This window comes from Aeromonas sp. FDAARGOS 1403 (assembly GCF_019047325.1).
Taxonomy (GTDB): Bacteria; Pseudomonadota; Gammaproteobacteria; order Enterobacterales; family Aeromonadaceae; genus Aeromonas; species Aeromonas dhakensis.
In genome coordinates, this window is record NZ_CP077249.1 from 3162140 (window position 1) to 3276618 (window position 114479).

A 114479-nucleotide genomic window follows, 5' to 3' on the forward strand; every position below is an offset into this window, starting at 1 on the left:
CGAGGCAGAGCAGACCGCCGGCCGGCCGGTGATCCTGGTGGTGCCTCACACCTGGGCGGTGGACATGATAGGCCGCTACTTCGCCATCCGGGGCATGTCCATGTGCACCATGATGAAGAGCGCCAAGGATCAGGTCTTCGACTGGTACATCAACCGCGAGCGGGCCAAGGGGGGCAAGGTGTATGAGCGCAGTGCCGGCATCAAGCCGGCCATCAAGGCGATCCGCGGCGGCGCCAGCTTCTTCTACCTGCCAGATCAGGATCACGGCCGTGAGGCCAGCATCTTCGTGCCCTTCTTCGGCCACCCCAAGGCGACCCTGCCGGCCCTGCCCAAGCTGGTCAAACTGACCGGCGCCAAGGCGGTGCCCATCCTCGCCTGCTATGACGAGGAGGAGGGCTGCTACCGGCTGGAGATCGAGGCCCCCTTCGATCCCTACCCAGGCACCGATCTGGAGGCCGACGTTCGCGCCATGAATGACATGGTGGAGCAGCAGTTGCGCCAGCACCCGGAGCAGTACATGTGGTTTCTCAAGATCTTCGAGACCATGGAGCATCCCCAGGGGCACGAGGGCTTCTACGAAGAGGGCATTAAGCGGATCCGCGGCGACCTGCCCCCCGAAAACTGACGCAACTGAAGGACCGGCGCCCGGGCGCCGGTGGCACGGCACAATCTGGAATAGGCAAGCGCACCGGAAGAGGCTATCTTCGGGGGCGCACACAGGGTGAAAGGGCGGGCATGAAAACTCCAAATCGAATCCAACCTCTGGTTGACGACGGCCTGGTTGACGAGGTGATCAGCCGGCTGATGAGCGGCAAAGAGGCCGATGTTTACGTGGTGCGCTGCGGCGACGAGATCCGCTGCGCCAAGGTGTACAAGGAGGCCGCCAAGCGCAGCTTCAAGCAGGCGGTGGTCTATCAGGAAGGGCGCCGGGTGCGCAGCAGCCGCGATGCCCGCGCCATGGAGAAGGGCTCCAAGTACGGCCGCAAGCAGCACGAAGAGGTGTGGCAGAACACCGAGGTGGATGCCCTGTTCAAGCTGGCCGCCGCCGGCGTGCGGGTGCCACGGCCCTATGTCTGCCTCGACGGCGTGCTCTTGATGGAGCTGGTGACCGATGCCGATGGCAACGTGGCGCCCCGCCTCAACGACGTGGCCCTCAGCCGCGAACAGGCGCTGGCCGACCACGCCAGGGTGATCCGCTACGTGGTGCGCATGCTCTGCGCCGGCCTCATTCACGGCGACCTGTCGGAGTTCAACGTGCTGGTGGATGAAGAGGGGCCCGTCATCATCGACCTGCCCCAGGTGGTGGATGCCGCCGCCAACAACCAGGCGAAGGCCATGCTGGAGCGGGACGTCGACAACATGCGCAACTACTACGGCATGTATGCCCCCGAGCTGCTCAAGACCCGTTACGCCAAGGAGATGTGGGCCCTCTATGAAGATGGCAAGCTCACCCCCGACAGCGAACTGACCGGGTTGTTCGAAGAGAGCAACGAGCGGGTGGATCTTGACGCCGTACTGCACGAAATCGAGAGCGCCGAGGAGGAGGCCCTGGCCCGCCAGGCGCGACTGAAGGCGGAGCAGGAGGAGGGCTACTGACGCCCAGGCTCCTGCAACCAAGAGACGACTGAGCGCCTGCGGGCGCTCTTTTTATGGCTGCGAGTCAACGGCGCCTTGCTGGCGGGCGGGGTGGGGCTGGATTTGGTAAAAGTGCACCCAGCAGCGATCGCCAGCATGGTAGCGGCGATCCAGCCATTGCCCACCGACGCTGGCGATCACCTTGAGCGAGGCGGAATTTGCCTCGTCACAGCTGATGAGCACGGGGCCGGTCAGCATATGGCGTTGCAGCCAGCCGAGCAGGGTGCGGGCCACCCCTTCACCGCGGCGGGAGGGGCGGGTCTCGTAACCTATGTGGCCGAGCCACTGGCGGGTCGCCGGGGTGTCGCCGTGGCGCAGGCGCAAGGTGGCGAGGATCTCTGCCCCCTCGAGGGCAAAGTAGGTGGTGGTGGGCGGGTAGTCCGGCGGCAGGCGCTCGCCAGCGGCATGGGCGAGCAGATCCTGCAGCCACTGATCCGGGTCGAATTGCGCCACCTGATAGAGGGGCAGGCCGGCGGCGCCACACTCGGCCACATAGCGGCGATAGGCGGGGCCATCGGTAGGTTGCGCGGCCCGACACTCGATGACGGCTGTCACGGGTGCAGCTCTGCCGCTTGCAGCAGGCGTGGCTCGCTGTGGTGGGCCTCGCGGATGCAGGCGCGCATGCGCCCGCTCTGCTTGGCGGCATAGAGCGCCTGATCCGCCCGCAGATAGGCCTGCTCGAAGCTCTCTCCCGTCTGCAGCGAGGTCAGCCCTATGCTAAGGCCAATGGGTCCGCCCGCCAGCGGCCGAGTGGCCTCGGTGACTCCCTGCTGCAGGGCGTGACAGTAGCCTGGCAGCGTCTGCGGCGTCTCCATCACCAGCAGCGCCAGCTCGTCGCCGCCGAGGCGCCCGGCCAGTGCCGCCGGCGGCAGGCTCTTCCGGATCACCCGGCCCACCGCCCGTAGCATGGCATCGCCGGCGGGATGGCCGTGGTTGTCGTTGATCTGCTTGAAGTTGTCCAGGTCGATCAGCAGCAGCTGCCAGGGGCGGGCGCTGCGGCAGGCCCGCGCCGCCAGCTGCTGTTCGAAATGGTGGCGGCTGTCCAGTCCGGTCAGGGCATCCTGGTTGGCGCGCCGCTCCAGCTCGCGCTGGGTGGCGAGCATGGCCTGCTGCTGGCGGGTGTGCACCAGGCTCAGCAGGATGAAGCTGCGGGCAATGGTAAAGAGCAGGCTGAGCAAGATCACCGGGCCGAGCAGGGGGTCGGTCAGGCTGGAGGCGGCCGACTCCGGCCACCACTGATGCTTGGCCATCCTGAGCAGCTGCAGAGCCAGTTGCAGGGCGAGCAGCAGGATGGCGAAGCGCAGCACCCGGTAGGCGGGGGCCAGCCGCTGGTAGCGCCAGAGCTGCCACAGCAGCAGGCCAATCTGCAGCGAGAGCACGCCGGAGAGGGTGATGATCCGGCTGTGCACATCGGCTAGCGGTTGCTGCGAGGCCACCAGGGCAAACAGCAGAAAGCCGGCGAGGGCGAGGAGCGGGCAGAGCCAGCCGAAGCGGTCGGCCTCGCGCCGGAAAAAGTGGCGCAGGCCCCGCTCATAGAGCAGCGGGGTGGCAATGATCAGCAGGTTGGTGAGCAGGATATTGGCAAGGGACGTCTCCCCCGTGAGGGGGCGCAGCAGCAGGCAACCAAAGGCGGCGGCGATGGCCAGCTCGCTGGCCGACCAGTAGAGCAGGGCGCGCAGCGGTCGCTGGGTATGCCACAGGTAGGCGAAAATGGCCGCGACCCCGACGTGGGACAGGCTGACAAACAGCACCAGGCTCAGCAACTGGGCCGAGGAAAACAGACTCTGCATCAAGGGTATGGGCTCTTCCTGCCGGTAACGGCGCTGTGGTCTCAGGGCCGGGTGACTGGGGCGGATCACAGCATGAATTGTGCCGCTGAGCAATGGCTTGGATGATCTGGGCAGGATAGTGCCAACACCACCAGTTGCCGGCGGCTGACACGATTAATCAGGGGCGGGGAGTGACGAAGGGCCATTCCCCGCTCACGTCGACCTCAGTCGACCACCACCGGCAGCCGCATGACGGTGGCTTCCCGGCCGAGGTGGGCCAGCAGACGGCGCACGTCGTCGAGGCGAATAAGCAGGGTGGCGGTATTGACCAGCGGGTGGCACTGCACCCGCTCGGCCTGCCAAATCGTCTCATCCACCACCAGCTCCACCGCGCTCTCTCTGTCGCGCACCATGGCGAGCAGGGTGACCGAGCCCGGAGTGAGGCCAAGCACCGCCTCCAGTCGCTCGGGCGAGCCGAAGCTCAGCCGCTTGACGCCAAGGGCGCTCGCCAGCGCCTTGAGATCGACCCGGCTCTGCTCAGGGGTCACCACCAGAAACAGCCGTTCGCTCCTGGGGTCGCGCAGGAAGAGGTTCTTGGTCTTGGCGGCGGGCAGATTGGGCAACAGCCGGCTGGCCTCCTCGCAGGTGAAGACGGGGGCGTGATCGATGCGCTGATAGGGAATGGCCAGCTGATCCAGCAGAGAATAAAGCGCCACCATGACCTCCTGATGTTGGCTGACGAGCGGGGTGAGTCGATGGGCGAACACCACTGCCACCGGCTGCGCGTGTCCGTCTGGCCGAGCATACCAGTTTGCGCCGCCCCTGGCAGCCTGCGTGGCAATGGCAGCCTGGCGTGCCAATTGCAGTAAAGCACTGTATGAACGTACAATAGTCCCACACCTATGTTGATCCCGATGACTGGCATGACCGACCACCCTCCCATCTCTCCCGTTACCCCGCCGCGCGACGGCTTTATCCTGACCCGTCACGGGCGGGATGTGCGCGGCCGTGGCGAGCAGCCGGAGCGCACCGAGATCGTGATGTGGCTCTGGAGCGAGCAGGGACCGGTGCGGGTAGTGGTGCCGGGGCAGGAGCCGGTCTTCTTCCTGCCGCAGAGCCATATGGCGGAGGCGGCGGAGCTGTTCAAGGGGGCCGGGGTGAGCGGGCGGTTTCGCCGCCTGCCGATGCACACTTTCGACGGCCGCGCCGTGGTGGGCTGCTATTTTGCCACCCTAAGCGCCTTTCACCGCGCTATCGAGCTGCTGCTCATCCGCGGGCTGGAGCACTTCGAGGCGGATATCCGGCTGCCGGAGCGCTTTCTGATGGAGCGCTTCATCACCGCCGGCGTGCGCTTCGAGGGGCGCGCGCGCAAGAAGGGGGGCAAGCAGGGCTACTGGGAGGTGAACGAGGCGCGCTGCGCGCCCCAGGCGGTGACGCCGACCCTCTCCTGGGTGTCGCTGGACGTGGAGTGCGCCATGGACGGGGCCCTCTTCTCGGTCGGCCTCTATAGCGAGCAGGATGCGCGGGTCATCATGATCGGCGTGCCTGAGGCCGATGCCGACAGTTGGGGTACCCAGGTCGAGTGGGTAGCGGACGAGAGCGCCCTGCTGAGTGCGCTGGAGCGCTGGTTTGTGCGGCACGACCCCGATCTGGTGATCGGCTGGAACGTGGTGAACTTCGACTTTCGCCTGCTGCTGCGCCGCGCCGAGCTCAACAAGCGGCGGCTGCGACTCGGCCGTGGTCACGAGCTCTGCTTCTGGCGCTCATCGCGCAATGACCCCCAGAGCGGCAGCGTCATCATCCCCGGGCGCATGGTGCTGGATGGCATCGACACCCTCAAAAGCGCCACCTGGCAGTTCCCCAGCTACAGCCTGGATGCGGTGGCGAGCGAGCTGCTCGGCCGCGGCAAGGACATCGAGGACGTGGCCAACCGGGGGGAGAAGATCACCGAGCTGTTCCACTCCGACAAGGAGGCGCTGGCCCGCTACAACCTTGAGGATTGCAAGCTGGTGTGGGAGATCTTCGACTACTGCCACCTCATCCCCTTTGCCATCGAGCGTGCCTCCCTCACCGGCCTCGAGCTCGACCGGGTAGGGGGCTCGGTGGCGGCATTTACCAATCTCTATCTGCCGCGGCTGCACCGCGGCGGCTATGTGGCCCCCAACCTGCCGGCCGATGGGGGGCTCGCGAGCCCCGGCGGCTATGTGATGGACTCCAAACCTGGGCTCTATCGCCACGTACTGGTGCTCGATTTCAAGAGCCTCTATCCCAGCATCATCCGCACCTTCTGCATCGACCCCATGGGGCTCATCGAGGGGCTGCAGCATCCCGACCATGCCATCCCGGGTTTTCGCGGCGCCTTGTTCTCCCGCGAGCGCCACTTCCTGCCGGATCTCATCGCCACCCTGTGGGCGGCGCGGGATAGAGCCAAGGCGGCCAGCAACAAGGCGCTCTCCCAGGCCATCAAGATCATCATGAACTCCTTCTACGGGGTGCTGGGCTCGGGGGGCTGCCGCTTCTACGACCCGCGGCTTGCCTCCTCCATCACCTTGCGCGGTCACGGCATCATGCAGCAGACCCGGGAGTGGATCGAAGGGGAGGGTTTCGAGGTGATCTATGGCGACACCGACTCCACCTTCGTCCACCTGGGGCGCGAGACCAGCCCCGCCCAGGCGGACGAGATCGGCCGGCGATTGGCCAGTATGATCAACGACAACTGGACTGCGCTGATCAAGCGGGAGTTCGATTTGCCGAGCTATCTGGAGATCCAGTACGAGACCCACTATCGTCGCTTCTTGATGCCCACCATTCGCGGGCTGGAGAAGGGGAGCAAGAAGCGTTATGCGGGCTTGGTGGCAGGCCATCAGGCAGGTGAAGAGGAGCAGCTGGTGTTCAAGGGGCTCGAGTCGGTGCGCACCGACTGGACGCCCCTTGCCAAGGCGTTCCAGACCCGCCTCTACGAGATGGTGTTTCACGACCAGGATCCCAGCGGCTATGTGCGCACCATGGTGGACGAGACCCGCGCCGGCCTTCACGACGAGCTGCTGGTCTATCGCAAACGGCTGCGCCAGAAACTCGAGGAGTACCAGAAGAACGTGCCGCCCCACGTGCGGGCGGCGCGCCTGGCGGACGAGGAGAACCTGCGCCGCGGTCTGCCCCAGCGCTACCAGCACAGGGGCTCCATCGCCTACCTGGTGACCCTGAATGGCCCCGAGCCGCTCGAATACCGGCGCAGCGCCATCGACTACGAGCACTACATCGACAAGCAGCTCAAACCCATCGCCGATGCCATCCTCCCCTTTATCGGCGAGTCGTTCGAGCGGATCTGCGGCCAGCAGCTCGATCTCTTCTGATTGGGCAAGGGAACGCTGCGGCCATGGCTCGACAATGGCCGCAGCGGGTCAAGAGGGGCTGATGAGAGGGGAAAGCATGGATCGTCAGAGAAGAGAAATGCAAAAAGCCCGCTCGAGGAGCGGGCTTTTCAAATCTGGTGCGTCCTAGTGGATTCGAACCACCGACCCCCACCATGTCAAGGTGATGCTCTAACCAGCTGAGCTAAGGACGCAGGGTGCGCAAGGCGACTTTGTGTGATTGCAGGGGAGTGGTGGGTTTAATTGGATTCGAACCAACGACCCCTACCATGTCAAGGTAGTGCTCTAACCAACTGAGCTATAAACCCACATCAAATTCATATCTGCAATTTATTCAAACTGTTATGGTGCGTCCTAGTGGATTCGAACCACCGACCCCCACCATGTCAAGGTGATGCTCTAACCAGCTGAGCTAAGGACGCATAACAGTGTTCCGGATGGTGCGTCCTAGTGGATTCGAACCACCGACCCCCACCATGTCAAGGTGGTGCTCTAACCAGCTGAGCTAAGGACGCATCGCGGAAAAGTGGTGGGTTTAATTGGATTCGAACCAACGACCCCTACCATGTCAAGGTAGTGCTCTAACCAACTGAGCTATAAACCCACTTCATAAACCGGATTGAAAACCCGTTTTATCCCGCCAGCACTGCTGGCGTGGTCGGCATACTACCCATGCCCCCCAAGGCTGTCAACAGGCCGCACGCACAAAGGAGACTGTTTGCCCAGTTCTTGCGCAGCCTGTTGATTTTGCAGGCGAGTTTCCCCTTATTGCGCCTTGGAGAGGGCGCTGCAGGCCTCCGGGCTGGCAAAGCGACCATAGATGTAGCGCAGCCGGGTACCCAGCATCAGGGCGGCGGAGGTGAGGCCGACGATGAAGCCGATCCAGAACCCCTGGGGTCCCATCTGCGGCACCACCCAGTCGGTCAGTCCCAGGATCATGCCGGTGGGCAGCCCCAGTCCCCAGTAGGCGACGATGGTGACGTAGAAGATCGCCTTGGTGTCCTTGTAACCGCGCAGGGCCGCGGCAGCCACCACCTGTACCGAGTCGGAGATCTGGTAGATGGCGGCGAAGAAGAGCAGGGTGGCAGCGAGGGTGATCACCTGGAGGTCTTCGGTGTAGATGGTGGCGATCTGCTCGCGCAGCAGCACGGTGAGGGCGGCGGTGGCGGCGGCCACCGTCATGCCCAGCATCAGGCCGGTGCGGGCGGCGACCCGGGCGTGATCAGGCAGTCCTTCGCCGATGCTGTGACCGACCCGGATGGTGACGCCCACCCCGATGGAGAGCGGCAGCATGAACACCAGGCTGGAGAAGTTGAGCGCTATCTGGTGGCTCGCCACCGTCTCCGCGCCAAAGGGGGCCAGCATCAGGGCCACCACGGTAAACAGGGTCACCTCGCAGAAGATGGCCATGGCGATGGGGAAACCCAACCGGAACAGGCGCCAGATCCGGCTGCCATTGGGGCGCGCGAGCTGGGCGAACAGGTTGATCTCCTTGAAGTGGCGGGAGAGCTTCACATAGACGATCATCGCCAGCAGCATGGCCCACAGCACGATGGCGGTGGCCACGCCGCAGCCGACCCCGCCCAGTTTCGGCATGCCGAACAGGCCGTGGATGAAGATGGTGTTGGCCGGGATGTTGACCGCCAGCCCCACGAAGCCGATCACCATGGTCGGCATGGTGTGGGAGAGCCCCTCGCTGAAGTTGCGCAGCACCTGGAACAGCACGAAGGCGGGCAGCCCCCACAGGATGGCGTGCAGGTAGCCGGTGGTCTTGGCGGCCATCACGGGATCCACGTCCATGAACTGCAGCGCCAGCGGGCTGAAATAGAGCGCCACCATGGCGATGGGGGTAACCATCAGCGCCAGCCAGAAGCCCTGATGCACCGCTGGACGCACCTCGTCCCGTTTGCGGGCGCCATTGAGCTGGGAGACGATGGGGGTGAGCGCCATGATGATGCCCTGCACCAGCAGGATCACCGGCAGCCAGAAGCTGGAGGCCACCGACACGGCAGCCAGATCGACGGCGCTGACCTGTCCCGCCATCACGGTATCGACAAAGTTCATGGCGATCTGGGCCACCTGGGCGACCAGAATGGGGCTGGCTAGACGAACGAGTTGCCTCGCCTCGGACCAATAACGTTGCACTGACACCTCCGAGTGGATCAGATAAAGCGTAAAAAGAGCGGGTATCGGGAAGAGCCTTTGCACTCCAGAAGGGGAGTGCAAAGTGCGGGGGGGTCATTCTAGCCTGAAATTCATTCGGGACGAAACGATTGGTGCAAGCCCGGGATCAGGCGTCTTCGTGATCGCTGATCAGCAGGTTGGCGGCGGCGTAGGCGGCCTGCTCGCGCAGATCCGCCGGCACCCGCTCGTCCGATGCCACGGCGTTGAGCGCCCTGATGGTGGCGGCGATGGCCTGCGGCACATAGCCCTGCTCGCCGGAGCCAATCTGGTTGTAGGCGATGCGAATGGCCTCACAGCATTGATATACCTGCATTTTTGTTTCCTTGTCAGCACTTGGTTTGAATGCCGTCACTATAGCGATCGGCCGCCTGCTTGTCAGCGGTTGCGCTTGTCTGGGGTGCGCGGCGAGGTTACCCTGCCTTTTTTCGTAGCAGGAGACGAGACATGTTCACCGGCATAGTGCAGGGGACCGCCGAACTGGTGGCTATCGAAGAGCTGCCCAACTTTCGTACCCACGTGATCCGCATGCCGAGCCCGGCCTGGGGCGAGGGGCTGGCGCTGGGTGCCTCCGTGGCCCACAACGGCTGCTGCCTGACCGTCACCCGGGTCGAAGGAGATCTGGTCAGCTTCGATCTGATGCAGGAGACCCTGCGCCTCACCAACCTCGGCCAGCTGCAGCCGGGGGACAAGGTCAACGTGGAGCGGGCCGCCCGCTTTGGCGACGAGATTGGCGGCCACGCCATGTCCGGCCACATCATGGGCACCGCGCAGGTGATCTCGGTCATCGACACCCCCAACAACCGGCAGGTGTGGTATCGCCTGGCCCCAACGCTGATGAAATACGTGCTGACCAAGGGCTACATCGGCATCGATGGCATCAGCCTTACCGTGGGCGAGGTGCGCGGCTGCGAATTTTGCGTCAACCTGATCCCCGAGACCCTGGCCCGCACCAACCTCGGTTGGGTCAAGGCAGGCTGGCAGACCAACATCGAGATTGACCCCCAGACCCAGGCCATCGTCGACACGGTGGAGCGGGTGCTGGCGTCCCGCCAATAAGGCGCAGGGGCGGCCGCTTAGGCGAAAAGGAAAGCGGGGCCCAGTGGGCCCCGCTTTGTTTTGTGCCATTCCCTGTCAGGGCGACTCAGAACATCTGTTCGTCGTCAGCATCCACGAAGAGTTGCAGGCAGTCGCGCGCCTCATCCCGGTGCAGTCGCAGGTGGATGGGGTTGCAGCAGGCCATGCAATCCTCATAAAACTCCTGATCCCCTTGGCTGGCATCCAGCTCGACCCGGGTATGATGGCCACAGTGGGGGCAGACGATGCGCTTGCTGGTGTACTCGATCATGATGACCTCCTCGGGCCCGTGGGCCGCCTCTCTCCCCAGATTCTAGCTGGATCGCACCTGCCTGACCGCGAGCAAGCGCACGATTATGACCGGGATCAAGGGAGGCAGGAGGTCAGTCCGTCAGAGCGTGGTTTATTTGACCCAGCTGGCCAGCATCTGGGCATCCAGCTCGGTGAGCGAGCACAGCCGATGGTCGGCGATGGCCAGACGTGGGCCACCCACCAATGGCGGGTACATGGGAACGATCAGCGCCTGCTGGTCGTTTACTTGACCCAGCTGGTCAGCATCTCGCTATTAAGCTCGGTGAGCGAGCGCAGCTGATGGTTGGCAATGGCCAGACGGGGGTCACCCACCAGCGCCGGGTCCGGCACAATCAGCGCGGTCATGGAGGCCGCCTTGGCCGCCAGCAGACCGGTAAAGCTGTCCTCGATGGCGAGACAATGCACCGGCTCGACTCCCAGCTTCTCGGCGGCGTGGATATAGACATCCGGGTGCGGCTTGCCAAAGCGCTCCACCTCGGCGGAGTGCACCGCCAGGAAGCGATCGCGAATGCCGAGCTTGCCGAGCACCGCTTCCACCATGGCAAAGGGGGAGGAGGTGGCGAGACCCACCTTGAGGCCCTGGGCTTCGATGAGATCGAGCGCTTCCAGCACGCCGGCCTTAGCCTGACCTTCGGAGAGGATCAGGGCGTTGACCCGATCCAGGATGCGCTGCACCACCTCTTCCTGGCTGGGGCCACTCCAGGGGCGCAGGCGATACCAGTGGGCCACCAGCTGATCGATGCGCACACCTATGGTCGATTCGCAATCTTCCACCGTGTGGGGATGGCCCAGCTCGGAGAAGACAGCCATCTGGGCCCGTTGCCAAAAGGGTTCCGAGTCGATCAGAACACCATCCATATCGAAGATCACGGCAGTTAACATCTTGTACTCCTGACATAGGTGAAGGGGGGATTATAAACAAGGTGCCTCAATGCAAAAGGGGCATTGCCATGCCCCTTGCGCTGGATCATGCTGGCAAACGTTTGATTTCGTGTGCCAAAAAGTGGGCTTAGAACAGCACCTTGACCCCGGCCGCGACCGCTTTGGCTCTTTCTACCGCCTCGTCGCACTGCTCGGCTCGCGTCAGTGCCACGCCGAGCCGGCGGCGACCGGCGATCTCCGGCTTGCCAAACAGCCGCAGCTGGGCACCCGGCACCAGAGCCAGCGCCTCGCCAATCCCCTGATAGCGGATGTCCTGGCTGTGACCTTCGCGCAGCACCACGGCGGAGGCGCTCGGTCCGTACTGGGTGATGGTGCCGATGGGCAGTCCCAGAATGGCGCGCACGTGCAGGGCGAACTCGGAGAGATCCTGGGAGATGAGGGTCACCATGCCGGTGTCGTGGGGGCGCGGCGAGACCTCGCTGAACCACACCTCGTCACCCTTGATGAAGAGCTCGACCCCGAACAGGCCGTAGCCGCCCAGCGCCTCGACCACCTTGGCTGCTACCTCCTTGGAGCGGGCCAGAGCCAGTTCGCTCATGGCTTGCGGCTGCCAGGATTCGCGGTAGTCGCCATCTTCCTGGCGATGGCCGATGGGCTCGCAGAAGTGGATGCCGTCCACCGCGCGTACCGTGAGCAGGGTGATCTCGTACTCGAAGGGGACGAAGCCCTCGACGATCACCTTGCCGCGACCGGCGCGACCGCCCTCCTGGGCATAGGTCCAGCTCTCGTCGAGTTTGGCGAGATCGCGCAGCACGCTCTGCCCCTTGCCGGATGAGCTCATCACCGGCTTCACCACGCAGGGCAGGCCAATGGTCTCGACGGCGGCGACGAACTCCTCCTTGCTCTGGGCAAAGCGGTAGGGGGAGGTGGGCAAGCCCAGCGTCTCGGCGGCGAGGCGGCGGATCCCCTCCCGGTTCATGGTGAGCTGGGTGGCGCGGGCGTTCGGCACCACCTTGACCCCTTCCTGCTCCAGGGCGGCCAGGGTATCGGTGGCGATGGCTTCCAGCTCGGGGATGATGAGATCCGGTTTGACCTCGTTGACCAGGGCGCGCAGGGCGTCACCGTCCAGCATGTCCAGCACATGAGCTCTGTGCGCCACCTGCATGGCGGGGGCATCGGCATAGCGGTCGGTGGCGATCACCTCGATGCCGAAGCGTTGCAGCTCGATGGCGACCTCCTTGCCAAGTTCGCCGGAGCCCAGCAGCAGGGCGCGGGTGGCGCCGGGGCGGGTAGCGGTTCCAAACATGTGATCTCTCCTGATGTCGTGGGTGGTGATTGAGGGCCGCTATCGCACGAATAGCGGGCAAAAAAAGAGGCACGCATGGCGTACCTCAGGAAACGGATTTGTGGGCGCGCTGCTCCAGATGGGTGAGCAGGGTGATGGCGCCGATGATGATGGCGGCTCCCAGCCACAATCGGCCGGGCGGCGCCCAGCCAAACACCAGCCAGCCGGCCAGCACGTTCATGGGCAGCTTGGCAAAATCAAAGGGTTGCACGAACGAGGCCTCGGCCACGCTGTAGGCGCGGGCGATGGACATCTGGGCCAGCGCCGACAGCACGCCGGAGGCGGCTACCAGCAGCCACTGGGCTTCGCTCGGCCATTGCCACTCCGGCAGCGCCAGCATGGCGTTGAACGGGGTGCTGAAGATGAGCAGGTAGACGACGATGGTGTGGGACGACTCGCTGGCAGCCTGATAGCGCACCAGCAAGGAGTAGCCGGCCCAGAACAGGGCCGCCGCCACCGGCAGCAGGGAAGCCCAGCTGAAATCGTCGGTCCAGGGGGCCAGGATCAGCATGGCGCCGACAAAGCCGGCCAGGGTTGCCAGAATGCGGGCCCGGCTCACCTGTTCCTTGAGAAAGAGGGCAGAGCCCAGGGTGGCAAACAGCGGCGAGGTCATCAGCAGCGCGATCCCCTGCCAGATGGGGACGGGGACCGCCAGCGCCCACAGCCAGAACTGGATGCCGACCACCGCCAGGGCAACCCGCAGCAGGTGCAGCCGCAGCTGGTTGGTCATCAGCGACTGGCGCAGGCCGTGGCGAATGAGCCAGGGCAGCAGACAGACCAAGGCAATCAGATATTGATGGAAGGCGACCTGGGTCGAGGGGAGGCCGAGCTTGAAGCTGACATACTGGCTCAGGCTGTTGACGGCGGCGAAGCAGAGGCCCGCTACCATCATCCAGACTGCACCGGCAAAGGGGGAGTGCCTGCGCGAGGGTGTCATGGGATCCGGGTCGCTGAAAAAAGTGCGGCGGATCATAACGGCAATCGTTTGTTCTGCCAAGCCTTGGCGGGGCGTGAGAGAGGCGGCTGGCGAGAGAATGCACTACCATCAAAATTTTTGAATAAGTTGAGCATCTATTTTCGCTATCTGTATAGAAGCCCAATGTTTAGAGTGACCTCCATCGACAGCACCGCTGTTCAACCGACAACCTAATGGAGTTTCACCATGGCCAATATCCTCGTACTCAAGTCCAGCATCCTGGGCCAATATTCCCAATCCAACGCCCTGATCGACGGTTTCCTGGCCGACCATCAGTCCGACACCGTCACCGTGCGTGATCTGGCGGCCCTGAACCTGCCGGTACTGGATGGCGAGCTGGCGTCTGGTCTGCGCGGTGGTGAAAACCTCAACGAGCGTCAACTGGCCGTGCTGGCCCAGTCCGACGAGCTGATCGCAGAGCTCAAGGCGAGCGATCTGGTGGTGATTGCCGCCCCCATGTACAACTTCAACATCCCGACCCAGCTGAAGAACTGGATCGATCTGGTGGCCCGTGCCGGCGTGACCTTCCGTTACACCGAAACCGGTCCGGTCGGACTGGTGGAAAACACCCGCGCCCTGGTGATCAGCCCCCGTGGCGGCATGCACGTCGGCAGCGCCACCGATCTGGTGACCCCCTACATGCGCACCGTGCTGGGCTTCATCGGCATCAAGGAGGTGGACTTCATCTACGCCGAAGGCATGGGCATGGGTCCGGATGCCCAGGCCAAGGGCATCGAGCAGGCCAAGGGCCAGCTGGAGACTCTGGCGCTCTGATCAAGAGAGCAACCAGCCATACGCCAGAAAGCAACAACGCAGCCCTCGGGCTGCGTTGTTTTTTTGGTGCCTGACCTGATGAAGCGGCCCGTCAGGTCAATCCCGCAGAAAGCGGCGACAGCCGCTGCCGACCATCAGGCAGACCACCACCAGGGAGCCCAGCAGCAGGGTGGTGAGCCACTGCTCGGCGCTGTCGGGCAGGCGGGGCGAGAGGAGGCTGATCATCAGCAAGGCACAGAGGGTGATCAGGCTGGCGGGACGGGTCAGAAACATCATGGGTCATCCTTGGCTACGGCTGGTGAAGAGAAGGCTAACCGCGGTCTGTGACAGCAAGATGTATCCATACCTCTTGCCGATGGTCAGTTGACCGGGGTAGCCATCACCATAGCAGCTTTTGCCGCCGGAGCCAGCGGCATGGGCCGGGTTGTGATCCGGATCCCTATCTGAACTGCTTCTGATCTTCCTGATAGTGGAAATCGCCGCTGGCGAGCCGGGCGACCAGCGCCGCCTTGTCGAGATCCTGCGCCTTGCAGAGATCATCGAGATCATCGTAGCGATCACGTAGCTGCATGTTGACCAGGCTCAGCAGCATGTTGACGTCCATGGTGGCAAAGTTGTTGAGGTTCATGAGGGTCGCTCGTTATCCAGCAGGTGAAGTTGTTCGATGGCATCGCTGACGCTTTGCAGGTGCAGACGAATGGATTGGCGCGCCTCGGCCGGCAGGTAGTCGGTGAGGGTGTGCTGCCAGCTGCCCGCTTCGCTCTTGAGCTGCTGGAACAGGGTGAGCCCCGCCTGGGTGAAGGAGACCAGGCTGACCCGCTTGTCGTGCTCGCTGCTCTCGGTGAACAGGATCCCTTTTTCCACCAGCCGGTGAATTTCGCGGGAGATCCGTACCTTGTCCATCCCGCTTGCCTCCACCAGCTCTTTCTGGCTGATGGGGTAGTGGGGGCCGAGCACCATCATCAGGCGCCATTGAGGCACCGTCAGCTGATAGCGTTGCTGGTAAAACTGTTCGAAGGTATCGCGCACCATCTCGGCGGCGTGTACCAGCTGATAGGGGGGATAGTGGGCAAGCAGCTCTATGATCTTTGACATATGACATCCTGCTGTGACGGCTGCATCGGGTGCAGTTTCTCTTGATACTTTGACCTTGATGATACGTAACACAGGGCCGTTTGTCTGAACAAGTACCAGAGAAATGTGCGGTTGCGCACGTCATCCGCCGCAACCGGGTCTATTCGAAGCTGGTTTTACTGTCGCTGGCTCAGCCTTTGCGCAGCCAGAGCAGGGCGTTGTGCTTGAGCCAGGCCTCGCGGCTTTGCAGGGTGTAGAGCGCCGCTTCGTCACGGCTGCCCGCCTGCCAGCTGTGGGGCTCCTGTTTGGGCAGCTTGCGCTGGCCCAGCAGACAGGCCGGTACATGGGCGTTGGCCTTGATGGCGGCGGCCAGCAGCGGCTGCGCGGCCTCGGCGCCAGCGCAGACGAACGTCATCAGCGCCTTGTTGTAGAGCAGCCAGCTGGAGGCCTCATCAAAGCGCACCAGCAGAGCCTGCAGGGCCGACCAGTCCCCTTGCAGGGCATAGAGGCTGGAGAGGGGATAACGGCAACCCAGTTCATCGGCCACGCACAGCTCGAGCAGCGCCAGATACTCGCTGCGCGCCTGTTCCAGCTGGCCGAGGCGCAGCAGGCAGTCGGCCCGTCCGGCCCGGGCGGCCAGCAGCGGGCGCGCTTCGTGGGCACTCCAGCCATGGCCGGCAATCTGCTGCCAGAAGGCGGTGTCAAACAGCGGTTCGGCATCGGCGATCACCTTGTCAAACCAGCCGAGGCGGCTGTGCGGGTCGCGGCTGGCATCGGCCAGTTCGAACCACTGCTGCCACTGCTCGGCCTGCTGGCTGTCCAGCGCCTGCTCCGTGCTCGGCACGGCCTGATACTCATCTAATTGCAGCAGCTGGTTGAGAGCGGTCTTCATGTTCTGGCGCTGACGCTTGCAGAACTCCATGAAGGGGAGGTCACTGCCGGCGGCCGCGTGCAGCATCTGCGCCATGGGCTTGTCGCGAAACAGGCTCAGCTCGGCGGCCAGGCTGAAACGGTACTGGGTGGTCGGATCGTTCAGATCCCTGGGCTTGGGCCAGGTGGCAAAGCCCTGGCTGAAGCCGTAACACCACTGACCGAGGGGGTGGCTCTGCTCGAACACCTGCTCCGGGCTCTCGGTGGAGAGGCGGCACTGGCTAGGCAGGGCGAGCTGGGCCTCATCGGCTTGGGTTTCCAGCTCGGCGATCAGGTGGCGCAGCGCCTCGGCGCTTTTTTCATCCAGCTCGGCGTCATGGGGCAACAGACCGGCCAGCGGGGCCTGCCAGTCAGGGGCATCCGGCCCGACCAGGCGGGCACACAAAAAGCCGTGCAGCGCCGGGTAGGTCATGTCCTGCCCACTGTGGGTCTGGATCCATTGATTGAGATGACGGGTACGAGTGGATGGATTCATCGACAGTTCCTCTGGATTTTGACAGCGGCGAAGTCTACCCAAAAGTGGGGTTATTTGCAGCAAAAGGGCGGCTGACTGGCGATTATATGGACACGCCCCGGCCAAAAGGCCCTGAAAATCACCCGCGAACAGGGCAAGGGACTAGGCCCTGTTACCGCTCTTGGGGTAACATGCGCGCCCATACAGGCAATGAAAAATTGGCCATCCGGACAATGAAAGAAGAGAACACCATGCTACAGATTGGCAAGATGAACACCCTTACCGTAGTCGAGCTCGAAGATCGGGGCGCCTGGCTGGCGGCTGGCGAAGAGTACGGCGAGCTGCTGCTGCCCAAGCGTCAACTGCCGGAAGGGGTGGCGGAAGGGGACGGCGTCAAGGTCTTCCTCTATCTGGATGCCGACTGCGAGCCGGTGATCACCACCGACAAGCCGTTTGCCATGGTGGACGACATCGTCGGCCTCAAGGTGGTCAATGCCAACAAGATTGGTGCCTTCCTCGACTGGGGCATGAAGAAGGATCTGTTCGTACCAAGCCGCGAGCAGAACAAGCCGATGCAGGTGGGCCATGTCTATCTGGTGCGGCTGATGCTCGATCACGAGGGGCGCATGGTGGGCACCAGCCGCCTCGAGCGGTTCCTGCGCACCGACAAACCTCCCTTCAAGGCCGGTGACGAAGTGACTGCCCTGCCTGGCGAGCGCACGCCGCTCGGCATCAAGGCCATCGTCAATGGCGAGTACTCCGGCATGCTGTTCAAGAACGAGGTGTTCGGCCGGGTGACCACGGGTCGTCCGCTGACCGCCTGGGTCAAGCAGGTGCGTGATGACGGCAAGCTGGATCTGACCCTGCAAAAGCCGGGTGTGGCGCGGCTGGACGATGCCGGCGAGCAGATCCTGGTCCGCCTCAAGAAGCAGGGCGGCAGCCTGGCGGTGGGCGACAAGAGCGAACCCGAGCTCATCTACAAGCTGCTCGGCATGAGCAAGGGCACCTTCAAGAAGGCCATCGGCGGCCTCTACAAGCAGGGCAAGCTGGTCATCGATGACTACAGCATCACATTGACGGGCGACGATCAGCGCGAAGGCGGCGAATAAGTGCCGAGCCCCTGCGTCGGTGCGTGCCGGGCGAAAGACGGTCTTTGCCTTGGCTGTGGTCGCACTCTGACCGAGATTGGTCGCTGGTCCGCCATGGAGAGCGAGGCCCAGCTGGCGGTGATGGCGCAGCTGGATGGTTCCACCAGCACCCATCACTGCCCCGGCTGTGGCGAACCGGCCTTTTGCGCCGTGTCGGCCGGCTCGACCATCGCAGAGTGCTGGTGCAGCCAGCTGCCGGCCCTGCCCATGGGGGAGGCCGATGCCTGCTGGTGCCGGCGCTGTCTGGCGAAGGCCATCGCGGCCCGGCCTTGAGCCATGATCACCGCAAAAGAAAAAGGCGCCGAGGGCGCCTTTTTCATGCCTGTTGCTGACGGTGCCAGCGCACGTAGACATCGTGCTCGTTGCTATGACGGGGCAGCAGGAAGGTGGCGAAAATCACCTCAAACTCCTCCTGATGGTCCAGCAGACCCACCCATACTTCGACCCAGCGCTCCATGTCCACCGGCACACCGAGCTCGGTTGACCAGTCGGCATTGGGCAGGGTCGCCTCGACGGCGCCACGCTGTTCGAACTCCAGGGTGATGTCGACGATTTGTTCGGGGGCCAGCATGTCTGCGGCCTGCTCAAGAAACTGATCATAGGCCCATTCGACCAGCTGATCCGGGGTACGCTGTTCCATGAAATCACTCCAGATACATCGAGGTTCGCTACTGTAACAATTATTGGCGGTGGCGGCCAGACCAGTGGGAAGGGTGCGCCAGCTCCGGGCAAGGCAGGCCGGAGTTGGGTATGGTTGAAGAGGGGCAGGGCAAGGGAGAGCGGGCATGAAACGGCGGACGAGACGGCAGCAGATCAAGCGGCGGCGGGAGACCTGGTGGTGGCACTACCTGCCGCTGCATCGGGGCACGGTGGGCGGGCACCTGGGGCCCACCACCGACGAGATCGGGCTCGCACCGTGAACAAGCCCGACACCCATCAGGCATCAGTCTGCCTGATGCACCTTGTTGAGGGTCACCTGCCCCAGCTGGCCCATCTGGCGGCGGATCCAGGCCGAGCGCTGCTGGACGTAGGGTGAGGGGGGCTTGACCCGGTAGCGCCAGGGGTTGGGCAGGGCTGCCGCCAGCAGTGACGCCTCGTAGCGGGTGAGACGTATCGCCGGCTTGCCAAAGTAGTGTCTGGCAGCGGCCTCGGCGCCGTAGATGCCGGGCCCGAACTCCACGATATTCAGGTACACCTCGAGGATGCGGGACTTGTCCCAGCCCAGCTCCATCAGCAGGGTGAACCAGGCCTCGATCCCCTTGCGCAGGAAGCTGCGATCGCTCCACATGAAGAGGTTCTTGGCGGTCTGCTGGCTGAGGGTGCTGGCGCCGCGCACCCGCTCGCTGTGCTGATTGTGCTTGAGTGCCGAGCTGATGGCATCCATGTCGAAGCCGTTGTGCTCGGCAAAGCGCTGATCTTCGGCGGCGATCACCGCCAGCTGCAGCTCGCGGGAGATCTGCTCGAGCGGCACCCAGTCGTGCTTCACCTCGGCCACCTTGGCAGGGGGAAACAGCGCCCGCTCGATGCGCCAGGTCCACATGGGCGGATCGATGAAGCGCAGCAGCGCCACCGAGACGATGGTGCTGAGCAGGGCCGCCAGCAGCAGCTTGCCGAGCCAGTTCAGCAGGCGCCGTGCCGGATTGGGCCGCACGGGCTCTGGCTCCGACTCCCAGACGTAATGACTCGGATCATCGGGATCCGGAATTATTGGGGCAGCCATTCGATGTGGCAGAACTTCTCGTCAACACGGCGGGAGAGCAGCATGCGGGCGAACAGGTGCTCGTACTCTTCCTGCTCGTTGCCAAGGCCGATCCAGATCTCGGCGTACTCGGCGTCGCTGACTTCGAAGCCAACGTCCGCTTCCCAGTCATCGGCCGGATCGGTTTCCGCCAGCAGGCCGCGGTCGTTGAACTCCTGATTGAAGCGGGCGATCTCCTGCTCCGGCAGGTTGTCGGAGGCAAGCTCCATGAAGAGTTCGAGGGCGGTGTCGAGCAGTTCCTCGACGCTGTGCATTTCGTCATTCAAAGACATAAGCGGTCTGTTCCAGCTGATAAATAAAGAAAAACACCGACGGCTTGGCCGCACGGTGGCGCGCCGTATTCTAGCTGTCCCCTACGGGCTTGGCGAGTGCAGCAGCGCCCTTGACCCGGTTGCGGCAATAAAAAACCGGATCCTGGCAGCAGGATCCGGTCTTCATTGGGGGAAAGGGTCACGCATAGGGCGTCAGGCTCATCCCTTCTTGTCGTCGGCGAAGGTGATGTTGAGCTCGAGTACCGACAGCTCATCACTCTTCTTGTCGAGCTGGACCGTGATCTTGTCAGGGTCTATCTCCACATATTTGCGGATCACGTCGAGGATATCCTGCTTGAGCTGGGGCAGGTAATCCGGCCCCCCTCTGGATGAACGCTCGTGAGCCACGATGATCTGCAACCGCTCTTTGGCCAGTTGTGCGGTGCTCTGTTTCTTGTTGGAACGAAAATAATCCAATAATGACATGCTTAACTCCCGAACAGTCGGCTAAAGAAGCCCTTCTTCTCTTCTTCCAGAAAACGAAAATCCTTGGTGTCACCCAACAGGCGGGCAACGGCGTCCTCATAGGCCTGACCGGCATCGGACTCCTTGTCCAGGATGACAGGCTCGCCGGAGTTGGAGGCACGCAGCACCGCCTGGGACTCCGGGATCACCCCGAGCAGTTTGATGGCCAGGATCTCCTGTACGTCCTGTACGCTCAGCATGTCGCCGCGGTTGACGCGGGTCGGGCAGTAGCGGGTCAGCAGCAGGTGCTCCTTGATGGGGTCTTCGCCACGCTCGGCGCGACGGGACTTGGAGGCCAGGATGCCGAGGATGCGATCCGAGTCACGCACGGAGGAGACTTCCGGGTTGGTGGTGACAATAGCTTCATCGGCGAAGTAGAGCGCCATCAGGGCGCCGGCTTCGATCCCCGCCGGGGAGTCGCAGACGATGTAGTCGAACTGCATCTCGCTCAGCTGATCCAGGATCTTCTCGACCCCTTCGCGGGTGAGGGCATCCTTGTCCCGGGTCTGGGAGGCGGGCAGGATGAACAGGTTCTCGCAGCGCTTGTCCTTGATGAGGGCCTGGTTGAGGTTGGCCTCGCCATTGATGACGTTGACGAAGTCATACACCACGCGCCGCTCGCAGCCCATGATGAGGTCCAGGTTTCGCAGGCCAATGTCAAAATCGATGACCACTGTCTTGTGGCCACGCTGGGCTAAACCGGTACTCAGGGCCGCGCTGGTTGTGGTCTTGCCAACGCCACCTTTACCCGATGTAACGACTATGATTCGCGCCATTCTCGCTTCCTTGTAACTCTATTTGATACGGTCTATACGGAGTTGTTCGTTATCCAGCCGGACATGAACCGGCTGCTGGATGAGGCCGGCCGGCAATGCATCGCTGAGCTGGAAGGTGCCAGCGATGGAGAGCAGCTCGGCCTGCAGTTGCTGGCAATAAATCCGTGCCTGGGGGTTGCCCTTGGCGCCGGCAATGGCCCTGCCGCGCAGAGTGCCATAAATATGAATACTGTCGTCGGCGATGACTTCGGCGCCCGGGCTGACCGAGCCCAGCACCACCAGCGAGGTGCCGGCGGCATAGAGCTGCTGGCCGGAGCGAACCGGGCCCACATGCACCTTGCTCGCTATCACCGGTGCTGGCACGGGTTTCGCTTCTACGATGGGGGCCGGCGCCGGTTCTGGCTGGGGTTCGGCCTTGCGGCTCTTGCCGGAGGCCATCACCGCCAGCCCTGCCGCCTTGGCGGCCGTCTTCATCGCCTCGTTCTGGGCCCCCGTGATCCCGACCAGCACGAAGTCTTCCGATTCCACCAGCTCCTTGAGCTGTTCGAAGTCGGGGATCTCGGTGAGCCGTTCCACATTGATGACGAGGGGGGCACAATTAAAGAACTGGGGCGCCTGGGCCACTTTGGCCGCCAGCAACTGGCGGATCCGCTCAGGCTTGCCATCGCTGATATGCAACACAGAAATAGTGAAGGTGGTCCCTTTCAATTCGTTATCGCGCTCAACCATGAATCTTCCCCGAGACAGAGACGGTAATCCGTTATTGTTATTCAATTCCTGATGTTATAGTTTGCCATCCTCAGAGGCAATAAACCGGTTGGATTATATCAATTTCCATGTTGTGTGCAGTCTATAAAAGTCGCAAAAAAGCCGAGACCTATCTTTTTGTTGAAAGAAGAGAGGACTTTTCCCGCGTACCCGAGGTGCTGATGAGCACATTTGGCCGTCCCGAACTGGTATTGATGACCAAACTGGACCCAGCCAAGCCCTTGGGGATCGCCTCCACCAGCCGGGTGATGGAGGCGCTGCAGAGTCAGGGCTTCTATCTGCAGATGCCGCCTCCGCCGGAAAACCTGCTGGAGCAGCACAAGGCTCAAATGAAGGCCGAACGGAAATGAAGAGGCGGCTGGCACTGCTGTTGATGGGGGGATTGTCGAGCCATCCGCTGCAGGCCAGCCCCGATTTTGACCATTATGTGACGGGCCTCAAACAGGAGGCCCTGGCCGCCGGGATCCAGCCCGCGACCATTGCTGCCGCCTTCGCCGATATTCATCTGATCGAGGTCGCCATTCGGCACGATAAAAATCAGCCGGAATTTAAACAGACCCTCGCCACTTATATTTCCAACGCGGTGCCGCAGTGGAAAGTCAATCAAGCCAAACGCCTATATCGTCAGTATTTGCCGCTGCTCACAAAAATAGGGGCGGAATATGATGTACAACCCCGATTTATTGTCGCCCTGTGGGGCATTGAAACCAATTTCGGCAAATTGACCGGTAAATATCCGCTGGTCTCGTCGCTGGCCACCCTGGCCTGGGAGGGGCGCCGTGAGGCCTTCTTCAAGGGGCAGCTGTTCGATGTCCTGCGCATGCTGGAAGAGGAGCCGATCACCCCGGCCGAGCTCAAGGGCTCCTGGGCCGGCGCCATGGGACAGGTGCAGTTCATGCCCTCTTCCTACCGCAAATACGCGGTCGACCAGGACGGTGACGGCAAGAAGGATCTGTGGGGGACGCCGGCGGATGTGTTTGGTTCGGCAGCCAATTATCTGCGCCAGAACGGCTGGCACGGGGATGAAAGCTGGGGGCGCCGGGTGAGGGTGCCCGCAGGTCTGGATCCTGCGCTGGTCGGGCTTGAAGATACCCGAACGCTGTCGGCCTGGCAGGCCCTCGGGGTACGCAAAGCGGATGGCGGCGCCTTGCCCGCGGTGAAGATGCAGGCCTCGCTGGTGCAGCCCGACGGGGCAGGGGGCGCTGCCTATCTTGCCTATCCCAATTATCGGGTGTTGCGCGACTGGAATCGCTCCCACTATTTCGTGGTGGCGGTGGGGACCCTGGCCGATCGCCTGGTGGAATAAGGCCGAGGCGCTCTGGCCACGAATCTCGGCAGGGCTGCAGGATGGTCCCGGAAATTAGCGAGCCAGCCCCAGGGAAATGGCGCCATGAAGAAGGTGATGAGCGGGAAATAATGGGCAATAAAAAAGGCGGGAATTCCCGCCTTTTGCATTTGCCGTTATCTGCTTAGTCGCAGGCAACCTGCATCACCTTGATGGCCAGGCCACCGCGGGAGGTTTCACGGTACTTGGAGTCCATGTCCTTGCCGGTGATGTACATGGTCTCGATCACCTTGTCCAGCGAGACGCGCGGCTTGGAGGTACGACGCAGCGCCATGCGGGAGGCGTTGACCGCCTTCATGGCGGCGATGGCGTTACGCTCGATGCAGGGCACCTGCACCTGACCGGCAACCGGGTCACAGGTCAGACCCAGGTTGTGCTCCATGCCGATCTCGGCAGCTTCACAGACGTGCTCGGGGCTGCCGCCCATCAGCTCGGTCAGGCCGGCGGCGGCCATGGAGCAGGAGACGCCCACCTCACCCTGGCAGCCCACTTCGGCGCCGGAGATGGAGGCGTTCATCTTGTAGAGCATGCCGACGGCAGCCGCAGCCAGATAGAAGCGGGTGTAGTCGTCACGGCCAACCGGCTGGATGAACTTGTCGTAGTAGGCCAGCACGGCCGGGATGATGCCGGCGGCGCCGTTGGTCGGCGCGGTGACCACACGGCCACCGGCCGCGTTCTCTTCACTGACCGCCAGGGCAAACATGTTGACCCAGTCGACGATGTTCATCGGATCGTTGGAGAGGTTCTCGTTGGTGGTCAGCTGGCGATAGAGCGGCGCAGCACGGCGCGGTACGCGCAGCGGGCCGGAGAGAACGCCCTCGGTGCGGCAGCCGCGCTCGATCCCTTCACGCATGGTGGTCCAGATCTTGCCGAGTTTCTTGTAGATCTCTTCCGGGGTGTTGAAGCACTTCTCGTTCTCCATCATCAGGGCGGAGATGGAGAGGCCGGTCTGGCTGCAGTGGGCGATGAGCTCGGCCGCGCTCTTGAACGGGTAGCTGACGGACATGTCGCCGCTGTCGCCCTTGCCGAAGTTCTCTTCGTCAACGATGAAACCACCGCCGATGGAGTAGTAGGTCTTGCTATAGACGGCTTCATCTTCGATGAAGGCGGTCAGCTTCATGCCGTTTTCGTGCAGCGGCAGGGCTTCGTCATGGAACACCATGGCGTCGCGCGGGAAGCTGACGGTGTGGCAGTGCAGGCCGATGGGCAGACGACCGGTCTGTTCGACGCGGGAGATGAACTCAGGGATGCCGTCGATATCGACATTTTCCGGCAGGTTGCCCGCCAGACCCATGATGATAGCGGTATCGGTGTGGTGACCTTTACCGGTCCAGGAGAGTGAGCCGTAGACATCGACCTGGATCCGGGTGATGTCACGGATCTTGCCGCCTGCACGCAGTTCATCCACGAACTGTTTGGCTGCCTTCATCGGGCCGACAGTGTGGGAAGAGGAGGGGCCAACACCGATTTTGAAGATATCAAAAACGCTGATCATGTAACAATTACCTCAGGATAGAAGGGGGCGCCATGCCCACTCGCAGAAACGGGGTGATCCATGGGACGAGGGCGTCGTCGCCGAGGTCAATGAACCAGATAACCACAGTGTAACGGCTCAAGGCCCAAAAAAAGTTGAAATAGATCTATTTTTGTTGAATCAGAGCGGCGAGTATAAAATTTATTTTGATGCTTATCCATTTTGTTAAGCGTTTGCCCATAAAAATACCCGACAATGCCGGGTATTTAGGAACCAAATGGGGCAAGTTACCGATTTTTAACACTCGGTAATGTTAACCGCCAGGCCACCGCGGGCGGTTTCCTTGTATTTGGTCTTCATGTCGTTGCCGGTTTCCCACATGGTTTTGATCACCTTGTCCAGCGACACCTTGTGCTCGCCGGTGCCGCGCAGGGCGAGGCGGGCTGCGTTGATCGCCTTGACCGCCCCCATGGCATTGCGCTCGATGCAGGGCACCTGCACCTGGCCGCCCACCGGATCGCAGGTGAGCCCCAGGTTGTGCTCCATGCCTATTTCGGCGGCGTTTTCGACAATCGCCGGGCTGCCGCCCAGGATCTCGGTCAGTGCCCCCGCCGCCATGGAGCAGGCCACCCCCACTTCCCCCTGGCAGCCCACTTCCGCACCCGAGAGGGAGGCGTTCTTCTTGTAGAGGATGCCGATGGCGGCGGCGGTGAGGAAGTAGCTCAGCAGCAGCTCGTCATCCACCTTGCGTACGAAGCGATCGTAATAGTGCAGCACGGCGGGAATGATGCCGGCGGCACCGTTGGTGGGGGCGGTCACCACCCGGCCGCCGGCGGCATTCTCCTCGTTGACGGCCAGCGCGAACAGATCCACCCACTCCATCACCATCAGCGGATCCTTGTTGAAGTTGGTCTCGCAGCTGAGCTGGCGATAGAGGGCCGGCGCCCGCCGTTTCACCTTGAGCCCGCCGGGTAACACCCCCTCGCTGCGACAGCCACGCTCGACGCAACCCTGCATCGCCTGCCAGATCTTGCGCAGTCCCGCCTTGATCTCGGCTTCGGTGCGAAACACCTTCTCGTTGGCAAGCATCAGGCCGGAGATGGAGAGGCCGCTCTCCTGGCAGTGGGTCAGCAGCTGGGCGCCGCTCTCGAACGGGTAGGGAACGGGGTGGGCCGCATCGAAGCGGGCGGCCTCCTCCTTGGCGTTGGCGAAGTGGCTCTCCTCGATGATGAAGCCGCCACCGATGGAGTAGTAGGTCTGCTCGAACAGCAGCTGTTCACCGGCGAAGGCGCGCAGGGTCATGCCGTTGGAGTGGGCGGGCAGGGTCTTGCGCCGGTTGAAGATGATGGCGCCGCTGCGGGCGAACTGGCTGGGCTGCTCCCCCGCCAGCCGCAGCGACTGGCTGCGCTCCACCTCGGCCAGGAAGGCAGGAATGGCCTCGATGTCCACCGACTCGGGTTCAAAACCGGCCAGCCCCAGGATGATGGCCTTGCCGGTGCCATGGCCCTTGCCGGTCTGGCCGAGGGAGCCGTAGCACTCCACTTCTACCCGTTCGGTCCGGGGCAGCAGCCCCTGTTGCTTGAGTGCGATGACGAAGGCGTAAGAGGCGCGCATCGGCCCCACGGTATGAGAAGAAGAGGGACCGATCCCGATGGAAAACAGGTCGAAGACACTGATCATGACACCACTCCGATTATGGGTTTCGTCTAAATATTGTAAATTTTTTGTAGTCGATGGAAAGCGGGAAAACCGAGGGGTGTGATGGCGGCACGCAAATGAGGGGGTCACGGCGAAGGGTTGCCGAAACGGGAAGGGGATCAGATGAAAAAGAGCGGACTCGGGTCCGCTCTCTTATCCACTTGGGCTGCAGCTTGTCTGCGGCTTAGTCGAGGAACTCGCACAGATAAGCGGTGGGGGTCTTCACTTCCAGCTTGAAGGAGGAGTGGCCGGCCACGTCGAAGGATTGGCCCTGCTCATAGGTGTGCCACTCATCCTCATCGGCCAGCTGGATGGTAAGGGCACCCTTGACCACCGTCATCCGCTCGGGGGCGGCGGTATTGAACTGGTAGTGACCCGCTTCCATCACACCGACGGTCGCTTTGTCCCCTTTTTGCTCGAAACCGATGGATTTTACATTTCCGTCAAAATATTCGTTAACTTTCAGCATGTTTTCATCCCTGTATGCACGTTTGCCAAGTCAAAATAGCACAATGTTTTGTCAGTTGTCATGATGAAAGCGGGAAAAATCGCCGTGTTCCTTTTGAATCTTAACTTTGTTGCAAACTTATCAATAACTCCCGTTAACGATTTGGCGATTTCAAACAGCCAATAAATATGAGATAAAGCGCGCGCTCAGGAGAATGGACAGCTGTTCTTCCCCTGTTTGGTTGATTGCACTGGGAAAGTGTAAATAATTGCTACATAAAGGAACATTCTGTGTTAACAAAAGGACTCATTAAGAACGTTGGCTTCCAGGTCGTGGTTGCCATGGTGCTGGGGGCACTGGTGGGGGCGTTCATGGGTGAACAAGCCACCGTGTTCGCACCGCTCGGTACGCTCTTTATCCAGCTCATCAAGATGCTGGTGATCCCGCTGGTGGCGGTGGCCATCCTGTCGGGGGCTGCCAATCTGGGGGCCAGCCCGGCAGCAGGCAAGATTGGCGTCACCACGCTGGCCTTCTTCCTCGGCACCTCGGCGCTGGCGGTGCTGCTGGCACTGGTGATGGGGCAGATCTTCAAACCCGGGATCGGGGTCGAGTTCGGCTCCATGGCCTCCATGTTCTCCGGTGACTATTCCGACAAGGGCGCCCTGCCCGATGCGGTCGCCACCCTGCTCGGGATGATCCCGACCAACGTCTTCCAGTCGCTCAACGAAGCCAACATCCTGCAGATCCTGGTGTTCTGCATGTTCCTCGGCATCGCGCTGGCCAAGCAGCCCCGCGAGCGGGCCAAGCCGCTGGTCGATGGTTTGAACACCCTGGTGGATGCCTTCGTCTGGATGATCAACAAGGTGATGTTGATTGCGCCGCTCGGCGTGTTCGGCCTGATGGCCGACGCCATCGGCACCTACGGCTTCGACGTGCTGACCCTGGTGATCAAGCTGTTCGTGGTCTATCTGGCCGCCATCCTGATCTTCGGCTTCGTGGTCTATCCGCTGCTGGTCATGATCTTCTCCAACACCCCGGTGCGCAAGTACCTGTCTGCCATGAAGAAGCCGCAGATCGTCGCCTTCTCCACCGCCTCTTCCATGGCGACCCTGCCGGTCAACATGGAGACCTGCGAGAAAGAGCTGAAGGTGAGCAATGCCACGGCCTCCTTCGTGCTGCCTCTGGGTGCCACCATCAACATGAGCGGCAACGCCATCTATTACGGTCTGGTCGCCATCTTCTTCGCCCAGGTCTATCAGATCGATCTTTCCATGGGTGCCTGGGCCGCTATCATAGTGACCGCCACCCTGGGGGCCATCGGTCAGGCCGGCGTACCTGGCCCGAGCTTCCTGGTGGTCGCCGTGCTGCTGGCCGCCGGGATCCCCATCGAGGGACTGCCGCTGTTGTTTGCGCTGGATCGTCTGTTCGACATGATCCGTACCGCCCTCAACATCACCGGTGATGCGGCCTGCGCCGTCATCGTCGACCGCTACAGCCCGGATTACGATCCGGACTGCTGGAACAAATAATCCAGTTGCAATGAAAAGGGGCCCGCGGGCCCCTTTTTTATGCTTGTCTGTTTGCCTCAGCCGAGCTGCTCCAGCGCCTGCTGGCAGCGCTGCTCGGCGGCGTCCAGCTCCAGCAGCACCATCTTGATGTCTTCCAGCTGCTGCTGCAGGGTATCCCGCTTGTCGGCCACCAGTCCCAGCATGGTCTGCAGCTGGGTACGGCTGCTCTTGTCTGCATCGTAGAGATCGAACAGATCGCGGATGTCCGCCAGGCTGAACCCCAGTCGCTTGCCGCGCAGGGTGAGCTTGAGCCGCACTCTGTCCTGACGGCTGTAGATCCGGGTCTGCCCCTGACGAGCAGGATTCAAAAGTCCCTGATCTTCATAAAAACGAATACTTCGGGTCGTAACATCAAATTCACGGGCCAGTTCGCTGATGCTGTAGGTCCGTTTGTCATCCTTGGTTCGGTTCATGGCGCTATCTTGACTGTCAATCCTGGCTGGCACCTTACCCAAACGTCAACTGCCCCGCAAGTCTTGTTCCCGCGACGGCGGCGGCATATGTTAGCTCAATGTAACAAGGAGAGTACAATTGATGGATATCGTGATTGTTGCGGCCAAACGTACCCCCATGGGGGCCTTTCAAGGGGCCCTGGCCAACCTGAGCGCACCCGAACTGGGTGCCTGTGCCATCGCCGCAGCCATGGCGCAGGCCGGGCTCAAGGGGGAGAAGATCGATGAGGCTTATCTTGGCAACGTGCTGAGTGCCGGGGTCGGCCAGGCGCCCGCCCGTCAGGCGGTGTTGAAGGCGGGCCTGCCGGACAGCATCCCCTGCACCACGGTCAACAAGGTGTGTGGTTCCGGCATGAAGGCGGTGATGCTGGCGGCCGATGGGTTGCGACTCGGTGACACGAACGTGGTGATCGCCGGCGGGATGGAGAGCATGAGCCGTGCCCCTTATCTGCTCGACAAGGCGCGCAGCGGTTTTCGGATGGGGCACCAGAGCGTGCTCGATCACATGTTCCTGGACGGGCTGCAGGATGCCTACGAAGGTCAACTGATGGGCCATTATGCCCAGCTGAGCGCGGATCGTGCCGGGCTGACCCGCTCCGACATGGATGCCTTTGCCATCACCTCGCTGGAGCGGGCACTGGCGGCCCAGCGCAGCGGCGCCTTTGCAGCGGAGCTGGCGCCGGTGAAGGCCGGAGAGACCCTGCTGCTGGCCGAGGATGAGCAGCCTGGCAAGGCACGCCCCGAGAAGATCCCCCAGCTCAAGCCGGCTTTCAGCAAGACGGGCACCATCACGGCGGCCAATGCCAGCTCCATCTCGGATGGGGCGGCGGCGCTGATCCTGATGCGGACCGACACCGCCGCGCAGCTTGGCGTGCCCGTGCTGGCACGGCTGGTGGGTTATCAGAGCCACGCGGCCCTGCCTGCCGAGTTCACCAGCGCGCCCATCGGGGCCATCGAGGGCTTGTTGGCCAAGGTGGGCTGGCAGGTGGGCGAGGTGGACCTGTTCGAGGTCAACGAGGCATTCGCCATGGTGAGCATGCTGGCCATGGCGGGTTGCAAGCTGCCCCATGACAAGGTGAACGTGAACGGCGGCGCCTGTGCCCTCGGTCATCCACTGGGAGCAAGTGGCGCCCGGATCCTGGTGACCCTGATCCACGCCTTGCGCGAACGTTGCCTCAAGCGCGGGATCGCCAGTCTGTGCATCGGGGGCGGGGAGGCGACCGCAGTCGCCATCGAGCTGGGTTAATCTGTCTCCGCCATCGCCTGGAGTTGCTGGTTGACCCAGGCGGTGGCGGTCAGATATAGCTGGCTGACCTTCTCTTCATTGAGCCCTAATTGGGCCGTTCTGGCGGTGATCCGCTGCCAGTTCGCATTCTCGTAATCTTCGCAAAACGACAGGTAGAACCCCAGGTTGCCCTTGCGCTCGAGCAGGGCGACCCGGATCTCCTCGATCAGCGGAATGGTGCCGAGCAGCTTGTCCATCGGCTGCTCCATCAAGACGTCAAGCAGGGAGAAGAGGCCGGTGATGAAGGCCTGCTGAGCCTCCTGGGTGGGCGCATGGGTATGGGCCAGCAGCTCGCAGAAACGGGCCCGGATCATCGACATCTGATAGAGCTCGGCGCTCTTGCCCTGGCCGGCGCTGGTGGCGGCCACCAGGGTCACGAAGCGCTTGAGCTGGGTGTGGCCGAGATAGACCGCCGCCTGGCGAAAGGAGGAGATGGGGTTGGCGTGGCTCTTGAGGTGGTTGACGTAACGCAGCAGCTTGAGTGACAGGGAGATGTCCTGACTCAGCAACTGCTCGATGCGGTTGAGATCCGGCTCGGCCTGGTTGACCACGTTGAGCAACTGCATCACCACCACCTGGGCCGGCTCCATGGTGGCCTGCTTGACCATTTCGGGGCGGCTGAAGAAGAAGCCCTGGAACAGGTCGATACCGAGCCGCTTGGCCCGCTCGAACTCCGCCTTGTCTTCCACCTTCTCGGCCAGATAGGTGAGCTTGAGCTGTTGATGCTGCTGGATGAACACCTTGATCCGCAACAGGGAGGTGGTGCGCAGATCGAACTTGATGATGTGGATGTAGGGGAGGAAGCGCTCCCAGTCCGGCGACAGGGTGAAGTCATCGAGTGCCAGCTGATAGCCCAGCTCGTGCAACTGCTTCACCTTGGCTAGCAGGGCGTCGTCGGGGGCGGCGTCTTCCAGGATTTCGATCACCACCTTCTCCGGCGGCAGGCATTCGGCCAGTCCTTCCAGCAGCAGGGAGTGGGGGAAGTTGATGAAGCAGGGGCGGCCGCCGAGCAGCTGATCGATGTTCTGTTGCAGGAACTGTTCGGCTACCAGCCTGGCCGTGGCCTGCTGGGAGGAGATGGGAGGAAACACGTTATCCAGACTGTCGCGAAACAGCAGCTCATAGGCGTGGGTCTTCAACTCCCGATCCAGGATGGGCTGCCTTGCTACGTAGGAATACATGCATCTCTCCAGCGGGTGTACTGGATTGATTTTATTGTGAAGCAGAGCACTATGCCAGCGCGTGAAGGCCAGAAACGGTCAATAACTGGCATAGTGCTTGAATAGACGGGCCCAGGAGGCCCGCCGGATCAGAACAGGTAGTTGAGCTGCAGGCCGGCCAGCCAGGCGTCCCCTTCCGAGGTGCCCTGGAAAGTGGAGGTAGTCTGCGGGATGCCGGGTTTGAGCTGCATGGTTTCGCTCACGTCCACCTTCTTGCCGTCGATCAGGGTGACCCCCAGATCCAGCGAGAGGTTGCGATCGAACTGATAACCCACCCCGGCGCTGTACCAGACCCGATCCGAGTCGGGGATGGAGATGGTGCGGCGATCTGCCGGCACCGGGCTGCGGTCGTAGGCAAGGCCCGAGCGCAGTGTCCATTGCGGCGCCAGCTGGTAGGTCAGACCCAGCGCATAGCGCCAGCTGTCATTCCAGTGTTCGTCCTTGATGTGCATGACGCCGTGGTGGTCGAGCTCGGACTCCAGCTGTACGAACTTGCTCCAGTTGGTCCAGTTGATGCTCGAGTGCAGTGCCAGCGCCGGCGTCAGCTGATGGAACAGGGCCAGCTCGGCGGTGGCGGGCAGCGGCAGATCCAGGCTGCCGGTATCGGTGAAGGGCTGACCGTTCTGATCGATGCCGATGGCATCGCCCGAGAGCTTCAGGGTCACGTCGTGGCGATAGGAGAGGCCGATGCGGGTCGCGTCCGACAGCTCCAGCAGGGTGCCCAGGTTCCAGCCCATGGCCCAGCCATCACCTTTGAGGTGCTTGGCAATCTGGTTGTTGGAGGGGAAGGTGCCGCCCACTTCCCCTTCGCCCCGAATGGCGGAGAGGCCGGCCCCGACGGACCAGACGCGGTTGACGCGATAGGCCAGCGAGGCGCCCAGATCCACGGTCTTGATGTCGGAGACGTTGCCGAAGTGGCCGGCATTGTAGTTGTCCGGCATCTTGACGCCGAGCCCGTAATAGGAGGTGGCGGCCAGCCCCAGGCGCCACTGATCGTTGAGCGGCACTATCAGGTAGGCGTTGGGCACCCAGGCATCATCGGCGATGTCGTGGGCCGCCGCATCCAGGTCGACCGGCCCTCTGGCGGTCGGCACCCGGGTGGTGCCCTCGATGTTGACATCGGGGTGCACATAGATGAAGCCACCGGAGAAGGCCATGGTATCGAAACGGGTCATGGCGGCGGCATTGCGGGAGAGCACGCTGGCATTGTCGGCGATGGCGGCTTCGCCCGCGAAGGCGCGGCCCATGCCGGTGGCGGATTGCTCGGCCAGCTGGAAACCTGCCGCCTGGGCCTGGCTCGACAGCACCAGCAGGGCGATGAGAGACGGCTTCATGATGGAGTGCATTGCATTGTCCTTGAAAGTGAACCTTGGGTTCGAACGTTTTTCTGATTGGATGCAGGATTTTATATGGTACGACCAGTAAGGCAACGGGCGCGGAAGCTGGCGGACGAAAACGGGATTAAATGCTGGAGGATGTGCAGCTAATAGCTTGATAAAAAAAGAAAAGCGTACAGTTGTTTACTACAGATGTACGCTGAAACAGGCATTGAGCATAAAAAAAGAGCGCCCGCAGGCGCTCTGGTCAATTCGCTGATGATCAGAATTTCATGTTGAACTGAGCGGAAGCGAGGAAGGCGTTGCCGTGGGAGGTGCCTTTCCAGCGCAGGGCCTCGTTGCTTTCAACCAGCTTCTCGTTGACGTCCACTTTCTTGCCGTCCAGATAGGCCATGCCGAAATCGACGCTCATGTCCTTGTCGATGTGGTAGGTGGCACCGGCGCTATACCAAACGCGGTCGGAGTCCGGGATGCTCAGGCTGCGGTATTCCGGCTCGATCGGGGTGTTGTCGTAGGCAAAGCCGATACGCGCTTCCCAGGACGGGTTGACGTACCAGGTACCGCCCAGGGAGTAGCGGGTGGAGTCCTTGAACTTCTCAGGCTTGTAGAGGCAGACACCGGCACCGTCGGTGCTGTTGCACTGACCGCTGGTGGCCTTGAGCTCCTGGAAGGCGCTCCAGTCGGTCCAGTTGACGGAGTAGTGCACCGCAAACTGCTGGTTCAGACGGTGGTAACCGGCGAACTCGGCCTGGGCCGGCAGATCCAGCGGCAGTTCGCCACCGACGGTCTTGAAGCCGGAGGAGGTACCCTGGTAGTCACCCTTGAACTTCAGATCCACCTGGGAGCGGTAGGTCAGGGCGAAGCGGTTGTTTTCGTTGACTTCGAACATGGTGCCCACGTTCCAGCCGTAACCCCAGTCGTCACCCTTCAGGTGGCTGACGATGGTGTCTTTGCCGACACCCGGTACGCTGCTCAGCGGCGGCACGGCGGCCAGCACGCCGGCACGGCGGTTCAGTTCAGCCTTGGCATAGACCAGGTTCACACCGGCACCGAAAGTGAAGTGCTGGTTGACGCGGTAGGCGATGTTCGGGTTGATGTTGAAGGTCAGCAGTTCGGTGTTGCCGGCAATGGAGCCACCGTTGAAGTTCTCGGTGTACTCGGTCGACAGACCGTAGTTGGAGAACAGGCCGATACCCCAGGCCCACTGATCGTTCAGCGGCTGGATGAAGTAGGTGGCGGGCACGAAGGCGCTCGGTGCGATGCCGCTCTCGCTGGCGCCGGCCATCTTGGCGGAACCTGCATAGATGTCACCATTTACATCCACGTCCGGCTTGATGTAGGTGCCGGATACGGAGAACGCCATCTTGTCAAACTGGGTCATGGCTGCCGGGTTGCGGGACAACACGGAGGCGTTGTCTGCCACGGCGGCTTCCCCGGCGTACGCACGGCCCAGACCGGAGGCTGAGTGTTCGTTCAGCTGAAACGCGGCGGCGAAGGTTTGGGTACTGGCCAGAGTGACGGCGGCAGCGATCAGGCTCTTTTTGAAAAAGGCAGTTGTCATAGTGTTCTCTCTTGTAGGCAGATTTTCTGTCAGCATCGGGGCTTTTTTGCCTCCGTATGTGACAAGATCTGTTGTTATTTCAGCTTCTTCCCATTCAATTCTGGCGTGATTCTATGGATCTGGTAGGAGGTAAGAAATCAGACCAGTGACAGCAGAATACATAAAAGTTTCTGGAGTGTTAATCATTTGTTTGAATGTGCCGCATAAATAGTCTCTTTTACCATTTATTGGATAAAAAACACGCACATAGGGCGATCTGCATCACAAAAATATTTTTCGGCACTTGCCGTGAATGAGCCGGAAATGGCGGCAAATCGTGGGGGATAAGGGCGGAAACGGGCAGCCAAGTTGTCTGGTCTGCCCGTCGAATTGACCCGAGTTCGTTCGGGTCAGGATTGCGTTAACACCTGTTAAATCGACCAGTGCAGTCGGGATTCCAGCTGCTGCGCCACCGGTGCCAGCGGCTCCTCCATGTCACCGATCAATACCATGTTGGCCCCCTTGAGTTGCAGGATCTCCCCCTTGAGCTGGCCATCCTCGAAGGTGGGCTGCAGGGTGAGCGGCACATGCTTGGGCACCAGGAACAGGGTGACCGGGCCCATCTTGCCCTGCAGCACCATGTGCAGCGCCGGCCCCTGATAGAAGGAGCAGTGGTTGACATAGGTGATCTTCAGCCCCTGCATGCCCATCAGGGTGGCGCCATATTTCTCCATCTTGGCGTTGATGGTGCGCAGGCTCACCTGCTCGTCCACATCCTTGATGAAGGGCTCCTCGCCATAGACGTGGGCCATGGCGACCTGGGCCAGTGAGAGTTCGTCCGGGGTGGCCTGCGGCCAGCTCAGCCAGCGGGTGCTCATGCCGAGCAGGAAGGCAACCGAGGCGGCCATCGCCAGCGCACGCCAGTTGCTGCGCGGGCGCACCGGCAGGGGCACCACCTGCTCCTGATCTGCTTCCAGTGCCTGCCTGAGCAGGATGCGCTCGGCCAGGCCGGCCGGCACCTCGACCTCCATCGCCCGCTGCAGGCTGCGATCGAGCTGCTTCATCTCTTCCAGATGCTTGCGATTGGCGGGGGAGCGCTGGGCCTGCTCGAGAAACGCGGGATCCTGCTCATGTGGATGGGCTATGGCCCGACGGCGAAATTCCAGCTCATCCATTGGTGTGTCCTCTCTGTTGGATCGTTGACTCCATGGCCTCTTTGATCTGGTTGCGGGCCCGAAACAGGCGGGTCATGACGGTGTTCTTGTTCAGCCCCAGTTGCGCCGCGATCTCGTCGCCGCTGAAGCCTCCCAGCACCTGCAGCAGCAGGGGCTCCTGGTATTCTGCCGGCAGGCGGGCGATGTGGCGTCTGAGCCACTCGTTCTCCATCTCCTGCTCGCTGTGCAGCGCCTCCTGATCGCTCTGGGGGTGCTCGTCGAGATCGACGAGATCGAACTGCTTGCGCTCGAAGCGCCGGGCGTTCTCTCGCCGCAGTATGGTGATGAGCCAGGCCTTGGCGGCCTTGTCATCCACCAGGGTGTCTATCCCCTTCCAGGCGCGCAGGAAGGTCTCCTGCACCAGGTCTTCCGCCACTTGCGGATCCCGGCACAGCCAGTAGGCATAGCGGTAGATGTCCCCGTGCAGGGCATGCACCAGGGCTTCGTATTTGGTTTGTTTGTCGGCCATACCTCCATAGACCGGGGAGGTCGTGGGATCCTTTCCGACCGTGGCGCCTTTTTTTCTGAAAAATCCTAAAGCCATCGCTGGGCTTCCTTATTTGAATGAAGGCCCGGATCCACCGATCCGGGCCAGTTGCCTGAGGCCATAGGCTATCGCAAAAGTTTCCTGGCCGCATAGGGCCGCGGCAAAGCCACGCCAGTCGTGCCCATCATGGCCAGCGGGGGAGACGGCGGCAAAACAGGCTCGCTCCAGGGCGGCGAAGTGGGGCGCAAGGGCGGGATCGCGGCGACAGGGCAGGGTGTCGAGACGAAGATGGGGCTGTGGCCAGCGCAGGGCGGCCCAGCCAAGCAGGTGTTGGCGGATCGGCTCGGCCTCGGTGCGGGCCAGCGCCCGCTGCAGGCGATAAAAGGCGTGCCAGCGCGGCCCGTGGCGCCAGCAGGCGCGCAGCAGCAGAGCCCAGATGACCCAGCGCAGGCTCTCGTCGTTCGGCCCATCCTGTGCCAGTTGCCCCTGCGCGCCCGCGGTGATGTGCAGGGGGACGGCGGGTAAGTGCGCGTATTCGATGCGCTTGTGTTGGGTGTTGAACCAGGCCAGCTCGATGGCGGGCAGCAGGTAGTCGCCGGGCTCGTCGACGGTCAGGGCCTGACGCCACTCGCGCTCGAAGCGCAGCGTCCCCTCGGCGAGATAGCGCTCCTGCTGCTGCTCTCCATCCGGTCTGGCCTGCACGCCGGCGGGCAGGCCGGATGAGCCGAGACGTGCCAGATTGAGGCGACTGCCATCCCCCCCCTCCAGGGTGAGGGTCAGGGTGCGGATCACCGGTTCGCCCGCTCTGGCGCCGGTGGTGGGATCCAGCCGCTGGCTCAGGGTGAGCCGGCTCGCCACCGGTTGCAGCGGAGGCTCGTCGATCTGCACGAACAGGGTGGCGGCCCGGGCCGAGAGGGGGTCGCTGCCGCCGTCATCTTGCGGCAGGCGCCCCTGAAAGCGGGGGGACTCCAGCGGATGGCGCCCGGCCTCCCTGGCCTGCAACAGCCAGCTGCGGGTCAGCCGGCCCGGCAGGCTGGGGCTCGCCGGGGGCTGCCACTGATCGTTGCCGAGACGGCGGACGGTGAAGGCATCGCTGGCCGGTTCGGTGAGGTTGGGGGCCTCCATGTTGGCGGGCAGCCAGAGGCTGAGCTGATAGACAAAGGGCTGACCGGGGTAGAGCGGCCCCTGTTGCAGCACTCGGGCCTGCAACTCGATGGGGGAGATGGCTGGTGCAGGCACCAGGCTGCCGCTCTCGGAGCGCGGCGGAAAGGGGATGGACGGTGTCTGCTCCGTCCCCAGCGACAGAGCCGGCACCTGCTGCTCTGCGTCGTCCAGCAGGTGCAGGGGGATCTGCCAGCGGGTCAGGTTTTGCTGTGGAGCCGTGACCCGGCTCATGGTCACCTTGCCCACCGCAAAGCGGCGCAGCAGGGGGGTGATGGCGAGTTCATCGCTCTGGCGCTCGCCGTCCGCTTCGATGATCAGCAGCCAGTCGCGGCGATCGGCCCCCGGCAGCAGCTCGGCCCGGGGCGGGGCGGCAAAGAGCTGCGCCGGCAGCAGCCAGAGCAGCAGAAGGCAGAGCGCATGGCAAGGGGCAAAGAGGCGCGTCACCAGGGATCCTCCCCTCTTGTGGGGAGAAGGCCCTTGTCGGCCTCCTGCTCGCGCCTGCGCTGATCCTCCTTGCGCAGCCGCTGCTCCAGCAGCAGTACGGGGGGGGATGGAGGTAGCGGGACATCCGGGGTAGCGGCCTGTTCGGGGGGATCGACAGGCTTGGGATCCTGCGCCTCTGGTGCTGCCGCGGGCGGCTGGGCGCGCAGCAGCGCCAGGTTGTAAAGTGCGTCTTCATGGTTGGGGGCCAGTGCCAGCGCAGCCAGATAGGCCTGCTCGGCGGCGGCCAGCTGGCCCAGCTGTACCAGGGCGTTGCCCCGGTTGTAGTGGGCGGTGGCGCTGTTGGCCCGGCCGTAGGCGGCAACGGCCCGGCCGTAGTCGCCGGCCCGATACCAGGCATTGCCCTGCCAGACGGGATCGGCAAAGGCGCGGGCCGCCTCCTGATAGCGTCCCTGCAAGAAGGCCTGCCAGGCCAGGTTGTCCCCGCCGGGGGGCATGCTGGCAAGCGCCGGATTGGCCTGCAGGGAGGGGGGCGTCAGCAAGAGTGTCCCCATCATCACCAGCCAGAGGCTACCGATGCGGGCCAGCAGTGCCAGCGGCAGCAGGGGCAGCAGCAGCCAGGGGCCGAGATCCTGCGCCTGGTGGGCGCCTGTGGTCTGACTCATGGGCAGGGGGGAAAAATGCGGCAATCCTTGCTGCAGCCACTGCAGCTGACCGCCGAGTTCGCCGGCCAGCTGCTGCAGCGTTGCCACATCCGGGGCGGGCAGCTCGCGGCCAAGGCCGCCGCCCAGGGTGGCGGGCAGTTGACTGGCCTGGCCTGCGTTGACCAGCAGGATATCGAGACGGGCTTGCACTTCGGGGTGGCAAAAGAGGTTGCCCTGGCAGGGCCAGCTCGCCTTGATCCGCTCGGCCTGACGGGCGGTCAGGTCATCGGTGATCAGCAGCAGGCGGGCCTGCCGGCCGGCGGGGATCTGCTTGAGCGCCAGTGCCACGGCGCGCTCGGGCGCACTGCCCTGTCTTGGCATGATGGCCGGGCGCAGGTCGGGCAGCAGCAGGGCGATGGCCTGCTGATCCCGGGTGGGCGGCATGGCGAGGTAGGCATCCCCGGCAAACAGAATGAGGGCGATGGGATGGGCTGCTTCCTGCCGCTCGCTGTCGGCCAGCAGATCCTGCAGCAGCACCCGCACCCGGGTGGCCCGATCCGGCAACAGGTCGGTGGCCAGCATGGAGCGGGAGAGATCCAGCAGCCAGATGTCGAGGGCGGGGCTTGGCACGCTCAGGCTCTGCTGGCGCAGGGCCGGGCCGCTCAAGGCCAGGATCACCGGCAGGCAGGCCAGCCAGAGCCAGGGGCGCTGGCGCCGCTGTCCCGGCAGCAGATAGGCCTGCATGGCGGGGGCCAGCAGCGGGGCCTGGCGGCGACGGCGCCACCCCTGCCACAGCCAGGGCAGCAGGGCCAGCAACCAGAGTGGGCGCAGCAGGGTGAGCTCCATCATGGGGCGCCTCGGGACGGCTGATCAGGCAAGGCCTTGCGAGTCAGTCGCGCTGGCCAGCGCAAACGGGCTGGCCAGCTCAGCAGCAACCAGGCCAGCGCCAGGGGCCAGGGGTAGAGCTCCACGTTGGGGCGATAGCGGGTCTGCACGGTGGCGACGGGCTCCAGGGTATCCAGCGCCTGATTGATGGCCTCGAGATCCCCCTGGGTGCGCGCCCGGAAGTAACGGCCATGGCCCACCTCGGCCAGTTGCTGCAAGAGGGCTTCGTCCAGCTCGGCGCTGGGGTCGCTCTGGGCCGGGGTCAGCGCGGGTGCCATGGCCTCGGCAAAGGTATCCGGATCGGCGCCCACCCCCAGGGTATAGAGGCGAATGCCTGCGGCGGCGGCCTGCTTGGCCTCGCTCAGGGGATCGGCGCTGCCGGCAGTGTTGCGCCCGTCGGTGACCAGCAAGAGGGCGGTGGAGCGGTTGGGAGCCTTGTGCTGGCGAGAAAGCAGAATGGCCTCGCCCAGCGCGGTGGTGCGCCCCACCAGCTCGAAATCGAGCTCGCGGGTGAGGCCGAGCAGGGCGTTGGTCTCCTGGGTCAGGGGCGAGAGCAGGTAGGCGTGGTCGGCGAACACGATGAGGGCGATGCGATCGCCGGGGCGGGCGGCGATGAGCCTGTCTATCTGCTGGCGCACCGCGCTGAGCCGGTCTTTTTGCTCCCCGTCGTCCAGCATGTCCTGGGTGCGCATGCTGTCGGAGAGATCCACCGCCAGGATGAGATCCCGGCTGCTCTGATAGCTCACCTGAGGCGGCTCCTGCCACTGGGGGCGGCAGAGCGCCAGCACCAGGGCGCACCAGCACAGCGCCATCCGCCACAGGGGCTGGCCGGCATGGGGGCGCAGCAGAGGAAAGCCGGCATGGTTCAGCACGCCGGGGTCGTGTGCGCTGCTGGGGCGGGGTGGCAGACCGAAGCGCACCAGCAGCGGCAGCACCAGCGCCAGGGCAAACCAGGGCCAGGCGAGGATCATGGCTGCCTCCGGATGTGCACATCTCTTGTATGGCTTCGCCAGCGAGTGCGCAGCGCCAGCAACCAGGCTGGCGGGCAGATGCAGTGACGTCCCCAGGCGAGGTAGGCCCGGCGCAGTGTCTGGCGCTGCTGCGCATCCGGGCTTTGACCGCCGTAGAGCCAGGCAGACCAGTGCGGGGCCAGCTCGCGAAAGCGGCTGCCTCCCAGAGGATCGAGCCCCAAAGAATCGAGCCCCAAAGAATCGAGCCCCAAAGAATCAAGAAAGACAAGCCAGGGCTCGCCCTGCAGGGAGGCCGCTTCGGGCCAGCGCGGCAGCACGGCCTCGCGCATCACGGCCTGCAACCTGGGTACCAGATCGGGGGCCTGCCAGTCGAGCTGCCGCCGCCAGCGGCGATAACGCAACAGGCTCTGCACGCCGAGGATGATCAAGGTGCCGACCAGCAGAGCGATCAGCAGCCACCACCAGCCCAGCAGGCGGGGATCAGAGGCGAGCTGCAGCGGTGGGCCGGGATGAATGTCGCGCAGCTGGGCCGCCAGCGGGGAAGTGGGGACGCTGCTGCCCGGTACGGCGCTGGCAAGCCAGCTCAGAATTGGCGACATGCCCCCTCCTGCCACTGGCGTTGCAGCGGCTGGCCGTTGTCGAGCCGGTAGAGGCGCTGCACCAGCGGCAGCAGTTGCTGATGGCTCTGGCGGGCCAGCTGCTCGGCGGCCGCTTGATAGCGCCAGGCGAACCCCGCTTCGCCGGCCTCGAGCCAGCCGCTCTGCTGGCCGGCGCGCACCGCCAGGCGGCCCTGGGCGGGCAGGGCTGCCTCCAGCGGATCGCGGATCTGCCAGCAATGAATGTCATGGCGCCGACCGAGCAGCTGCAACTGGCGGCAGAGCGCCTCATCGAGGGGGCTGTGATCGGTGATCAGGGTCAATCTGGCGCCGTGGGGCAGGTTGAGCCGGGCCAGGGTATGGGCCAGGGCGTGGGGTGGCGGTGTGCGTGCCAGCCCCAGCCGGTAATGGTGGCAGAGGGCCTCCAGCAGCGGCACCAGCGGGCCGCGCTGATGTTGCAGGTGTGTCTCCACGCCGTGGCAGATCAGGGTGTTGGCCTGCTTTTCCCCTTGCCAGAGCAGGGCGGCGGCCAGCTCGCAGCCCAGGCGTGCCTTGAGCTGGTGATGTGAGCCGAAGTACATGGCCGGGGAGAGGTCGAGCAGCAGCCAGTGGGCCTGATCCTGCTCTTCGCTGTAGAGGCGGGTATAAGGGCGACCGAGACGGGCGGTCACCCGCCAGTCGATGTGGCGCACCTCGTCACCGGCCTGATAGGCGCGCAGCTCGCGAAAGATGAGCCCCGGCGTGCGGCCCAGCCGCCCCTGCGCCACCGGTTGAATGGGCGAGCGCGGCCCCTGCCGGGCCCACAACCTGATCGCCAGCAACCTGGCAAGCGGCAGGGCGATATCTGGATGGGCGAGGGGATCGGCGGCGTGCGTCATGGCAGCAGGGTCTGCGCAGAGGGAGCGAGCGGGCTCAGGGGCATGGGATCGCATCCAGCAGCAGGGTGATGAGCGCCTCGTTGTCGAGGTTGTCAGCCAGCGCCTGATAACTGGGAATGAGGCGATGGCGCAGCACGGCCGGCGCCAGCTGCTGAATGTCTTCGGGCAGCACGAAATCCCGCCCGGCCAGCCAGGCCCTGGCGCGAGCCGCCCTGGCCAGACCTATGCTGGCCCTGGGGCTGGCGCCCACCGCGACCAGGGGCTCGAGTTCCGGACACAAGCCGCTGCCGGGGCGGGTGGCGCAGACCAGCTGCACCAGATAGTGTTCGAGGCGCCCCTGCATCTGCACCGCCTGCACCGCGCTGCGGGCCACCAGCAGATCGGCCTGGCTCAGGGTGAGTGGCGGCGTTGGCAGGGTGTCGCCCTGGGCGTTGAGCTGGAGGATGGCCAGCTCCATGGCGGGGCTCGGGTAGTCCACCAGCAGCTTGAGCAGGAAGCGATCGAGCTGGGCCTCCGGCAGGGGATAGGTCCCCTCCTGTTCTATCGGGTTTTGCGTGGCGGCCACCATAAAGAGGGGCGGCAGGCGCCAGCTCTTCTTGCCCACGGTGATCTGATGCTCGGCCATCGCTTCCAAGAGGGCGGATTGCACCTTGGCCGGCGCCCGGTTGATCTCGTCCGCCAGCACCAGGTGGTTGAAGAGGGGGCCGGGCTGAAACACGAAGCTGGCATCCTGAGGGTGAAACACCTCACTGCCGGTGAGATCGGCGGGCAGCAGGTCGGGGGTGAACTGGATGCGGGCGAAGCGTCCCTCCACCGCGCCGGCCAGCGCCTTGACGGCCCGGGTCTTGGCAAGACCGGGGGCTCCCTCGATCAACACATGTCCTTCACATAACAGGGCGATCAGCAGCCCCTCGATGAGGGGGCCCTGTCCCAGAATCTGACTACCAAGATAGTCCCCAAGCTGTCTGAACTCGGCCGCTGCCATGCAATAAACCCGTTGTTTTCATAGAAGTTGATCTTTTTATACTCCAGTTGGCGCACAAGGGCGAGGGAGGGGGCCAAGATGGCGGCAATTTAGTTTCAATCAGCCGTATGAAATTTGTGAGTGGATTGTTAAGATGTGGCGCAATGAGGTCAGACCTCTCCCTTTAGTCTTCTCGTTTAATCAAGGAGCCAGGATGAAAGAGCCATTGAAACTGACGACTCGCCAGGGCGAACGGATTGCCGTCGTGGCGGGTTTGCGCACCCCCTTTGCCAAGCAGGCCACTGCCTTTCACGGCGTGCCAGCGGTGGATCTGGGCAAACTGGTGGTGAGCGAGATGCTCGCTCGCACCGATCTCGATCCCAAGCTCATCGACCAGCTGGTGTTCGGCCAGGTGGTACAGATGCCGGAAGCCCCCAACATCGCCCGCGAGATCGTGCTCGGCACTGGCATGAGCGTCAGCACCGATGCCTATAGCGTGTCGCGCGCCTGCGCCACCAGTTTCCAGGCCGTCGCCAACGTCACCGAATCCATCATGGCCGGCACGGTGGACATCGCCATCGCCGGCGGTGCCGACTCCTCCTCCGTGCTGCCCATCGGGGTGAGCAAGAAGCTGGCCCGCGCCCTGGTGGATCTCAACAAGGCGCGCAATCTGCAGCAGCGCTTCAATATCCTGCGCCAGTTGCGGGTCAAGGATCTGCTGCCGGTGCCGCCCGCCGTGGCCGAGTACTCCACCGGTCTCTCCATGGGCCAGACCGCCGAGCAGATGGCCAAGAGCCACCAGATCAGCCGCGAGGCGCAAGACGCGCTGGCGCACCGCTCCCATACCCTGGCCGCTCAGGCCTGGGCCGATGGCAAGCTCAATGGCGAGGTGTTCACCGCTCACGTGCCTCCTTACAAGGCGCCGCTGGAGCGAGACAACAACATCCGCGAAAGTTCGGATCTGGCGAGCTACGCCAAGCTCAAGCCGGTGTTTGACCGACTGCACGGCTCCGTCACCGCCGCCAACGCCACCCCGCTCACCGACGGCGCTGCCGCCGTGCTGCTGATGCGCGAAGGGCGGGCCCGCGAGCTCGGTCTCGAGCCGCTCGGCTATATCCGCAGCTTCGCGTTTTCTGCCATCGATGTGTGGCAGGACATGCTGATGGGCCCCTCCTACGCCACCCCGCTGGCGCTGGACCGCGCCGGCATCACGCTCAGCGATCTCACTCTGATCGACATGCACGAAGCCTTTGCCGCCCAGACCCTGGCCAACCTCAAGATGTTTGCCAGCCACGAGTTTGCCCAGAGCAAGCTGGGGCGCGATCAGGCCATCGGCGAAGTGGACATGGACAAATTCAACGTCCTCGGTGGCTCGCTGGCCTATGGTCACCCCTTTGCCGCCACCGGTGCGCGGATGATCACCCAGACCCTGCACGAGCTGCGGCGTCGGGGAGGAGGATTGGGGCTGAACACCGCCTGTGCGGCGGGCGGTCTCGGCGTGGCCATGGTGTTGGAGGTAGAGTGATGAGCGAGAAGACTTTTTCCCTGGCGGTGCGCCAGGATGGCATCGGCATTCTCACCATGGATGTGCCGGGCGAGAGCATGAATACCCTCAAAGCCGCCTTCGTGGACGAGATCCGCGCGGTGCTGGCCGAGGTGAAAGCCAATAAAGAGCTGATCGGCCTGGTGGTGGTCTCAGGCAAGAAGGACTCCTTCATCGCCGGCGCCGACATCAGCATGCTGGCGGCCTGCACCAGTGCTAAGGATGCCGAGACGCTGTCGCGGGAAGGGCAGGTGATCTTCGCCGAGATCGAGTCGCTGCCCATTCCGGTGATCGCCGCCATCCACGGCCCCTGCCTCGGCGGCGGGCTGGAGCTGGCGCTGGCCTGTCATGGCCGGGTGGTCACCGATCACGGCAAGACGGTGCTCGGCCTGCCCGAGGTGCAACTGGGCTTGCTGCCGGGCTCCGGCGGGACCCAGCGTCTGCCGCGCCTCATCGGGGTGGCCAAGGCGCTCGACCTGATGCTGACCGGCAAGCAGGTGCGGGCCAAGCAGGCCAGGAAACTGGGGCTGGTGGACGATGTGGTGCCGCCCTCCATCCTGCTGGAGGCCGCCATCAAGCTGGCCAAGAAGGGCAAGCCCCGGCACGAGCTCAAGCGAGATCTGCAGGGCAAACTGCTGGAGACCAACAAGCTCGGCCGCAAGGTATTGTTCGATCAGGCCCGCAAGGGGGTGAAGGCGAAGACCCGCGGCAACTACCCGGCTCCTGAGCTGATCCTGGAGGTGGTGCGCATCGGGGTGGAAGAGGGGATGCAGGCAGGCCTTGCCGCCGAATCCCGCCACTTTGGCGAGCTGGTGATGACCAGCGAATCCGCCGCCCTGCGCTCCATCTTCTTTGCCACCACCGAGATGAAGAAGGAGGTCACCTATCAGGGGGCCGAGCCGCGCAAGGTGGGCCATGCCGCCGTGCTGGGCGGCGGTCTGATGGGGGGCGGCATCGCCTTCGTCACCGCCACCAAGGCGGGGGTACCGGTACGGATCAAGGACGTGGCCAGTGCCGGCATCGGCAACGCCATGCGCTACAGCTACGACATCCTGACCAAGAAGCTCAAGCGTCGTCATATCCTGCGCAGCGAGCTTGAGAAGCAGATGAGCCTGCTCACCGGCACCCTCGACTACTCCGGTTTCCACCGGGTCGACATGGTGGTGGAAGCCGTGTTCGAAGATCTCGCCCTCAAACACCAGATGGTGCAGGACGTGGAGCGCGAATGTGGCGAGCACACAGTGTTTGCCTCCAACACCTCCTCCCTGCCTATCCACCAGATCGCCTCGGCGGCGGCACACCCGGAGCGGGTGGTGGGGCTGCACTACTTCAGCCCGGTGGACAAGATGCCGCTGGCGGAAATCATCCCCCACGCCGGCACCAGTGCCGAGACGGTTGCCACTACCCTGGCCTTCGCCCGTGCCCAGGGCAAGACCCCCATCGTGGTCAAGGATGAGGCGGGCTTCTACGTCAACCGCATCCTGGCTCCTTACATGAACGAGGCGGCGCGCCTGGTGCTGGAAGGGGAGCCAGTGGAGGTGCTGGACGGTGCCCTGCTCGATTTCGGCTTCCCGGTGGGCCCCATCACCCTGCTGGACGAGGTGGGGATCGACGTTGGCGCCAAGATCTCCCCGATCCTCGAGAAAGAGCTGGGGGGCGAGCGCTTCCAGGCGCCGGCGGCCTTTGACAAGCTGCTGCAAAACGATCGCAAGGGGCGCAAGAACGGCAAGGGCTTCTACCTCTATGGCAAGGCCGCCAAGGGCAAGAAGAAGGTGGACGACAGCGTCTACGGCGTCTTGGGCGTCAGCCCCCAGGCCAAACAGGCCAAGGCGGAGATCGCCGAGCGCTGCGTGCTGATGATGCTCAACGAAGCGGCCATGGCGCTCGACAGCGGCGTGGTGGCCTCGGCCCGCGATGGCGACATCGGCGCCATCTTCGGCATCGGCTTCCCGCCGTTCCTGGGGGGCCCGTTCCGCTACATGGACAGCCTTGGCATCGAGCACCTGGTGGCGCGTCTTGAGCACTACCAGAAGCGCCATGGCGATCGCTTCGCCCCCTGCGATCGCCTCAAGGCGATGGCGGCGGAGCAGCAGCGCTTCTATTGAGGGTGCGCCGCTCGCGGCAACAGGCCAACTGACAAGGAGGCGACCCCAGGGTCGCCTCCTTCTTTTTGGCGCAGCGATGGCGAAGGAGAGGGCTGCAGGCTGACAACGGGTTGAATTGCGTCCATATTTTTCCTCGGCAAGGGATAAATTGTTGATCCAACGCAAAGTAGCCCCCTATTTATTACTTTGGTGGCATAGGACTCAGGCGCTGGTTGGGGTCAAATAGCATCATCAGGAACGGGGGGATAACCCCGTCACGAAAGGGACACCCATTTCACTGGATGAAGGACACATAATGAGTCTGCTTGAACAAACCATCTGGACTGTATTGGGATACGGGGCCATGCCCTTTATCTTCCTGAGCGGGTTTGTAGCGGTGGCAGTGACCTGCTGCCTGCTGCTCAATGCCTTCGGGGTCAAGTCCGCCGAGAAGTGATCCGCTTCTTTCGTTCATACCGCCAAATGCCAGTCTTCTGACTGGCATTTGTTTTTGGAGCCTCTGCAGGCCGTTATCTGCGCGAGCCGGGCCAAATCTGTGCTGCTTGAGGTCGAACCTGCCGCCGATTTTGATTACACTGGCGCGCAGTTTTTCGTTTCGGCCCGCTTCCCAAGGTATTCAAGGTTTTCTATGGCTCTCAAGGCAACCGTATTCAAGGCTCAGCTCAGCCTGTCCGACATGGATCGCAATCTCTATCAGGACTTCTCTCTCACCCTGGCCCGTCACCCCTCCGAGACCGACGAGCGGATGATGATCCGGCTGGCCGCCTTCGCCTGGCACGCCGCCGAGCGGCTGGAGTTCACCAAGGGCCTCTCTGCCGATGATGAGCCCGAGCTCTGGCGCAAGAACTATTCCGACGAGATTGAACTCTGGATCGAGCTCGGCCAGCCCGACGAGCGCCGTCTCAAGAAGGCGTGCAACCGCTCCCGTCATGTGGTGCTCTACCTCTACGGCGGCCGTGGCACCAGCGTCTGGTGGAAGCAGAACCAGGGCAAGCTCAGCCTGCACGACAACCTGACCGTGATTGAGCTCTCCGACAGCCAGACCCTGCCGCTGACCGAGATGGTGGAGCGCACCATGCAGCTCACCTGCACCATCTCCGACGGCCAGCTCTGGGTGAGCAACGGCCGCCAGGAAGTGACCCTGGATCCCGTGCTGCTGATGGGAACCCCCGCCCGCGAATTGTAAAGGACTCGCCCATGTTCAGCGCCCTGCTCAATATCGTCATTCCGGTGTTTGCGGTGGTGGGGCTTGGCGCCCTCTACGGCCGGTTGCGTCCGGGCGGCGCGCTGGGTTACGTCAACCGGGCCAATATCGAGCTGTTCACCCCCGCACTGGTGTTCTCGGCGCTGGTCAAATACCCGCTGGATCTGATGGCCCACCTGTCGCTCATCGCAGCGGGGGCCCTGGTGATCCTGCTGCCGGGGCTGCTGCTCTCCCTGCTCAGGCTTCGCAGCATCAGCCGACCGGCCCTGATCCTGCCCGCCATGTTTCGCAACACCGGCAACCTCGGCATTCCGCTGATGGTGCTGGCCTTCGGCGAGCAGCAGCTGGGCGCCATCATCATACTCTTCGTGCTCTCCAACTTGCTCCACTTCTCGGTGGGCATGTTCATCCTCTCGGCCAACACCTCCCGCTGGCTCTGGCTGAAAAGCCCTGTGCTGTGGGCCGCCCTGGCGGGCCTGCTGGTGGCCAATCTGCACATTTCGCTGCCCGAATACCTGGTGACCAGCGCCTCTCTGCTCGGCCAGATCTCGGTGCCGCTGATGCTGTTTGCCCTCGGCATCCGGCTGATGGAAGGGGAGCTGGATCACCTGGGGCTCGCCCTCAAGTGCAACCTGCTCTATCTGCTGGCCGGTGGCATCTCCCTGGGGCTGGCGGTCTGGCTGCTGCCGTTGCAGCCGGCCTGGATCCCGCTTCTGATGCTGTCGGTGGCACTGCCGCCGGCGGTGCTCAACTACATGCTGTGCGAGCAGTACCAGTGCCAGCCCGAGAAGGTGGCCAGTATCGTGCTCGGCGGCAATGCGCTCTCGGTGCTGGTGATCCCGTTGGCAGTCTGGCTGGCCCTGCATCTGGGCAACTGATCCGGCCCTTCTCGTCGTTTTAGTGCACACCGGATGATGTGGGCTGCCTGCTCCTTGGCTTTTATCTTCCCCACTCTGCGCCAGCTCTCACTCCGGGGAGCGGGGCGGGTGCAAGTTCCCTTTTCGTGATCCTCGGCGAAGTCGCTGCTGTCGAATTGGCATAGTATCTGGCCAGCATGAATCCCACCCGGGGTGGGAGCCAGGGGATTTACAACATGATGTCCGTCAGTAACCAATGTTTGTTGATGCAGATCCAGCCCACCATTTTGCGCTTTGCCAAGATGCTGGCCAGCGTGCTGCAACTGGAAGTGGAAATCGTGGACGCCAACATGGTGCGGGTGGCGGGAACCGGCCCTTACGGCAAGTTTTTCGGTCGCCAGCTGGAGGGGGACTCCCGCCTGTTGCGCTACGTCATCGAGCATCAGCGCGAGAAGATCGTCACCCACACCAGCGAGGATCCGGTCTGCGAGGGGTGCAGCTGCAAGGAGAGCTGCCGGGAGCGGGCCTTCCTCGGGGTGCCCATCATGGTGGAGGAGAACTGCATCGGGGTGATCAGCCTGGTGGCCTTCAACCCGGAGCAGCAGGCCCGTCTCAACAACAACCTGCAGGAGGTGTGCGACTATGTGCAGCACATTTCCAGCATCTTCGTGGCCAAGCTGCTCGACTCGCGCGGCCTGTCGGACGGGGTCAACAAGGTCTTCCTCAGCCTGATGAACCACATGGATCAGGGCTGCCTGCTGCTCGACGAGAAGAGCCAGCTGCTCTACGCCAACGAGGTTGCGCTCAAACAGCTCAACTGCCAGCAGGAGGCGCTGCTGGGCTGCGAAATAGGGCTGCGGCCGCTCACCTTTGCCCAGCAGGGGCTGACCGGCCACCTGCAGCACATCGTCACCCTGGGGGATCGTCAGGAGCTGATCATCGGCCAGTTGCACCACGTACAAGGTCAGCAGCTGTTTCTGATGGCGTTTCACCAGTCCCACGGCACACCGAACCCGCCGCTGGAGCCCGACGAGGGAGTCAGCATGCTGATCGGGGAGAGCAAGCCGATGCGGGCCCTGAAAAAGCTGCTCCATCGCATCGCCCTGAGCCCCTCCAGCGTGCTGGTGTGCGGCGAGAGCGGCACCGGCAAGGAGGTGGTGGCCCGCGCTATCCACCGACTCAGCCCGCGCCGCGACAAGCCCTTCATCGCCATCAACTGTGCCGCCATCCCCGAGCAGCTGCTCGAGAGCGAGCTGTTCGGTTACGTGAAGGGGGCCTTCACCGGGGCTTCCAGCACCGGCAAGCAGGGGCTGATCCAGGCCGCCCAGCAGGGGACTTTGTTTCTCGACGAGATAGGGGACATGCCGCTCACCATGCAGGCCAAGCTGCTGCGGGTGCTGGAGCTGAGGGAAGTGACCCCCATCGGCGCCAGCCGGCCGGTGCCGGTGGACATTCGCATCATAGCCGCGACCCACCAGCATCTGGAGCAGTACATCGCCGAGGGCAAGTTTCGCGAGGATCTCTTCTATCGCCTCAACGTCATTCCCATCCACTTGCCGCCCCTGCGCGAGCGGGAGGGGGACGTGGCGCTGCTGACCCACTACTTCCTCAACCTGCACACCAGCCGCATCGGTCTGCTGTATCCGGGGCTGAGCCCGGAGGTGATGGCCCTGCTGGAGGGCTACCGCTGGCCCGGCAACGTGCGCGAGCTCAGCAACCTCATCGAGTACCTGGTGAACGTGGTGCAGGCGGGAGAGGTGATCGAGAGCATCCTGCTGCCCCCCAACATCCTGCGCAACCAGCGCAGTGGGGCGGATGAGCCGCCACGAAGCACGGCGAAAATCGCGCGTATGCCGCTCTCGCCCGACCCTTATTCCCATGGCGTGCTGGCCGATCCTGCGCTCACTCCTGCCGCTGGCAACCCGGCATCGGCTAGCGGGACGCCCTGGTCATCGCCAGAGGCAAGCCTGCCAGAGTCGGCTGCCGGCCAGGTCGAGCGCGGGTTGGCACTGCCACTTGGCGAAAACGGGCTGGAGAACATGGAAAAGCAGATGATAGAGGAGACCCTGCTGCGCCTTGGCAACAAGAAGCTGGCCGCCCAGGCACTCGGGATCGGCATCGCCACCCTCTATCGCAAGATAAAGAAGTACGAGATAGCCGTGCAGGCCTGATCCCGCAGCGGGTCGCCTGGCGGCCCCGCTTCACCGCGCCGCGACCGATAATCGCGGCGTTATCATTATGAGAATGTGGCCCCGCTCTCTATCAATTGACAGGCTCTGGTGATAGCCGGACTGATAATTATCAGGGCCGGCTTCGTTTCTTCTCGCACTATTCTCGCGCTATTTCAGTGGCACTCAGCCATCCGCTTGAAAATAAGTCGGCTCACCTGCCTTGGCGGGGCGCCATATAGCCTCAGGCTGTGCGCCGGCTCACATTCAAGACGCCTTTTCTGGTTATTTCCCGCTTATTTATGCGTTGGCACACTTATTGATTGCCCTTATTTGACGCTGACCGATGAACTCACCCAATGGCCCTTGTTTCGGTGACCTGTGAGTGGAAGGGGAGCAATGCATTTCTCATCAACAGATTGGGGCTAACGATGAAAGCAGTGAACCAGTTAATCAAAGAGATCAATGAACTCAAGTCCAACCTGCATGAAAAAGATTTCCTGCTGACCTGGGAGCAGACCCCTCAGGAGCTGGCGCTGGTGCTCAAACTGGCCGAGGCCCTCAAGGGACTGCGCGCCGAAAACATCGCCACCAAGCTGTTCAATACCGGTCTTGGCATCTCGGTGTTTCGTGACAACTCCACCCGTACCCGTTTCTCCTACGCCTCCGCCCTCAACCTGCTGGGCCTGACCCAGCAGGATCTGGACGAGGGCAAGTCCCAGATTGCCCACGGCGAGACCGTCCGTGAAACCGCCAACATGATCTCCTTCTGCGCCGATGCCATCGGCATTCGCGACGACATGTATCTGGGGGCCGGCAACGCCTACATGCGTGAAGTGGGCGCTGCGCTCGACGAGGGGTTCGAGAAGGGAGTACTGCCCCAGCGCCCGGCGCTGGTCAACCTGCAGTGCGACATTGATCACCCGACCCAGTCCATGGCTGATCTCGCCTGGTTGCAGGAGCACTTCGGCAGCCTGGAGAACCTCAAGGGCAAGAAGATTGCCATGACCTGGGCCTACTCGCCGAGCTACGGCAAGCCGCTCTCCGTGCCGCAGGGCATCATCGGCCTGATGACCCGCTTTGGCATGGACGTGACCCTGGCCCACCCGGAAGGCTATGACCTGATCCCGGACGTGATCGAAGTGGCCCATGAGAACGCCAAGGCCTCCGGTGGGAGCTTTCGCCAGGTGACCTCTATGGAAGAGGCGTTCAAGGATGCCGACATCGTCTATCCCAAGTCCTGGGCGCCCTATCAGGTGATGGAGCAGCGCACCGAGCTGCTGCGGGCCAACGATCACGCTGGCCTCAAGGAGCTGGAGAAGCAGTGCCTGGCGCAAAACGCCAAGCATCAGGATTGGCACTGCACCGAGGAGATGATGGCCCTCACCAAGGGGGGTGAGGCGCTCTATATGCACTGCCTGCCGGCGGATATTTCCGGCGTCTCCTGCAAGGAAGGGGAAGTAACCGAAGGGGTATTCGAGAAATATCGTATCGCCACTTATAAAGAGGCGAGCTGGAAGCCCTATATTATCGCCGCCATGATTGTTGCCCGTAAATTCTCGGCACCGGGCGCCGCCCTCGAAGGCTTGATAAAAGAGGCGCAAAAACGCGTCAAATAATGGCCTGGCCGGGCCGGGCGGGAAATAAGTCCCGCCCGGCCGTCGTCATCACGCAATTATTGTCACGGGTTCTCTCCCCGGGGCGCTTTTCACTCGATGATCCCCGGCGAGATGACTCTTTGCGAGGTATTCATGTCCCAATTTTCCCTGAAGATGGAGATTGCCGATAACCGTTTCTTTACCGGTGAGTCGCTGCCCCTGTTTTCCCGTGCCGAGGCGCAAAAGGCCCGCGCCTTTCATAAAAAACTGGCCGGTTATGAGCCCACCCCCCTGTGCGATCTGACAGCGCTCGCCGCCTATATCGGGGTGAAGAACATCCTGGTGAAGGATGAGTCCAAACGCTTTGGCCTCAACGCCTTCAAGATGCTGGGTGGCGTTTACGCCATCGCCAACCTGCTCTGTGAAAAATATGGGGTGGCGGTGGAGGATTTCACCTTCGATCTCATCAAGCGCACCATCAAGGAGCCGATGACCTTCGCCACCACCACAGATGGCAATCACGGTCGTGGCGTCGCCTGGGCCGCCAAGCAGGTGGGTCAGCATGCGGTGGTCTACATGCCCAAGGGCTCGGCCCAGGAGCGGGTGGACCACATCCTGGCGCTGGGGGCCGAGTGCATCGTCACCGACATGAACTACGACGACACCGTGCGCCTCACCATGAAGATGGCCGAGGAGCGCGGCTGGTACATAGTGCAGGACACCGCCTGGGAGGGGTACACCAAGATCCCGACCTGGATCATGCAGGGCTACGCCACCCTGGCCGACGAAGCGGTCGAGCAGATGCAGGCCATGGGCATCAAACAGCCCACTCACGTGCTGCTGCAGGCCGGGGTCGGGGCGCTGGCGGGCGGCGTGCTCGGCTATCTGGTGGACTGCTTCGGGGCGAAGAATCTGCACAGTATCGTGGTCGAGCCGGATCAGGCCGACTGCATCTACCGCTCCGGCGTGGCGGGGGAGATGGTCAACGTGGGGGGCGACATGCGCACCATCATGGCCGGTCTCGCCTGCGGCGAACCCAATCCCCTCGGCTGGCCGGTGCTGCGTGGCTGCACCACCCAGTTCATCTCCTGTCACGACAAGGTATCGGCGCTCGGCATGCGGGTGCTGGGCAATCCCCTTGGCAATGACCCTCGCATCATCTCCGGCGAATCCGGTTCGGTCGGCACCGGCGTGCTGGCGGCGGTGCGCCACCACCCGGATCGCGCGGCGCTGATGGCCCGACTGGGGCTCGATGAGCAATCGGTAGTGCTGGTGATCAACACCGAAGGGGACACCGACGTGAAGCACTACCGGGAAGTGGTGTGGGAAGGCAAGCACCCCGCCTGTGACTAGGTATGAATCGAAACAGGATGGTGCCCGGCGGGTGCCATGACGAAGTAGCGGGCGGGAGGCGCACTCCCGCACCCCAGGTTGGTTATGGAGAGACACAATGAGCAAGCAAATTCCGTTTGAAATGGTGTTGGAGAAGGCCTACCAGTACAAGGCCGAGATGACTCAGTTCCTGCGCGACATGATCGCCATCCCGAGCGAGAGCTGCGATGAAGAGCGGGTGGTGCTGCGCATCAAGCAGGAGATGGAGAAGGTTGGTTTTGACAAGGTGGAGATCGACCCTATGGGCAACGTGCTGGGCTATATCGGTCACGGCCCGCACCTGATCGCCATGGATGCTCACATCGATACCGTGGGGGTCGGCAACATGGCCAACTGGACCTTCGACCCCTATGAGGGGATGGAAGATCACGAGATCATCGGTGGCCGCGGTGCCTCCGATCAGGAAGGGGGCATGGCCTCCATGGTCTACGCCGGCAAGATCATCAAGGATCTGGGGCTGGAAGACGAGTACACCCTGTTGGTGACCGGCACCGTGCAGGAGGAGGATTGCGACGGCCTCTGCTGGCAGTACATCATCGAGCAGAGCAAGATCCGCCCCGAGTTCGTGGTCAGTACCGAACCCACCGACTGCCAGATCTACCGTGGCCAGCGCGGCCGCATGGAGATCCGCGTCGAGGTGCAAGGGGTCAGCTGCCACGGCTCCGCACCGGAGCGCGGTGACAACGCCATCTTCAAGATGGGCCCGATCCTCGGCGAATTGCAGGAGCTGAGTCACAACCTCGGCAACGACGACTTCCTCGGCAAGGGCACCCTGACCGTCTCCGAGATCTTCTTTACCTCCCCAAGCCGCTGCGCCGTGGCGGACAGCTGCGCCGTCTCCATCGACCGTCGTCTCACCTGGGGCGAGACCTGGCAAGGGGCGCTCGACGAGATCCGCGCCCTGCCTGCGGTGCAAGCCGCCGGCGCCGAGGTCTCCATGTACCAGTACGACCGTCCGGCCTACACCGGTCTGGTCTATCCGACCGAGTGCTATTTCCCGACCTGGAAGGTGGAAGAGGATCACATCACGGTCAAAACCCTCTCCAAGGCGTACACCCAGCTGTTCAACAAGGCGCCGGTGGTGGACAAGTGGACCTTCTCGACCAACGGGGTCTCCATCATGGGTCGCCACGGCATCCCGGTGATCGGTTTTGGCCCGGGCAAAGAGCCGGAGGCCCACGCGCCGAACGAGAAGACCTGGAAGGAGCATCTGGTCAAGTGCGCCGCCATGTACGCCGTGATCCCCATGCTCTATCTGGCCGAGCTGGACAAGTAAGGGTCTGCCGGGCGGTGACTGCCATCACCGCCCGGCTGTTGCAAATGTGGCCAGTGCCCCGTCTTTCGCAGGCGGGGCCCTGCTGTTTGACGCGATCGGATGTGCGAGGGGGTGGGGATGAAACGGCTGATCAAACACGGTGTGCTGGTCGATGCGCAGGGTGAATATCGTCAGGATCTGCTGATCGAGAACGGGGTGATCCTTGCGCGCGCCGCCGCTATCGAGCCCGATGGCGAGACCGAGCTGATCGATGCCAGCGGCTGCTACGTGATGCCGGGCGGCATCGATGTCCACACCCACTTCAACATCGATGTCGGCATTGCCCGCAGTTGCGATGATTTTTTCAGCGGTACCCGTGCCGCCGCCTGTGGTGGCACCACCACCATCGTCGATCACATGGGATTTGGCCCGGCGGGGTGCAACCTGCATCACCAGCTGGCCCGCTATCACGACTACGCCGCCGATCAGGCAGTGGTCGACTACAGCTTTCATGGCGTTGTTCAGCATGTGGATGACGCCATCCTCCACGAGATGGCTGCCATGGTGCAGGAGGAGGGGATCAGCAGCTTCAAGCTCTACCTCACCTACCAGTACAAGCTGGGGGACCACGACGTGCTGCGCGCCCTGGCGCGCCTCAAAGAGGTGGGGGCGCTTGCCACCGTCCACCCCGAGAACGACGCCGCCATCGCGGCGCGCCGGGCGGCCCTGCTGGCCGCCGGCCATCATGAGCCCTGGTATCACCCGCAAAGCCGCCCGCTTGAGTGCGAGGCGGAGGCCATCGCCCGGATGATCAATCTGGCGGGGCTCGCGGGCAATGCGCCGCTCTATATCGTCCATCTCTCCAACGGCTTGGGGCTGGAGTATCTGAAACTGGCGCGCCGCCAGGGGCAGCCGGTCTGGGTGGAGACCTGCCCGCAATATCTGCTGCTCGATGAGCAGTGTTATTACAAGGAGAACGGGGTCGACTATCTGCTGAGTCCGCCGCTGCGCTCGCGCAGCGAGCAGGACAAGCTGTGGGTCGGCATCACTGCTGGCGACATCGACGTGGTGGCGACCGATCACTGCAACTTCTCCCACGCCCAGCGCATGACCCTCTCTGGCGGCGATTTCAGCCGCTGCCCAAACGGTTTGCCCGGGGTCGAAAACCGGATGCTGCTGCTGTTTACCCACGGAGTGCTGGGGGGGCGCATCTCGCCGTCCCGCTTCGTGGCGCTCACCAGCGCCAACCCGGCGCGCCTGTTTGGCCTCTGGCCGCGCAAGGGCAACCTGCAACTTGGGTCTGACGCCGATCTGGTGGTGATGGATCCCCGCGGTGACACCCTGATTTCTCACCCACTGCTGCATGACAACGGTGACTACAGCCCTTACGAGGGGATGCGCTGCCCGGGCCGGATCAGGCTGACCCTGAGTCGCGGCGAGATAGTCGCTCGCGACGGCGAGTTTCTGGGGCGACGTGGTCATGGCCGCTTTCTGGCCAGAGCGCCGTTTGATCCGGCGTTGGCGCCGGAGCTGCAATCGCCTTGCTCCACAGTGGCCGGCTGACAATCCGTTCGAAACAGGCTAACCCGCAAGCTTATGTGAACAACGAAAGGTGGGCCGGTATCGCGCCGGCTTGTCCCCTCACTGGAGATAACAAGATGAAACAGCGAATCGTACTGGCCCTTGGCGGCAATGCCCTTGGCAACAACCTGCCCGAGCAGATGAAGGCGGTGCAGAGCACGGCGGGCACCATTGCCGACCTCATTGCCCAGGGGCACGAGGTGGTGGTGACCCACGGCAACGGCCCGCAGGTGGGGATGATCCAGCAGGCGTTCGAGGTGGCGGCCCGCCACGACCCCAAGGCGCCCCATCTGCCCATGTCGGTCTGTGTGGCCCTGAGTCAGGGTTATATCGGTTATGACCTGCAAAATGCCCTGCGCGAGGCCCTGCTGGAGCGCGGCATCCATAAGCCGGTGGCCACCCTGGTGACCCAGGTGGAGGTGGATAAAAACGATCCCGCCTTCCTTGACCCGAGCAAACCTATCGGCGGCTTTTTCAGCAAGGAGGAGGCCGAGGCGTTGATGGCCAAGGGCGAGCGGCTCAAAGAGGATGCCGGCCGCGGCTATCGCCGGGTGGTGGCATCCCCCAAACCCATCGACATCATCGAGAAAGAGACCGTCTCTGCCATGCTGGCCGCCGGTCAGGTGGTCATCACCGTCGGTGGCGGCGGCATTCCGGTGCTGCGCGAGGGCAACCACCTGCGTGGTGCCAGCGCGGTGATCGACAAGGATTGGGCCAGTGCCAGGCTGGCGGAGCTCATCGATGCCGACATGCTGATCATCCTTACCGCGGTAGAAAAAGTAGCCATCAACTTCGGCAAGCCCGAGGTGCAGTGGCTCGATACCCTGAGCGTCGCCGATGCCAACAGCTTTATCGCACAGGGGCAGTTTGCCAAGGGATCCATGTTGCCCAAGGTGGAGGCGGCGCTCTCGTTCGCCACCTCCATGGCGGGGCGCAAATCCCTGATCACCCTGCTGGAGAAGGCGGCTGATGGCATTGCCGGCAAGACCGGCACCCTGATCAGCTTGTAGCCTCGTCTTTGATGGTTGCAAACAGGGGGCCCAAGGCCCCTTTCTGTTGGCAGGTGTCAGGGATTGGCAGAGGGAAAGCATGGGCCGGCCAGCTCTTATCCGCGGTGGGCAGGGGAACGGCAGAGGAGTAAGATGGCGCCCCGAATGGCGGACGCACCGGCCGCCGCAGCAACAAGGCAGCACAATGAATAGCAAGTTGAACATGGCGGCGCTGGGGGGATTGGTCCTGCTCACCGCCATCTGGAGTTACAGCTGGATCGTGATGAAGCAGGTGATGCTCTACGCGGGGGCGTTCGAGTTCACCGCCCTGCGCTGCCTGTGCGGATCCCTGGTGTTGCTGCTGGTGCAGTGCCTGCGCGGCCGCCGTTATCTCAAACCTACCCCGTTTCGCTATACCCTCGCCATCGCCCTGTTCCAGACCTGCGGCATGGTGGGGTTGGCCCAGTGGGCGCTGATCAGCGGCGGGGCGGGCAAGGTGGCCATTCTGAGCTACACCATGCCGTTCTGGGTGGTGATCTTCGCAGCGCTTTTTTTGGGTGAACGGATGCGCAAGCTGCACTATCTCGCGGTCGGGGTGGCCGCCTGCGGCCTGCTGTTGGTGATCGAGCCTTGGCAACTGCACCTCGATTCCATGAAGAGCGCGCTGCTGGGGATTGCCTCCGGCATCTGCTGGGGGATCAGCGCCATCATCGCCAAGCGGATGTATGCCCGTTACCCCACAGTGGATCTCATGTCCCTCACCACCTGGCAGATGATCTACGCCACCCTGGTGATGGCATTGGTGGCGGCGCTGGTGCCGGAGAGACCCATCGACTGGCAGCCCTACGTGTTCGGTGCGCTCGCCTACAGCGCCATCTTCGCCACGGCGCTGGCCTGGAGCCTCTGGTTGTTCGTGCTGAAAAAATTGCCGGCGGGGATCGCCGGGCTCAGCACCCTGGCGGTGCCGGTGAGCGGCGTGCTGCTCTCCTGGTGGCTGCTTGGTGAAAACCCGGGGCCGGTGGAGGGGAGCGGCATCGCCCTGATCGTGCTGGCGCTTGTCGTCATCAGCCGCAAGGGCAAGCGCTCCGTGGTGTCGGTGGCGGGGGAGACCCGGGTCAAGCAGGGTTGAATCGTATTGCTGGTAAAGGCATAAAAAAGGGCCCGCCATCATGGCGGGCCCTTTGTGTTGGTGCGCTGGCTTATCTGCGTTGGGCCAGATGCATCATGGCTTCCAGCACGGCGCCGCCAATCGCGCGGGCCTTGTCGGAGACGGTGGTAGCATCGGCGCGCTCACCTCTGGGGTCGATATCACCGATCTTGAAGCCTACCGGTACCTCGATGCCATCGCTGAGCAGCCCCCGCACCATGCCAGAGAGCGGCGCGATAATGGGGGCGTCCCCCAGATGGGCGATCACGTCCCCCTCCTGCACCAGATCGCCGAGCTTGATCAGGCTCTTCATCACCCCGGCGACGGGGGCACGCACCACCCGGCGGGCGGAGTGCCCCTCGATCACCCCGGGAATGCCGGTATTGGGCTGGGCAGGGCCCTGATAGATGACCCGCCCCAGATGGTGGCCGCGATTGGTCTCAATGACCGCATCGCAGTCGCGTCCCGCTTCAAACCCCGGGCCCAGGGCCACCGTGATGGGGGCCATCTCCCTGTGGGTGCCGAGATTCTGCTTGGCGAGAATGGCATCCACCAGATAGCGGGGTTTGAGTTCGGCGAGGGTGGCGCAGTCGGGGTCAACCAGCAGCGGAATGACGCCCCGATCCAGCTGCTCGAACGCCTGCTCGACGCTCTCGACCCGCTTGGCTCGCACCCCTTCGACACTGGTTTCACCGTCGAACATCCCCTGGGCGAAGGCGACGGTGCGGCGGATCACAGTCGGCTTGTCGAGATCCAGCATCACCACCTTGAAGCCGGCATGGTAGAGGCGCAGCGCCACCCCGGTGGCGATATCGCCGGAGCCGCGCATCACCACCAGCTGATCCCGCTTGAGGCGCACGTCATCCTGCATCAGGCCGCCAGCCTTGCCGTTTTTCACCTGCAGCAGCTCGGCGAGGATGCTGATGGCGATCTCCTCGGGGGTCTCGGCACCTATGTTGTAGCCGATGGGGGCGTGCAGCCGCTGCAGTTGGGCCTGACTCACCCCTTGCTGGCGCAGGGCCTGGGTGAAGGTCTGCACCTTGCGCTTGCTGGCGAGCAGCCCCAGGTAGGCGAGGGGACGGCTGATCAGCCGCTCCAGCGCCTCCTTGTCCTGGTGGTTGGTGGCGATGATGACGAAGTTGGCGGGCTCGATGGCAAGCGCCTCGATCACCGCGCTGATGGTGTCGGCCTGCTGCAGATGGGTACCGGCCGGGAAGCGATCTGGGCTGAGGCTCCCCTCGAAGCAATCCCCCACGTGGATGTCAAAGCCGAGCGGCGCTGCGGCATGGGCCAGTGCCCGGTTGACGTGGCCGGCGCCGATCAGTACCAGGCGGGGGCGCAGGCCGTAGACGTCGATATAGACCGACATGGCGCCGCCGCAATCCGAGCCCACCGCATGTTCGCCGTTGCGGGCCATCCGGCCGTGGAAGATGCGCGGCTTGCGCTCGGCAATGGCGGCCACGGCCTCTTCGATCACCAGCCGCTCTATCATGCCGCCGCCGATGGTGCCGAGGATCCGGCCATCGGCCATCACCAGCATCTGGGCCTGATGGCGCGGGGTGGAGCCGCGACTCTCGATGATCTGGGCCATGGCAAAGGGGGTGTTCTCCTGCTCCAGTCGGGCAGCGTGTGCAAACAGATTCATAAGGTACCTCGTCTCATCCTTAACGGGTCAGCGACTGCGCGGCTTCGGGGGCAGGCCGACAGCAAACATGGTGAATGGCGCCGGGTTCACGCACGGCCCCTTGCCAGATGGCGTGGAGCTCGGGGTGGCGTTGCAGCAGGTTTATCAGGGCGGGCAGCCACTGCTGCTCATTTTGATAATCGCCATTGATAAACCAGACTCGGCGCGCCCCGGGCGGGGTGCCTTTGAACGCCCCCTCGGGGTGGGCGATGAGCCGGTCAAACAGGGCCCAGTCGAGCCGTTCACCGGCCGCAATCCCGCATAGGGCCTGGAACTCAGCCCAGCGGTGGATCTGCGCCGGGTCGGCGCTGGCGCCCACCATGGCGCCGCCCACCAGGGCGATCACCCAATCACTGTGTTGAGGAATGCAAGGTTCGTGCAAAGCGGGCGCTTTCAATAACTTGTGATGGGCGCCGTCCGCCTCCACCAGGATGATGTCGAAGCGTTGCTGCCCCTTGAGCAGATCGATCTGCTGGGGGCTTGGCCCCACCGCCTTGCCGCTGGCCCGATCGAGGTGGCTGAACAGCACCAGCTGCATCGGTTCATCGGGCAGCGCCTGGCAGCGGGTCAGCTGACGAATGGGGTCGGCCTCAATCAGCAGGGTGCGCCGAGAGGAGGGGGCGGGCAGAAACATCCGGGTGCTGGTGGTGAGCAGCACCTTCTTGCCCTGTTGATGGAAATAGTCGGCCAGCCAGAAGAGGGTGCTGGTTTTCCCCCCGGCGCCGCAAAGACTAATTAAAGTGGTACGCCCATCAATATTTTCGGTGAGCGGGTTTAATACACTCTCGATATTTGGCGAGGTGAGCAGAATGGGTGATGAAATAGCCATGGCGACGACCGATGAAAATAGAGGCGCGGTCAGTGAGAAGCACTGGCATTCGCGCGAGCGGTGCGACTGCCTAATTACGGCGGCCGGCCTCTCATCACGAATGGGCGCGTGGAAATTGATGCTACCGTATCGCCAGAGCACGATTCTTGATGAGAGTCTCAAAAATGCCCTGGTGCTGTGTGACCGGGTCATTCTGGTGGTGGGGCATCGCGCCGATGAGCTGATCAGCCGCTACGCCAATCACCCCCGTATCCGGCTGGTACACAACCATGATTATGCACAGGGGCTTGGCAGCTCCATCCGCGCGGGGCTCGCCGCCTGTAGCAGCGATCACCTCTTCATAAGCCACGGCGATCTGCCCTGCATCCCCCCCGAGGTGTACCGCACGCTCTGGCAGGCACGGGGGGACGAGACCCTCTTTCCCTCCTATCAGGGGGAGGCGGGCCACCCCGTGCTGTTGCCCAGAGCCCTTGCCAGGGCGCTGGCGGCGGCGCCGGCACAGGGTTCGGTGCGCCGCTGGCTGCTGGCGCACCCCTATCGATTCATCGAGATGCAGAGCGCCGCCATCCTGCAGGATGTGGACACCCCGGAGCGTTATCAGGCGCTGCTGGCAAACGAAGCATTCGAGCGCTGAACTGGTCGTCTGGCAGGGGTTTGTCCGGCCTTGCTTTGCATATTTATCCCCTTGTCTAACCCGTTATCAGGGGCCGACAGCGGCCGTTATCATCCTGGCCGGCCTGATAATGGCGCTGGCCTCGCTCTTTATCAAACTGATAGCGCGCCGCGCCAAAGTGAGATCATTTTCAGCAACAAGGGCGGCGTTTCCATTATTTAAATTCGGTGTTGATAGCCACTCTCATTGTCGAAACTGGTATCGGCTTTCGATGTTTTATTAATTGGAGATGCCTCACGTTTTTATGGCTGAAAAATAAAAAGATCCAGCGCTGGCCTGATTGTTGCTCTTGTCAGTTTCAAGGGGCTTTTTATGCGTGGTTATGGATGGGCCCCATTTATTCACCCTGTCAATGAGCAGTGCCGCTGCAAGGAGATCAACATGGGCGATATTATGCGACCCGTTCCCTTCAAGAACCTTCTGGTCCGTATCTTCTCGGAATATAAAGCGAGTCAATCCATCTTCGGTATTCCCGCCGCGCAATTCTATCGCAAGCAGGACGAGCGCAAGATCAAGGTGTTCGGTGAAACCTGCGAGACTCCCATCGGCCCGGCAGCCGGCCCCCATACCCAGCTGGCCCAGAACATCGTCACCTCCTGGCTGACCGGCGGGCGCTTTATCGAGCTCAAGACGGTGCAGATCCTGGACCGTCTCGAACTGGAAAAGCCCTGTATCGATGCCGAGGATGAGTGCTTCAATACCGAGTGGTCTACCGAGTTCACCCTGCCCAAGGCGTTTGACGAGTATCTTAAAGCCTGGTTTTCCCTCTATCTGCTGGAAGAGGTGTTTGATCCTCGTCTCGACGGGGAGGCCAAGTCCTTCATCTTCAACATGAGCGTGGGTTACAACCTCGATGGCATCAAACAGCCACCGATGCAGCAGTTTATCCACAGCCTGATGGATGCAAGCCAAAGTCCGAAGTTTGCCGAGTACCAGCAAGTGCTGCGCGAGCTGGTGGCTGACGAGCAGTTTATCGCCGAGCTGGGACTGGGTGCTCGTCGCGATCGCCTGCAACAGCTGGTGGATCGCATTCCGGCCAATCTGGTGCACGGCGTCACCCTCTCCACCATGCACGGCTGCCCGCCCAACGAAATCGAGGCCATCTGCCGCTACATGCTGGAAGAGAAGGGGCTCAACACCTTCGTCAAACTCAACCCAACCCTGCTGGGCTACCCGCGGGTGCGCGAGATCCTCGATACCTGTGGTTTTGATTACATAGGTCTCGGCGAAGCGTCGTTCGATCACGACCTCAAGCTGGATCAGGCCAAGGCCATGCTGACCCGCTTGATGGCGCTGGGGGCCGAGAAGGGGCTCACCTTCGGAGTCAAGCTGACCAACACCCTTGGCACCATCAATCGCAAGGGGGCGCTGCCGGGGGATGAGATGTATATGTCCGGCCGGGCGCTGTTCCCGCTCTCCATCAACGTGGCCGCCGTGCTGTCCCGCGCCTTCGATGGCAAGCTGCCCATCTCCTACTCCGGTGGTGCCAGCAAGTTCAACATCAGTGATATCTTCGAGACCGGCATTCGTCCCATCACCATGGCCACCGACCTGCTGAAACCGGGTGGTTACCTGCGCCAGATCGAGTGCCTCAACGAGATTGACGCTTCCGACAGTTGGAGCATGAGTCAGGTGGATGTCGAGAAGTTGGAGGCCCTTGCCGCCAAGGCCCTCACCATGGATTACACCCAGAAGGAGTGGAAGTCCGACGATCGCATCGAAGTGGGGGGCGGCCTGCCGCTGACCGACTGCTACGTGGCGCCCTGCGTCACCGCCTGCGCCGTGCATCAGGATATCCCCGAGTACATTCGTCTGATGGGCGAGGGAGAGTATGTGGCGGCCCTCGAGCTGATTTACCAGCGCAACGCCTTGCCTGCCATCACCAGCCATATCTGCGATCACCAGTGCCAGTACAACTGCACCCGTCTCGACTACGACAGCGCGCTCAATATCCGCGAACTGAAAAAAGTGGCGCTGGAGCGCGGCTGGGAAGGGTACAAGGCCCGCTGGCACAAACCGGCCGGCAGTGGTGACAAGCACCCGGTGGCGGTCATTGGCGCCGGTCCGGCCGGTCTCTCCGCCGGTTACTTCCTGGCCCGTGCCGGCCATCCGGTCACCGTGTTCGAGCGCGAAGCGGATGCCGGTGGCGTGGTCAAGCACATCATCCCCGAGTTCCGCATTCCGGCCGAACTTATCCAGCATGACATCGACTTTGTTGCCGCCCACGGGGTCAAGTTCGAGTTTGGCTGCGATCCGGCGCTCACCGTCGACAAGCTGCATGCCCAGGGCTTTAGCTATGTCTTTGTCGGCATCGGTGCCGACAAGAACGGTGGCATGCGCCTCGAGGGGGGACACGAGCGGATTTACAAATCCTTCCACTTCCTGCGCAGCTTCAATCAGGGCAAACCGCTGCCGCTTGGCCGCCATGTGGCGGTGATCGGTGCCGGCAACACCGCCATGGACTGCGCTCGCGCCGCCCTCAAGGTGCCTGGTGTCAGCGATGTCACCGTGATCTACCGCCGTAGCGAAAAAGAGATGCCCGCCTATCGCGAGGAGGTTCTGGAAGCGGTGGAGGATGGGGTGCGTTTCTGCTTTCTCACCAATCCGGAGCGCTTTGACAAAGATGGCAAGCTCACAGTTCGGATGATGGCGTTGGGGGAACCTGACGAGCAGGGCCGCCGCCGTCCAGTGCCCACCGAGCAGACCGAAGTGATGCAGATGGATGCCCTGATCACCGCCATCGGCGAGCAGCCTGACTGCGAGGTGCTCAAAGCTATGGGCATTCCTCTTGGCAACGATGGCTGGCCCGAGGTGGATGGCCAGACTGGCGAAACCAGCCGTCGCAACGTATTCCTCATCGGTGACGTGCAGAGCGGCCCGTCCTCCATCGTCGGTGCCATCGGTGGTGCCCGCCGCGCCGCGGATCTGGTGCTCTCTCGCGAGCATATCGCCAGCCAGCAGAGCGAAGTGACCATCCAGCCGTCGGGCAAGGATGAGATCTACCGCCGCAAAGGGAGCATCGCCGTCACCATGGTTGATAAGAGCGAACGCGATGCCTTCGTGGCGCAAGAGGCACACCGTTGCCTCGAGTGCAACTACCTCTGCAGCAAGTGCGTGGATGTCTGCCCCAACCGGGCCAACGTCGCCATCGCGGTGCCGGGCTTCAAGGATCAGTTCCAGACCCTGCACCTGGATGCCTACTGCAACGAATGTGGCAACTGCGCCCAGTTCTGCCCGTGGCAGGGCAAGCCCTATCAGGACAAGGTCACCATCTTCAGCCTGCCCGAGGACTTCGACAACAGCCGCAACCCCGGTTTCTATCTGGCGGATGGTGGCGAACTGCGGGTGCGTCAGGATGGCGAGACCTATCGCCTGACCATAGACGCCCAGAGCCGGATCAAGGATGCGCCAGCGGCCCTTGGCGATATGTGCCGCATCATCAGCCATGTCCATGCTCATCACCACTACCTGCTGGGGGCCGTCGAGGCCTGAGCGAACCACGAATAAGCGAAGGAGCAAACCATGTTTATTCTGAAGAACGTCACCGCTGTCCAGCTGGAGCCGACCCGGGTGCTGGAAGGTGTGGATATCGCCATCGAAGGATCGCTTATCAAAGCGGTGGGGCCCAATCTGCGGGCCCTCTACCCGGAGGCCAACTATCGGGAGATGGGCGGCAAGCTGGTGATGCCGGGTATCGTCTGTGCCCACAACCACTTCTACTCCGGCCTGTCGCGGGGGATCATGGCCAATATCGCCCCCTGCCCGGATTTTATCTCCACCCTGAAAAATCTCTGGTGGCGGCTCGATCGGGCGCTCGATGAAGAGTCCCTCTACTACAGCGGCCTCATCTGCTCGCTGGAAGCGATCAAGAGCGGTTGCAGTGCGGTGATCGACCACCACGCCTCGCCCAACTTCATCAAGGGCTCCCTGAATGTGCTGCGTAAAGGGTTTATGGAGGCGGGTCTGCGTGGCATGACCTGCTTCGAGACCACGGATCGCAACGGCGGCCTCGCCGAACTGCAGGCCGGGGTGGAGGAGAACATCCTGTTCGCCCAACAGATCGATGCGGCCAAAGCCAAGGGGAGCGAACCCTATCTGGTGGAGGCTCATATCGGCGCTCACGCCCCCTTCACCGTACCCGACGAGGGGCTGGCCATGCTGCGCGAAGCGGTACAGGTCACCGGTCGTGGTCTGCATATCCATGTGGCGGAAGACCGCTACGACATGGCCCACGGTCACCACCACTATGGCAAGGAGCCCATCGCCCGGCTGGACGAGTTTGGCCTGATCGACAGCAAGACCCTGATCGCCCACGGCATCTACCTGAGCCCGGCTGACATCGAACTGCTCAACAGCCGCGATGCCTTCCTGGTGCACAACGCCCGCTCCAACATGAACAACCATGTGGGCTACAACATGCACCTGCCGGAGTATCGCAATCTGGCGCTCGGCACCGATGGTATCGGCTCCGACATGCTCGAAGAGCTCAAGTTCGCCTACTTCAAACACAAGGATGCCGGCGGAGCGCTCTGGCCCGACAGCTTTGCCCGCTTCCTCTGGAACGGCAACACCCTGCTGGAGCGCAACTTCGACGCCAAATTTGGCCGCCTGGAGCCGGGATACAAGGCCGACCTCACCATCTGTGATTACGCCGCACCGACCCCGCTGGCGCCGCGCAACCTCGGCGGCCATCTCGCCTTTGGCATGGGCTCTGCCAGCGTTAACAGCGTGATGGTCGAGGGTCGCATGGTCTATCAGGACCGCGAGTTCGCCTTTGACGTCGAGCCCATTTATCAGCAGGCGAGCAAGGTGGCGAGCCGCCTGTGGCAACGGATGGATCAGCTGGCCTAGGGCCACCCTCCACAGTTTTGGACCGGATTGCCCGCCCTGTGGATCTCCCCGGCGGCGGGCTGCAAGAGTAAGGACGACACATGATTGAACAATTCTTCCGACCCGAACAACTGGGTCAGGCTTTGGAACTCAAGGCCCGCTTTGGCAACGACGCCGTCTACATGGGGGGCGGCAGCAAGCTCAACGCAGCCCCGACCCGCACCGACAAGAAGGTCGCCATCTCGCTGGACAAGCTCGGACTTGGCCAGATTGAGCAGCAGCACGGTCAACTCCACATCGGCGCCACCATCACCCTGCAAGCCCTCAAAGATGACCCCCGTACCCCGGCCGCCCTGTGCGAGGCGCTGGGGTTTGTCTACTCCCGCCATCTGCGCAATCAGGCCACCATTGGCGGCGAAATTGCCTGCCAGCAGCAGGACTCGCCGCTGTTGCCGGTACTGCTGGTACTCGAAGCCGTGGTGGTGCTGGAGAACAATCAGTTGCAACCCATCGATGCCTATCTGGCGGGCCAGCGCAAGGAGCTGGTGCTGGGGGTGGTGCTGCCGGAGCCCGCGCTGCGCTGCGCCACTCGCCGCCTCAGCCGTAACGCCGACGGTCTGGCGGTAATGACCGCCGCTGTGGCCCTCGATGCCCTTGGCGAGATGCGGGTCGCCGTTGCTGGCGTTACGCCGCAGCCGATGCGCCTGCGTGATGTGGAGCGCCGCGATCTGCACGATGCCGCGCTGGAGGCGGCCGTGAGCGAGCTGGTTGCACCGCGCGAGGATCTCGGCGGCAGCGTGACCTACAAGCGCTATATCAGCGGGGTAGTGGTGGCGGATCTGCTGGTCGAGTGCCAGCAGCAGGAGGTACAGGCATGATGGAACTCAACTTCACACTGAACGGTGCCCTGCGCACTGTCATCACCCCGGCTGGCGAGAATGCCCAGCGGGTGCTGTTCAACCAGTGCCGGATGCACTCGGTGCGCAACAGTGACGACGGCTTTGGCTTTGCTGGCTCCGACGCCATTCTCTTCAACGGCAAGGTGATCAACGCCTCCCTGCTGATCGCCGCCCAGCTGGATGGATCAGAGGTGCGCACCGCCGAGTCGCTGGGCAGCTGGAACCAGCTCAGTCTGGTACAGCAGGCGATGGTAGATGTGGGCGTAGTGCAGTCGGGCTACAACGATCCGGCTGCGGCGCTCATTGTCACCGACCTGCTTGATCGCCATCCCGAACCCAGCCGTGATCAAATCGACGACGCGCTCTCGGGCCTGTTTCACCGGGACGGCGGCTACCAGCAGTTCTATCAGGCCATCGAGCTTGCCAGTTCACGGATGAAGGATCCCGATTATCTGTGCCAGATTGCCCCCGAGTTTCGCGACGATCTGCGCCACATCGGCAAGAGCTGCCCCAAGGTTGACGCCGCCAAGATGGTACAGGCCAAGCCCTGCTACGTGGAGGATCGGGTCACCGAGGATGCGCTGGTCATCAAGATGCTGCGCAGCCCCCATCCCCATGCGGTGATCACCAAACTCGACGTGAGCCGCGCCGAAGCCATGCCGGGCGTTGTGCATGTCATCACCCACCTCAACTGCCCGGATATCTACTACACCCCGGGTGGCCAGAGTGCCCCCGAGCCGTCACCGCTCGATCGCCGCATGTTTGGCCGCAAGGTGCGTCACGTAGGTGATCGGGTGGCCGCCGTGGTGGCCGAGAGCGAAGCCATCGCATTGGCCGCGCTGAAACTCATCGAGGTCGAGTATCAGGTGTTGCCGGCGGTCATGAGCATTGACGAGGCGATGGCCCCCAATGCGCCGCTGGTGCACGACGAGCCCATCGTCTACATGGCCGGCGCTCCGGCGGATCTCGAGCAGCAGAACGCCTGCTCGGTGCGCCGTGGCGACGAGCACATGATCATCAACTTCCCCATCGGTTCCCGTCCGCACGAGAACCTGGCCGCCAGCGTCCATGGCCAGATCGGTGATGTGGCCAAAGGCTTTGCCGAGGCGGACGAGATTGTCGAGCGCACCTACGAATCGACCCAGGCACAGCAGTGCCCGACCGAGCCACACATCTGCTTCACCTACATGGATGGCGAGCGGCTGGTCATTCACGCCTCTACTCAGGTGCCCTGGCACGTGCGCCGTCAGGTGGCGCGTATCGTCGGCCTCAAGCAACATCAGGTGCATGTGATCAAGGAGCGGGTAGGGGGCGGTTTCGGCTCCAAGCAGGATATTCTGCTGGAAGAGGTGTGCGCCTGGGCGACCAAGGTCACCGGCCGTCCGGTCTCCTTCCGCTACACCCGTGAAGAGGAGTTCATCAGCAACACCTCTCGCCATGTTGCCAAGGTGAAGGTGAAAGTGGGGGCCAAGAAGGATGGCACCATCACCGCCATCGAGATGGATTTTCGCGCCAACACCGGCCCTTACGGCAACCACTCATTGACGGTGCCGAGCAACGGCCCGGCGCTCTCCCTGCCGCTCTATCCTTGCGAGAACGTGCGCTTTACCGTCAACACCTACTACAGCAACATCTGCCCGACCGGCGCCTATCAGGGTTATGGCGCGCCCAAGGGCAACTTCGCGCTGACCATGGCGATTGCCGAACTGGCCGAGAAACTCGGCATCGATCAGCTCGACATGGTGGAGCACAACCGGGTGCACGAGGGGGACATCCTCAAGGTGCTGGGGGCCATCGGCGAGGGCAAGATGCCTACTTCGGTGCCCCACGCGGCCAGCTGTGCCCTTGAGCCCATCCTCAAGCAGGGTCGCGAACTTATCGCTTGGGATAGTCCCAAACCCGCCGACGGGGATTGGCACATCGGCCGTGGCGTCGCCATCATCATGCAAAAATCGGGGATCCCGGATATCGATCAGGCCAACTGCATGGTCAAGCTGGAATCGGACGGCACCTTTATCGTCCACTCCGGTGGCGCCGATATCGGCACCGGCCTCGATACCGTGGTGGCCAAGCTGACCGCCGAGGTGCTGCACTGCCCGCTCGGGGATGTGCACGTCATCTCGGGCGACACCGACCACGCCCTGTTCGACAAGGGGGCCTACGCCTCGTCTGGCACCTGCTTCTCCGGCAACGCGGCCAAGAAGGCGGCCGAGAACCTCAAGGAGAAGATCCTGCTGCACGGCGCCGCCATGCTGGGCGAGCCGGTAGCCGATGTTGAGCTGGCGTTCCCGGGCCTGGTGCGTGGCAAGCTGGGGGAGGTGAGCCTCGCCAAGCTGGCCCACAAGGCCGAGACAGGTACCGGCTTCGGCATCCTGGTGGGCACCGCCAGCTACATCACCTCGGAGCTTGCCTTCCCGTATGGCGCCAACTTCGCCGAGGTGGCGGTCAACGTCAGAACCGGCCAGATCCGGCTCGACAAGTTCTACGCCCTGCTCGACTGCGGCACCCCCATCAACCCCGAGCTGGCGCTCGGCCAGATCTACGGGGCGACCATGCGGGCCATCGGTCACTCCCTGACCGAGGAGATCTGCTACGACGGCAAGGGCATTCCGCTGACCCGGGATCTGAAGAGTTATGGCGCGCCCAAGATTGGCGACATTCCGCGCGATTTTCGGGCCTTCCTGGTACCGAGTGACGACAAGGTCGGCCCTTACGGCGCCAAGTCCATCTCGGAGATCGGGGTCAACGGCGCCGCACCTGCCATCGCCACCGCCATCCACGACGCCTGCGGTGTCTGGCTGCGCAAGTGGCACTTCACGCCGGAGCAGATCCTGCGTGAGCTCGGCAAGCTGGAGCAACAAGCGTCGGCATAAGAAAAGGTGAGGGGCGGGCGCAGGCTCGCCCCCAGCACCTGACAGCGGAATGAGTACTCCGCCTATATTCTGTGTGATGGGACAATCAAGATGTCTAAAACAACACGCAAGCACTCGGACCTGATTTACGCGCTCGAAGACAAACCTCCCTTTTACCAAACCCTGATGGGGGCCGTGACCCACCTGCTGGCCATCTTCGTGCCCATGGTGACGCCGGCCCTGATCGTGGGCGGGGCCCTTGGCCTCTCCACCGAGACTACCGCTTATCTGGTCTCCATGGCGATGATCGCCTCCGGCATCGGCACCTGGCTGCAGGTGAACCGCTACGGCCCCATCGGCTCGGGGCTGCTCTCCATCCAGTCGGTCAACTTCTCCTTCGTCACCGTGATGATCGCGCTTGGCAGCGCCATGAAAAAAGATGGCCTGCACGAGGAGCTGATCGTCTCGACCCTGCTCGGGGTCTCCTTCGTCGGGGCCTTCCTGGTGATGGGCTCCTCCTTCGTGCTGCCCTACCTCAAGAGGGTGATCACCCCCACCGTGAGCGGGGTGGTGGTGCTGATGATTGGCCTGAGCCTCATCAAGGTGGGGATCATCGACTTTGGCGGCGGATTCTCCGCCATGAGCAGCGGCACCTTCGGCAAATACGAGAACATTGGCCTGGGGCTGCTGGTGCTCTGCGTCATCGTCGCCTTCAACTGCAGCAAGAGCCCCTTGCTTCGCATGAGCGGCATCGCCATCGGCCTGCTGGTGGGCTATGCGGTGGCCCTGATGCTCGGCATGGTGGACTTCTCCGCCCTTGAGAACCTGCCACTCATCACTGTGCCCATCCCGTTCAAGTACGGTTTTTCCTTCGATCTGCACGCCTTCGTGCTGGCTGGCACCATCTATCTGTTGAGCGTGCTGGAGGCGGTGGGGGACATCACCGCCACCGCCATGGTCTCCCACCGGCAGATCCAGGGCCCCGAGTTTCAAAAACGGCTCTCCGGCGGCGTGCTGGCGGACGGCCTGGTGTCGGTGATCGCCTCGGCGCTCGGCTCCCTGCCGCTCACCACCTTCGCCCAGAACAACGGCGTCATCCAGATGACCGGGGTGGCCTCGCGCCATGTGGGCAAGTTCATCGCCGTCATCCTGGTGCTGCTGGGGCTTTTCCCGGTGGTGGGGCGCTTCTTTACCACCATACCGTCACCTGTGATGGGGGGCGCCATGGTCATCATGTTCTCCATGATCGCCATCGCCGGCGGGCGCATCATCATCAGTCACGGCTTCGATCGACGCGAGACCCTGATCGTCGCCACCTCGCTCGGGCTGGGGCTCGGGGTCTCCTACGACCCGAACGTGTTCAAGGTGCTGCCGGCGGGGATCTACATGCTGGTGGAGAACCCCATCTGCGCCGGCGGCATCACCGCCATCATCATGAACCTGGTGCTGCCGCAAAGCCGCAGACGCAAGGCGGCCGTGAATGCCGCCGAGGCGGTGGAGCTGATCCAGCTGAGCGACAAACCCGACACCCGTTTTGCCACCCGACCCGCTCCGTCGGCCACTGCCCGCCAACAGGGGCTGGCGACGGACGAGGCCCAGGTGCGCGCCCCGCAAGTGGATCGCGGCTAACGAACAACAAGAGGGAATTGAGAGATGAAAAACGACAACTCTGTCAAGGCGGTGCGCGGCAGCTTCTTTGACATCACCCGGGTGGTGAGCCAGCCCGAGGAGATAGAGCCCAATGCCCGCCTCATCGAAGACGGCCTGCTGATCATCCGCAACGGCTGCATCGACTGGTTCGGCCAGTGGGAGGAGGGCAAGGAGCGGATCCCGGCCCAGGTACGGGTGCGGGACTATCGCGGCAAGATGATAGTGCCGGGCTTTGTCGACACCCACATCCACTACCCGCAAAGCGAGATGGTGGGGGCCTATGGCGAGCAGCTGCTGGAGTGGCTCAACCGCCACACCTTCCCGGCCGAGCGGCGCTACAACGACCTCGAATATGCCCGCGAGATGTCCACCTTCTTCATCAAGCAGCTGCTGCGAAACGGCACCACCACGGCGCTGGTGTTCGGCACCGTCCACCCCGAGTCGGTGGATGCCCTGTTCGAGGCGGCCAGTCGCATCAACATGCGAATGATCGCCGGCAAGGTGATGATGGATCGCAACGCGCCAGATTATCTGCTCGATACCGCCGAGAGCAGCTATGCGCAGAGCAAGGCGCTCATCGAGCGCTGGCACGGCAACGGCCGCTTGCTCTACGCCATCACGCCGCGCTTTGCCCCCACCTCGACCCCGGCGCAGCTGGCGATGGCGAGACGGCTGCGCGAAGAGTACCCGACCACCTATCTGCACACCCACCTGTGCGAAAACAAGGACGAGATAGCCTGGGTGAAATCCCTCTTCCCGGCGCATCAGGGCTATCTCGACGTCTATCACCAGCATGGGCTGACCGGTCACAACTGCGTGTTTGCCCACTGCGTCCATCTGGAAGAGCAGGAGTGGGATTGCCTGAAGGAGACCGGCTCCACCATCGCGTTTTGTCCCACCTCCAATCTGTATCTGGGTAGCGGTCTCTTCAAGCTGCACAAGGCGTGGCACAAGCAGGTGAAGGTGGGGATGGGCACCGACATCGGCGCCGGCACCACCTTCAACATGCTGCAGACCCTCAACGAGGCCTACAAGGTTATGCAACTGCAGGGCGAGCGCCTCTCGGCCTATCAGGCCTTCTACCTGGCGACCCTGGGCGGCGCCCATGCGCTCGGGCTGGACGAGCAGATCGGCAGCTTTGCGGTGGGCAAGGAGGCGGACTTCGTGGTGCTCGACCCGGTCGCCACCCCGCTGCAGCAGCTGCGCTACGACAACTCCACCACCTTGCGCGACAAGCTGTTCGTGCTGCTGACCCTGGGGGATGACAGATCCATCTACCGCACCTATGTGGATGGTCAGCTGGTGCACGAGCGGGGCTGATCCGGTTTTCAAAGCAGAGGGGCGGGCATGCTCGCCCCGGGAACACGGCAGCAGGGGCCAGCGTGGTGCCTGCGCCGCACGACAGGCGAGGCGCTTGCCCCGCCACAGCAGGTGAAATGGCCCGGTTTTTTTTAGACGGCAAGTTAAACGTTTGCCTTGTCTGCCAACCCCATGATGCCGGCGACCGTGGCAGCAGAGATCCACGGCACCGACCGCCATTTCGACACGACACATTCAGGGATGCAGGAAGGAGTCGGCCATGAGCCAGACAAACAGGATAAACGAGATGGACGGGGCAGTTGCGGACAAGGGGGCGGCGGCGGGACGACAGCCCGCCGGCGGCGCACTCGATCGCTACTTCATGATCAGCGAGCGAGGCAGCAACGTGCGCCAGGAGGTGCTGGCGGGGCTCACCACCTTTCTCGCCATGGTCTATTCGGTGATCGTGGTGCCCAGCATGCTCGGCAAGGCGGGCTTTCCCCCCGGCGCCGTGTTCGTGGCCACCTGTCTGGTAGCGGGTTTTGGTTCGCTGCTGATGGGGCTCTGGGCCAAGCTGCCGATGGCCATCGGCTGCGCCATCTCGCTCACCGCCTTTACCGCCTTCAGCCTGGTGCTGGGGCAGCAGATCTCCATCCCGGTGGCGCTCGGCGCCGTCTTTCTGATGGGGGTGCTGTTTACCGCCATCTCGGTGACCGGGGTGCGCAGCTGGATCCTCGACAACCTGCCGATGGGGATCGCCCACGGCACCGGTATCGGCATCGGGCTCTTCCTGCTGCTGATCGCCGCCAACGGGGTGGGGCTGGTGATCAAGAACCCGCTGGAGGGGCTGCCGGTGGCGCTGGGGGCCTTTACCTCCATGCCGGTCATCATGTCTCTCATCGGGCTGGCGGTCATCGTCGGGCTGGAGAAGCTTAAAGTTCCGGGCGGGATCCTCTTGGTGATCATCGCCATCTCCATTTTCGGCCTCATCTTCGATCCGGCGGTCAAGTACCAGGGGCTGTTCGCCATGCCGAGCCTCGCCGACGAGCAGGGCAACTCCCTCATCTTCAGCCTGGACGTTGTGGGGGCGCTTTCGCCGCTGGTGCTGCCAAGCGTGCTGGCGCTGGTGATGACGGCGGTGTTTGATGCCACCGGCACCATTCGCGCCGTGGCGGGGCAGGCCAACCTGCTGGACAAGGACGGCCACATCATCAACAGCGGCAAGGCGCTCAGCGCCGACTCCATCAGCAGCATCTTCTCCGGTCTGGTGGGGGCCGCGCCGGCCGCCGTCTACATCGAATCGGCGGCGGGCACGGCTGCTGGCGGCAAGACCGGCCTCACCGCCACCGTGGTGGGGGTCTTGTTCCTGCTGATGCTGTTCCTCTCGCCGCTCTCCTACCTGGTGCCGGCCTATGCCACCGCACCGGCGCTGATGTACGTGGGGCTGCTGATGCTGAGCAACGTCGCCAGACTCGACTTCGATGACTTTGTCGGGGCCATGTCCGGCCTGCTGTGCGCCGTCTTCATCGTGCTCACCTGCAACATCGTCACCGGCATCATGCTGGGCTTCAGCGCCCTGGTGATCGGCCGCATCTGTTCGAAGGAGTGGCGCAAGCTCAACGTCGGCACCGTCATCATCGCCCTGGCGCTGGTGCTCTTCTACGCCGGCGGCTGGGCCATCTAGTCCGCATCGCGTCCTTCTCTATCGCGGGGCCAGCCTCTCTTGGCCGGCCCCGCCCTTCAAACCTAACTCATACCATTTTGATAACGGGGCTTACCAGATTGATAACGCCGCCCGGCAATCGCGCTGCCGAGTCCTCCATGGGCTGCTGCCCCGGGGCCGGTCACGGCCATGACGGAGCGCCTGATGGGCGCCGGATGGGATCTTCTTCACACTTCTTCCCTTTGCTTACCGCCTTTGCCCTCCGGTTGGCCCGCCTTGCCGGAAACGGGCGCATATCTTGCTGTTTTTTATACCAGTTCTGATTTTTTCTGCCTGACAAAGGACTTGCATATGTCCATAGGATTACCGCTCAAGCGGGTGGATGCCGAGGCCAAGGTGACCGGCAGCGCCCGCTACACCGACGACAACATCATGCTCGGCATGCGCCACGCCAAGTACGTGCGAAGCAACATCGCCCACGGCAAGGTGCTCTCCATCGACGCCAGCGAGGCGCTGGCCCTGCACGGGGTCGAAGCCGTGTTCACCCACGAGGATGTGCCTACCACCTGCTTTCGCACCGCCGGTCACGCCTGGTCCCTCGATGAGGCCAAGCGGGATGTGAAAGACCGCCGCCTGCTCACCGATCATGTGCGTCACTTCGGCGATGGCGTCGCCATAGTCGTGGCCCACGATCCGCTGGTCGCCGAGAAGGCCGCCGCCCTGGTCAAGGTGACCTACGAGCCGCTGCCGGTGATGACGGATGCGGCCAGTGCCCTGGCCGAGGGGGCCTGTCCCATCCACCCGACCGGCAACCTGCTGCGCCAGAGCCAGATCCGGGCGGGTGAGCCGGAGCAGGCCATCGCCGCTGCCGACTTGCAGTTCAAGGGACACTACCAGACGCCGGTGGTGCAGCACTGTCATCTGGAGACGGTGACCTGCTACGCCTACATGGATCAGCCGGACCACATCATCGTCGTCACCAGCACCCAGATCCCCCAGATTGTGCGCAGCCGGGTGGCCAAGTCCCTCGGCCTGCCCTGGTCGAGCGTGCGGGTGATCAAGCCCTACATGGGCGGCGGTTTTGGCAACAAGCAGGATGTGCTGGAAGAGCCGATGGCGGCATTTTTGAGCTACAAGCTCGGTGGCGTGCCGGTCAAGGTGACCTTGAGCCGGGAGGAGTGTTTCTTTGCTTCTCGTACCCGCCACGGTTTTGCCATCGACGGCACCCTCGGCATCAGCCGGGATGGCGTGCTCAAGGGGTATCAGCTCGATGTGCTCTCCAACACCGGCGGCTATGCCTCCCACGGCCACTCCATCGCCAGCGCCGGCGCCAACAAAATAAGCTACCTCTATCCGCGCAGCGCCTTTGGCTATGATGCCAAAACCTTCTACAGTAACCTGCCCACCGCCGGTGCCATGCGCGGTTACGGCGCGCCCCAGGTGGTGTTTGCCCTCGAATGCATGCTGGACGACGCCTGCGCCGAGCTGGGTCTGGATCCGCTTGCGGTGCGCATCGCCAACGTGGCCCGCGAAGGGGACGTCAATCAGGTCAACCAGAAGACCATCTACAGCGCGGGGCTCCCTGAGTGCCTGCGCCGTGGCGGCGAGCAGTTCGAGTGGGAACGGCTCAAGGCCGAGTGTCTGGCGCAGGATCCGGCGAGCCGGGTACGGCGCGGCATCGGGGTGGCCTGTTTCAGTTATGGATCCAACACCTATCCGGTGGGGGTCGAAATTGCCGGTGCCCGCATGCTGCTCAATCAGGATGGCACCGTCAATCTGCAGATCGGCGCCACCGAGATAGGACAGGGATCGGATACCGTGTTTGCCCAGATGGCGGCCCAGACCTTGGGCATTCCGTTTGAGCAGATCCGGGTCATTTCGACCCAGGATACCGACATCACCGCCTACGATCCGGGTTCGTTCGCCTCGCGCCAGAGCTATGTGGCGGCCCCCGCCATTCATCAGGCGGCGCTGCAGTTGCGGGCCCGCATTTTGTCGCTGGCAGCTCAGCTCTGCCATCAGGATGTGGGGTCGCTCACCCTGATCGACGGTTACGTGGTGCTGGCCGGTGCGCCGGACAAGGTGCTCATCAGCGTCGCCGAGGTATCGGTCAACGCCTATTACCACCTCACCATTGGCGGCCAGATCACCTCGGAGGTCTCCCACAAGACCACCACCAACCCGCCGAGCTTTGGCTGCACCTTTGTCGATCTCAGCGTCGACATCGATCTCTGCAAGGTGACCATCAACCGTATTCTCAACCTGCACGATGCGGGCAAGATCCTCAACCCGCAGCTGGCAGAGGGGCAGGTGCACGGCGGCATGGGGATGGGGATCGGCTGGTCCCTGTTCGAGGAGATGATCATCGACGCCAAGAGCGGCGTGGTGCGCAACCCCAACCTGCTCGACTACAAGTTCCCCACCATGCTGGATTTGCCCAAACTTGAGTGCGACTTCGTGCAGACCTACGAGCCCCAGTCGGTCTATGGCCACAAATCCCTGGGGGAGCCACCCATCATCTCGCCGGGCCCGGCGATCCGTAACGCCATTCGCATGGCGACTGGCGTCGCCATCAACGAGCTGCCTATCACCCCCAAGACCCTGTTCCGGGAGTTTGTCGCGGCGGGTTTGATTGGCAAGGGAGCAGGGGAGGAGCAACGCCATGTTTGATATTGCCCGTTACTACAAGGCTCACAGCGTGGCCGAGGCGGTCGCCCTGCGCCAGGCCGACCCAGAGGCGCGCCTCTTGGCCGGCGGCACCGATGTGATGATCCAGCTCCATCACCTCAACGCCGCCTATCGTCATATCGTCGATATTCACGACTTGCCCGAATTGAAGGGGGTGAGCGAGCAGGCTGACGGCGCTATTCGTATCGGCTCCGGCACTACCTTTACCGAGCTGATTGAAAACGAGCTGGTGCAGCGCCGCCTGCCGATGCTGGCCGAAGCCGCTGCCACCATCGCAGGGCCGCAGATCCGCAACGTCGCCACCTATGGCGGCAACATCTGCAACGGCGCCACCAGTGCCGACTCGGCGGCGCCTACCGTCGCGCTGGAAGCCGAGCTGGAAATTGCCGGCCCCGATGGCACGCGCCGCATCCCCATCGCCGGATTTCACACCGGCCCGGGCAAGGTGGCGCTGCAACCAGCGGAAATTCTGGTAGCGTTTCACTTTGCCCCGGACGCGCACCCCCAGGTGGGCTCCCACTACTTCAAGTACGCCATGCGGGGTGCCATGGACATCGCCACCATAGGCTGCGCCGCCTACTGCCAGATTGAGGATGGTCACTTCAAGCGCCTGCGACTGGCTTACGGCGTGGCGGCGCCGACGCCGGTGCGCACGCCACACGCGGAAGCGGCGGCCGAGGGGCAACCGCTGACTCGCGCCACGCTGGCCGCCATTGCCGAGGCGGTGGTAGCCGATGTGGCGCCGCGCTCCTCCTGGCGGGCAGAAAAGGAATTTCGCCTGCACCTGATCAAAACCCTGGCGCAGCGGGTGATCACCTGCGCCGTCGAACGTGCCGGAGGCAAGATCCTATGATGCAACCGCAAAGCTGTCCCACTGTTGCGATCCAGTGCGAGATCAACGGCAAGCCTTACTCCTATGCTGTGTCGCCCACCATGTCGCTGCTTCACTTCCTGCGTGGGCAGGGGCTTATCAGCGTGAAAGAGGGGTGCAGTGTCGGCGAGTGCGGCGCCTGTACCGTGCGGGTCGATGGCGTGGCCATCGACAGCTGCCTCTATCTGGCGGTGTGGGCCGATGGCAAATCCATTCGCACCGTGGAGGGGGAGCGGCAGGGGAATGAGCTCTCCGACGTGCAACAGGCCTTTATCGACGAGGGGGCGGTGCAGTGCGGCTTTTGCACCCCGGGCCTCGTGATGGCGAGCGCCGCCCTGCTCGACAAGACAGATCGCCGTCCGCTGACTGAGGCGGAGATCCGCCGCGGCCTGTCGGGGAATCTGTGTCGCTGCACCGGTTACCAGAACGTGGTGCGAGCGGTGAAGAAGTGCTGCAAGGGGTGATGGGGCCCTCCTGCGATGCTCCCTCAGAACGACTCTCTTGCATGGGATTAAATAACCGGGAGATTATTTCAGGCGCGCAGGTAAAGTGCGCATCCCGTTATTTCGGGCGGGCACTGGGGAACAGGCATACTGCACTGCCGGGCTGTCAGCACAAATAATGAGCAGGCGGGTCCGCGCAGCGGCCTGGAAATGGCAAGCGACTGTTTTTACGCACCATGTCAGCTTGTGTCGCCATCTTGTGCGCCTCTTTTGCATATTGGCGGCAGCAAATACCGGTGGGCGGGAAATAACGGAAAATAACGGCAAGGGGGCTGAAAAAAAGCCCCTTTTTCGTCACGTGACCGCAACATTTTTCTGTAATTGTTAGCCAGCTCGCGGCGGCCCTGCGCCGAAACGGGCAGAGTAGGCGCCGTGGTTGGCCGAGGCCGCCATGATGCGCAATCAGAATCGTAACAAGGTGCTGCGGCCCGCCTGGCGGGGCGCAAAACATAACGTCAAAAAGAAAAGGAAACTGGCATGTCAGGAAGACACTCTCTGGTAGCGTTGGCCGTCGGGCTGGCGCTGGCGGGACAGGCACAGGCACAGCTGCTCATCAGCGAATACCTGGAAGGCTCGGGCAACAACAAGGCGGTGGAGCTGAGCAACCTCGGCAGTGACGCCGTCGATCTCTCCCAATACCGGTTGGCGCTCTACGCCAACGGCAAACCCATCAGCGAATCACCTACCAACAGCCTGGCGCTGCAAGGCACCCTGGCCCCGGGGGCCACTTTGGTGCTGGCCAACCCCTCCGCCAGCAGCGAGATCCTGGCCAAGGCCAACCGCACCAGCGGCAACCTGGTGTTCAACGGTGACGATGCCCTGGTGCTCTATCGCGGCAGCGAGATAATCGACAGTTTCGGCCAGGTCGGTGTGGATCCGGGCACGGCCTGGGTGTCGGGCAACGTCTCGACCCTGGACATGACCCTGCGCCGCAAGGCTACCGTCACCACCGGCCGGACTGATGCAACCGCCCCCTTCGCTCCGGCGCAGGAATACGTGGCCGCCCCGAAAGATGACGCCAGTGGCCTGGGTTGCAGCGGCGATGGCCCCTGCGATGGCACCCAGCCGCCCGCCTTCGTCTGCCCGGTGGACAGCCTGGTGCCGGTGCCCGCCATTCAGGGCCCCGGCAACAGCAGCCCCCTGGTGCCGGCCGGCAAGTTTGAATCGGAGCAGGCCTACGCCACCCGCGGTGTGGTGACTCAGGTAGTGAGCGGCCTCTACAAGGGCTTCTTCATTCAGGATGAGCAGGGGGATGGCGATCCGGCCACCTCCGACGGCCTCTTCGTCTACAGCACCAAGGCCAACGCTGCCATCGTGCCGGGCGCCGAGGTGTGCGTCTCTGGCAAGGTGAAAGAGTATTTCAATCAGACCCAGATCAACGCCGACGAGCTGGTGGTGACCCGGCCCGCTGGGGCCGTGCCGGCTGCGGTGGATCTGGTGCCGGTGGCGGGGGAGAGTCTGAGCCAGCTGCTGGAACGTCACGAGGGGATGCAGGTGCGACTGGTGCCTGAATCCAGCCTGGTGGTGACCCGCAACTTCAGCTTCGATTACGACGGCAAGCGCAACAACCTGGTGCTGGCCTATGGCGCGCCGCTCATCAAGTCGACCCAGAAGTTTGCCGCCATGAGCGAGGAGGCAAGCAACTGGGCCCTGCGCAACCAGCAGAACCAGCTGGTGGTGGAGACCGACGCCAAGGCGCCGGACGGTGTGCTGCCCTGGTTCCCCGGCTTCAACGCCGAGGATGGTTACCTGCGCATCGGCGACAAGCTCAACGGGCTGGAGGGGGCGCTTGGCTACTCCTACAACCTGTTCCGGCTGGTGGCCAGTAACCGCATCGATACCAGCCAGATAGATCACAGCGGCTGGGATCGGGTGGAAACCCCTGAGCTTGCCGAGGCGGGGGATCTGCGGGTCGCCAGCTTCAACGTGCTCAACTTCTTCACCACGGTCGTGGGGGGCGATGCCAACCCCACCGGCAGCAACCGGGGCGCCTTGACGGTGGCGGAGTTCGAGTTGCAGCGCACCAAGATCGTCAGCGCCATCACCCGCCTCAATGCGGACGTGGTGGGGCTGATGGAGATCGAGAACAACGGCTACGGCGACAACTCCGCCATCGCCAACCTGGTGGTGGCCCTCAACGCTGCCCAGCCGGATGAGGCGGATCACTACCGCTGGATTGCCTCGCCGGATGGCAAGCCCATTGGCACCGATGCCATCACGGTGGGGCTCATCTACCGGCCCGCCAAGGTGACCCCGGAGGGGGCCGCCAGCCTCATCGCGTTGCCGGTGCAGCAGGCCGAGGCGCAGGACGCCAGCGGCAAGCCGGTCACCATCAATCAGGGGATGCGCGAGTCGCTGGTGCAGCGTTTCAGCTCGCCCAAGGGGGATGCGCCGCTGACCCTGGTGGTCAACCACCTCAAGTCCAAGGGCTCTGCCTGTTTCGAGGATTACCCCGACTACGCCAGCGCCGATCCGCTGGATGGTCAGGGCCACTGCAATGCGCTGCGGGTCTCCGCCGCCAAGGTGCTGGGTGAGCACCTCAAGGATCTGGCCGGGGATCTGCTGCTGATCGGCGACATGAACGCCTACGGCATGGAGGATCCCATCCGGGTGCTGACCGACTATGATCCGGCCGCCCAATCGCGCCAGATCATGAGCGCCTCCTTCACCACCTTGGCGGGTCAACCCTTCGAGGAGAGCGGCAGCGCCCTTGGCAAGGGGTATGGCCTGGTGAACCTCAACACCCGCTTCCACGGCACCGACACCTACTCCTACAGCTATGAAGGGGAGCTCGGCAACCTGGATCACGCCCTGGCAAACCCGAGCCTCGCGGCCAAGGTGATCGGCATCGAGGATTGGCACATCAACTCCGCCGAGAGCAACTTCTTCGAGTACGGCAGCAAGTACAGCGGCCAGCTGGCGAAATCCGAAGGGCCCTTCAGCGCCTCGGATCACGATCCCGTGCTGGTGGCCATCCAGTACCCGCTGCCGCCCACCGGGGTCTTGAGCCTCGAGAGCGCAGCCGCCAGTGTAGAGGAGGGCAACACCCTGACCCTGAGCGTGGCGCGCCGCGACGGCAGCTATGGGGAGGCCAGCGTGAGTTATCGCATTGCCTACGGCAGCGCGGACGCAAGCGACGTGGCGCCACTCACCGGCACCCTGCACTGGGCCGCCGGCCAGAGCGACAGCCAGACCATCAGCATCCCGGTGAAGAGCGACACCCTGAACGAGGGGGACGAGACCTTTACCCTGGAGCTGTTTGATGCGAGCGGCGCGACCCTGGGCGAGCAGCACCAGACCCTGGTGACCATCAAGGACAAGCTGGCACCGTCCACCATCTCGCTGGCGCACGCCAGCCTGACGGTGAACGAGGGGCAGTGGTTTACCGAGATCCCGCTGGTGCGCAGCGGCGATCTGAGCAAGCCGGCCCGGGCCCGGGTGGCCCTTGACGGGATCACGGCGCGCTGGGGGCTGGATTTCCTGCCCTGGTTCGGTCAATCGGTGAGCTGGGCCGCGGGCGAGGGGGGCAGCAAGTCGGTCAAGGTGCTGATCATCGATGACTGGTTTGTCGAGCCCACCGAGCAGTTCAAGGTGAGCCTGGCCGCGCTGCAGGGTGGCCAGCCGGGCAACCTGCAGGAGACTCGGGTCGACATTCTGGACAACGACAAGTCCTGGTGGCCCTTCGGTCGCCACTGAGGATGACTCCTCAATATAAAAAGGGGCCTGCGGGCCCCTTTTTGTTGTTGGCCACCTTGCTGTTGCAGGCCAGAGTGCCAAAAACAGCGAGGCCCATCACAAGGATGGGCCTCTGAGCGGGACCAGCCGACGGGATCAGCTGCCGCTCTGGGGGCCGTCGATCACCAGCTTGCCATCCTTGACCGGGATGGTGGCGCCGGGGGCCTTGTTCATGCGGATCACCCCTTCCTGACCGGCGAGGCGGTAGGTAACGTCATAGCCCAGGGTGCGGGTGCTGCTCTCCTGCACCGTCTTGCAGCGCTGCTCTGTGGTGGTGTAGGTATCACCGGCCTGCATGTTGCCCTGCACCTGGTTGCCGGCATAGCCACCCGCCACGGCGCCGGCGGCGGTTGCCACCTTCTTGCCGTTGCCGCCACCGAACTGGTTGCCAAGCACGCCGCCCAGCGCCGCGCCGACCACGGTACCCAGGATCTTGTGCTCGTCCTGCACCGGTTTGCGGTGGGTCACGGCGACGTTGCGACACTCCTGACGGGGGGTCTTGATGGTCTCGGTCACCGCTTTGCTGGCCAGCACTTCGGCGAACTGAGGCTGTGATGAAAACAGGGATCCGCTGGCGGCGGCTGACAAGGCCAGCGCAGAGGCCACACCGATCCCGACTCCTGCCAACATGGATTTGTTCATTTTCTCTTCTCCTCAAATGCATCACAGGATGCGTCTCTTGCTTGCGCTCATCTTGGCACAAGGACAAGGAGGCACAAGGCAAAGCCCGTGCGGGCACGACAGCCCCTGACTGCACCAGAAAACGCCTCGTCAAAAAGGTGTCGGGCTTTGGCGACAAAGGGCGGCTGAAGGGAGAAAAGGCGATCTGCGAATGGCATTTTGCGATTCAGCTGGGCCTATTTTCCCATTTTGCGCCAATCTCCTGCCACCGCCGGCTGGCCTAATGGCAAACCAGAGGGGCTTGTCATCCACCAGCGTCAGTCAGGGTGCGCCAACCGCTTGATAAATCACTGTTGCCGGGAGGATTGGCGGCCGATAACAGATCACGGCAAGCATTATGCTTGCTCTGTTGGCAGAGAGGATCAATCGCGTGTCTCTGGCGGCCCGCAGCAATGTGAGCCGGCAGGCGCCACCCGCAGTCAGGCCAGATTCGGCTGCGGTCATCCGGTCAGCAAGGGGGTTCATATGTCGATGCTGCCAAGATGGATACAACCGGCCGTGCAGGCCGGCATCATCACCCGGGAACAAGCCCAGCGGCTGCTGGACTCCCTCTATCAACCCCTCTGTGAGACGGCGCAGGAGCTGCCCGCCGACCTTGCCGACATCAGCCTCAAGCTCTTCTGTTTTCGCCAGCAGCACAGGGTGCGCCACTAGGCTCTCCAGATCTGCGCCCTGGATAAGGCATGACCCCCGCCGGGGCGGGGATCATGTGCGCTAGATCAGCATCACCTGCGCCACCAGCATCAGGGCGCCGAAACCCAGCACGAAGCCCACCATGGGCAGCACGAACCTGACCCACTGGTTGAACTGGATGCCGAGCATCTGCAGGGTGACCAGCACCAGCCCGGTGGGGGCCAGGAACAGCATGGCGTATTGTCCCCAGTTGTAGGCCGACACCACGATATAGCGCGGGATCATCACGGTATCCGCCAGCGGCGCCATGATGGGCATGGAGAGCACCGCCAGCCCCGAGGAGGAGGGCACCACCAGCCCCAGCAGGGTGAACACCAGCATCTGGGCTACCGCAAACACGGCGCCGTGCATGCCGGCCACCAGACTGGAGGCATAGGCCAGGATGGTGTCCGAGATCATCCCCTGATCCAGCACCAGGTTGACCCCCCGCGCCAGCCCGATGATGAGCGAGACGGCCACCAGTTCTGACGCTCCCTGGGTGAAGGCCTCGACCGCCTCTTTCTCCCTGAGGCCGGAGATGAAGATGATGACGATGGCGACGGCAAGGAAGGAGGCCGCCATCTGCGGGAACCACCAGCCAGCCATGGAGACGCCCCACACCATCAGGGGGAAGGCGAGGATGAACAGGGTCAGGATGATCTTGCGGCGCAGGGTGAAGGGGACCCCTTCATCGAGGGAGCCCTCTTTCAGAAAGCGGGCCCGGAAGCTCTCTCTGTCCTCATAGGTGTAGGAGAAGGCGGGGTTGGCTTTGATCTTCTTGCAGTACCAGTAGAGATAACCGATCACCACCAGGGTGCCCACCAGACAGCCGACGGCGCGAACGCTCAGCCCCTCGGTAAAGGGGATGCCGGCGGCGTTGGAGGCAATTACCACCGAAAAGGGGTTGATGGTGGAGAAGGTGGTGCCCATGGAGGCGGCAAGGAAGATGGCCCCCACGCAGACGATGGCGTCATAGCCGAGCGCCAGAAAGATGGGCACCAGGATGGGATAGAAGGCGACCGCCTCCTCCTCCAGCCCGCAGGTGGTGCCTCCCAGCGCCATGACGAAGCAGACCAGCGCTACGAACAGGAACTCGTTGCCGCGGGTCTTGCGCGACAGCGCCACCAGCCCGGCACTGAAGGCACCGGTCTTGTTGATGACCCCGATCAGCCCCCCCAGCACCAGGATGAAGACGATGATGTCGGCCCCCTCTATGGTGCCCTTGACCATGCTCACCGCCACGTCGGAGAGTCCCTTCGGCGCCTGGGCCAGCCGTTCATAGGTGCCGGGGATGGCGATGGGCTTGCGGATGGTACCGTTGACGAACTGCTCCACCCCGATATTGATGTCGAGCCTGGTCAGCTCATCCTGAGTGGCGGGCACTCGCCGGGTTTCCCCTTGCGGCGTATTGATGGTCAGCATATGGCTGGCGGCATTATAAGAGAGCTTGGCATAGGCGCCTGCCGGAATTATCCAGGTGAGGGCGATGGCCAACAACATGATCAAAAACAAAATGGTAAACGCGGTGGGAAATTGTCTGCGGGTCTGGGTATTCGGCTCGGCACACATAAAATGCTCCTCGATAAAGCAGGTTCGGGCTCGGCGGAATATCGGGTCGATAGGGTTCCTTCGTCATGCAGCGGGAGTGCGCGAACTCACTGGTTGTGGCGCATCGTATGGCGAGAAATCTGGCCTGATATTGAACATCCGGTAGATTGTTTCACCAAGAAACCATAACCCGCCGAGGGGAAGCATGAACAGCGCAGCAGGCCTGCTTTATGGAAGCCGTCACAAAATATATTTAATGAGGAATCTGCCATTAATTTATTGGCAATAAACTGATGCGCTTTTTTATGCCATAAATATCCAGCTGGCATTGTTTGTAAATATATCCATATCGGCAAGCCTGCAACCAGATATGGCCAGCTTGCATGCCAACATCAGCATATTCATTATTTGCCGGGTTTTATGCCGAGGATATTGGCCGTCGACATTTGTCGCTGAAAAAACAGGCACCAGCATGCGGCTCGGTCAGATTGGCGTCGCCGGCGCAGCACCTCTAAGACGTTTTGCTAATACCTGTGGCCATTACCTCGCGCTAGGCTGTGATCCCCGATACGAGCACCCTCTGGCAGGACGCCAGACGATGGTTGCCGGCGCTCCCGGGAGCGCACCGCTTTTGCTACCTGCGAGGAAGGAACCCGATGACAGAGCAGAACATCTATCAGCGCGATCTGGAAAAAAATCCTGCCAATTATGAGGCGCTGACCCCCATCAGCTTTCTAGGGCGGGCCGCCCGGGTCTACCCCGACTATCCGGCGCTGATCCACGGCCCCCTGCGCCAGAGTTGGGCCCAGACCGAGCGACGCTGCCGCCAGCTGGCCTCGGCCCTTCGCCTGCATGGCATCGGCGAGGGGGATACCGTCTCCATCGTCGCCCCCAATACCCCGGCCATGTTCGAGGCTCATTTCGGGGTGCCCATGAGCGGCGCCGTGCTCAACACCATCAACACCCGGCTCGATGCCGAGTCGATGGCCTTTATCTTCCAGCATGCCCAGAGCAAGGTGGTGCTGGTGGACCGGGAGTTCGGTGCCGTGGTGCGCAAAGCGCTGGCATTGATTGAACTCGTGCCGCTCCTCATCGCCATCGACGATCCCCTCTACCGGGAGGGGGAACTGGTCGGTGACCTCGACTATGAGGCGTTTCTTGCCGAGGGCAATGGGGATGAGCCCGGCTGGCTGCCGCAAGATGAGTGGCAGGCCATCTCCCTTAACTACACCTCCGGCACTACCGGCAACCCCAAGGGGGTGGTCTATCACCACCGCGGCGCCCACCTCAATGCGGTCAACAACGTGCTCTCCTGGGAGCTGCCCAAGCACAGCGTCTATCTCTGGACTCTGCCGATGTTTCACTGCAACGGCTGGTGTTTCCCCTGGACCCTGGCGGCGACGGCCGGGGTGAGCGTCTGCCTGCGCCATGTGCAGGCGGCGGCCATCTATGAGGCGCTGCACGAGCACAAGGTGAGCCACTTCTGCGCCGCCCCCATCGTACTCAACATGCTGAACAACGCCGATCCGGCCCTCAAACGCGGGCTAGACCACCCCATCAAGGCGATGACGGCAGGGGCGGCGCCCCCCGCCACAGTGATCGCCGGCATGGAGGCGATGGGGATCGCCGTGACCCACGTCTACGGTCTTACCGAAACCTATGGTCCCTGCGTGCTGTGCGAGCCGCAAAGAAGCTGGCAGGGGCAGGATGCCACCACGCTGTCGCGTCTCAAGGCGCGCCAAGGGGTGGCCTCACCACTGCAGGGGGAGATGCGGGTCATCAACCCGGTCAGCGGCGAGGCTGTCCCCCAGGATGGCAAGACCATGGGCGAAATCGTGCTGCGCGGCAATGTGGTGATGAAGGGCTATCTCAAGAACCCGGTCGCCAGCGCCGAGGCGATGGCGGAGGGCTGGTTTCGCAGCGGCGATCTGGCGGTGTGGCACCCGGACGGTTACGTGGAGATCAAGGACAGATCCAAGGACATCATCATCTCCGGCGGGGAGAACATCTCCAGCCTGGAGGTGGAGGACGTGCTCTATCGCCATCCCGATGTGGACGAAGTGGCGGTGATCGCCATGCCGGACGAGAAGTGGGGGGAGGTGCCCTGCGCCTTCGTCAAGCTCAAGGAGGGGCGTGAACTCAGCCAGGCCGAACTCATTGCGTTTTGCCGCGAGCAGATGGCCCATTTCAAGGCCCCCAAGCGCATCATCTTTACCCCGCTGCCGAAAACCTCCACCGGCAAGGTGCAGAAATTTATGCTGCGCCAGCAGCTGGGGTGACTCTGACGAGAGCGCCAAGTCATCAACGGGCCTGCGGGCCCGTTCTGCTTTGCGAGATGCAGGAGGCAAGGTTTCGATGGTAGCGGTTGCCAGCCAACAATACGTGCCTTTCGGGCCCATCCGGGCTTACCATGCCTGCCATATCCCGCCAGCCTGAGGATGCCCGTGAGAAAATCGGATCGACTGTTTCAATTGACCAACCTGCTGCGGGCTCACCAGCCTCTGACCGCCCGCGAGCTGGCAACGCGCCTGTGTGTCTCTGAGCGCACCATCTACCGCTATATGGACGCTCTCTCTCTGGCGGGCATTCCCGTTTATGGTGAAGCCGGGCTGGGCTATCGGCTGAGCGAGGGGTTCGAGATGGCCCCCTTGCAGTTGAGCGCAGCCGAGCTGGAGGCCCTTATCACCGGGGTGAACCTGGTGGCGGTGCTGACCGGCAAGGGGATGGCCGATCCGGCCCGGGCCCTGCTCGCCAAGATAGAGGCCGCTTTGCCGGCACAGGGTATTCAGGTGGACTGCGACCCCGTGGTGCGGGTACCGGACTATCGCACGGCGCATCCGGTATACGCCCGCTGGGATCAGTTGCACGAGGCCATCACCGCCGGCCGCTGGCTGGAAATAGGTTATCAGGATGCCAAAGCCTGCAAGACGGGCCGCCACATCTATCCCCTCGGGCTCTTTTACTGGGGCGGATGCTGGATGCTCGGCGCCTGGTGTGCGCTGCGTCAGGCCTACCGGGATTTCAGGGTGGATCGCATCGATACCTTGGCACAGTGCCGTCAGGGGGAAGGGGCGCCCCCTGGCGTGACCCTGGCCGATTACCTCGCCCTGCGGCAGTCGGACGAGTTCACTCATGCGCGCAGTGGTGCCGAAACGGCAATTCAGGACTGACACAAGGCTGTCAGTAGCCCTTCGTTATGCTGTTTTCTCCAGACCATATACAACGGAGAGAACAAGATGATCATCAAGGGCGACATGCAAGGGGCAGGGGGCGTCGAGTTTGCCAGTTTCAGACTCAAGGAGGGGGTGACGGAGGCGGATTTGCTCGCCCTGGCACACAGGGTCGAGTCCGAATTTCTTGTCCAGCAGTCCGAGCTCATTGTGCACTGCCTGCTGCGCGGCGCCGACGGCCTCTATGCCGATCTGGTGATGGCCCCCAGCCAGTCACTGGTCGAAGCCTATTGCCAGCAGTGGTTGCACAATACCGTGGCAAGGGAGTACCTGACTCTGCTGGAGCCTGACTCGGTGAGCATGAGCTTCTGGACCCGTATCGGCTGAAAGAGTGTGCGGTCTGCCGGCTCTCGTGCCGGTGCTGGCCATTAAATGAAACGGGCCCATCAGGGCCCGTTTGTGCTTCACCGGTTGGTCATCACTTGGTGTGGCGCTCATAAAGCCGCTGTACCACATCCTTCAACGCCAGCCCTTCGTTTTGCAGCAAGACTGTCAGGTGGTAGAGCAGATCGGCGGATTCGTTGATAAGTTCCTCCCGATCCTTGGCCATGGCGGCCAGCGCCACTTCCACACCCTCTTCACCCACCTTCTGGGCGATGCGTTTGGTGCCCTTGCCATAGAGGCTGGCGGTGTAGCTGGTGGCCGGATCCGCGCCCTTGCGTGCTGCCAGGATCTGCTCGAGCTCGGCCAGGAAGCCAAGGGGCGGCACGGGGTGCCCGTCGAAGCAGGAGGGATTGCCCAGATGGCAGGTAGGGCCGACGGGGTTGGCGGCGATCAGCAGGGAGTCCTGATCGCAGTCGGTGGTGATGGCGACCAGCTGGAGTACATGGCCCGAGCTCTCCCCCTTGGTCCAGAGGCGCTGCTTGCTGCGGCTGAAGAAGGTGACCTGGCCGGTCGCCAGGGTTTTATCCAGGGCTTCCCGGGTCATGAATCCCTGCATCAGCACCTCGCCGCTGGCGGCATGCTGGACGATGGCGGGGATCATGCCGTCACATTTTGTCCAGTCCAGGCGCTCAGCCAGCGATACGTCGTTGTTTACAGCTTGATTATTCACGGATGGCGACTCCTTCGGTTTTCAGCCAGCGTTTCAGTTCAGGAATGGGGATAAGGCCTTTGTGGAACACGGAGGCGGCCAGCGCCCCGTCCACGTCGGCGAGGGTGAAGGCATCGCGAAAGTGCTCCATGGCACCAGCGCCGCCGGAGGCGATGAGCGGCACCTTGCAGACGGCCCGCACCAGCTTGATCTGCTCGAGATCATAGCCCTGGCGCATGCCGTCCTGGTTCATCACGTTCAGCACGATTTCACCGGCGCCACGCTTTTGCGCCTCCTCGACCCAGTCGAGGGTATGCCAGGCGGTGGTGCGGGTGCGGCTCTCGTCGCCGGTAAACTGCTTGACCTGATAGTGACCGCTCTGGGCATCAAAATAGGAGTCGATGCCCACCACCACGCACTGCACGCCGAAGCGCTCGGCCAGTCGGGTGATGAGGGTGGGATCGGCCAGTGCCGGCGAGTTGATGGAGACCTTGTCGGCCCCGAATTCCAGGATCTGGCGGGCATCCTCGACACTCTTGATGCCACCGGCGACGCAGAAGGGGATGTCGATGACCTCGGCCACCCGGCTCACCCAGCTCTTGTCCACCACCCGCTCATCGCTCGAGGCTGTGATGTCGTAAAACACCAGCTCGTCGGCCCCTTCGCTGGCGTAGCGGCGGGCCAGCTCGACGATGCCGCCCATCACCTCGTGATTACGAAACTGCACTCCCTTGACCACCACGCCATCTTTGACGTCGAGGCAGGGGATAATACGCTTTGACAACATGCTCGTTGCTCCATGTAAAGCACTGTTAAAACTAACGTTGTTGCCCACGGGCCTTGGGGCCCGGTGGCGAGTGAAAAAATGTCAATGGCATGCTTTAACAGCGGGTTCCTGTACGGGAGAAAAGACCGGATCCGGACGGTGTTTTCACGCGGGGGAACACCACTATATGCACGACTTTATTCAGTGATTCAACCCTTTATCCGCCCTGTTGGCCCCCTGGGATCCCTTGCTGCCATCGGGCTGGCGTGCCAGTGGTTCCCCATGAGCATCATCCGTTGCCAGCAGGGCCCGCAGAGTGAGCAGGGCCCCATCAAAGTCGAACACCTTGAGCTGACGGGCCAGCGTCTCGCCCCGGGCGCCCAGCGTGAGCATCAGGGGGGCGGCATACTGCTCGAACAGCGGCAGCACGGCGGTGTCGCTTTGCAGCAGCAGATCTTCCATCTGACGCAGCAGCGGTTGTTGCCACTGGCCGCCAAGGGGGGCCGAGATGGCGGGGACCAAGCGCTCCTCCTCTCCCAGCAGGTTGAGCAGCTCAGAGAGGTGGCGCTCGATGGGCATCATCAGCTCGGCCGGGGCTGGATTCCCTTTGGCAAGGGCCTGCTCCAGCTGCTGACAGAGCGCGGCCAGTTCGACCAGCCCCAGGGTGCTGGCCACCCCGCGCAGGGTGTGAACCAGTCGGGTGGCGGCGGGCTTGTCACCGGTTTGCAGCTGAGCGGCCAGCTGCTGCATGTCCAGGCTGTGTTCGCTGGCGAAGTGGCGCAGCAGGGTCACGTACTTGTTCTGGTTGCCCTGCAACACCGCCAGCCCCTGTTGCAGATCGAGCCCGGGCACCCCTTGCAGGCGGGCGAGAGGGCCGATCAGCAGATCGTTGGCCCGGCGTTGATAACCAGGTTTGGCGGCAGAGCTGTTGGGCAGCCACTGCTGCAGCGCTGCAAACAGGCGGGTCGGGGTGACCGGTTTGGCGATAAAATCGTTCATGCCGGCGGACTCGCAGGCCCTTCTGTCCTCTTCGAAGGCGCTGGCGGTGAGTGCCAGAATGGGCACCTTATCCCAGCCCGGCAGCGCCCGGATGGCGCGGGTGGCGCTGTAGCCATCCATCAGCGGCATCTGTATGTCCATCAGGATGAGATCGAAGGGGTGCTGACTGACGCGCGCCAGCGCCTCCTGGCCGTTCACCGCCGTCTCTATGACCAGGCCGCTGTTGCCGAGCAGCTCCAGCACCACCTCGCGGTTGATGGCGTTGTCCTCCACCAGCAGCACCCTGGCATGGTTGGCGAAAAAGAGAGCCTGCTGCACCGTCTGCTCCAGCCGGGCGGGCTGTTGCGGCTCGCCCTGGCCTGCCGAGAGGCGGGCGGTAAACCAGAAACAGCTGCCCTTGCCGAGGGTGCTGCTGACCCCCACATCCCCGCCCATCAGGGTGGCGAGCCGGCTGGTGATGGCGAGCCCCAGCCCGGTGCCGCCATATTTGCGGGTGGTGGAGACGTCCGCCTGCTCGAAGGCCTGGAACAGCTTCTCGGTCTGTTCCGGGCTGATGCCGATGCCGGTGTCTTCCACCTCGAAGCGCAGCAGATAGTCGTTGCCAAGCTGGCGCTCCGGTCGTACCCGCAGGGTGACCGAGCCCTGCTCGGTGAACTTGATGGCATTGGCCGTGTAGTTGAGCAGCGCCTGGCGCAGGCGGGTGATGTCGCCGTGCACCCAGGCCGGGGTGTCGCCGATGTCGACTATGATGGTGAGCCCCTTGGCGCGGGCCTGCTCGCTCATCAGGGCGCTGACGTTGTCCAGCATGGCGGTGAGGGAGAAGTCGCTCTGCTCCAGCGCCATCTTGCCGGCATCGATTTTGGAGAGATCCAGAATGTCGTTGATGATGGTGAGCAGATGCTGGGCGGCGTTGTCGATCTTCTCCAGCCGCTCCTGCTGGGTGTGATCCGGCGTGTCGCGCTTGAGCAGATAGGTGAGCCCCAGAATGGCGTTCATGGGGGTGCGGATCTCGTGGCTCATGTTGGCCAGAAACGCACTCTTGGCGCGATTGGCGCTCTCCGCCCGCTGGTGGGCCTGGGCCAGTTGCAGGGTGCGCTCGTCAACCATCTCCTCCAGGTGGTAGCGGTACTGATCGAGCTCCTCGCCGAGCTGCTTCTTCTCGGTAATGTCGGCCTGTACCGTCACGTAGTGGGTCACTACCCCGTTCTCCTGGCGGATGGGGGAGACGGTGGCCAGCACATGATAGTGGGAGCCGTCCTTGCGTTTGTTGATGAACTCGCCGTGCCAGCGCTGGCCGCGCTTGATGGCGTCCCACAGGGCGATATAGGTGGCCCTGGGGGTGAGGCCGGAGCGCAGCAGGGTCGGGGTCTGGCCGATCACTTCGCTCTGCTGGTAGCCGCTGGTGGTCAGGAAGGCGACGTTGACATACTCGATGCGGGCCTGGGTATCGGTGATGAAGACGCCGTCCGGGCTTTGCTCCAGCGCGAGCGACAGCTGGCGCAGCTGCTGCTCGGCCAGTTTGCGCTCTGTGATGTCCAGATGGATGCCGAGCAGGCGCAGCGGGCGCTGCTGGGCATCCCGATAGACGCTGCCCTTGCTGCTGAGCCAGCGCACCTCGCCGTTGGGCAGCAGGATCCGGAACTCGAGCTCCACCGGTTTGCCGCCGGCGGGAAGGTCTGCCAGCAGCTTGTCGATGCGCGGCTTGTCGTCCGGGTGCAGGCAGCGCTGCCAGGTGTGGATCTCGCTGAGTTGCTCTGCGCTGCGGCCATAGAGGCGGGCGCACTCGGGGGAGAAGTAGAGGCGACCACTCTGGATGTTCCACTCCCAGATCCCGATGTGCGCCCCCTCCTGGGCCAGCAGCAACCGCTGTTCACTCTCGCGCAGGGCGCTGCTGGTGGTCTCGGCGCGGATGCGGGCGCTGATGGCGTCATCCATCAGATTGAGCGCCGCCAGTCGGGCGCGGCGCTGGGTATCGAGCGCTATCTGCTGGTTGTGCAGCAACTGCTGCTCGGCCAGCTTGCGCTCCGTGATGTCCTGTACCGTGCCGTAAAGCTCGACTATGGTCCCCTCACTGTCTCGAAGCGCCGCCCCCCGGGCGATGATCCAGGCGGGGTCGCCATGTTCGTGATACACCTCGGCATCGCACTCGTAGGGTTGACCATCCTGCAGGCAGCGTTCGACCGACTGGGCAATGGTTCGCCACCCCTCCTGGGTGAAATACTTCTTCACTTCGGGATAGATGGCAGGGGGCAGGGAGGGATCGCGGCCATAGATGCGGTAGATCTCCGGCGACCAGAAGTGGCTGTCATCGGCGATGTGCCAGCGCCAGTTGCCGATCTTGGCCAGGTGCTGGGATTCACGCAGGATCCCCTCGTTGCGGCGCAGGGCCTCCTCCGCCTCCTTGCGCTGCTGGTTGTCCTCGATCACCGAGATGAAGTAGTCGGGCTCCCCCTTGAGGTTTTTGACCAGTGCCACCGTCAGGGTGATCCAGAGGATCTCGCCCCCCTTGCGCAGGTAACGCTTCTCCAGGGTGTACTGCTGGCGTTCGCCGGCCAGCATCTGGGTCACATAGGTCTGGTCGATGAAGAGATCGTCCGGATGGGTGATCTGCTGAAAGGTCATCCCCATCAGCTCGTCGGCCTGGTAGCCCACCATGTCGCACAGCCGCTGGTTGACCCGCAGCCACTTGCCGTCGGGGGCGACCAGGGCAATGCCGACCGCAGCCTGTTCGAAAGTGGCCTGGAAGCGGGTTTCACTCTGTTGCAGACGGGACTGGATGCTGGCCAACTCTTGCCAGCGCTGGGTCTCCCGGCTGCGGGAGTGGTGCACAGCGGCGCTCAGCAGGCTGATGAGGATGCCGTTGACCTCCAGAATGCCCCACTGCACCAGATCCTGGCCGGAGCCGATGCGCAGCTCGTGGACCGGGAGCAACACGAAGTAGGCCGTGAGCAGGCCGCTCATCAGGGTGCAGAGCAGACCGGGCAACAGCCCCCCCAGCAGGGCACAGACGATGATGGGCAGCATGAACAGCACCAGCAGGGGGCGCTCGCCAAAGGCGATGGGCAGCTGGACCCGGATCTGCAGCATCAGGACGGGCAGCAGCAGTGCCAGCAGGCAGACGCCCCAGCGCTGTTTGGTGGGGCGCATATGCCACAGCGAAGACCAGTTCATCATAGGGACTCTTCCGGCGGAGTGGGGGCCTGCGGATAGGGGGGCTGCTCTCCGAGCTGGAGCGACAACTCATTGATCTTGTGCTTGAGGGCCAGCATGGCGAGCTCCCTGTCCACCATCACCTTGTTGAACCGCTCCAGCTCGTTGTTTTGCTGGCGCAGTTCGCTCGCCTGACGGGTCAGGGCCTGTTCGACCTGCTCCCGCTCCGTGATGTCCAGCAAGAGGCCGAGCACGGCGGGCTGGCCACGGTAGTCGACGCGCCGGCCGTACAGCTCCATCTCGATGTTCTGGTGATCGTGATGCAGGGCGGTGAAGCGGGTGTGGATCTCGCTGTCTTCCTGCTCGCAGCGCTGCAGCTGTTCGGCCACTCTGGCGCTGTCCTTGGCACTGGCCAGGGCTGGCAGGGAGCCAATCTTCAGCAGCGCCGCGGTCGAGCCGTAGCCGAACAGGCGGGCAAAACCTGGGTTGATGTAGCAGAGCTGACCCTGCTGGATGATGTAGATGCCGGCCAGGGATTGCTCCACCAGGGCGCGGAACAACCCTTCACGCTCGCGCAGACCCGCCTCGGCCCGCTTGAAATCAGTGATGTCGCGGGAGATGCCAAAGATACCGATCACCTCGCCATCGCTGCCCTGCAGCGGCCCCTTAGTGGCGAGAAACACCCGCTCACCGCCTGGCAGGGTCAGAAACTCCTCCTGGGTCTGCACCCGGTTGCTGGCAATCACCTGGCGGCCAATCTCCATCAGCATGCGCGCCTGATCGGGGGGAAAGATGGCCGTGTCATCCTGGCCCAGCATCTCGCTGGCCGACTTGCCGACAAACTGGCTGGCTGCCCGGTTGAACAGGATGTACTTGCCCTCCAGATCCTTGGCGAAGATGGCGTCTTCCGAGCTGTCGGCGATGGCGGAGAGCAATTGCAGCGCCTGCAGCCGGCCTGCCTGGGACTGGCGAACCTGCTCAGCCATCTGCAGTCGGGTGTGCTGGCGCAGCAGCACTATGCCCGCATTGGTAATGAAGAGGGCAAGCAGGCCGATGAGCCCGATCCAGATGCTCTCTTTCAATACCGCGCGGTTGAGCTCCGCCTCGTCTATCTTGGCCAGCAGGTACCAGTCGGTGCCCAGCACCGGACGGGCGGTGCCAAACACAGGTACGTTGCGATAGTCCCGGCCAAAGAAGATCGCTTTGTCCTGGGCGTCGTGATCATGGCGCAGGTACTGGGCCGCCAGCAGCTCCTTGCTGCTGGCCGGCAACTGCAGGCTGAGGGCCGAGTCCGGACGATAGCGGACGTCATTGATGAACTGGATCTGCTCGCCGTTGCGGCGAAACAGCAGGGCTTCGCCGCTGCTGTCCGGTACCGGCCAGGTCTTGAGAATGCTGTTGAGGGGATCGCTGCTGCTGATCTGCAGCACGATCAGGGGGGGCTTGCCGTCGGTCACCGGCAGGGGAGCGATGAAATCGAGCCGGGCATGCCCTTGCTCGTCCAGGTAGGGGCCCACCCGGGTGATACGCCCGGTGCTGACACTGGCCAGGGCATTGCGCAGCGCGGAGTTGAGCCCGCTGGCCCCCTGCGTCTGCCACAGCACCTCGCCACCCGGCGCCAGCACGGTGGCGGCGCTGAAACGGCGGATGGAGAGAAACTCATCGAGTCTGGCCATCAGGTCGGCCTGGCCGGCATGGCTGGTCTGGGCTTCGCGATAGAGGGCGCCATAGAGCGGGTTTTCGAGCAGGATGTGGGCGTCGAATTCGCGGGAGTTGAGCCACTCGGTGATGCGCTTGCCTTTAAGGTCGGCGATGGTCTCGAGCCGGGTCGCCTCCTTGTCCTGGGTCAGATTGATGTTCTGGGCGATGGCCATGGCGGTCAGGGCGATGATGAGGCCATTGAACAGCACGAAGGGGAGCAGTTGGCGCCTCGATGGCGTGCTGCTGACAGTGGGCTGATCGATGCGCCGGCGCAGCATGGCGTAGAGCAGGGTGGCGGTGATGACAATGAACAGCCACCCCTTGATGGTACTGGCCAGTGCAAATTGCGCCGGGGTGCTGAACAGCCACTCCACCGCCTTGTCGGATAGCAGGATCCACAGGCTCGCCACGGCGGCATAGGTGAGCACCACATTGAGCACATGGGCCCGGGTCAAGGGCGGCCGTTCAGCCATGAGGGACCTCGTTGTCGTCCTTGTAGCGCTCGGCGATGGCGATGAACTCGTCGAAGTGATTGTCAAAGGCGATCACCACGTCCGGGTCGAAATGCTGGCCGCTGCCGGAGAGGATCAGGGCGCGCGCCTCGTCATAGGGCATGGCCGCCTTGTAGACCCGCACGTTGATGAGGGCGTCGAACACGTCCGCCAATGCCATCAAGCGGGCCGAGAGTGGAATGGCGTCTCCCTTCAGACCATCCGGATAGCCGCTGCCGTCCCACTTCTCGTGGTGCCAGTGGGCGATCTCCTTGGCCAGGGTGAGAAATACCAGTGGCTGATCGATGTCCCGTTCTGCCTCCTCAATGGCATCGCTGCCGAGCTTGGCGTGGGTGCGCATGATCTGCCACTCCTCGGGCGTCAACTTGCCCGGTTTTAGCAGGATCTGATCCGGTATGCCCACCTTGCCGATGTCGTGCAGCGGGGCCGAGCGGCTCAGCAGGTCGATGTAGCGGGGGGTCAGGGTCTCGGCAAAGCGGGGATGGGTCGACAGCGCGCTGGCCAGCTGCCTGACATAGCCCTGGGTGCGCAGGATGTGATTGCCGGTTTCGGGATCGCGGATCTCCGCCAGATGGGCGAGGGCGCGGATGGAGACCTGCTGGGTCAGATCATTTTCCGCCATGCGCCGTGCCACTTCGGCTTCCAGCGCGGCATTCTGGTTCTGCAGACCGTCGCGGGCCTGCTTGGCCTCCAGCTGGGTGCGTACCCTGGCCTGGACGATGGCGGGTTTGATGGGTTTGGTGATGTAGTCGGCGGCTCCCAGCGACAGGCCGTACTCTTCGCTCTGGGGATCGGCGAGGGCGGTGAGCAGCACGACCGGGATGCGGCTGGTTTGCCCGTTGAGACGCAACTGCTTGAGCACCTCGTAGCCGTCCATGCCAGGCATCATCACATCCAGCAGGATGAGGTCCGGTGTGATCTTGCCGGTGGCGATGCGCAGGCACTTCTCTCCGCTCTGGGCCGCGAGCACCCGGTAGGTGGAGGAGAGCAGGTCGGTCAGCACCATCAGATTCTCGGGGGAATCGTCGACAATCAGGATGGTGGCGGAGTGAGATGTAAACATAGATCCTCCGTGACGTTGTCTCAGTGAGTTCGAGTATAGAGTCAATTGTTACCAAGTAATAAGGACTTACCCCGATTTACCCCTTGCTGGAGAGAGGCCCGCAGGCGGGCCTTCACCAGTCAACGTCAGGAGGTTGTCTGCTGTGGCGGGATCAGCCGGCGCTGCCGTGGCTGCCCCAGCAGGCGATGGCGTCCCCCACCGAGAACTTGCCCTCCAGCAGGGCACGACCGAGGATGATCCCCTTGACCCCTGAGCCCTTGAGCGCCTCGATATCCTCGATGCCGCCAATGCCGCCGGAGGCCTGGAAACCGACGCTCGGGTAGCGGGCGCAGAGATCCCGGTAGAGCTCGACGTTGGTACCGGCCAGGGTGCCGTCACGGCTGATGTCGGTGCAGAGCACGTGCTTGAGCCCGGCGGGGAGGAAGCGCTCGATCAACGCCTCTATGGTCACCCCGCTGTTCTCCTGCCAGCCGGCCACCGCGATGTGGCGATTGCCCTGGGCATCGATATTGACGTCCAGCGCCAACACGATGCGCTCGGGGCCGTATTTCTCCATCCAGCTGGCCACCAGATCCGGCGATTTGACGGCGGTGGAGCCGATCACCACCCGACTGGCGCCGGCGGCCAGCAGATCCGCCACATCCTGCTCGCTGCGCACGCCACCCCCTACCTGCACCGGCGCCTCGGTGGCCGACAGCAGCTGGGCGATGAGGGGGAGCTGGCGCGCCTTGGCATCCTTGGCACCGTCCAGATCCACCAGGTGCAGCTGCACCGCTCCCTGGGAGACATATTCATCGAAGCGGGCCTGCGGGCTGTCGCTGTAGGCGGTCTTCTGGCCGTAGTCGCCCTGATAGAGCCTCACGACTTGGCCGTTAATCAGATCAATGGCTGGGATAATCATCCTTGTTAAAGCTCCAGAAAGTTTTGCAGTAGGCGGGCACCGGCCGCGCCGGATCGCTCCGGGTGGAATTGGGCGCCAAAGAAGTTGTCACGACCGACGATGGCGGTAAACTGCTGGCCGTAGTCGCAGGTGGCGATGGTGGCGTCGGTCACCTCCAGGGCGTAGGAGTGGACGAAGTAGAAGTAGCTGCCGCTCGGAATGCCCTTGAGCAGCGGGTGGCTCTCGTCGTGCTCCACCTGATTCCAGCCCATGTGAGGCAGGCGCAGGTTGCCCACCTCCATCAACCGGATCTTGCCCGGGACTATGCCGAGGCAGTCGATAAGCCCGCCCTTGTCTTCGCCCTCACTCATGATCTCTTCGGAGGCCTCCGCCAGCATCTGCATGCCGAGGCAAAAGCCCAGCAGCGGCTGTTTGGCGGCGCGAATGAGCGGCACCAGATTGCGCTCGTTGAGGTTCTTCATGGCGGCCACGGCGGTGCCGACCCCGGGCAGGATCAGCTTGTCCGCCGCTTCGATGTCGGCCGCCTCGCGGGAGACCCGCGGTTGCACGCCGAGGCGCTCGAACGCCATCCTGACCGACGCCAGATTGGCACACCCCGTATCGATGATGACCAGCTTCTGTTTGCTCACATCCATCACAGCACCCCCTTGCTGGAGGGAAGTTCGCTCCCTTCCACCCGAATGGCCTGGCGCAGGGCGCGGCCAAAGCCCTTGAACAGCGCCTCCACCTGGTGGTGGGTGTTGCCGCTGCCCACCTTCATCTGCAATGTGATGGCCATGGCGTCCGAGAGGGAGCGAAAGAAGTGGGGCACCATCTCGGTGGCCATCTCGCCCACGTTGTCGCGGCCAAAACCGCTCGGGCAGTCGAACACGAAGTAGGGGCGACCGCTCAAATCCAGCGCGGTGGCCACCTCCTGCTCGGTGAGCGGGGTCTCTTCATCCGCACGCGGGCGGCCATCGATCACCGCCTGTACCTCGTCCATCGCCAGCACGAAGCCGAAGCGGCCGATGCCGCGCTTGTTGCCAAGGGCCTGGCGCAGGGCCTGACCGAGGGCGAGGCCGACATCTTCCACCGTGTGGTGATCGTCGATGTGCAGATCGCCGCTGACCTTGAGCTTGAGCCTGAAGCCGGCGTGGGTCGCTATCTGATCCAGCATGTGATCAAAGAAGCCGATGCCGGTTTCAATCTGGTTGCCGCCGCTCTTGTCTAAATCCACCGCCACCTGGATGCGGGTCTCCTTGGTGTAGCGCTCAACCTCGGCCACTCGTCCTTTGGAGAGCAGCTGATCACGGATGGTGAGCCAGTCGTGATCTTGCGGGTGGTAGCGGATCCCGCTGATGCCCATGTTCTCGGCAAGCTGCAGATCGGTCTGTCTGTCACCAATCACGAAGGAGTTGGCAAAGTCGATGCGACCCGAGGCGAGATACTCCTTCACCAGGCCAAGGTGGGGCTTGCGGCAACTGCAGCCGTCGGTGGGGAAGTGGGGGCAGATCAGCACCTTTTCCCAGCTCACTCCTTGCGATTCGAACAGGTGCATCATCAGGTCGTGGGGCGGCTGGAAGTTCTCCAGCGGCAGGCTGGCGGTGCCCAGCCCATCCTGGTTGGTCACCATCACCAGCACGTAACCGGCGGCCTGCAGCTCGCGCAGTACCGGGATCACCATGGGTTCGAAGCGCAGCTTGGCGAGGCTGTCCACCTGCTTGTCGGTCACCGGCTCTTCAATCAGGGTGCCGTCGCGGTCGATAAACAAAAACGGGGTCTTCATCGCTACATCCTTGTCTTACAAAGTGGGAGAGGGCAGATCACGCAGCACGGCCAGCACGGCGTCCATCTCGCCCTGATAGCCGATGGTGACGCGAATGCTGTTGTCCAGGCCCGGCTTGGTCGAGAAGTCCCGCAGGATGATGCCGGCGGCCTTCATGGCGGCAAAGACGGCGGCGCCATCCACAAAGCGCACCAGCACGAAGTTGCCCTTGTCCTCGAACACTTCCTTCACGCAGGCAAATCTTGCCAGTTCAGCCTTGAAGGCAGCCTTTTGCCTGTTGAGCTCCACCACGCGCTCGCGCATCAGCTCGAGCCCCATGGGGGAGAGGGCCTGCGCCGCTATCTGGGCGATAGGCTCGGGAATGGGATAGGGGGCGATCACTTTGGCCAGCATGGCGATCACCTCCGGGTTTGCCAGCGTAAAGCCGCAGCGGATCCCCGCCAGGGCAAAGGCCTTGGAGAGGGTGCGGGTCACCACCAGATTGGGGAAGCGAGCCAGCAGATCCACCACGGAAGCCTCGGGGCAGAACTCGATATAGGCCTCGTCCACCACCACGATGGCGCGATCCTGCGCCTTCTCCAGCAGGGCGATGAGCCCGTCGCGACCTACCAGATCCCCGGTGGGGTTGTTGGGGGAGCAGAGAAACACCAGCTTCACGTCGCCGAGGCGATCGGCGATGGCGGGCCAGTCGGGCTGGCGGTTTGCGGTCAGCGGCTGCTCGACGATACCGACACCACAGGTCTCGGCGCTGATGGCGTACATGCCGTAGGTGGGGGGGCAGATGAGGATCTGATCCTGCCCCGCCTCGCAGAAGGTGCGGATCAACAGCTCGATGGCCTCGTCGGCACCGCGGCTCACCAGCACCTGATCGGGATTGACCGCGGCGTAGGCGGCATAGCCGTTCACCACCTCGGCCGGTTGGCACTCGGGGTAGCGGTTGAGACGGCTCCCCTCGATGGTGAAGGGATAGGCCAGCGGGGCCTCGTTGGCGTTGAGCCAGACGTGGCCCTTGCCGCCGATGCGGCGGGCAGATTGATAGGGGGTGAGGGCCCGCACCACGCGGCGCGCCAGATTGGCAATGCTCATGACAAATCCTTCTGCTGTGCTGTTTGTTGGGACGCGGCGGCCAGGGCGTTCAACCTGAGGGTGACGGCGTTCTTGTGGCCATCAAGCCCCTCGGCCTGGGCGATGCGCTGGACTATGGGGCCAAGGCCCTGAATGCCGCGCTCGCTCAGCTCCTGCACCGTGTAGCGGCGCTGATAGTCGGCGAGGCCAAGGCTCGAGCAGGTGCGGGCATAGCCGTAGGTGGGCAGAGTGTGGTTGGTGCCGCTGGCGTAATCGCCGACCGATTCCGGTGTCCATGCACCGAGGAAGATGGAGCCGGCGTTTTCAAGCCGGTCCAGCAGCTCGCGCGGGGCGCGGGTCTGCACGATCAGGTGCTCCGGCGCGTAGGCGTTGGAGATGGCGCACGCCTCGGCCAGATCGTGACAGAGGATCACCAGGCTTGAACCCAGCGCCTTGGCGGCGATGTCGCGCCGAGTCAGTTTGGCCAGCTGGCGCTTGATCTCTCCGTTGATGGCGTCGGCCAGCAGCGGCGAGGTGGTCACCAGCACCACCTGGCTGTCGGGGCCGTGCTCGGCCTGGGAGAGCAGATCCGCCGCCACGAAGGCCGGGTTGGCGCTCTCGTCGGCGATCACCAGCACCTCGGAGGGGCCGGCCGGCATGTCGATGGCGGCGCCGCGCCAGTCGCGCGACACCTGGCCCTTGGCTTCGGTCACATAGGCGTTGCCCGGGCCGAAGATCTTGTCCACCTTGGGAATGCTTTCGGTGCCGTAAGCCATGGCCGCGATGGCCTGGGCGCCACCGATGGCGAACACCTTCTCGACCCCGCAGGCACGGGCTGCGAACAGGATCTCGTCGCTGGCCGGGGACGGGGTGCAGAGCACCACTTCTCGGCAACCGGCGATCGCTGCCGGAATGGCCAGCATCATCACGGTGGAGGGGAGCGGCGCGCTGCCACCCGGCACGTAGAGGCCGACCCGGCTGATGGGCTGGGTGTGCAGCTCGCACACCACCCCGGGCTGGGTTTCCACCCGTACCACGGGTTGCGCTTGCGCGGCGTGGAAGGTGCGAATGTTGGCGATGGCCGCCTCGATGGCGCCCTTGATCTCGTCATCGAGGCGCTCGCAGGCGGCCTCGATTTCGGCATTGCTTACCTGCAGTTGCTGGCGCGGGGCACGTTCGAAGCGCTGGCTCAGCTCGCGCAGGGCCTCATCGCCCCGGCTGCGTACCGAGCCGATGATCTCCCGTACCACGGCGCCGATGTCGGCTTCGTCGCTCAGGGCGGGCCGGGTCAGCACGTCGGCCTGCTGGGCGGGGGAGAGGGTCTTCCAGATCAGGGTCTGCATGATGTCCCTTCCTTATTCCATCATCTTCTCGATGGGCAGCACCAGAATGGAGCTGGCACCCAGCGCCTTGAGCTGCTCCATGGTCTCCCAGAACAGGGTCTCGCTGGAGACGACGTGCAACGCCACCTGATTGGTCTCGCCCGCCAGCTGCATGATGGTGGGTCGCTCGGCGCCCGGCAGCAGATCGGTGATGGCATCGAGCTTGTCCTTGGGGGCGTGCAGCATGATGTACTTGCTCTCGCGCGCCTGCTGCATCCCCTGAATGCGGGGCAGCAGGGTGTCGATGATCTTCTGCTTGGCATCGGACAAGGGGTTGGGCGCTTGCACCAGCACCGCCTTGGAGCGGTAGATAACCTCCACCTCTTTGAGGCCGTTGGCCTCCAGGGTGGCACCGGTGGAGACCAGATCGCAGATGGCGTCGGCCAGGCCCGCGCGCGGCGCCACTTCCACCGAGCCGCCCAGCATCACGCTCTTGAAACCGAGCCCCTTCTCGTCGAAGAAGCGCTTGAGCAGCCCAGGGTAGGAGGTGGCGATGCGCTTGCCGGCGAGGCTCTCTGGCCCGGTGTAGTTGACATCGTCCGGCACCGCCAGGGAGAGGCGGCAGCCGCCGAAGTCGAGCTGTTTGAGGGTCTTGACCGCAAAGGGCTGGCCCTGGGAGGCGCGGATAAGCTGCACCTCTTCCAGCACGTTCTCGCCGATGATGCCAAGGTCGACCACCCCTTCCATCACCAGCCCCGGGATGTCGTCATCGCGCACCCGCAGGATGTCGATGGGCATGTTCTCGACATGGGCGATGAGGCGCTGCTCGCGCAGGTTGATCTTGAGGCCGCAGCTCTTGAACAGGGCCTGGGAGTCCTGGCTCAGACGACCGGATTTTTGCATGGCGATGCGCAGACGTTGTGTTTCCATTGCTCGATTTCCTTCTAGTCAAAAACGAAAAAACCCTCGGAAGTGGGTGCTTCCGAGGGTTTATGAATCTTGCGGTCCTTTTGGAAGTCACCAGTTAAGTGTCTTCCAGCAGTCAACCTCCTGAAAGACTATTCGGGATGATGATGGTGGTGATGAGTCTTCAGGCTGGTGAACTGCATGTAATCAATCCTTTACAAATAAGATGTCGTAGTTGACGCCCGATTTAAACTACCTGCCTTGACGGAAAAAGCAACCGGAAAATGTGATTTGGTCGATTAAAGTTGAGAAAACGGTTTTATGGTCGATAACTAGACAAGGTGAGCCAGAGGAGGCGACATCATGCCCAGCCAGGACCTGTTATTCCCCATTCTGCCCAGGGCGCCGGCCGCGCCGAGCAGTGACGACATCAAGCGGGAAGTAACCCAGATCAGCCAGAAGCATCAGCTGCGCAAGACCAGCACCGACAACGGTGACTCCCAGCAGCGCCAGCAGCCTTACCCCTCCGCCAAGCGTGATCAGGAAAAGCCTGAAGAGGACGATCACAAGCCGGATCCCGATCACCAGATCGATCTCTTCGTCTAGGGGCAGAAGTCAGTCCCGCTTTTGCCACCTTTTTGGCATAATGCCCCCTTTTGTTGCAGCGGGACGCCCCTTTGACCATCCAGACCCTGTTCAAGCCAGACGGCCCTCTGGCCAGCCACATCGACGGTTTTGTCGCCCGCGCCCCGCAACTGGAGATGGCCGAAGCGGTGGCCAACGCCATCAAGTCACACGGTCGCTTGCTGGTGGAGGCGGGCACAGGTACCGGCAAAACCTACGCCTATCTGGTGCCGGCGCTGGAGTCCGGCAAGCGGGTGGTGATCAGTACCGGATCCAAGAACCTGCAGGAGCAGCTCTTCTATCGAGACCTGCCGACCATCACCGGCGCACTCTCCTATACCCCGCCGGTGGCCCTGCTCAAGGGGCGCAGCAACTATCTTTGCATCGAGCGGATGAACCGGCTGCTCAGCGAATCCCACCTGCAAAAACCGGAAGTGCTCAACGATCTGGTCAAGGTGAAGTCCTGGTCCACCGCCACCGACAACGGAGACGTGGGGGACATTCCGGGGCTGCAGGAGAACGCCGAGATCCTCGCCCACGTCACCAGCACCAATGAAAACTGCCTCGGCCGCGATTGTCCCTATTACGATGACTGCCATCTGGTGGTGGCCCGCCGCCGCGCCATGGATGCCCAGGTGGTGGTGATCAACCATCACCTCTTCTTCGCCGACATGGCGGTGAAAGACACCGGATTTGGCGAGCTGGTGCCAGAAGCGCAGGTCTATGTGTTTGACGAAGCGCACCAGCTGCCCGAGATCGCCACCAACTACTTCGGCAAGTCGGTGGGCAGCCGCACCATCCAGGATCTGGCGCAGGATATCCAGCTTGCCTATCGGGCCGAGGCCCACGACATGGGTCAGCTTGGCAAGGCGGCGGACAGGCTCGCCATCGCGAGCCAGGACTTGCGGCTCGCCTTCGGGGTGGACGGCGGTCGTGGCAACACCCGCGACATGTTGCGCCAACCGCTCTGGGGCCAGGCGCTGGCCCGCCTCAACGATGCCCTCGGCCTGTGTTACGAGGTGCTGAAGCTGGCGCTGGGGCGAGGGGAGCAGCTTGACCACTGTTTCGAGCGCATCAGTGAGCTGCGCACTCGCCTTGGCGAGGTGCTGGCGGTCAATCAGACCGGTTTCTCCTACTGGTATGACTGCTCGCGGCTCCATTTCACCCTCAATCTGACCCCGCTGTCGGTGGCCGAGCGCTTTGGCGCCGAGGTGCTGCGCCCCGAGGTAGCCTGGGTGTTTACCTCGGCCACGCTGACAGTGGACATGCGCTTTGATCACTTCAAGGCGGAGTTGGGGCTGGCCGGCAGCGCCGAGCTTATTCTCGACAGCCCGTTCGACTATGGCGAGCAGGCGCGCCTGTGTGTGCCGCGCTTTCTGCCCGAGCCCAATGCCTTTGGTCGGGGCGAGCAGCTGGCCAACCTGATGATCCCGCTCATCAACAAGACGCCGGGGGGCTGTTTCTTCCTCTGTACCAGTCATCAGGTGATGCGCCAGGTGGCCGAGGTGCTGCGCCGGGAGATCGGTCGCACCGTGTTGCTGCAGGGGGAGGACAACAAGCAGCGGCTGCTCAAGGAGTTCGTCGAGAATGGCCGCGCCGTGCTGGTGGCGACCAGCAGCTTCTGGGAGGGGATCGACGTGCGTGGTGCCGCGCTCTCCTGTGTTATCATCGACAAGCTGCCGTTTGCCAGCCCCGACGATCCGCTGCTGAAGGCGCGGGTGGATGATTGCAAGCTCAGGGGCGGCGATCCCTTCGCCGATATCCAGCTGCCCAAGGCGGTAATTGCCTTGAAGCAGGGGGTGGGGCGACTCATTCGTGATCGCAGTGATCACGGCGTACTGGTCATCTGTGATCCCCGCATGGTCAACAAACCCTACGGCGCGACCTTCATCAAGAGCCTGCCCGCGATTCCTCGGACTCGAGAGCTGGCCACCCTGGGCGGGTTTTTCGATCGCAAGGGCTGAATCTACCGAAGATGCTGCGCACCCGTGCGATGGCGTGACGACCACGCTGCCGATAGGGGCCGAGGCGGCCCGCAATTCGCGCACCAGAATGTGAAAACTGCTGGCAGAGCCTGCTTGCAGATTATGTAATTGACTGATTTTATAGAGATTGGAAAGCATGAACGAGTTGAAGATCCTGGCCGTAGATACCGCCACCGAAGCCTGCTCCGCCGCCTTGCTGGTGGGGGAAAAGGTATTCTCCCGTTGGGAAGAGGCGCCGCGGGATCACACCCGTAAAATCCTGCCCATGGTTCAGGCTGTGTTGGACGAGGCCGGGGTAACCTTGGACGAGCTCGATGCCATCGCCTTTGGCCGTGGTCCCGGCTCCTTTACCGGGGTGCGGATCGGCATCGGCGTGGCGCAGGGGCTGGCGCTGGGCGCAGGTGTACCGCTGATCGGCATCTCCACCCTGGCCGCCATGGCGCAGGGGGCTCATCGGCTGGACGGCGCCGAGCGGGTGTTGACCGCCATTGACGCGCGCATGGACGAGGTCTACTTCGGCCATTATGAGCTCATCGATGGCCGCATCCAGCTGGTGGGCGAAGAGGTGGTGAGCGGCCCCGCCGCACTGGTGGCGTCCCGCGGCATGCTGCCGGGCAGCTTTACCCGCGTCGGTACCGGATTTGAGACCTATGGCGAGACCCTCGCTGCGCTGGCCGACGAGCTGGTGACCAGCCAGGTACGCTTCCCGGCGGCAGAGGACATGCTGCCGCTTGCCCGCAGCGCCTGGCTGGCCGGCGAGGCGGTGGCGGTCGAGCAGGCGACCCCGGTATATTTGCGTGACAAGGTGACCTGGAAGAAGCTGCCGGGTCGCGAATAAGGGCAGGAGTGGCAGACTTGTCGCTCATGCCGGTCGACACAGGCCCCATGCGGGCGGTTGAGAGGTCGGGCCCAGCCCGACTCAAGGAGAGTGACATGTTGAAGCGTGCAATGGTGATGGGGGCCGCCGGCCTTCTGCTCGGTGCCTGCAGCTCGGTCCCGCAAGAGCTGGCCTATGAGCCCGCCAACCAGCTGGTGGCCTACCAGCCGGCGCTTGCCGGCCTGGAAGGCAAGCCGGCCCGCTGGAGCGGCGTCATCTCGTCGGTACACAACAAGGCGGATCAGAGCGTCATCGAGGTGGTCTATCTGCCGCTCAAGTCCAACGGGGTGCCGGAGCAGACCGAACAGAGCCCGGGCCGTTTTCTGGCCATCATGCAGGGTTTTGTCGACCCGACCCTCTATGCCAAGGGGCGCAGCCTGACGGTGCTCGGCACCATAGCTCAGCCGGTGGACAGCCAGATTGGCGAGCATAAATATCGCTTCTCGGTGCTCAAGGTGACGGGCAGCAAGCTGTGGCCGCCGGTTAAGGAGGTGGAGATCCGCTACATGGATCCCTACTTCTACGACCCCTTCTATGATCCCTACTGGCCGAGACGGCCGCTGCGCCGCTAGGAGCTGGGCATGAACACCTTGCTGCAAGAGCGCTTCCTGACCCTGGCCGACGGCCGCCGGGTTGCCTTGCTCGAGAGCCTGCCGGCGCAGGGAGAGCAGGGGGACAAACCGCTGCTGCTTGCCCTGCATGGCTGGCTCGACAACAGCGCAAGCTTTGTGCCCCTGGCCCCCTTTCTGACTCACTTTCACCTCGTTTGTGTCGATCTGCCGGGGCACGGTCGCTCGGATCACAAGAACACGCCCTATGTCTTTGTCGACTGGCTGGACGATCTCTATCAGATCACCCAGGCCGCCGGCTGGTCGCGTTTTGTGCTGCTGGGCCACTCCCTGGGGGCGCTGATTGCCTCCGCCTATGCTGGGGTCTTCCCCGAGCAGGTGGAGCGGCTCATTCTGCTGGAGGGACTCGGACCCCTCAGTCAGCCGGACGACGCCGTGCCGGAGCAGCTGCGCCGAGCCATCCTCAACCGCAGCAGAACCCGCGAGCGAGCCTCCCAGGGCTTTGCCTCCATCGACGAGGCGGTGGCGGCGCGCTGCAAGGTGGCGGACATCACCCCGAGTGCGGCACGCCTTATCTGCGAGCGGCAGCTGGAAGCGCGGGCAGGGCGCTGGCACTGGCGCAGCGATCCCCGTTTGCGGGATCTCTCCCCCATGCGCATGAGCGAGGGGCAGGCCCAGGCGCTGATCCGGGCCATCCGTTGCCCGGTGCTGTTTATCGCCGGCGCAGAGGGTTTTGCCAGCCTGCAGGTACAGTGGGGAGAGCGTCATGCCGCCTTTACACGCATTGAACGTGTCATTTTGGCGGGAAACCACCATTTTCATATGGAAAATTCGGCAGAGACCGCGGTTTGTATCGAAAAATTTTGTCAAATTCGGTAGAATCGGCGGCTTTCAATAATTCCAGGTTTGTCTTCCCCCTCACATTTTCTGTTGTTAATTCGCTGTTAATTGATGTTGCCCTATGTAAATATGGGCGGCATTAGAGTATGAGCTTAAAACAACTGCTTGAAATGGATGTGAACAGGGACGGAGGCAACACAGTGAGCGCACAGGTGCTAGTTATGCAGGAGAAGTTCGTGGAAAAAGTCTGGCTGAAGCGTTATCCAGAAGGGGTGCCCGCCGAGATCAATCCAGACCAATACAGCTCCCTGGTCGAGATGTTTGAAGAGTCGGTGACCGAGTTCGCCGACCAGCCTGCCTTTGTCAACATGGGGCAGACCATTACCTATCGTCGTCTCGAGGAGCAGTCCCGCGCCTTTGCCGCCTACCTGCAAAACGAGCTCAAGCTGAGCCAGGGCGACCGGGTCGCCGTGATGATGCCCAACCTGCTGCAGTACCCCATCGCCGTGTTCGGCATCCTGCGTGCCGGCATGATAGTGGTCAACGTCAACCCGCTCTACACCCCGCGCGAGCTGGAGCATCAGCTCAAGGACTCCGGCGCCAAGGCCATCGTCATCGTCTCCAACTTTGCCCACACCCTGGAAAAAGTGGTCTATGACACCCCGGTCAAGCACGTGATCTTGACCCGGATGGGGGACAACCTGGGGCTGGCCAAGGGGACCCTGGTCAACTTCGTGGTGAAATACGTCAAGAAGCTGGTGCCCAAGTACAATCTGCCCCACGCCAGCACCATGCGTCAGGCATTGGCCAAGGGGCGCTATCTGCAGTACATCAAGCCCGAGATCAACAACGACGATCTCGCCTTCCTGCAATACACCGGCGGCACCACCGGCCTCTCCAAGGGGGCCATGCTGACCCACCGCAACATGATCGCCAACGTGGAGCAGTGCCTCGGTGTCTATGGCCCTGTGCTGGAGCGGGGCAAGGAGTTCGTGGTCACCGCGCTGCCGCTCTACCACGTCTTCGCGCTGACCGTGAACTGCCTGCTGTTCATGCGTCTGGGTGGCTACAACCTGCTGATCAGCAACCCGCGCGACATCCCGGGCTTTGTCAAAGAGATCAAGAAGTACCACTTCACCTGCATCACCGGGGTCAACACCCTGTTCAACGCGCTGGTCAACAATGGCGAGTTCCAGAGCATGCCCTTTGACAAGCTCAAGCTCACCATCGGCGGCGGCATGGCGGTGCAGCGGGCGGTGGCCGAGCAGTGGAAGGCGTTGACCGACACCCCGCTGCTGGAAGGTTACGGCCTGACCGAGTGTTCACCCCTGGTGAGCGTCTGCCCCTACGATCTGGTGGACTACAACGGTTCCATCGGCCTGCCGGTCTGCTCCACCGACATCCGGCTGGTGGATGACAACGGCCAGGTGATCCACGAACTCGGCAAGCCGGGGGAGATGCAGGTACGCGGTCCGCAGGTGATGAGCGGCTACTGGCAGCGGCCGGAAGCCACCGCCGAGGTGATGCAGGACGGCTGGCTCTGTACCGGTGATATCGCGGTGTGCGACGAGCAGGGCTTCTTCAAGATCGTCGATCGCAAGAAAGACATGATCCTGGTCTCCGGCTTCAACGTCTATCCGAACGAAATTGAAGACGTGGTGGCGCTCCACCCGAAAGTGCTGGAAGTGGCCGCCGTTGGCGTGCCGCACAAGGTCTCCGGAGAGCTGGTGAAGATCTTCGTGGTCAAGAAAGATCCAAAGCTGCTGGAAGACGAGATTATTGCGCACTGCCGCAAACATCTGACTGCCTATAAGGTCCCGAAACTGGTAGAATTTCGTGACGAACTTCCCAAGACCAATGTGGGCAAGATCCTGCGCCGCGTGCTGCGCGACGAGGAGATTGCCAAGCAGTAACCGGCGTGGCGCTGCCAAGCAGCATGCCGTCGTTATGCAAAACCGTGGGTCAGCCCACGGTTTTTTCTTTTGGCCCTGATCAACGCGCAGGCACAGATGCATTATCAACTCATTTCACAGCAAGCCGAACTGGATCAGTATCTCGCCTCCCTGGCCGACGTTCCCCTGGCCATCGATACTGAATTCGTCCGCACCCGTACCTATTACCCCCAGCTGGGCCTGTTCCAGATCTACGACGGCCACCAGCTGGCGCTGCTGGATCCCTTGACGCTGGATCTCTCCTCCCTCTGGCAGCGACTCGGTCGGGCAGGGCAGATCGCCATTTTGCACGCCTCCGGCGAAGATCTGGAGCTCATCCAGCATCAGGCGGGCCATCTGCCCAACCAGATGCACGACACCCAGCTGGCGGCGGCCTTTCTGGGCCACGGGGTCTCGGTGGGCTTCGGCGCCCTGGTCAACGAGTTTCTCGGCGTGACCCTGGAAAAGGATCAGGCCCGTACCGACTGGCTGGCTCGTCCGCTCACCCCCCGTCAGCTCGAGTATGCGGCGGCCGACGTCTTCTATCTGCTGCCTCTCTACGACAAGGTGATGGCGGCGCTGCGTGAAAGCGGCAAGTTCGCCTGGTTCGAGCAGGAGTGCCAGAACCACTCCGCCCGCAAGACCCAGAGCAGCGATCCCCGTCAGGCCTATCTCGACATCGTCAACGCCTGGCAGTTGGGGCGCCGCGAGCTGGCGATACTGCGCGAGCTGGCCGCCTGGCGTCAGCAGGAGGCGGTGCGCCGGGATCTGGCCCTCAACTTCGTGGTCAAGGAGCTGCACCTGTTCAAGGTGGCGGAGCGCAAGCCCACCTCCCTGCGGGATCTCAACGAGCTGGGGCTGGCCCCCATCGAGATCAAGATCCACGGCAAGCGGATGCTGGATATCGTGGCCGCCGCCCAGCAGAGCGATCCCGCCGGCTGGCCCGAGCCCATTCGCCGGCTGGTGGATTACCCCCAGTACAAGGCCGAGCTCAAGCGCATCAAGGGGATGGTGGAAGAGAAGGCCAAGGCCAGCAATATTCCGCCCGAACTGGTGGCCAGCAAGAAGATCATTCACCAGTACTTCACCTGGAGCTGGCGCATGAGCGACGAAGAGCGGGCCCGAGCCGACAAGCCCATGCTGCTGCAGGGCTGGCGCTTTGAGCTGGTTGGCCATCTGTTGGCCCAATGAGATAGCGCACAAGAGAACGGGCCCACTGGGCCCGTTTTTTCATCTGATGGGCGGCAACTGATAACGATAGCGGGCCAGGATCTGGGTGTATTCCGGGCTGGTGAGCAGCGCCTGGATGGCCTCGTCCAGCCGGTGCAGCTGGGCTGGCGTGGTGGTGCGCCGGCTCAGCATCAGATGTACCGGTGTGCGCTGGATATTGAGCAGGGGGGTGAGGTCATCGAGCGGGATACCGGCCAGGTTCATCTCCTGCAGCCCCATGGGATCGATGACCACTCCCTGAATGCGACCGGCCAGCAGCAGCTTGAGCAAGGGCTCCATCCGCAGGCGAGCCAGCAGCCGATCCTGCATCTGGGGCGATTGCATGAAGGTGCGAAAATCGGTGCCGTAATCAAAATCACGCATCATCCCTATGGTGAAATCCTGCCGTGGCAGCAGGTCCGAGAGTTGGGTGATCCCTTGCCAGCGCGCCCTGTCCTGACGGCGCACCAGCAGCACTGTCTCTTCGTTGCGATAGGGCAGGCTGAAGCGGGCGTACCGCTCGCGCTCGGCGGTCTGGTTGGCGGACATGGTGAGCTGGATGGTGCCGAACTCCAGCTCGCGCAGTACGCGAGCCCAGGGCATCTCGCTGTAGCTGGCGCTAAAGCCAGCCCGGCTGAAGATGGCTTGCAGCAGGTCGATGTCCAGCCCCTGCAGCTGCTGCTGTTCGTCGCGAAAGCTGAACGGGTGCCAGCTGGCCCAGCCCACCTGCAGTGACTCCTGCGCCCAGGCGGCGGTGCACAAACACCATAACAACAAGACTCTGTACACGGAGCTATCCCTGTTCAGCGTGGTTGTTGTTGATTATTGAATAGAAATGTCGGGCTGACCAGCCCGGGGGAAAGGATGCACGAAGGTGCATCCCTCAGAGCTCGTGGGCGTGGAATCCCTTGCGATAGCGGGCTTCGCAGCGCGGGCAGCGTTGCAGGGTAGGGTCCTGCTCCAGCGATTCGATGGCCAGCGGCTCCTCGCAGTCGGAGCAGAGGCCATAGAGGCCCAGATCCATCTGGCAAAGCGCCGCATCGATCCGCTTGAGCCGGGCCACGCTCTGCTCCACCTTGGGCAAGTCGAGGCGGCTGGTGAGATCGACCAGCTGATCCCGCTCGCAGTGATCCACCTGCTCCGCCCACTCGTCACGCCGACAGGCTTTGAGCTGACCGATCAGCTCTTCTCTTACTTGCGCCCAGTCAGTCAGCAGGCGATCACGCCACACGGCCAACTGAGCTTGCGTCATTTCACACACACTAGCCCCCAACGGACGAATAACAAATTGTGGGCAGTATAGGGAAGCGACAGGATTATCAAGATGATATGCGTCAAGTAAAGAACGGTTAGATCACAGTTTTCGCGGCCTGCAGCAGGGCGTCCCGAATGGGATGGGTCTCCTTGAGTACCCGGATCTCCTGAAACAGCTGGTCTGCCTCGGGATACTCCCGCTTGAGGTAGCTGAACCACTGCTTGATGCGACTCGGGTAGTAGTCGGCCTTCTCGCTGGCCAAATCCTGCTCGGTGTAGCTCACCATCAACTGCAGCACCTCGGCCCAGCTCATGTGGGCACAGCCGGTTTTCATCACGTTGGCCAGGTTGGGCAACGAGATGGCGCCGCGGCCCACCATCAGGGCATCGCAGCCGGACACCCGGGCACAGGTGAGGGCATCGGCATGGTTCCAGATCTCGCCGTTGGCGGTGACCGGGATGGGCAGGGCACGGCGAATGGCGTCCACATACTCCCAGTGAGCCGGCGCCTTGTAGCCTTCGCGCTTGGTGCGGGCGTGCACGGCCAGCTCGTTGGCCCCGGCCTGATGAACCGCCTGGGCGTTCTCCAGATAGAGATCCTTGTCATCGTAGCCGAGGCGGATCTTGGCGCTCACCGGCAGATGGGCCGGCACCGCTTCGCGCACCGCCTTGACGATGCGATAGATGGTCTCGGGCTCCTTGAGCAGCACGGCGCCCCCCTTGCTCTTGTTGACCGTGGGGGCGGGGCAGCCAAAGTTGAGATCGACGCCGGGGGAGCCAAGCTCGATGGCGCGCAGCGCGTTCTCGGCCAGCCATTCGGGGTGTTGGCCCAGCAGCTGTACCCGCACCGGCGTGCCGGCCCGGGTCTTGCCGTCCTGCTTGAGCTCGGGGCAGAGGCGATGGAACACCTTGGCGGGCAGCAGCTGATCGACCACCCGGATGAATTCGCTGACGCAGAGGTCGTAGTCGTTGACGGAGGTGAGCACCTCCCGCATCAAGTGATCCAGCACCCCCTGCATGGGGGCCAAAATAACGCGCATAACCGGTTCCGCAGGGCAAACAGAGAAAAAAGAGCGCAGATTGTAGTGGCAATGGCCGGGATTGTCAGCCGTTTGCCCACTCGATGAACCCAATCGACGGCCGTCGCCTGGGCCAGACTGTCTGCTTACGGGCCAACTCTGTTAGGCTAAAGGCAGAGATATATTCAGAGGAGTACCCATGAAACGCTGGTGTCTGATGGCCC

At 63.1% G+C, this 114479-nt stretch carries 100 protein-coding genes, 5 tRNA genes, 1 pseudogene and 1 other annotated feature (2 of these 107 running past the window's edge); of the genes and pseudogenes, 48 read left to right on the plus strand and 58 right to left on the minus strand.

Going from position 1 to position 114479, the window contains the following annotated elements; genetic code table 11:
• On the plus strand, positions 1-625 hold the 3' portion of the coding sequence (locus I6L33_RS14830) for a lauroyl-Kdo(2)-lipid IV(A) myristoyltransferase (RefSeq protein WP_215269108.1). 371 nt of this gene lie to the left of the window's left edge; 625 of the gene's 996 nt are visible here — the last part of the coding sequence; the start codon falls outside the window, past its left edge; it ends in the stop codon at positions 623-625.
• 110 nt (positions 626-735) lie between these two features.
• Positions 736-1596 carry a PA4780 family RIO1-like protein kinase gene (locus I6L33_RS14835; protein ID WP_123246207.1) on the plus strand — a complete coding sequence of 287 codons (861 nt, stop codon included), beginning with the start codon at positions 736-738 and terminating at the stop codon, positions 1594-1596.
• A 51-nt stretch (positions 1597-1647) separates the two neighbouring features.
• Here the strand turns inward: I6L33_RS14835 and I6L33_RS14840 are convergent, their stop codons facing one another.
• The 3 genes from I6L33_RS14840 to I6L33_RS14850 form a co-directional block, all read right to left on the minus strand.
• Positions 1648-2190, minus strand: a complete 543-nt coding sequence (locus I6L33_RS14840) for a GNAT family N-acetyltransferase (protein WP_010633864.1) — start codon at positions 2188-2190, stop codon at positions 1648-1650.
• Positions 2187-3425: a GGDEF domain-containing protein gene (locus I6L33_RS14845; protein WP_010633865.1), complete on the minus strand. Its 1239-nt coding sequence runs from the start codon at positions 3423-3425 to the stop codon at positions 2187-2189. Before I6L33_RS14845 ends, I6L33_RS14840 begins: the two co-directional genes overlap by 4 nt.
• Before the next feature lie 203 nt (positions 3426-3628).
• Positions 3629-4123, minus strand: coding sequence for a prolyl-tRNA synthetase associated domain-containing protein (locus I6L33_RS14850; RefSeq protein WP_162513019.1), 495 nt, complete (start codon positions 4121-4123; stop codon positions 3629-3631).
• Positions 4124-4318: 195 nt separating this feature from the next.
• Here I6L33_RS14850 and I6L33_RS14855 point away from each other — a divergent pair, with 195 nt between their 5' ends.
• Positions 4319-6757: a DNA polymerase II gene (locus I6L33_RS14855; protein WP_216974138.1), complete on the plus strand. Its 2439-nt coding sequence runs from the start codon at positions 4319-4321 to the stop codon at positions 6755-6757.
• A gap of 135 nt (positions 6758-6892) precedes the next feature.
• On the opposite strand, the gene I6L33_RS14860 is transcribed toward I6L33_RS14855, so the two are convergent.
• The 7 genes from I6L33_RS14860 to I6L33_RS14890 all read right to left on the minus strand — a co-directional run bounded on the left by I6L33_RS14860 (position 6893) and on the right by I6L33_RS14890 (position 9272).
• Positions 6893-6969 (minus strand) — tRNA-Val (locus I6L33_RS14860).
• Positions 6970-7006: 37 nt separating this feature from the next.
• A tRNA-Val gene (locus I6L33_RS14865) sits at positions 7007-7083 on the minus strand.
• A gap of 37 nt (positions 7084-7120) precedes the next feature.
• Positions 7121-7197 (minus strand) — tRNA-Val (locus tag I6L33_RS14870).
• Between the two features lie 16 nt (positions 7198-7213).
• Positions 7214-7290, minus strand: a tRNA-Val gene (locus tag I6L33_RS14875).
• A gap of 12 nt (positions 7291-7302) precedes the next feature.
• Positions 7303-7379: transfer RNA gene (locus tag I6L33_RS14880), tRNA-Val, on the minus strand.
• Between the two features lie 161 nt (positions 7380-7540).
• Positions 7541-8920 carry an MATE family efflux transporter gene (locus tag I6L33_RS14885; RefSeq protein ID WP_216972816.1) on the minus strand — a complete coding sequence of 460 codons (1380 nt, stop codon included), beginning with the start codon at positions 8918-8920 and terminating at the stop codon, positions 7541-7543.
• Positions 8921-9065: 145 nt separating this feature from the next.
• A complete protein-coding gene (locus I6L33_RS14890) occupies positions 9066-9272 on the minus strand; it encodes a YaeP family protein (protein ID WP_005301307.1) in 207 nt (68 codons plus the stop codon).
• A 131-nt stretch (positions 9273-9403) separates the two neighbouring features.
• Here I6L33_RS14890 and I6L33_RS14895 point away from each other — a divergent pair, with 131 nt between their 5' ends.
• Entirely contained in the window at positions 9404-10015 is a 612-nt protein-coding gene (locus I6L33_RS14895; RefSeq protein WP_216972817.1) for a riboflavin synthase subunit alpha, read from the plus strand.
• An 85-nt stretch (positions 10016-10100) separates the two neighbouring features.
• Here I6L33_RS14895 and I6L33_RS14900 read toward each other — a convergent pair whose 3' ends face one another.
• From I6L33_RS14900 to I6L33_RS14915, 5 genes and pseudogenes are all read right to left on the minus strand, one after another.
• Positions 10101-10304, minus strand: a complete 204-nt coding sequence (locus tag I6L33_RS14900; protein WP_005301298.1) for a CPXCG motif-containing cysteine-rich protein — start codon at positions 10302-10304, stop codon at positions 10101-10103.
• 132 nt (positions 10305-10436) lie between these two features.
• Positions 10437-10559, minus strand: a pseudogene (locus tag I6L33_RS22200) (hexitol phosphatase HxpB); the annotation flags it as partial.
• Positions 10560-10567: 8 nt separating this feature from the next.
• A complete protein-coding gene (gene hxpB, locus I6L33_RS14905) occupies positions 10568-11227 on the minus strand; it encodes a hexitol phosphatase HxpB (RefSeq protein ID WP_216972818.1) in 660 nt (219 codons plus the stop codon).
• A gap of 127 nt (positions 11228-11354) precedes the next feature.
• On the minus strand, positions 11355-12533 hold the full coding sequence (gene purT, locus I6L33_RS14910) for a formate-dependent phosphoribosylglycinamide formyltransferase (protein ID WP_216972819.1): 1179 nt from the start codon (positions 12531-12533) through the stop codon (positions 11355-11357).
• An 85-nt stretch (positions 12534-12618) separates the two neighbouring features.
• Positions 12619-13509: a DMT family transporter gene (locus I6L33_RS14915; protein ID WP_048018400.1), complete on the minus strand. Its 891-nt coding sequence runs from the start codon at positions 13507-13509 to the stop codon at positions 12619-12621.
• A gap of 225 nt (positions 13510-13734) precedes the next feature.
• On the opposite strand from I6L33_RS14915, the gene I6L33_RS14920 reads away from it, so the two are divergent.
• Entirely contained in the window at positions 13735-14322 is a 588-nt protein-coding gene (locus I6L33_RS14920; RefSeq protein WP_005301286.1) for an FMN-dependent NADH-azoreductase, read from the plus strand.
• A 96-nt stretch (positions 14323-14418) separates the two neighbouring features.
• Here the strand turns inward: I6L33_RS14920 and I6L33_RS14925 are convergent, their stop codons facing one another.
• From I6L33_RS14925 to I6L33_RS14940, 4 genes are all read right to left on the minus strand, one after another.
• Positions 14419-14598, minus strand: a complete 180-nt coding sequence (locus I6L33_RS14925) for a hypothetical protein (RefSeq protein WP_017779728.1) — start codon at positions 14596-14598, stop codon at positions 14419-14421.
• 163 nt (positions 14599-14761) lie between these two features.
• Positions 14762-14950, minus strand: coding sequence for a DUF4250 domain-containing protein (locus I6L33_RS14930; RefSeq protein WP_017764386.1), 189 nt, complete (start codon positions 14948-14950; stop codon positions 14762-14764).
• Entirely contained in the window at positions 14947-15417 is a 471-nt protein-coding gene (locus I6L33_RS14935; protein ID WP_005301279.1) for a MarR family winged helix-turn-helix transcriptional regulator, read from the minus strand. The genes I6L33_RS14930 and I6L33_RS14935 overlap by 4 nt, the downstream gene beginning before the upstream one ends.
• 169 nt (positions 15418-15586) lie before the next feature.
• A complete protein-coding gene (locus I6L33_RS14940; protein ID WP_117403534.1) occupies positions 15587-16801 on the minus strand; it encodes a UPF0149 family protein in 1215 nt (404 codons plus the stop codon).
• Between I6L33_RS14940 and I6L33_RS14945 the strand changes: the two genes are divergently transcribed.
• Together I6L33_RS14945 and I6L33_RS14950 are read left to right on the plus strand one after the other, a co-directional pair.
• Entirely contained in the window at positions 16792-17889 is a 1098-nt protein-coding gene (locus I6L33_RS14945; protein ID WP_017779730.1) for a S1 RNA-binding domain-containing protein, read from the plus strand. The genes I6L33_RS14940 and I6L33_RS14945 overlap by 10 nt on opposite strands.
• Positions 17890-18201, plus strand: coding sequence for a DUF1289 domain-containing protein (locus tag I6L33_RS14950; RefSeq protein ID WP_201989106.1), 312 nt, complete (start codon positions 17890-17892; stop codon positions 18199-18201). It abuts the gene before it with no gap.
• Positions 18202-18244: 43 nt separating this feature from the next.
• Here I6L33_RS14950 and I6L33_RS14955 read toward each other — a convergent pair whose 3' ends face one another.
• Positions 18245-18568 carry an HI1450 family dsDNA-mimic protein gene (locus I6L33_RS14955; protein ID WP_021467256.1) on the minus strand — a complete coding sequence of 108 codons (324 nt, stop codon included), beginning with the start codon at positions 18566-18568 and terminating at the stop codon, positions 18245-18247.
• A 145-nt stretch (positions 18569-18713) separates the two neighbouring features.
• Here I6L33_RS14955 and I6L33_RS22135 point away from each other — a divergent pair, with 145 nt between their 5' ends.
• Positions 18714-18848, plus strand: a complete 135-nt coding sequence (locus I6L33_RS22135) for a hypothetical protein (protein WP_265342813.1) — start codon at positions 18714-18716, stop codon at positions 18846-18848.
• Between the two features lie 23 nt (positions 18849-18871).
• On the opposite strand, the gene mtgA is transcribed toward I6L33_RS22135, so the two are convergent.
• From mtgA to minC, 5 genes are all read right to left on the minus strand, one after another.
• On the minus strand, positions 18872-19579 hold the full coding sequence (mtgA, locus tag I6L33_RS14960; RefSeq protein WP_017784788.1) for a monofunctional biosynthetic peptidoglycan transglycosylase: 708 nt from the start codon (positions 19577-19579) through the stop codon (positions 18872-18874).
• 53 nt (positions 19580-19632) lie between these two features.
• Entirely contained in the window at positions 19633-19959 is a 327-nt protein-coding gene (locus I6L33_RS14965; protein WP_005301255.1) for an HI1450 family dsDNA-mimic protein, read from the minus strand.
• A 198-nt stretch (positions 19960-20157) separates the two neighbouring features.
• Complete coding sequence (minE, locus tag I6L33_RS14970) at positions 20158-20424, minus strand: cell division topological specificity factor MinE (protein ID WP_005301252.1); 267 nt, start codon at positions 20422-20424, stop codon at positions 20158-20160.
• 2 nt (positions 20425-20426) lie between these two features.
• Positions 20427-21239: a septum site-determining protein MinD gene (gene minD / locus I6L33_RS14975; RefSeq protein WP_005301248.1), complete on the minus strand. Its 813-nt coding sequence runs from the start codon at positions 21237-21239 to the stop codon at positions 20427-20429.
• A gap of 18 nt (positions 21240-21257) precedes the next feature.
• The gene (gene minC / locus I6L33_RS14980) at positions 21258-21968 is read right to left on the minus strand and encodes a septum site-determining protein MinC (RefSeq protein ID WP_005301245.1); all 711 of its coding nucleotides are present in this window, start codon (positions 21966-21968) and stop codon (positions 21258-21260) included.
• Between the two features lie 107 nt (positions 21969-22075).
• Here minC and I6L33_RS14985 point away from each other — a divergent pair, with 107 nt between their 5' ends.
• Positions 22076-22357, plus strand: coding sequence for a YcgL domain-containing protein (locus tag I6L33_RS14985; protein ID WP_017782768.1), 282 nt, complete (start codon positions 22076-22078; stop codon positions 22355-22357).
• Positions 22354-23313, plus strand: coding sequence for a lytic transglycosylase domain-containing protein (locus I6L33_RS14990; RefSeq protein ID WP_019840414.1), 960 nt, complete (start codon positions 22354-22356; stop codon positions 23311-23313). The genes I6L33_RS14985 and I6L33_RS14990 overlap by 4 nt, the downstream gene beginning before the upstream one ends.
• A 163-nt stretch (positions 23314-23476) precedes the next feature.
• On the opposite strand, the gene I6L33_RS14995 is transcribed toward I6L33_RS14990, so the two are convergent.
• The 3 genes from I6L33_RS14995 to I6L33_RS15005 form a co-directional block, all read right to left on the minus strand.
• Positions 23477-24847, minus strand: a complete 1371-nt coding sequence (locus tag I6L33_RS14995; RefSeq protein WP_005301233.1) for an L-serine ammonia-lyase — start codon at positions 24845-24847, stop codon at positions 23477-23479.
• Between the two features lie 276 nt (positions 24848-25123).
• Positions 25124-26506, minus strand: coding sequence for an L-serine ammonia-lyase (locus I6L33_RS15000; RefSeq protein WP_216972820.1), 1383 nt, complete (start codon positions 26504-26506; stop codon positions 25124-25126).
• 202 nt (positions 26507-26708) lie between these two features.
• On the minus strand, positions 26709-26993 hold the full coding sequence (locus I6L33_RS15005; protein ID WP_010633884.1) for a pyrimidine/purine nucleoside phosphorylase: 285 nt from the start codon (positions 26991-26993) through the stop codon (positions 26709-26711).
• Between the two features lie 269 nt (positions 26994-27262).
• Here I6L33_RS15005 and I6L33_RS15010 point away from each other — a divergent pair, with 269 nt between their 5' ends.
• Positions 27263-28501, plus strand: coding sequence for a dicarboxylate/amino acid:cation symporter (locus I6L33_RS15010; protein WP_216972821.1), 1239 nt, complete (start codon positions 27263-27265; stop codon positions 28499-28501).
• A 56-nt stretch (positions 28502-28557) separates the two neighbouring features.
• On the opposite strand, the gene I6L33_RS15015 is transcribed toward I6L33_RS15010, so the two are convergent.
• Positions 28558-28953 (minus strand): MerR family DNA-binding transcriptional regulator, encoded by a 396-nt coding sequence (locus I6L33_RS15015; protein ID WP_005301228.1) that lies wholly within the window; start codon positions 28951-28953, stop codon positions 28558-28560.
• A 121-nt stretch (positions 28954-29074) separates the two neighbouring features.
• Between I6L33_RS15015 and I6L33_RS15020 the strand changes: the two genes are divergently transcribed.
• Positions 29075-30238 (plus strand): acetyl-CoA C-acyltransferase, encoded by a 1164-nt coding sequence (locus I6L33_RS15020; RefSeq protein ID WP_216972822.1) that lies wholly within the window; start codon positions 29075-29077, stop codon positions 30236-30238.
• Here the strand turns inward: I6L33_RS15020 and I6L33_RS15025 are convergent.
• From I6L33_RS15025 to I6L33_RS15075, 11 genes are all read right to left on the minus strand, one after another.
• Positions 30235-31458, minus strand: a complete 1224-nt coding sequence (locus tag I6L33_RS15025; RefSeq protein WP_010633886.1) for an EAL and HDOD domain-containing protein — start codon at positions 31456-31458, stop codon at positions 30235-30237. The two genes, I6L33_RS15020 and I6L33_RS15025, sit on opposite strands and share 4 nt — an antisense overlap.
• A 128-nt stretch (positions 31459-31586) precedes the next feature.
• A complete protein-coding gene (locus I6L33_RS15030) occupies positions 31587-32843 on the minus strand; it encodes an OmpP1/FadL family transporter (RefSeq protein ID WP_010633887.1) in 1257 nt (418 codons plus the stop codon).
• A 253-nt stretch (positions 32844-33096) separates the two neighbouring features.
• On the minus strand, positions 33097-34395 hold the full coding sequence (locus tag I6L33_RS15035; protein ID WP_005301224.1) for an outer membrane protein transport protein: 1299 nt from the start codon (positions 34393-34395) through the stop codon (positions 33097-33099).
• Positions 34396-34805: 410 nt separating this feature from the next.
• Positions 34806-35549, minus strand: coding sequence for a DUF3379 domain-containing protein (locus tag I6L33_RS15040; protein WP_017782772.1), 744 nt, complete (start codon positions 35547-35549; stop codon positions 34806-34808).
• On the minus strand, positions 35542-36132 hold the full coding sequence (locus tag I6L33_RS15045) for a sigma-70 family RNA polymerase sigma factor (protein ID WP_081013233.1): 591 nt from the start codon (positions 36130-36132) through the stop codon (positions 35542-35544). Before I6L33_RS15045 ends, I6L33_RS15040 begins: the two co-directional genes overlap by 8 nt.
• A gap of 12 nt (positions 36133-36144) precedes the next feature.
• Positions 36145-37683: a BatD family protein gene (locus I6L33_RS15050; RefSeq protein ID WP_054544843.1), complete on the minus strand. Its 1539-nt coding sequence runs from the start codon at positions 37681-37683 to the stop codon at positions 36145-36147.
• A complete protein-coding gene (locus I6L33_RS15055) occupies positions 37680-39170 on the minus strand; it encodes a VWA domain-containing protein (RefSeq protein WP_054544844.1) in 1491 nt (496 codons plus the stop codon). Before I6L33_RS15055 ends, I6L33_RS15050 begins: the two co-directional genes overlap by 4 nt.
• Positions 39170-40180, minus strand: coding sequence for a VWA domain-containing protein (locus I6L33_RS15060; RefSeq protein WP_216972823.1), 1011 nt, complete (start codon positions 40178-40180; stop codon positions 39170-39172). Before I6L33_RS15060 ends, I6L33_RS15055 begins: the two co-directional genes overlap by 1 nt.
• Positions 40177-40779, minus strand: coding sequence for a DUF4381 domain-containing protein (locus I6L33_RS15065; protein ID WP_216972824.1), 603 nt, complete (start codon positions 40777-40779; stop codon positions 40177-40179). Before I6L33_RS15065 ends, I6L33_RS15060 begins: the two co-directional genes overlap by 4 nt.
• Complete coding sequence (locus I6L33_RS15070; protein ID WP_216972825.1) at positions 40764-41654, minus strand: DUF58 domain-containing protein; 891 nt, start codon at positions 41652-41654, stop codon at positions 40764-40766. Before I6L33_RS15070 ends, I6L33_RS15065 begins: the two co-directional genes overlap by 16 nt.
• A gap of 34 nt (positions 41655-41688) precedes the next feature.
• Positions 41689-42639 (minus strand): MoxR family ATPase, encoded by a 951-nt coding sequence (locus I6L33_RS15075; protein WP_216972826.1) that lies wholly within the window; start codon positions 42637-42639, stop codon positions 41689-41691.
• 193 nt (positions 42640-42832) lie between these two features.
• On the opposite strand from I6L33_RS15075, the gene fadI reads away from it, so the two are divergent.
• From fadI to I6L33_RS15135, 12 genes are all read left to right on the plus strand, one after another.
• A complete protein-coding gene (gene fadI / locus I6L33_RS15080; RefSeq protein WP_005301198.1) occupies positions 42833-44143 on the plus strand; it encodes an acetyl-CoA C-acyltransferase FadI in 1311 nt (436 codons plus the stop codon).
• Complete coding sequence (fadJ, locus tag I6L33_RS15085) at positions 44143-46266, plus strand: fatty acid oxidation complex subunit alpha FadJ (RefSeq protein WP_216972827.1); 2124 nt, start codon at positions 44143-44145, stop codon at positions 46264-46266. Before fadI ends, fadJ begins: the two co-directional genes overlap by 1 nt.
• Before the next feature lie 295 nt (positions 46267-46561).
• Entirely contained in the window at positions 46562-46702 is a 141-nt protein-coding gene (locus I6L33_RS15090; protein WP_005301193.1) for a TIGR02808 family protein, read from the plus strand.
• A gap of 192 nt (positions 46703-46894) precedes the next feature.
• A complete protein-coding gene (locus tag I6L33_RS15095) occupies positions 46895-47452 on the plus strand; it encodes a YaeQ family protein (protein ID WP_010633897.1) in 558 nt (185 codons plus the stop codon).
• 11 nt (positions 47453-47463) lie between these two features.
• Complete coding sequence (locus I6L33_RS15100) at positions 47464-48348, plus strand: AEC family transporter (protein ID WP_216972828.1); 885 nt, start codon at positions 47464-47466, stop codon at positions 48346-48348.
• A gap of 215 nt (positions 48349-48563) precedes the next feature.
• Positions 48564-50498 (plus strand): sigma 54-interacting transcriptional regulator, encoded by a 1935-nt coding sequence (locus tag I6L33_RS15105; protein ID WP_216972829.1) that lies wholly within the window; start codon positions 48564-48566, stop codon positions 50496-50498.
• Positions 50499-50926: 428 nt separating this feature from the next.
• Positions 50927-52114, plus strand: coding sequence for a knotted carbamoyltransferase YgeW (ygeW, locus tag I6L33_RS15110; RefSeq protein WP_216972830.1), 1188 nt, complete (start codon positions 50927-50929; stop codon positions 52112-52114).
• A 132-nt stretch (positions 52115-52246) separates the two neighbouring features.
• Positions 52247-53446, plus strand: coding sequence for a diaminopropionate ammonia-lyase (gene dpaL, locus I6L33_RS15115; protein WP_216972831.1), 1200 nt, complete (start codon positions 52247-52249; stop codon positions 53444-53446).
• A gap of 97 nt (positions 53447-53543) precedes the next feature.
• Positions 53544-54761 (plus strand): YgeY family selenium metabolism-linked hydrolase, encoded by a 1218-nt coding sequence (locus tag I6L33_RS15120; protein WP_005301172.1) that lies wholly within the window; start codon positions 53544-53546, stop codon positions 54759-54761.
• A 117-nt stretch (positions 54762-54878) separates the two neighbouring features.
• On the plus strand, positions 54879-56303 hold the full coding sequence (hydA, locus tag I6L33_RS15125; protein WP_216972832.1) for a dihydropyrimidinase: 1425 nt from the start codon (positions 54879-54881) through the stop codon (positions 56301-56303).
• Between the two features lie 95 nt (positions 56304-56398).
• Positions 56399-57331, plus strand: coding sequence for a carbamate kinase (arcC, locus tag I6L33_RS15130; RefSeq protein ID WP_010633906.1), 933 nt, complete (start codon positions 56399-56401; stop codon positions 57329-57331).
• A gap of 184 nt (positions 57332-57515) precedes the next feature.
• Entirely contained in the window at positions 57516-58439 is a 924-nt protein-coding gene (locus I6L33_RS15135) for a DMT family transporter (protein WP_216972833.1), read from the plus strand.
• A 70-nt stretch (positions 58440-58509) separates the two neighbouring features.
• On the opposite strand, the gene yqeB is transcribed toward I6L33_RS15135, so the two are convergent.
• A complete protein-coding gene (yqeB, locus tag I6L33_RS15140; protein ID WP_216972834.1) occupies positions 58510-60102 on the minus strand; it encodes a selenium-dependent molybdenum cofactor biosynthesis protein YqeB in 1593 nt (530 codons plus the stop codon).
• A gap of 19 nt (positions 60103-60121) precedes the next feature.
• Positions 60122-60970 carry a selenium cofactor biosynthesis protein YqeC gene (gene yqeC / locus I6L33_RS15145; protein WP_216972835.1) on the minus strand — a complete coding sequence of 283 codons (849 nt, stop codon included), beginning with the start codon at positions 60968-60970 and terminating at the stop codon, positions 60122-60124.
• Between yqeC and mocA the strand changes: the two genes are divergently transcribed.
• The 12 genes from mocA (at position 60969) to I6L33_RS15205 (ending at position 82594) form a co-directional block, all read left to right on the plus strand.
• Complete coding sequence (gene mocA, locus I6L33_RS15150; protein WP_302054581.1) at positions 60969-61604, plus strand: molybdenum cofactor cytidylyltransferase; 636 nt, start codon at positions 60969-60971, stop codon at positions 61602-61604. The genes yqeC and mocA overlap by 2 nt on opposite strands.
• Before the next feature lie 420 nt (positions 61605-62024).
• Positions 62025-65135, plus strand: a complete 3111-nt coding sequence (gene ygfK / locus I6L33_RS15155; RefSeq protein WP_216972837.1) for a putative selenate reductase subunit YgfK — start codon at positions 62025-62027, stop codon at positions 65133-65135.
• Between the two features lie 30 nt (positions 65136-65165).
• Complete coding sequence (ssnA, locus tag I6L33_RS15160) at positions 65166-66494, plus strand: putative aminohydrolase SsnA (protein ID WP_043850860.1); 1329 nt, start codon at positions 65166-65168, stop codon at positions 66492-66494.
• 80 nt (positions 66495-66574) lie between these two features.
• The gene (gene ygfM / locus I6L33_RS15165) at positions 66575-67351 is read left to right on the plus strand and encodes a molybdopterin-dependent oxidoreductase FAD-binding subunit (protein WP_216972838.1); all 777 of its coding nucleotides are present in this window, start codon (positions 66575-66577) and stop codon (positions 67349-67351) included.
• Entirely contained in the window at positions 67348-70245 is a 2898-nt protein-coding gene (locus I6L33_RS15170) for a molybdopterin-dependent oxidoreductase Mo/Fe-S-binding subunit (RefSeq protein WP_216972839.1), read from the plus strand. Before ygfM ends, I6L33_RS15170 begins: the two co-directional genes overlap by 4 nt.
• Positions 70246-70335: 90 nt before the next feature.
• Complete coding sequence (locus I6L33_RS15175; RefSeq protein WP_216972840.1) at positions 70336-71853, plus strand: nucleobase:cation symporter-2 family protein; 1518 nt, start codon at positions 70336-70338, stop codon at positions 71851-71853.
• Between the two features lie 24 nt (positions 71854-71877).
• Entirely contained in the window at positions 71878-73194 is a 1317-nt protein-coding gene (gene guaD / locus I6L33_RS15180) for a guanine deaminase (RefSeq protein ID WP_201891491.1), read from the plus strand.
• A gap of 286 nt (positions 73195-73480) precedes the next feature.
• The gene (locus I6L33_RS15185; RefSeq protein ID WP_095592720.1) at positions 73481-74857 is read left to right on the plus strand and encodes an NCS2 family permease; all 1377 of its coding nucleotides are present in this window, start codon (positions 73481-73483) and stop codon (positions 74855-74857) included.
• A 330-nt stretch (positions 74858-75187) separates the two neighbouring features.
• A complete protein-coding gene (gene xdhA, locus I6L33_RS15190) occupies positions 75188-77506 on the plus strand; it encodes a xanthine dehydrogenase molybdenum-binding subunit XdhA (protein WP_216972841.1) in 2319 nt (772 codons plus the stop codon).
• Entirely contained in the window at positions 77499-78377 is an 879-nt protein-coding gene (gene xdhB, locus I6L33_RS15195; protein ID WP_216972842.1) for a xanthine dehydrogenase FAD-binding subunit XdhB, read from the plus strand. The genes xdhA and xdhB overlap by 8 nt, the downstream gene beginning before the upstream one ends.
• A complete protein-coding gene (gene xdhC / locus I6L33_RS15200) occupies positions 78374-78859 on the plus strand; it encodes a xanthine dehydrogenase iron sulfur-binding subunit XdhC (protein ID WP_216972843.1) in 486 nt (161 codons plus the stop codon). The genes xdhB and xdhC overlap by 4 nt, the downstream gene beginning before the upstream one ends.
• A 516-nt stretch (positions 78860-79375) precedes the next feature.
• On the plus strand, positions 79376-82594 hold the full coding sequence (locus I6L33_RS15205; protein ID WP_254204938.1) for an ExeM/NucH family extracellular endonuclease: 3219 nt from the start codon (positions 79376-79378) through the stop codon (positions 82592-82594).
• 135 nt (positions 82595-82729) lie between these two features.
• Here I6L33_RS15205 and I6L33_RS15210 read toward each other — a convergent pair whose 3' ends face one another.
• Positions 82730-83275 (minus strand): glycine zipper 2TM domain-containing protein, encoded by a 546-nt coding sequence (locus I6L33_RS15210; RefSeq protein ID WP_216972844.1) that lies wholly within the window; start codon positions 83273-83275, stop codon positions 82730-82732.
• Between the two features lie 504 nt (positions 83276-83779).
• Between I6L33_RS15210 and I6L33_RS15215 the strand changes: the two genes are divergently transcribed.
• Positions 83780-83968 (plus strand): hypothetical protein, encoded by a 189-nt coding sequence (locus I6L33_RS15215; RefSeq protein ID WP_017764436.1) that lies wholly within the window; start codon positions 83780-83782, stop codon positions 83966-83968.
• 60 nt (positions 83969-84028) lie between these two features.
• On the opposite strand, the gene I6L33_RS15220 is transcribed toward I6L33_RS15215, so the two are convergent.
• The gene (locus I6L33_RS15220; protein WP_216972845.1) at positions 84029-85555 is read right to left on the minus strand and encodes a YfcC family protein; all 1527 of its coding nucleotides are present in this window, start codon (positions 85553-85555) and stop codon (positions 84029-84031) included.
• 635 nt (positions 85556-86190) lie between these two features.
• Between I6L33_RS15220 and I6L33_RS15225 the strand changes: the two genes are divergently transcribed.
• The 3 genes from I6L33_RS15225 (at position 86191) to I6L33_RS15235 (ending at position 89091) form a co-directional block, all read left to right on the plus strand.
• Complete coding sequence (locus I6L33_RS15225; RefSeq protein ID WP_216972846.1) at positions 86191-87813, plus strand: acyl-CoA synthetase; 1623 nt, start codon at positions 86191-86193, stop codon at positions 87811-87813.
• 192 nt (positions 87814-88005) lie between these two features.
• The gene (locus tag I6L33_RS15230; RefSeq protein WP_216974139.1) at positions 88006-88704 is read left to right on the plus strand and encodes a YafY family protein; all 699 of its coding nucleotides are present in this window, start codon (positions 88006-88008) and stop codon (positions 88702-88704) included.
• Between the two features lie 66 nt (positions 88705-88770).
• Positions 88771-89091 carry a hypothetical protein gene (locus I6L33_RS15235; RefSeq protein WP_216972847.1) on the plus strand — a complete coding sequence of 107 codons (321 nt, stop codon included), beginning with the start codon at positions 88771-88773 and terminating at the stop codon, positions 89089-89091.
• 91 nt (positions 89092-89182) lie between these two features.
• Here I6L33_RS15235 and hisIE read toward each other — a convergent pair whose 3' ends face one another.
• The 11 genes from hisIE to hisG form a co-directional block, all read right to left on the minus strand.
• The gene (hisIE, locus tag I6L33_RS15240) at positions 89183-89818 is read right to left on the minus strand and encodes a bifunctional phosphoribosyl-AMP cyclohydrolase/phosphoribosyl-ATP diphosphatase HisIE (RefSeq protein ID WP_216972848.1); all 636 of its coding nucleotides are present in this window, start codon (positions 89816-89818) and stop codon (positions 89183-89185) included.
• Positions 89811-90584, minus strand: coding sequence for an imidazole glycerol phosphate synthase subunit HisF (gene hisF, locus I6L33_RS15245; protein ID WP_216972849.1), 774 nt, complete (start codon positions 90582-90584; stop codon positions 89811-89813). Before hisF ends, hisIE begins: the two co-directional genes overlap by 8 nt.
• Before the next feature lie 180 nt (positions 90585-90764).
• Positions 90765-94736 carry a PAS domain S-box protein gene (locus tag I6L33_RS15250; RefSeq protein WP_216972850.1) on the minus strand — a complete coding sequence of 1324 codons (3972 nt, stop codon included), beginning with the start codon at positions 94734-94736 and terminating at the stop codon, positions 90765-90767.
• Positions 94733-96886, minus strand: coding sequence for a PAS domain S-box protein (locus tag I6L33_RS15255; RefSeq protein WP_017784286.1), 2154 nt, complete (start codon positions 96884-96886; stop codon positions 94733-94735). The genes I6L33_RS15250 and I6L33_RS15255 overlap by 4 nt, the downstream gene beginning before the upstream one ends.
• On the minus strand, positions 96879-97988 hold the full coding sequence (locus I6L33_RS15260) for a two-component system response regulator (RefSeq protein ID WP_017784287.1): 1110 nt from the start codon (positions 97986-97988) through the stop codon (positions 96879-96881). The genes I6L33_RS15255 and I6L33_RS15260 overlap by 8 nt, the downstream gene beginning before the upstream one ends.
• Positions 97989-98139: 151 nt before the next feature.
• Positions 98140-98889: a 1-(5-phosphoribosyl)-5-[(5-phosphoribosylamino)methylideneamino]imidazole-4-carboxamide isomerase gene (gene hisA / locus I6L33_RS15265; protein WP_017778983.1), complete on the minus strand. Its 750-nt coding sequence runs from the start codon at positions 98887-98889 to the stop codon at positions 98140-98142.
• A 5-nt stretch (positions 98890-98894) separates the two neighbouring features.
• Positions 98895-99524 (minus strand): imidazole glycerol phosphate synthase subunit HisH, encoded by a 630-nt coding sequence (gene hisH, locus I6L33_RS15270; protein WP_215269068.1) that lies wholly within the window; start codon positions 99522-99524, stop codon positions 98895-98897.
• A complete protein-coding gene (gene hisB / locus I6L33_RS15275; RefSeq protein WP_042051761.1) occupies positions 99524-100654 on the minus strand; it encodes a bifunctional histidinol-phosphatase/imidazoleglycerol-phosphate dehydratase HisB in 1131 nt (376 codons plus the stop codon). The genes hisH and hisB overlap by 1 nt, the downstream gene beginning before the upstream one ends.
• Positions 100655-100669: 15 nt before the next feature.
• A complete protein-coding gene (gene hisC, locus I6L33_RS15280; protein WP_042051762.1) occupies positions 100670-101740 on the minus strand; it encodes a histidinol-phosphate transaminase in 1071 nt (356 codons plus the stop codon).
• Positions 101737-103062 (minus strand): histidinol dehydrogenase, encoded by a 1326-nt coding sequence (hisD, locus tag I6L33_RS15285; protein ID WP_216972851.1) that lies wholly within the window; start codon positions 103060-103062, stop codon positions 101737-101739. Before hisD ends, hisC begins: the two co-directional genes overlap by 4 nt.
• A gap of 12 nt (positions 103063-103074) precedes the next feature.
• The gene (hisG, locus tag I6L33_RS15290) at positions 103075-103971 is read right to left on the minus strand and encodes an ATP phosphoribosyltransferase (protein WP_005301071.1); all 897 of its coding nucleotides are present in this window, start codon (positions 103969-103971) and stop codon (positions 103075-103077) included.
• Between the two features lie 28 nt (positions 103972-103999).
• Positions 104000-104124: a sequence feature (His leader region), on the minus strand.
• Positions 104125-104310: 186 nt separating this feature from the next.
• Here hisG and I6L33_RS15295 point away from each other — a divergent pair.
• The 7 genes from I6L33_RS15295 (at position 104311) to rnd (ending at position 111964) form a co-directional block, all read left to right on the plus strand.
• Positions 104311-104553, plus strand: coding sequence for a hypothetical protein (locus I6L33_RS15295; RefSeq protein ID WP_005301068.1), 243 nt, complete (start codon positions 104311-104313; stop codon positions 104551-104553).
• Positions 104554-104624: 71 nt separating this feature from the next.
• Positions 104625-106535, plus strand: a complete 1911-nt coding sequence (locus tag I6L33_RS15300) for an ATP-dependent DNA helicase (protein WP_017788103.1) — start codon at positions 104625-104627, stop codon at positions 106533-106535.
• Between the two features lie 157 nt (positions 106536-106692).
• Positions 106693-107394, plus strand: a complete 702-nt coding sequence (gene tsaB, locus I6L33_RS15305; protein WP_005301058.1) for a tRNA (adenosine(37)-N6)-threonylcarbamoyltransferase complex dimerization subunit type 1 TsaB — start codon at positions 106693-106695, stop codon at positions 107392-107394.
• Between the two features lie 95 nt (positions 107395-107489).
• Positions 107490-108005: a Slp family lipoprotein gene (locus I6L33_RS15310; RefSeq protein ID WP_065017116.1), complete on the plus strand. Its 516-nt coding sequence runs from the start codon at positions 107490-107492 to the stop codon at positions 108003-108005.
• A 9-nt stretch (positions 108006-108014) separates the two neighbouring features.
• Entirely contained in the window at positions 108015-108881 is an 867-nt protein-coding gene (locus I6L33_RS15315; RefSeq protein ID WP_216972852.1) for an alpha/beta fold hydrolase, read from the plus strand.
• 197 nt (positions 108882-109078) lie between these two features.
• A complete protein-coding gene (fadD, locus tag I6L33_RS15320) occupies positions 109079-110755 on the plus strand; it encodes a long-chain-fatty-acid--CoA ligase FadD (RefSeq protein ID WP_367948490.1) in 1677 nt (558 codons plus the stop codon).
• A 96-nt stretch (positions 110756-110851) separates the two neighbouring features.
• Entirely contained in the window at positions 110852-111964 is a 1113-nt protein-coding gene (gene rnd / locus I6L33_RS15325; RefSeq protein WP_181969393.1) for a ribonuclease D, read from the plus strand.
• Between the two features lie 39 nt (positions 111965-112003).
• Here rnd and I6L33_RS15330 read toward each other — a convergent pair whose 3' ends face one another.
• The 3 genes from I6L33_RS15330 to dusC all read right to left on the minus strand — a co-directional run bounded on the left by I6L33_RS15330 (position 112004) and on the right by dusC (position 114276).
• Entirely contained in the window at positions 112004-112771 is a 768-nt protein-coding gene (locus I6L33_RS15330) for an ABC transporter substrate-binding protein (RefSeq protein WP_017778993.1), read from the minus strand.
• Positions 112772-112865: 94 nt separating this feature from the next.
• Positions 112866-113234, minus strand: coding sequence for an RNA polymerase-binding protein DksA (locus tag I6L33_RS15335; RefSeq protein ID WP_017782825.1), 369 nt, complete (start codon positions 113232-113234; stop codon positions 112866-112868).
• Positions 113235-113331: 97 nt separating this feature from the next.
• Positions 113332-114276: a tRNA dihydrouridine(16) synthase DusC gene (dusC, locus tag I6L33_RS15340; protein WP_010633946.1), complete on the minus strand. Its 945-nt coding sequence runs from the start codon at positions 114274-114276 to the stop codon at positions 113332-113334.
• Positions 114277-114454: 178 nt separating this feature from the next.
• On the opposite strand from dusC, the gene I6L33_RS15345 reads away from it, so the two are divergent.
• On the plus strand, positions 114455-114479 hold the 5' end (the start) of the coding sequence (locus tag I6L33_RS15345) for a YbaN family protein (protein ID WP_024941757.1). It continues 353 nt past the right edge of the window; only the first 25 of its 378 coding nucleotides appear in the window; the start codon lies at positions 114455-114457; the stop codon falls past the right edge of the window.

Excerpts from the sequence above, each read along its gene's own strand:
- I6L33_RS14835 (WP_123246207.1), top strand. The coding sequence starts at position 736 with ATGAAAACTCCAAATCGAATCCAACCTCTGGTTGACGACGGCCTGGTT.
- I6L33_RS14845 (WP_010633865.1), bottom strand. The coding sequence starts at position 3,425 with ATGCAGAGTCTGTTTTCCTCGGCCCAGTTGCTGAGCCTGGTGCTGTTT.
- I6L33_RS14850 (WP_162513019.1), bottom strand. The coding sequence starts at position 4,123 with ATGGTGGCGCTTTATTCTCTGCTGGATCAGCTGGCCATTCCCTATCAG.
- I6L33_RS14855 (WP_216974138.1), top strand. The coding sequence starts at position 4,319 with ATGACTGGCATGACCGACCACCCTCCCATCTCTCCCGTTACCCCGCCG.
- I6L33_RS14890 (WP_005301307.1), bottom strand. The coding sequence starts at position 9,272 with ATGCAGGTATATCAATGCTGTGAGGCCATTCGCATCGCCTACAACCAG.
- I6L33_RS14895 (WP_216972817.1), top strand. The coding sequence starts at position 9,404 with ATGTTCACCGGCATAGTGCAGGGGACCGCCGAACTGGTGGCTATCGAA.
- I6L33_RS14900 (WP_005301298.1), bottom strand. The coding sequence starts at position 10,304 with ATGATCGAGTACACCAGCAAGCGCATCGTCTGCCCCCACTGTGGCCAT.
- hxpB (WP_216972818.1), bottom strand. The coding sequence starts at position 11,227 with ATGTTAACTGCCGTGATCTTCGATATGGATGGTGTTCTGATCGACTCG.
- purT (WP_216972819.1), bottom strand. The coding sequence starts at position 12,533 with ATGTTTGGAACCGCTACCCGCCCCGGCGCCACCCGCGCCCTGCTGCTG.
- I6L33_RS14915 (WP_048018400.1), bottom strand. The coding sequence starts at position 13,509 with ATGACACCCTCGCGCAGGCACTCCCCCTTTGCCGGTGCAGTCTGGATG.
- I6L33_RS14920 (WP_005301286.1), top strand. The coding sequence starts at position 13,735 with ATGGCCAATATCCTCGTACTCAAGTCCAGCATCCTGGGCCAATATTCC.
- I6L33_RS14925 (WP_017779728.1), bottom strand. The coding sequence starts at position 14,598 with ATGATGTTTCTGACCCGTCCCGCCAGCCTGATCACCCTCTGTGCCTTG.
- I6L33_RS14930 (WP_017764386.1), bottom strand. The coding sequence starts at position 14,950 with ATGAACCTCAACAACTTTGCCACCATGGACGTCAACATGCTGCTGAGC.
- I6L33_RS14935 (WP_005301279.1), bottom strand. The coding sequence starts at position 15,417 with ATGTCAAAGATCATAGAGCTGCTTGCCCACTATCCCCCCTATCAGCTG.
- I6L33_RS14945 (WP_017779730.1), top strand. The coding sequence starts at position 16,792 with ATGGATTCATCGACAGTTCCTCTGGATTTTGACAGCGGCGAAGTCTAC.
- I6L33_RS14940 (WP_117403534.1), bottom strand. The coding sequence starts at position 16,801 with ATGAATCCATCCACTCGTACCCGTCATCTCAATCAATGGATCCAGACC.
- I6L33_RS14955 (WP_021467256.1), bottom strand. The coding sequence starts at position 18,568 with ATGGAACAGCGTACCCCGGATCAGCTGGTCGAATGGGCCTATGATCAG.
- I6L33_RS22135 (WP_265342813.1), top strand. The coding sequence starts at position 18,714 with ATGAAACGGCGGACGAGACGGCAGCAGATCAAGCGGCGGCGGGAGACC.
- I6L33_RS14965 (WP_005301255.1), bottom strand. The coding sequence starts at position 19,959 with ATGTCTTTGAATGACGAAATGCACAGCGTCGAGGAACTGCTCGACACC.
- minE (WP_005301252.1), bottom strand. The coding sequence starts at position 20,424 with ATGTCATTATTGGATTATTTTCGTTCCAACAAGAAACAGAGCACCGCA.
- minD (WP_005301248.1), bottom strand. The coding sequence starts at position 21,239 with ATGGCGCGAATCATAGTCGTTACATCGGGTAAAGGTGGCGTTGGCAAG.
- minC (WP_005301245.1), bottom strand. The coding sequence starts at position 21,968 with ATGGTTGAGCGCGATAACGAATTGAAAGGGACCACCTTCACTATTTCT.
- I6L33_RS14985 (WP_017782768.1), top strand. The coding sequence starts at position 22,076 with ATGTTGTGTGCAGTCTATAAAAGTCGCAAAAAAGCCGAGACCTATCTT.
- I6L33_RS14990 (WP_019840414.1), top strand. The coding sequence starts at position 22,354 with ATGAAGAGGCGGCTGGCACTGCTGTTGATGGGGGGATTGTCGAGCCAT.
- I6L33_RS14995 (WP_005301233.1), bottom strand. The coding sequence starts at position 24,847 with ATGATCAGCGTTTTTGATATCTTCAAAATCGGTGTTGGCCCCTCCTCT.
- I6L33_RS15000 (WP_216972820.1), bottom strand. The coding sequence starts at position 26,506 with ATGATCAGTGTCTTCGACCTGTTTTCCATCGGGATCGGTCCCTCTTCT.
- I6L33_RS15005 (WP_010633884.1), bottom strand. The coding sequence starts at position 26,993 with ATGCTGAAAGTTAACGAATATTTTGACGGAAATGTAAAATCCATCGGT.
- I6L33_RS15015 (WP_005301228.1), bottom strand. The coding sequence starts at position 28,953 with ATGAACCGAACCAAGGATGACAAACGGACCTACAGCATCAGCGAACTG.
- I6L33_RS15020 (WP_216972822.1), top strand. The coding sequence starts at position 29,075 with ATGGATATCGTGATTGTTGCGGCCAAACGTACCCCCATGGGGGCCTTT.
- I6L33_RS15025 (WP_010633886.1), bottom strand. The coding sequence starts at position 31,458 with ATGTATTCCTACGTAGCAAGGCAGCCCATCCTGGATCGGGAGTTGAAG.
- I6L33_RS15030 (WP_010633887.1), bottom strand. The coding sequence starts at position 32,843 with ATGCACTCCATCATGAAGCCGTCTCTCATCGCCCTGCTGGTGCTGTCG.
- I6L33_RS15035 (WP_005301224.1), bottom strand. The coding sequence starts at position 34,395 with ATGACAACTGCCTTTTTCAAAAAGAGCCTGATCGCTGCCGCCGTCACT.
- I6L33_RS15040 (WP_017782772.1), bottom strand. The coding sequence starts at position 35,549 with ATGGATGAGCTGGAATTTCGCCGTCGGGCCATAGCCCATCCACATGAG.
- I6L33_RS15045 (WP_081013233.1), bottom strand. The coding sequence starts at position 36,132 with ATGGCTTTAGGATTTTTCAGAAAAAAAGGCGCCACGGTCGGAAAGGAT.
- I6L33_RS15055 (WP_054544844.1), bottom strand. The coding sequence starts at position 39,170 with ATGGAGCTCACCCTGCTGCGCCCACTCTGGTTGCTGGCCCTGCTGCCC.
- I6L33_RS15060 (WP_216972823.1), bottom strand. The coding sequence starts at position 40,180 with ATGATCCTCGCCTGGCCCTGGTTTGCCCTGGCGCTGGTGCTGCCGCTG.
- I6L33_RS15065 (WP_216972824.1), bottom strand. The coding sequence starts at position 40,779 with ATGTCGCCAATTCTGAGCTGGCTTGCCAGCGCCGTACCGGGCAGCAGC.
- I6L33_RS15070 (WP_216972825.1), bottom strand. The coding sequence starts at position 41,654 with ATGACGCACGCCGCCGATCCCCTCGCCCATCCAGATATCGCCCTGCCG.
- I6L33_RS15075 (WP_216972826.1), bottom strand. The coding sequence starts at position 42,639 with ATGGCAGCGGCCGAGTTCAGACAGCTTGGGGACTATCTTGGTAGTCAG.
- fadI (WP_005301198.1), top strand. The coding sequence starts at position 42,833 with ATGAAAGAGCCATTGAAACTGACGACTCGCCAGGGCGAACGGATTGCC.
- fadJ (WP_216972827.1), top strand. The coding sequence starts at position 44,143 with ATGAGCGAGAAGACTTTTTCCCTGGCGGTGCGCCAGGATGGCATCGGC.
- I6L33_RS15090 (WP_005301193.1), top strand. The coding sequence starts at position 46,562 with ATGAGTCTGCTTGAACAAACCATCTGGACTGTATTGGGATACGGGGCC.
- I6L33_RS15095 (WP_010633897.1), top strand. The coding sequence starts at position 46,895 with ATGGCTCTCAAGGCAACCGTATTCAAGGCTCAGCTCAGCCTGTCCGAC.
- I6L33_RS15100 (WP_216972828.1), top strand. The coding sequence starts at position 47,464 with ATGTTCAGCGCCCTGCTCAATATCGTCATTCCGGTGTTTGCGGTGGTG.
- I6L33_RS15105 (WP_216972829.1), top strand. The coding sequence starts at position 48,564 with ATGATGTCCGTCAGTAACCAATGTTTGTTGATGCAGATCCAGCCCACC.
- ygeW (WP_216972830.1), top strand. The coding sequence starts at position 50,927 with ATGAAAGCAGTGAACCAGTTAATCAAAGAGATCAATGAACTCAAGTCC.
- dpaL (WP_216972831.1), top strand. The coding sequence starts at position 52,247 with ATGTCCCAATTTTCCCTGAAGATGGAGATTGCCGATAACCGTTTCTTT.
- I6L33_RS15120 (WP_005301172.1), top strand. The coding sequence starts at position 53,544 with ATGAGCAAGCAAATTCCGTTTGAAATGGTGTTGGAGAAGGCCTACCAG.
- hydA (WP_216972832.1), top strand. The coding sequence starts at position 54,879 with ATGAAACGGCTGATCAAACACGGTGTGCTGGTCGATGCGCAGGGTGAA.
- arcC (WP_010633906.1), top strand. The coding sequence starts at position 56,399 with ATGAAACAGCGAATCGTACTGGCCCTTGGCGGCAATGCCCTTGGCAAC.
- I6L33_RS15135 (WP_216972833.1), top strand. The coding sequence starts at position 57,516 with ATGAATAGCAAGTTGAACATGGCGGCGCTGGGGGGATTGGTCCTGCTC.
- yqeB (WP_216972834.1), bottom strand. The coding sequence starts at position 60,102 with ATGAATCTGTTTGCACACGCTGCCCGACTGGAGCAGGAGAACACCCCC.
- mocA (WP_302054581.1), top strand. The coding sequence starts at position 60,969 with ATGGCGACGACCGATGAAAATAGAGGCGCGGTCAGTGAGAAGCACTGG.
- yqeC (WP_216972835.1), bottom strand. The coding sequence starts at position 60,970 with ATGGCTATTTCATCACCCATTCTGCTCACCTCGCCAAATATCGAGAGT.
- ygfK (WP_216972837.1), top strand. The coding sequence starts at position 62,025 with ATGGGCGATATTATGCGACCCGTTCCCTTCAAGAACCTTCTGGTCCGT.
- ssnA (WP_043850860.1), top strand. The coding sequence starts at position 65,166 with ATGTTTATTCTGAAGAACGTCACCGCTGTCCAGCTGGAGCCGACCCGG.
- ygfM (WP_216972838.1), top strand. The coding sequence starts at position 66,575 with ATGATTGAACAATTCTTCCGACCCGAACAACTGGGTCAGGCTTTGGAA.
- I6L33_RS15170 (WP_216972839.1), top strand. The coding sequence starts at position 67,348 with ATGATGGAACTCAACTTCACACTGAACGGTGCCCTGCGCACTGTCATC.
- I6L33_RS15175 (WP_216972840.1), top strand. The coding sequence starts at position 70,336 with ATGTCTAAAACAACACGCAAGCACTCGGACCTGATTTACGCGCTCGAA.
- guaD (WP_201891491.1), top strand. The coding sequence starts at position 71,878 with ATGAAAAACGACAACTCTGTCAAGGCGGTGCGCGGCAGCTTCTTTGAC.
- I6L33_RS15185 (WP_095592720.1), top strand. The coding sequence starts at position 73,481 with ATGGACGGGGCAGTTGCGGACAAGGGGGCGGCGGCGGGACGACAGCCC.
- xdhA (WP_216972841.1), top strand. The coding sequence starts at position 75,188 with ATGTCCATAGGATTACCGCTCAAGCGGGTGGATGCCGAGGCCAAGGTG.
- xdhB (WP_216972842.1), top strand. The coding sequence starts at position 77,499 with ATGTTTGATATTGCCCGTTACTACAAGGCTCACAGCGTGGCCGAGGCG.
- xdhC (WP_216972843.1), top strand. The coding sequence starts at position 78,374 with ATGATGCAACCGCAAAGCTGTCCCACTGTTGCGATCCAGTGCGAGATC.
- I6L33_RS15205 (WP_254204938.1), top strand. The coding sequence starts at position 79,376 with ATGTCAGGAAGACACTCTCTGGTAGCGTTGGCCGTCGGGCTGGCGCTG.
- I6L33_RS15210 (WP_216972844.1), bottom strand. The coding sequence starts at position 83,275 with ATGAACAAATCCATGTTGGCAGGAGTCGGGATCGGTGTGGCCTCTGCG.
- I6L33_RS15215 (WP_017764436.1), top strand. The coding sequence starts at position 83,780 with ATGTCGATGCTGCCAAGATGGATACAACCGGCCGTGCAGGCCGGCATC.
- I6L33_RS15220 (WP_216972845.1), bottom strand. The coding sequence starts at position 85,555 with ATGTGTGCCGAGCCGAATACCCAGACCCGCAGACAATTTCCCACCGCG.
- I6L33_RS15225 (WP_216972846.1), top strand. The coding sequence starts at position 86,191 with ATGACAGAGCAGAACATCTATCAGCGCGATCTGGAAAAAAATCCTGCC.
- I6L33_RS15235 (WP_216972847.1), top strand. The coding sequence starts at position 88,771 with ATGATCATCAAGGGCGACATGCAAGGGGCAGGGGGCGTCGAGTTTGCC.
- hisF (WP_216972849.1), bottom strand. The coding sequence starts at position 90,584 with ATGTTGTCAAAGCGTATTATCCCCTGCCTCGACGTCAAAGATGGCGTG.
- I6L33_RS15250 (WP_216972850.1), bottom strand. The coding sequence starts at position 94,736 with ATGATGAACTGGTCTTCGCTGTGGCATATGCGCCCCACCAAACAGCGC.
- I6L33_RS15255 (WP_017784286.1), bottom strand. The coding sequence starts at position 96,886 with ATGGCTGAACGGCCGCCCTTGACCCGGGCCCATGTGCTCAATGTGGTG.
- I6L33_RS15260 (WP_017784287.1), bottom strand. The coding sequence starts at position 97,988 with ATGTTTACATCTCACTCCGCCACCATCCTGATTGTCGACGATTCCCCC.
- hisA (WP_017778983.1), bottom strand. The coding sequence starts at position 98,889 with ATGATTATCCCAGCCATTGATCTGATTAACGGCCAAGTCGTGAGGCTC.
- hisH (WP_215269068.1), bottom strand. The coding sequence starts at position 99,524 with ATGGATGTGAGCAAACAGAAGCTGGTCATCATCGATACGGGGTGTGCC.
- hisB (WP_042051761.1), bottom strand. The coding sequence starts at position 100,654 with ATGAAGACCCCGTTTTTGTTTATCGACCGCGACGGCACCCTGATTGAA.
- hisC (WP_042051762.1), bottom strand. The coding sequence starts at position 101,740 with ATGAGCATTGCCAATCTGGCGCGCCGCGTGGTGCGGGCCCTCACCCCC.
- hisD (WP_216972851.1), bottom strand. The coding sequence starts at position 103,062 with ATGCAGACCCTGATCTGGAAGACCCTCTCCCCCGCCCAGCAGGCCGAC.
- hisG (WP_005301071.1), bottom strand. The coding sequence starts at position 103,971 with ATGGAAACACAACGTCTGCGCATCGCCATGCAAAAATCCGGTCGTCTG.
- I6L33_RS15295 (WP_005301068.1), top strand. The coding sequence starts at position 104,311 with ATGCCCAGCCAGGACCTGTTATTCCCCATTCTGCCCAGGGCGCCGGCC.
- tsaB (WP_005301058.1), top strand. The coding sequence starts at position 106,693 with ATGAACGAGTTGAAGATCCTGGCCGTAGATACCGCCACCGAAGCCTGC.
- I6L33_RS15310 (WP_065017116.1), top strand. The coding sequence starts at position 107,490 with ATGTTGAAGCGTGCAATGGTGATGGGGGCCGCCGGCCTTCTGCTCGGT.
- I6L33_RS15315 (WP_216972852.1), top strand. The coding sequence starts at position 108,015 with ATGAACACCTTGCTGCAAGAGCGCTTCCTGACCCTGGCCGACGGCCGC.
- rnd (WP_181969393.1), top strand. The coding sequence starts at position 110,852 with ATGCATTATCAACTCATTTCACAGCAAGCCGAACTGGATCAGTATCTC.
- I6L33_RS15335 (WP_017782825.1), bottom strand. The coding sequence starts at position 113,234 with ATGACGCAAGCTCAGTTGGCCGTGTGGCGTGATCGCCTGCTGACTGAC.
- dusC (WP_010633946.1), bottom strand. The coding sequence starts at position 114,276 with ATGCGCGTTATTTTGGCCCCCATGCAGGGGGTGCTGGATCACTTGATG.